Annotated in this window: 90 protein-coding genes, 2 tRNA genes and 1 other RNA gene (1 of these 93 running past the window's edge); 44 read left to right on the forward strand and 49 right to left on the reverse strand. The window is 57.2% G+C overall.

Translation table 11 applies throughout. The features are described from left to right. Nucleotides 1-306: 306 nt before the first annotated feature. The 3 genes from rlmB to ACN085_RS07110 form a co-directional block, all read right to left on the reverse strand. Entirely contained in the window at nt 307-1287 is a 981-nt protein-coding gene (rlmB, locus tag ACN085_RS07100) for a 23S rRNA (guanosine(2251)-2'-O)-methyltransferase RlmB (protein WP_419105353.1), read from the reverse strand. A gap of 141 nt (nt 1288-1428) precedes the next feature. After that, nucleotides 1429-2856: a cysteine--tRNA ligase gene (cysS, locus tag ACN085_RS07105; protein ID WP_419100437.1), complete on the reverse strand. Its 1428-nt coding sequence runs from the start codon at nt 2854-2856 to the stop codon at nt 1429-1431. 44 nt (nt 2857-2900) lie between these two features. After that, nucleotides 2901-3785, reverse strand: coding sequence for an alpha/beta hydrolase (locus tag ACN085_RS07110; protein WP_419111055.1), 885 nt, complete (start codon nt 3783-3785; stop codon nt 2901-2903). Nucleotides 3786-4193: 408 nt separating this feature from the next. Here ACN085_RS07110 and ACN085_RS07115 point away from each other — a divergent pair, with 408 nt between their 5' ends. Then, on the forward strand, nt 4194-6491 hold the full coding sequence (locus ACN085_RS07115; protein WP_419111056.1) for a bifunctional lysylphosphatidylglycerol flippase/synthetase MprF: 2298 nt from the start codon (nt 4194-4196) through the stop codon (nt 6489-6491). Continuing rightward, on the forward strand, nt 6492-7838 hold the full coding sequence (locus ACN085_RS07120; protein ID WP_419111057.1) for an alpha/beta hydrolase: 1347 nt from the start codon (nt 6492-6494) through the stop codon (nt 7836-7838). Between the two features lie 49 nt (nt 7839-7887). Here the strand turns inward: ACN085_RS07120 and ispF are convergent, their stop codons facing one another. The 3 genes from ispF to ACN085_RS07135 are packed head-to-tail and all read right to left on the reverse strand — an operon-like array spanning nt 7888 to nt 9682. After that, on the reverse strand, nt 7888-8370 hold the full coding sequence (gene ispF / locus ACN085_RS07125) for a 2-C-methyl-D-erythritol 2,4-cyclodiphosphate synthase (protein WP_419105350.1): 483 nt from the start codon (nt 8368-8370) through the stop codon (nt 7888-7890). A gap of 5 nt (nt 8371-8375) precedes the next feature. Beyond that, complete coding sequence (ispD, locus tag ACN085_RS07130; protein WP_419105349.1) at nt 8376-9173, reverse strand: 2-C-methyl-D-erythritol 4-phosphate cytidylyltransferase; 798 nt, start codon at nt 9171-9173, stop codon at nt 8376-8378. A 23-nt stretch (nt 9174-9196) separates the two neighbouring features. Then, nucleotides 9197-9682: a CarD family transcriptional regulator gene (locus ACN085_RS07135; protein ID WP_419100431.1), complete on the reverse strand. Its 486-nt coding sequence runs from the start codon at nt 9680-9682 to the stop codon at nt 9197-9199. Nucleotides 9683-9960: 278 nt separating this feature from the next. Here ACN085_RS07135 and ACN085_RS07140 point away from each other — a divergent pair, with 278 nt between their 5' ends. Next, the gene (locus ACN085_RS07140) at nt 9961-10491 is read left to right on the forward strand and encodes a hypothetical protein (RefSeq protein WP_419100430.1); all 531 of its coding nucleotides are present in this window, start codon (nt 9961-9963) and stop codon (nt 10489-10491) included. Between the two features lie 86 nt (nt 10492-10577). On the opposite strand, the gene ACN085_RS07145 is transcribed toward ACN085_RS07140, so the two are convergent. Both ACN085_RS07145 and ACN085_RS07150 read right to left on the reverse strand, forming a co-directional pair. Then, the gene (locus ACN085_RS07145) at nt 10578-11258 is read right to left on the reverse strand and encodes a winged helix-turn-helix domain-containing protein (RefSeq protein ID WP_419111058.1); all 681 of its coding nucleotides are present in this window, start codon (nt 11256-11258) and stop codon (nt 10578-10580) included. 54 nt (nt 11259-11312) lie between these two features. Further along, a complete protein-coding gene (locus tag ACN085_RS07150) occupies nt 11313-12500 on the reverse strand; it encodes a sensor histidine kinase (protein ID WP_419105347.1) in 1188 nt (395 codons plus the stop codon). Between the two features lie 187 nt (nt 12501-12687). On the opposite strand from ACN085_RS07150, the gene phoU reads away from it, so the two are divergent. Beyond that, on the forward strand, nt 12688-13344 hold the full coding sequence (gene phoU / locus ACN085_RS07155; protein WP_419100427.1) for a phosphate signaling complex protein PhoU: 657 nt from the start codon (nt 12688-12690) through the stop codon (nt 13342-13344). Between the two features lie 183 nt (nt 13345-13527). On the opposite strand, the gene ACN085_RS07160 is transcribed toward phoU, so the two are convergent. The 3 genes from ACN085_RS07160 to ACN085_RS07170 all read right to left on the reverse strand — a co-directional run bounded on the left by ACN085_RS07160 (nt 13528) and on the right by ACN085_RS07170 (nt 15908). Continuing rightward, entirely contained in the window at nt 13528-14268 is a 741-nt protein-coding gene (locus ACN085_RS07160; protein ID WP_419105345.1) for a phosphoglyceromutase, read from the reverse strand. A 125-nt stretch (nt 14269-14393) separates the two neighbouring features. Beyond that, nucleotides 14394-14711: a DUF2516 family protein gene (locus ACN085_RS07165; protein WP_419100425.1), complete on the reverse strand. Its 318-nt coding sequence runs from the start codon at nt 14709-14711 to the stop codon at nt 14394-14396. A 15-nt stretch (nt 14712-14726) separates the two neighbouring features. Further along, entirely contained in the window at nt 14727-15908 is a 1182-nt protein-coding gene (locus tag ACN085_RS07170; protein WP_419111059.1) for a trans-sulfuration enzyme family protein, read from the reverse strand. Between the two features lie 126 nt (nt 15909-16034). Here ACN085_RS07170 and tmk point away from each other — a divergent pair, with 126 nt between their 5' ends. Together tmk and ACN085_RS07180 are read left to right on the forward strand one after the other, a co-directional pair. Then, complete coding sequence (gene tmk, locus ACN085_RS07175) at nt 16035-16712, forward strand: dTMP kinase (RefSeq protein WP_419111060.1); 678 nt, start codon at nt 16035-16037, stop codon at nt 16710-16712. Then, nucleotides 16709-17866 (forward strand): DNA polymerase III subunit delta', encoded by a 1158-nt coding sequence (locus tag ACN085_RS07180; RefSeq protein ID WP_419111061.1) that lies wholly within the window; start codon nt 16709-16711, stop codon nt 17864-17866. The genes tmk and ACN085_RS07180 overlap by 4 nt, the downstream gene beginning before the upstream one ends. A 90-nt stretch (nt 17867-17956) precedes the next feature. Here the strand turns inward: ACN085_RS07180 and nagA are convergent, their stop codons facing one another. From nagA to ACN085_RS07205, 5 genes are all read right to left on the reverse strand, one after another. Continuing rightward, on the reverse strand, nt 17957-19117 hold the full coding sequence (gene nagA / locus ACN085_RS07185) for an N-acetylglucosamine-6-phosphate deacetylase (RefSeq protein ID WP_419111062.1): 1161 nt from the start codon (nt 19115-19117) through the stop codon (nt 17957-17959). A 28-nt stretch (nt 19118-19145) separates the two neighbouring features. Further along, nucleotides 19146-19940, reverse strand: coding sequence for a DeoR/GlpR family DNA-binding transcription regulator (locus tag ACN085_RS07190; RefSeq protein ID WP_419100420.1), 795 nt, complete (start codon nt 19938-19940; stop codon nt 19146-19148). 204 nt (nt 19941-20144) lie between these two features. After that, the gene (locus ACN085_RS07195; protein ID WP_419111063.1) at nt 20145-20990 is read right to left on the reverse strand and encodes a class II fructose-bisphosphate aldolase; all 846 of its coding nucleotides are present in this window, start codon (nt 20988-20990) and stop codon (nt 20145-20147) included. 24 nt (nt 20991-21014) lie between these two features. Then, nucleotides 21015-21989: a 1-phosphofructokinase family hexose kinase gene (locus ACN085_RS07200; protein ID WP_419105340.1), complete on the reverse strand. Its 975-nt coding sequence runs from the start codon at nt 21987-21989 to the stop codon at nt 21015-21017. 28 nt (nt 21990-22017) lie between these two features. Continuing rightward, the gene (locus ACN085_RS07205; protein WP_419111064.1) at nt 22018-22905 is read right to left on the reverse strand and encodes an SIS domain-containing protein; all 888 of its coding nucleotides are present in this window, start codon (nt 22903-22905) and stop codon (nt 22018-22020) included. Nucleotides 22906-23292: 387 nt separating this feature from the next. Between ACN085_RS07205 and ACN085_RS07210 the strand changes: the two genes are divergently transcribed. From ACN085_RS07210 to ACN085_RS07235, 6 genes are all read left to right on the forward strand, one after another. Then, nucleotides 23293-23727 carry a PTS sugar transporter subunit IIA gene (locus tag ACN085_RS07210; protein ID WP_419100416.1) on the forward strand — a complete coding sequence of 145 codons (435 nt, stop codon included), beginning with the start codon at nt 23293-23295 and terminating at the stop codon, nt 23725-23727. 14 nt (nt 23728-23741) lie between these two features. After that, nucleotides 23742-24029, forward strand: a complete 288-nt coding sequence (locus ACN085_RS07215) for a PTS sugar transporter subunit IIB (protein WP_419100415.1) — start codon at nt 23742-23744, stop codon at nt 24027-24029. A gap of 32 nt (nt 24030-24061) precedes the next feature. After that, a complete protein-coding gene (locus tag ACN085_RS07220; RefSeq protein ID WP_419100414.1) occupies nt 24062-25402 on the forward strand; it encodes a PTS ascorbate transporter subunit IIC in 1341 nt (446 codons plus the stop codon). Nucleotides 25403-25498: 96 nt separating this feature from the next. Continuing rightward, on the forward strand, nt 25499-26248 hold the full coding sequence (locus ACN085_RS07225; RefSeq protein ID WP_419100413.1) for a sugar isomerase domain-containing protein: 750 nt from the start codon (nt 25499-25501) through the stop codon (nt 26246-26248). A gap of 65 nt (nt 26249-26313) precedes the next feature. Further along, nucleotides 26314-27888: a hypothetical protein gene (locus tag ACN085_RS07230; protein ID WP_419111065.1), complete on the forward strand. Its 1575-nt coding sequence runs from the start codon at nt 26314-26316 to the stop codon at nt 27886-27888. Between the two features lie 62 nt (nt 27889-27950). Next, a complete protein-coding gene (locus ACN085_RS07235; protein WP_419111066.1) occupies nt 27951-29063 on the forward strand; it encodes an alginate lyase family protein in 1113 nt (370 codons plus the stop codon). A 114-nt stretch (nt 29064-29177) separates the two neighbouring features. Here the strand turns inward: ACN085_RS07235 and ACN085_RS07240 are convergent, their stop codons facing one another. From ACN085_RS07240 to manA, 3 genes are all read right to left on the reverse strand, one after another. Then, entirely contained in the window at nt 29178-30536 is a 1359-nt protein-coding gene (locus tag ACN085_RS07240) for a PFL family protein (RefSeq protein WP_419100410.1), read from the reverse strand. A 13-nt stretch (nt 30537-30549) separates the two neighbouring features. After that, entirely contained in the window at nt 30550-30819 is a 270-nt protein-coding gene (locus ACN085_RS07245; RefSeq protein ID WP_419100409.1) for an ACT domain-containing protein, read from the reverse strand. Between the two features lie 100 nt (nt 30820-30919). Then, nucleotides 30920-32125, reverse strand: a complete 1206-nt coding sequence (gene manA / locus ACN085_RS07250; protein ID WP_419111067.1) for a mannose-6-phosphate isomerase, class I — start codon at nt 32123-32125, stop codon at nt 30920-30922. Nucleotides 32126-32262: 137 nt separating this feature from the next. Between manA and ACN085_RS07255 the strand changes: the two genes are divergently transcribed. After that, entirely contained in the window at nt 32263-33666 is a 1404-nt protein-coding gene (locus ACN085_RS07255) for a phosphomannomutase/phosphoglucomutase (protein ID WP_419111068.1), read from the forward strand. A gap of 145 nt (nt 33667-33811) precedes the next feature. Here ACN085_RS07255 and ACN085_RS07260 read toward each other — a convergent pair whose 3' ends face one another. The 4 genes from ACN085_RS07260 to ACN085_RS07275 form a co-directional block, all read right to left on the reverse strand. After that, nucleotides 33812-34549: an Abi family protein gene (locus ACN085_RS07260; RefSeq protein ID WP_419100406.1), complete on the reverse strand. Its 738-nt coding sequence runs from the start codon at nt 34547-34549 to the stop codon at nt 33812-33814. A 97-nt stretch (nt 34550-34646) separates the two neighbouring features. Continuing rightward, entirely contained in the window at nt 34647-35138 is a 492-nt protein-coding gene (locus ACN085_RS07265) for a hypothetical protein (RefSeq protein ID WP_419111069.1), read from the reverse strand. A gap of 504 nt (nt 35139-35642) precedes the next feature. After that, the gene (locus ACN085_RS07270) at nt 35643-36827 is read right to left on the reverse strand and encodes an FAD-binding oxidoreductase (protein ID WP_419111070.1); all 1185 of its coding nucleotides are present in this window, start codon (nt 36825-36827) and stop codon (nt 35643-35645) included. A 121-nt stretch (nt 36828-36948) separates the two neighbouring features. Then, nucleotides 36949-37428 (reverse strand): RrF2 family transcriptional regulator, encoded by a 480-nt coding sequence (locus tag ACN085_RS07275; protein WP_419100403.1) that lies wholly within the window; start codon nt 37426-37428, stop codon nt 36949-36951. A 326-nt stretch (nt 37429-37754) separates the two neighbouring features. Between ACN085_RS07275 and ACN085_RS07280 the strand changes: the two genes are divergently transcribed. Then, on the forward strand, nt 37755-38123 hold the full coding sequence (locus tag ACN085_RS07280) for a hypothetical protein (protein WP_419111071.1): 369 nt from the start codon (nt 37755-37757) through the stop codon (nt 38121-38123). Nucleotides 38124-38221: 98 nt separating this feature from the next. On the opposite strand, the gene ACN085_RS07285 is transcribed toward ACN085_RS07280, so the two are convergent. Together ACN085_RS07285 and ACN085_RS07290 are read right to left on the reverse strand one after the other, a co-directional pair. Next, nucleotides 38222-39709 (reverse strand): sugar ABC transporter ATP-binding protein, encoded by a 1488-nt coding sequence (locus tag ACN085_RS07285; RefSeq protein ID WP_419111072.1) that lies wholly within the window; start codon nt 39707-39709, stop codon nt 38222-38224. Between the two features lie 299 nt (nt 39710-40008). After that, complete coding sequence (locus ACN085_RS07290) at nt 40009-41835, reverse strand: phosphoenolpyruvate carboxykinase (GTP) (RefSeq protein ID WP_419100400.1); 1827 nt, start codon at nt 41833-41835, stop codon at nt 40009-40011. 456 nt (nt 41836-42291) lie between these two features. On the opposite strand from ACN085_RS07290, the gene ACN085_RS07295 reads away from it, so the two are divergent. From ACN085_RS07295 to ACN085_RS07340, 10 genes are all read left to right on the forward strand, one after another. Continuing rightward, nucleotides 42292-42364, forward strand: a tRNA-Arg gene (locus ACN085_RS07295). Nucleotides 42365-42547: 183 nt separating this feature from the next. Further along, nucleotides 42548-42868, forward strand: a complete 321-nt coding sequence (locus tag ACN085_RS07300) for a 2Fe-2S iron-sulfur cluster-binding protein (RefSeq protein WP_419100399.1) — start codon at nt 42548-42550, stop codon at nt 42866-42868. Between the two features lie 5 nt (nt 42869-42873). After that, nucleotides 42874-43635: a DUF4232 domain-containing protein gene (locus ACN085_RS07305; protein ID WP_419111073.1), complete on the forward strand. Its 762-nt coding sequence runs from the start codon at nt 42874-42876 to the stop codon at nt 43633-43635. Nucleotides 43636-43660: 25 nt separating this feature from the next. Beyond that, complete coding sequence (locus ACN085_RS07310) at nt 43661-49285, forward strand: DEAD/DEAH box helicase (RefSeq protein ID WP_419111074.1); 5625 nt, start codon at nt 43661-43663, stop codon at nt 49283-49285. Between the two features lie 503 nt (nt 49286-49788). Continuing rightward, nucleotides 49789-50673, forward strand: coding sequence for a DNA-formamidopyrimidine glycosylase family protein (locus ACN085_RS07315; protein WP_419111075.1), 885 nt, complete (start codon nt 49789-49791; stop codon nt 50671-50673). A gap of 446 nt (nt 50674-51119) precedes the next feature. Next, nucleotides 51120-52253 carry a pseudouridine synthase gene (locus tag ACN085_RS07320; protein WP_419111076.1) on the forward strand — a complete coding sequence of 378 codons (1134 nt, stop codon included), beginning with the start codon at nt 51120-51122 and terminating at the stop codon, nt 52251-52253. Nucleotides 52254-52514: 261 nt separating this feature from the next. Further along, nucleotides 52515-53783, forward strand: coding sequence for a glycoside hydrolase family 76 protein (locus ACN085_RS07325; RefSeq protein WP_419111077.1), 1269 nt, complete (start codon nt 52515-52517; stop codon nt 53781-53783). A 17-nt stretch (nt 53784-53800) separates the two neighbouring features. Then, complete coding sequence (locus tag ACN085_RS07330) at nt 53801-54286, forward strand: TspO/MBR family protein (protein WP_419100392.1); 486 nt, start codon at nt 53801-53803, stop codon at nt 54284-54286. A gap of 166 nt (nt 54287-54452) precedes the next feature. Continuing rightward, nucleotides 54453-55952, forward strand: coding sequence for a tRNA guanosine(34) transglycosylase Tgt (tgt, locus tag ACN085_RS07335; protein WP_419111078.1), 1500 nt, complete (start codon nt 54453-54455; stop codon nt 55950-55952). Between the two features lie 2 nt (nt 55953-55954). Beyond that, nucleotides 55955-56458, forward strand: coding sequence for an SRPBCC family protein (locus ACN085_RS07340; protein ID WP_419111079.1), 504 nt, complete (start codon nt 55955-55957; stop codon nt 56456-56458). A gap of 113 nt (nt 56459-56571) precedes the next feature. Here ACN085_RS07340 and ACN085_RS07345 read toward each other — a convergent pair whose 3' ends face one another. The 3 genes from ACN085_RS07345 to ACN085_RS07355 form a co-directional block, all read right to left on the reverse strand. Beyond that, a complete protein-coding gene (locus tag ACN085_RS07345; RefSeq protein ID WP_419100389.1) occupies nt 56572-57012 on the reverse strand; it encodes an acyl-CoA thioesterase in 441 nt (146 codons plus the stop codon). 138 nt (nt 57013-57150) lie between these two features. Then, complete coding sequence (locus ACN085_RS07350) at nt 57151-58521, reverse strand: amino acid permease (protein WP_419111198.1); 1371 nt, start codon at nt 58519-58521, stop codon at nt 57151-57153. A 197-nt stretch (nt 58522-58718) separates the two neighbouring features. Continuing rightward, nucleotides 58719-60170, reverse strand: coding sequence for an amino acid permease (locus tag ACN085_RS07355; protein ID WP_419111080.1), 1452 nt, complete (start codon nt 60168-60170; stop codon nt 58719-58721). A 961-nt stretch (nt 60171-61131) separates the two neighbouring features. On the opposite strand from ACN085_RS07355, the gene ACN085_RS07360 reads away from it, so the two are divergent. Continuing rightward, nucleotides 61132-61512, forward strand: coding sequence for a hypothetical protein (locus ACN085_RS07360; protein ID WP_419111081.1), 381 nt, complete (start codon nt 61132-61134; stop codon nt 61510-61512). Nucleotides 61513-61519: 7 nt separating this feature from the next. Here the strand turns inward: ACN085_RS07360 and ACN085_RS07365 are convergent, their stop codons facing one another. Beyond that, the gene (locus ACN085_RS07365; RefSeq protein WP_419100387.1) at nt 61520-62200 is read right to left on the reverse strand and encodes a queuosine precursor transporter; all 681 of its coding nucleotides are present in this window, start codon (nt 62198-62200) and stop codon (nt 61520-61522) included. A gap of 275 nt (nt 62201-62475) precedes the next feature. Here ACN085_RS07365 and ACN085_RS07370 point away from each other — a divergent pair, with 275 nt between their 5' ends. Then, nucleotides 62476-63144, forward strand: coding sequence for a TetR/AcrR family transcriptional regulator (locus tag ACN085_RS07370; protein WP_419105468.1), 669 nt, complete (start codon nt 62476-62478; stop codon nt 63142-63144). 228 nt (nt 63145-63372) lie between these two features. On the opposite strand, the gene ACN085_RS07375 is transcribed toward ACN085_RS07370, so the two are convergent. The 3 genes from ACN085_RS07375 to ACN085_RS07385 all read right to left on the reverse strand — a co-directional run bounded on the left by ACN085_RS07375 (nt 63373) and on the right by ACN085_RS07385 (nt 66551). After that, nucleotides 63373-63702 (reverse strand): type II toxin-antitoxin system VapB family antitoxin, encoded by a 330-nt coding sequence (locus tag ACN085_RS07375; RefSeq protein WP_419100385.1) that lies wholly within the window; start codon nt 63700-63702, stop codon nt 63373-63375. A 68-nt stretch (nt 63703-63770) separates the two neighbouring features. After that, nucleotides 63771-66065 carry a S8 family serine peptidase gene (locus tag ACN085_RS07380; RefSeq protein WP_419111082.1) on the reverse strand — a complete coding sequence of 765 codons (2295 nt, stop codon included), beginning with the start codon at nt 66063-66065 and terminating at the stop codon, nt 63771-63773. A 401-nt stretch (nt 66066-66466) separates the two neighbouring features. Continuing rightward, nucleotides 66467-66551 (reverse strand) — tRNA-Ser (locus tag ACN085_RS07385). 160 nt (nt 66552-66711) lie between these two features. On the opposite strand from ACN085_RS07385, the gene ffs reads away from it, so the two are divergent. The 5 genes from ffs to ACN085_RS07410 all read left to right on the forward strand — a co-directional run bounded on the left by ffs (nt 66712) and on the right by ACN085_RS07410 (nt 73719). Continuing rightward, an RNA gene (gene ffs, locus ACN085_RS07390) (signal recognition particle sRNA small type) lies at nt 66712-66808 on the forward strand. Between the two features lie 161 nt (nt 66809-66969). After that, on the forward strand, nt 66970-69666 hold the full coding sequence (locus ACN085_RS07395) for a DNA polymerase III subunit gamma and tau (RefSeq protein ID WP_419111083.1): 2697 nt from the start codon (nt 66970-66972) through the stop codon (nt 69664-69666). A gap of 12 nt (nt 69667-69678) precedes the next feature. Further along, a complete protein-coding gene (gene recR / locus ACN085_RS07400; RefSeq protein ID WP_419105218.1) occupies nt 69679-70758 on the forward strand; it encodes a recombination mediator RecR in 1080 nt (359 codons plus the stop codon). Between the two features lie 138 nt (nt 70759-70896). Beyond that, on the forward strand, nt 70897-72189 hold the full coding sequence (locus tag ACN085_RS07405) for an aspartate kinase (protein WP_419111084.1): 1293 nt from the start codon (nt 70897-70899) through the stop codon (nt 72187-72189). A 573-nt stretch (nt 72190-72762) separates the two neighbouring features. Beyond that, a complete protein-coding gene (locus ACN085_RS07410) occupies nt 72763-73719 on the forward strand; it encodes a 3-methyladenine DNA glycosylase (RefSeq protein ID WP_419111085.1) in 957 nt (318 codons plus the stop codon). A gap of 108 nt (nt 73720-73827) precedes the next feature. On the opposite strand, the gene ACN085_RS07415 is transcribed toward ACN085_RS07410, so the two are convergent. The 3 genes from ACN085_RS07415 to ACN085_RS07425 form a co-directional block, all read right to left on the reverse strand. Further along, the gene (locus tag ACN085_RS07415; protein WP_419111086.1) at nt 73828-75267 is read right to left on the reverse strand and encodes a PepSY-associated TM helix domain-containing protein; all 1440 of its coding nucleotides are present in this window, start codon (nt 75265-75267) and stop codon (nt 73828-73830) included. Nucleotides 75268-75351: 84 nt separating this feature from the next. Continuing rightward, nucleotides 75352-76026, reverse strand: coding sequence for a hypothetical protein (locus tag ACN085_RS07420; RefSeq protein WP_419111087.1), 675 nt, complete (start codon nt 76024-76026; stop codon nt 75352-75354). A 118-nt stretch (nt 76027-76144) separates the two neighbouring features. Continuing rightward, a complete protein-coding gene (locus ACN085_RS07425) occupies nt 76145-79030 on the reverse strand; it encodes an S-layer homology domain-containing protein (protein WP_419100375.1) in 2886 nt (961 codons plus the stop codon). Nucleotides 79031-79262: 232 nt separating this feature from the next. Between ACN085_RS07425 and purS the strand changes: the two genes are divergently transcribed. The 9 genes from purS (at nt 79263) to ACN085_RS07470 (ending at nt 93830) form a co-directional block, all read left to right on the forward strand. Next, nucleotides 79263-79514, forward strand: coding sequence for a phosphoribosylformylglycinamidine synthase subunit PurS (purS, locus tag ACN085_RS07430; RefSeq protein WP_419100374.1), 252 nt, complete (start codon nt 79263-79265; stop codon nt 79512-79514). A 3-nt stretch (nt 79515-79517) separates the two neighbouring features. Further along, nucleotides 79518-80327, forward strand: a complete 810-nt coding sequence (gene purQ / locus ACN085_RS07435; protein ID WP_419100373.1) for a phosphoribosylformylglycinamidine synthase subunit PurQ — start codon at nt 79518-79520, stop codon at nt 80325-80327. Nucleotides 80328-80353: 26 nt separating this feature from the next. After that, nucleotides 80354-82660: a phosphoribosylformylglycinamidine synthase subunit PurL gene (gene purL / locus ACN085_RS07440; protein ID WP_419111088.1), complete on the forward strand. Its 2307-nt coding sequence runs from the start codon at nt 80354-80356 to the stop codon at nt 82658-82660. Between the two features lie 495 nt (nt 82661-83155). After that, a complete protein-coding gene (locus ACN085_RS07445; RefSeq protein ID WP_419111089.1) occupies nt 83156-85702 on the forward strand; it encodes an HAD-IC family P-type ATPase in 2547 nt (848 codons plus the stop codon). Between the two features lie 271 nt (nt 85703-85973). Further along, nucleotides 85974-88085, forward strand: a complete 2112-nt coding sequence (locus ACN085_RS07450) for a glucose PTS transporter subunit IIA (RefSeq protein ID WP_419111090.1) — start codon at nt 85974-85976, stop codon at nt 88083-88085. A 286-nt stretch (nt 88086-88371) separates the two neighbouring features. Continuing rightward, entirely contained in the window at nt 88372-88851 is a 480-nt protein-coding gene (locus ACN085_RS07455) for a GNAT family N-acetyltransferase (protein ID WP_419100369.1), read from the forward strand. A 351-nt stretch (nt 88852-89202) separates the two neighbouring features. Further along, nucleotides 89203-90951, forward strand: a complete 1749-nt coding sequence (locus tag ACN085_RS07460) for an ABC transporter substrate-binding protein (RefSeq protein ID WP_419111091.1) — start codon at nt 89203-89205, stop codon at nt 90949-90951. Nucleotides 90952-91110: 159 nt separating this feature from the next. Then, nucleotides 91111-92643, forward strand: a complete 1533-nt coding sequence (locus ACN085_RS07465) for an ABC transporter permease (protein WP_419111092.1) — start codon at nt 91111-91113, stop codon at nt 92641-92643. Further along, complete coding sequence (locus ACN085_RS07470; protein WP_419111093.1) at nt 92643-93830, forward strand: ABC transporter permease; 1188 nt, start codon at nt 92643-92645, stop codon at nt 93828-93830. Before ACN085_RS07465 ends, ACN085_RS07470 begins: the two co-directional genes overlap by 1 nt. Before the next feature lie 103 nt (nt 93831-93933). Here ACN085_RS07470 and ACN085_RS07475 read toward each other — a convergent pair whose 3' ends face one another. Further along, nucleotides 93934-94554, reverse strand: coding sequence for a PH domain-containing protein (locus ACN085_RS07475; protein WP_419100365.1), 621 nt, complete (start codon nt 94552-94554; stop codon nt 93934-93936). 77 nt (nt 94555-94631) lie between these two features. Here ACN085_RS07475 and ACN085_RS07480 point away from each other — a divergent pair, with 77 nt between their 5' ends. Then, on the forward strand, nt 94632-96386 hold the full coding sequence (locus ACN085_RS07480; RefSeq protein ID WP_419105229.1) for an ABC transporter ATP-binding protein: 1755 nt from the start codon (nt 94632-94634) through the stop codon (nt 96384-96386). A gap of 243 nt (nt 96387-96629) precedes the next feature. Here ACN085_RS07480 and ACN085_RS07485 read toward each other — a convergent pair whose 3' ends face one another. Together ACN085_RS07485 and ACN085_RS07490 are read right to left on the reverse strand one after the other, a co-directional pair. Next, nucleotides 96630-97592, reverse strand: coding sequence for an NAD(P)-dependent oxidoreductase (locus ACN085_RS07485; RefSeq protein WP_419111094.1), 963 nt, complete (start codon nt 97590-97592; stop codon nt 96630-96632). A gap of 22 nt (nt 97593-97614) precedes the next feature. Continuing rightward, nucleotides 97615-98319: a TetR/AcrR family transcriptional regulator gene (locus ACN085_RS07490; RefSeq protein ID WP_419111095.1), complete on the reverse strand. Its 705-nt coding sequence runs from the start codon at nt 98317-98319 to the stop codon at nt 97615-97617. 97 nt (nt 98320-98416) lie between these two features. Here ACN085_RS07490 and cls point away from each other — a divergent pair, with 97 nt between their 5' ends. Further along, a complete protein-coding gene (cls, locus tag ACN085_RS07495; RefSeq protein ID WP_419111096.1) occupies nt 98417-99916 on the forward strand; it encodes a cardiolipin synthase in 1500 nt (499 codons plus the stop codon). Nucleotides 99917-100034: 118 nt separating this feature from the next. Here cls and ACN085_RS07500 read toward each other — a convergent pair whose 3' ends face one another. Further along, entirely contained in the window at nt 100035-100454 is a 420-nt protein-coding gene (locus ACN085_RS07500) for a hypothetical protein (protein ID WP_419111097.1), read from the reverse strand. A gap of 198 nt (nt 100455-100652) precedes the next feature. Here ACN085_RS07500 and ACN085_RS07505 point away from each other — a divergent pair, with 198 nt between their 5' ends. Both ACN085_RS07505 and ACN085_RS07510 read left to right on the forward strand, forming a co-directional pair. After that, the gene (locus tag ACN085_RS07505) at nt 100653-100898 is read left to right on the forward strand and encodes a hypothetical protein (protein WP_419111098.1); all 246 of its coding nucleotides are present in this window, start codon (nt 100653-100655) and stop codon (nt 100896-100898) included. Nucleotides 100899-100975: 77 nt separating this feature from the next. Next, the gene (locus tag ACN085_RS07510) at nt 100976-101164 is read left to right on the forward strand and encodes a type II toxin-antitoxin system RelE family toxin (protein WP_419111199.1); all 189 of its coding nucleotides are present in this window, start codon (nt 100976-100978) and stop codon (nt 101162-101164) included. A gap of 519 nt (nt 101165-101683) precedes the next feature. Here ACN085_RS07510 and ACN085_RS07515 read toward each other — a convergent pair. The 10 genes from ACN085_RS07515 to ACN085_RS07560 form a co-directional block, all read right to left on the reverse strand. Further along, a complete protein-coding gene (locus ACN085_RS07515) occupies nt 101684-102118 on the reverse strand; it encodes a hypothetical protein (RefSeq protein WP_419111099.1) in 435 nt (144 codons plus the stop codon). A 451-nt stretch (nt 102119-102569) separates the two neighbouring features. Further along, complete coding sequence (locus ACN085_RS07520) at nt 102570-102842, reverse strand: hypothetical protein (RefSeq protein WP_419111100.1); 273 nt, start codon at nt 102840-102842, stop codon at nt 102570-102572. 60 nt (nt 102843-102902) lie between these two features. Further along, the gene (locus ACN085_RS07525; RefSeq protein WP_419111101.1) at nt 102903-103310 is read right to left on the reverse strand and encodes a hypothetical protein; all 408 of its coding nucleotides are present in this window, start codon (nt 103308-103310) and stop codon (nt 102903-102905) included. Nucleotides 103311-103362: 52 nt separating this feature from the next. Further along, a complete protein-coding gene (locus tag ACN085_RS07530; RefSeq protein WP_419111102.1) occupies nt 103363-103602 on the reverse strand; it encodes a hypothetical protein in 240 nt (79 codons plus the stop codon). Between the two features lie 57 nt (nt 103603-103659). Beyond that, nucleotides 103660-103944 carry a hypothetical protein gene (locus ACN085_RS07535; RefSeq protein ID WP_419111103.1) on the reverse strand — a complete coding sequence of 95 codons (285 nt, stop codon included), beginning with the start codon at nt 103942-103944 and terminating at the stop codon, nt 103660-103662. A 46-nt stretch (nt 103945-103990) separates the two neighbouring features. Continuing rightward, the gene (locus ACN085_RS07540; RefSeq protein ID WP_419111104.1) at nt 103991-104377 is read right to left on the reverse strand and encodes a hypothetical protein; all 387 of its coding nucleotides are present in this window, start codon (nt 104375-104377) and stop codon (nt 103991-103993) included. Continuing rightward, the gene (locus ACN085_RS07545; RefSeq protein WP_419111105.1) at nt 104378-110077 is read right to left on the reverse strand and encodes a DUF6531 domain-containing protein; all 5700 of its coding nucleotides are present in this window, start codon (nt 110075-110077) and stop codon (nt 104378-104380) included. A 148-nt stretch (nt 110078-110225) separates the two neighbouring features. Then, nucleotides 110226-110507: a pyrophosphorylase gene (locus tag ACN085_RS07550; RefSeq protein WP_419111106.1), complete on the reverse strand. Its 282-nt coding sequence runs from the start codon at nt 110505-110507 to the stop codon at nt 110226-110228. Nucleotides 110508-110767: 260 nt separating this feature from the next. Beyond that, complete coding sequence (locus ACN085_RS07555; protein ID WP_419111107.1) at nt 110768-115060, reverse strand: FtsK/SpoIIIE domain-containing protein; 4293 nt, start codon at nt 115058-115060, stop codon at nt 110768-110770. A gap of 95 nt (nt 115061-115155) precedes the next feature. After that, on the reverse strand, nt 115156-115343 hold the final stretch of the coding sequence (locus ACN085_RS07560; protein WP_419111108.1) for an ABC transporter substrate-binding protein. The gene runs 1078 nt beyond the window's last position; the window shows 188 of its 1266 coding nt (coding positions 1079-1266); its start codon lies off the right edge, out of view — the gene reads right to left on this strand; its stop codon occupies nt 115156-115158.

The following is a 115343-nucleotide window of genomic DNA, read 5'->3' on the forward strand; positions in this document are numbered from 1 at the left end:
GTCCTTAGGGAGCATTTTTGCCCTTAAAAGCGCTCACGGCCCGCAAGCTGTCCGACAAATTCCCTGGTAAACCGCGGATTTCGGAACTTCAAAAAAGTTCTAAACTTTTTTTAAACGCATTCGCCAAGACATATACGCAGCATTCTTTGTGAGCTGGCACCTAAACTTACATCACATTATTGAGCTTCTGGTGAGCTCATTCAGCAATAGATGCAAACACCGGCACCTCACACTTTAGCCAAGACTTTAAAGAAAAGCTCCCCCTCCGCAGGTTGCGGAGGAAGAGCTTACCTTTAGAAATAACCACTAGCTAGAACGGCGGCGGGATACCTCATACAGGGCAATACCCACAGCCATCGAAGCATTCAAAGATTCCATAGCCGAACTAATCGGGATAGAAACAATCTGATCGCAGTTCTCGGTCACCAGACGGGACAGGCCCTTACCCTCAGAGCCCACAACAATCATGAGCGGTTCAGAGGCCAGCTCAAGGTCCGGCAGATCAATATCTCCCCCACCGTCCAGACCAACCACAAACATGCCAGCCTCCTTCGCCTGCTGAATTACCCGAGTCAGGTTGGTTGCCTTAGCAACGGGGATACGAGCTGCGGCGCCAGAAGAGGTCTTCCAGGCAGAAGCGGTCATAGCAGCAGATCGACGCTCCGGAATGATTACACCGTTACCCGAGAAAGCAGAGACCGAACGGATAATAGCGCCCAGGTTACGGGGGTCGGTAATGCCATCAAGCGCAACAAAGAGTGGCGGGACCTCCAGCTGCTGATCATGCCAGCGCTCCATAGTATCCAGAACCAGGCTCCCCGCGTCGGGGTACTTGTAGGGCGGAATCTGAAGCGCAACACCCTGGTGAACCGCGTGGTCCGTCAGACGGTCCAGTTCAAGACGGCCAATTTCAAGAATCGGCAGGTTCTGTTTATTAGCCTCAGTCAAAATCTCGCGGACACGGTCATCGACCTCGATACGAGACATCACAAAGAGAGTCTTAGAAGGGATCTTGGTCTGCAATGATTCCAAGACCGAGTTACGACCGGTCACCAGTTCGTCTGAAGCGCGCTTCCCGCCCAGACGGGGTGCGCGTGAGCGAAGAGTGTTAGTCGCCTTGCGGTTTTCAGCGGCCCGCTTCATCTTGTGGGCCTTGTGGTAGACGCGGTCCTCAGCCTTGGGAGTGTTGCCGCGGCCTTCAAGTGCCTTGCGCCCGTGACCGCCGGTGCCCTTGGTGGGGCCTTTCTTTTTAGCTGTTGCGCCGGGGCGTGAGCCTGCCTTCGCCATATAGGTTTCCTTTGATAGGTATCTTGCCGTTGTTCTCTAGCTTACCGACCCACCCAGCTTTTTGGTGCGAGAGCTAGCGCACGCGCCCCACCAGAAACCGGCAGGGCGCCTGCTAACAGCTACATCTGTGGACGATCCGCTCTAGCTCAGGGACCAGGTAGAGCCAGATAGGCCGTCCTTGACAGTAACCCCGGCCGCTGCCAGGGCATCGCGAATCTGATCAGCACGTGCCCAGTCTTTAGCCTCACGGGCCTCAGCACGCTGGGTCAGCATGGTCTGAATCAGAGAATCAAGAGCCGCATGTTCAGCAGCACCGCCGTCCGAAGCCGGTGTACCAGCAAATGACATCAGCTCCACCAAGCCCAGTACTCGGGCCATGGCATAAACCTGCTCTGCTTCTTGCTGAGCTGACTCCCCTGCTGCCAAAGCCGCGTTCCCCGCTCGGGTCAGCTCATGGAGCACAGCAAGAGCGCGAGGAATATTGAGGTCATCGTCCATAGCCTCAGCAAAGGCCTGAGGAACCCGAGCATCGGCCCGGTGGAAAGCAAGGGTCTGAGCAAGGAAGGCTTCAAGACGCTCAACAGCAACCCGTGCCTCCTCCAAGGAGGTAGGGCGGTAGTCCAGCACCGAACGGTAGTGTGCTTGGCCCAGGTAGTAGCGGACCACAAGGGGGCGAGCCATCTCCAGCATCTGCTCGGGGGTGATGATGTTACCAATAGACTTGGACATCTTCTCGCCCTCGTAGTTCACCAGGCCGTTGTGCATCCAGAAATTGGCGAACCCAAATCCGGCGGCCTGCGACTGAGCCATCTCGTTCTCGTGGTGGGGGAAGCGCAGGTCAAGCCCGCCCCCATGAATGTCGAAGGTCTCACCCAGGTACTTACCCGCCATAGCCGAGCACTCCAAGTGCCAACCCGGGCGGCCTGCACCCCAGGCAGACTCCCAGCGGGCAGTCTCGGGGTCGCCCTCCTTATGCCCCTTCCAGAGGGCGAAGTCACGGGGGTCCCGCTTACCGCGCGGGTCTGCATCGGGGGCATCTTGCATGTCCTCCACACGCTGACGGGTCAAAGAACCGTACTGCTCCCAGGAGCGCACATCAAAGTAGACATCACCCGAACCGTCCAAAGCCGGGTAGGCATGTCCCCGGTCAATCAGCCTCTGAATCAGAGCGAACATCTCGGGAATATGTCCGGTTGCTCGCGGCTCATAGGTGGGCCGAGCAATATTCAGGGCCTCATAAGCCACCCCAAAAATGCCCTCAAACCGGTAGGCCAGGGCCCACCACTGCTCACGCGGATAGTCCCCAGAATAATCAGAGTCAAAGGAAGCCGCTGAATTGACCAGAATCTTATCGTCAATGTCGGTGACATTACGGACCGTCGTGACTTTAAAACCACGGTAGGTCAGCCAGCGCGCAAGCTGGTCAAAGACCAGCCCCGAGCGCACATGCCCAATATGCGGTGCCCCCTGCACGGTAGCACCGCAGTAATAGATGCGGGCCTCACCGGGGTAAACCGGGACAAAGTCACGAACACTTGCAGTTGCTGAATCATAAAAACGTAAAGTCACAGCTACAAGTTTACCGCCTGCACAAGCGCCGGTTCTGAACAGCTCTAGCCATCCTTAACCAAGCTGCCTAAAATCTCCCAACCATGGTTGATCAGCAAGGAAAAATGCCCATCCTGGGGTAACTCATGCAAGGTGGCGCCCATTCGCAGACCCAAGTTCCGGACGCGGGCAGGCTTGACCGCCTTATCCCTTCCCGCTACCCAAATATCAGTCCTTACCCTCACCGAAGCCTCCGAAAAACCCCAGTCCCCCTGGATAGCGTACTCATCTTGTACGCCACCCCGAATAGCAAACTGGAGAGCATAATCATGAGCAACCGCCATGCGGTAGGCACCGCTACGCCCCTGCACTGAGCGCACGAAAGCCTCAAGAGATGCTGACCTACCAGCTAGGAGAAGGCCAGCTCCGCGAGCTAAAGAATCAATCAAAACCTTAGGAAACCAGCTCATGGTCAGGTGAGACAGATGCACCCGCAAAGGTGTAAAAGCCAAACCAAGCCGAGTTGACCATGCAGCATGATGAGTAAAAGGGGCAAGCAGAACCAGCCGGTCCACTAACTCCGGTAACCGGGCAGCTATACCCATTGCATGAGGACCCCCACCTGAGAAACCAATCACGCTCAGCCTCTCCAAGCCCAGGTGCTCGACTACAGCAAGGAGATCATCCTCTACCCAACCGCGTACCGTCCGGTAGTCAACGGGATCTGAGGCACCCAGTCCGGGTCGATCAAGAGCAATAATCCTGATGCCCAGCTGGTGGGCAGCCTCATCCAAAAAAAGAGCCTCGTAGCCAGATCCAGGAGTGCCGTGACAGTAAAGCACAGTCTGCTGTGGGTTCTCTAAAACCCCATACTCATGCCAGGCAATCACTCTCCCGCCCCGCCGGCTCAGAACATGCGGGTAGGGTGCAAGGGGGTCAGCAGCTGTCACAAAAGTTCTCCTCAAAGCGCTATGGCAACAGCCAACTATTCTAGCCCTCTCAAGAGGATTCAGGCTAAATCCCGCCCGCAAGAGGTGGCCTCTCTCAGCAGAATCCCACAATAATCTGCCTATACTCTAATGCCAGATACTCAAAAAGTTTAAAGGTTGCTGTTAGTGAATAGAACTACCCCCTACAGTCCCAAAAATCCTCCCCTACAAGCCACCAGGAGACGGTTACGCTGGGCCAAAGAATACCTAGCAGACTACACGCATATCGCGCCACTCAGCACCGTCTTATTGGGCCTCACCCTCATTTCACTTATCATCCAGATAGTCTTTGGGGCCGCTAAAACCTTACCGCTAACCCTTCAACCAGGTAACTTAGAAAACCTTTGGGGGGTCCTTACCGGTACCTTTGTGAGCCCTAGACCCGGCTCAACTGTGCTTTCCTTATTCTTATTGGCCAGCATCGGTCCCCTAGCTGAACGCAAATTAGGTACCTGGCCTTTCGCCCTAGCAGCAGCCGCTAGCTATCTGCTACCGGTAGCATCCCTGGCCATCATTTTCTCAGCAGCTAGCTACCTCATTCCCGGCTGGGCCCAAGCCCTAACCGATCACGCTGTTTATGGCATCCCGCTCATGATGACCGGCACGCTCCTAGCATCATCACGTTCCCTCTCTACAATATGGAGGCGCAGAATCCGCCTCTCAGCCTGCCTGACCACCTTGGTTCTCCTGGGGTTCGGAGGTTCCCTTCAAGATATTGGCCTCTTCCTGGCCGCTATCACAGGCTGGGCCAGCGGATCACTGCTGAGCACATCTCCCAAGGGCCAAGATTCAATCGTAGGTAGCCGTCACGAAAAGCGAACACTAGTTGCCCTAGCAATTACCGCAATATCCCTGGGCATTTTCTTTGCCGCCCATGCCCCTAACCCTGTTGGCCCTCTCGCATCGGCCAAATTCGATATTGCAAGCAGTGTGCTCACTAACGAAACCCTCGATGCCCTCTGCTCCCAAAAAACCGCTAGCCAGCTCTGTAGCCACGAAGTTTACCTAGCACAAACACGGGGTTTCCTCCCCAGCCTGCTCTCAACGCTACCCATCATCCTGCAACTAGTCCTGGCCATGGGGCTAGCACGCGGGCGTCGAATAGCTGCCTACGCGACCCTGCTCCTTCAAGGAACAATCTTCCTCTTCACAGCGCTACGGCTAATCATATTTTCAGGCATCCTAGGCCAGCATCGCTCGGCTTACGGTTCTTTGGCAGAACTAGAAGAAGCAGGGGGCCGGTTAATCATCCCCGTCCTTATCCCCCTACTAATCATGTGCCTGATCGCTGTAACCTGGCGGTACTTTCCACTACCCTCGAACACAAGAGCCGCCCTCAGCGCTGCAAAAACCATAGGATTGGTCGGCCTCAGTGGGGCAACAATCATGGTTCTCCTCGCCTGGATAATGCCGCAGGCCTTTGCCCCTCACCCACAGCTACTCCCTTTCGCCCTGGACTACCTAGTCAAACTTCTGCCCTCTGCGGCCTGGTATGTCTTCCCCCCGACCTACACCGGCACCTTCTGGCTGACAACCGCCTTGCACTGGACCCTCCCAGCCCTCTTTTGGGCCGCTGCGATTATCTACACCTACCGCATTCTCTCCCTTCCCTTTGGCAAAGTAGGCAAGAATCGCGAGCACTTTATTGAGCTAGTCAAAGAACATGGTGCTGGGACATTGGGGTGGATTAGCACCTGGGATAACCGGCACTACTGGATCTCCGAATCGGGAAAAGAGGGCTTTGCCTACCTGGCCCATAACGGTGTTGCCTTGACCGTTGGGGACCCTGCGGCCGCCCCTGAGCGTGTGGAAGCTGCTGTCAAAGAATTTGCAGTCTTCTGCACCCGTTCCGGGCTAACTCCCGCACTCTATTCTGTGCACTCACCAACCCAGCAGGCTGCGCAGAAGCTCGGGTGGAGCTCCTGGCAGGTTGCTGAAGAAGCAGTGATTGATCTTTCATGCCTAACCTTCTCAGGTAAAAAATTTCAGTCCATTCGGACAGCCCTCAACCAGGCGGGCAAGCAGGGCATTACCGCACGTTGGACGAGCATAGATGACCTGCTTCTAGCGGAATGGGCCCAGATCGTTGAGATCTCTGAAGGGTGGGTGTCTGATAAGAGTTTGCCTGAGATGGGCTTTACCCTCGGTGGACTGGAGGAACTCAAAGACCCAGAAACAAGAATTCTGATAGCCACTGATCAAACTGGTTTTATACACGGAGTGACCTCCTGGATGCCAGTTCATAGAGAGGGCAGGGTTATCGGGCTGACCCTGGACTTTATGCGCCGCCGCAACGGTGAGGGAGTATTCCCCGCGTCCATGGAGTTCCTCATCGCTTCGGCGGCCCAGGACGCAAAAGCTGAAGGGCTTGAGCTCCTTTCTCTTTCAGGAGCGCCCTTAGCGCATTCAGACTCCACAGTGGAAAGGACTGGGTTAGATCGACTCTTAGATTACTTAGGCAACCGTATGGAACCTCTCTACGGCTTCCGCTCGCTGCTGACTTTTAAGGCAAAATTCCAGCCTGACTTTGAGGCCATGTACCTGGTCACCCCTGATTCTGGGCAGCTAGCTTCAATCGGTGTGGCAGTCACTCACGCCTATCTACCCGAGATGAAGGCAAAAGACGTCGTGGGAATTATTCAAGCTATAGGTTCTAAGGAAAAATAAATGCTGGGTGATTTTGCGAGGTCAGTGGATTTACGAGCTGACTATTGGGGCCCGGTCTCACTAGCTCTTGCGGCAGTAGTTGCCCTGATTCTGCTCTGGAAAGTAGGCAGAAACATAACCCTTCGTAGCCATGCTCTGCTGGTAGTCTCAGCGGTAGCCATCACTGGGCTTTCAGCCTTCATCGGTAACAATGTAGTGCACTTAGTGGCCGAGGGAATTACCCTGCCTACCTGGTTATGGGTTGGATATGTATCACTGATCCTGCTCTATGTGATAGTCCTAGTAGGCACCAACTGGAGCAGTCGTAGTGTGCCTGCCAGAGGGGTCCGGCTCCTTGCTGGCCTGGTAGCTCTCGGGTTCGCTCTTACCGCAACAGGGCTGGGCCTCAACGCCTACTATAGAGGCTACCCTAGCCTTGCCGCAGCTTTAGGTGTTACAGTACCCACCAGCTCTCTCGATGAGGCCCAGGCCGGAGCGCAGAGCCATCCTTTTGATGCAGGGAACCAGTCGCTTGCAGTGGCCTGGAAAGCACCGTCCGATATGCCGACCGAAGGGGCCCTTGTCAAAACCAGTATCCCCTCTCAAGATTCGACCTTTACTCCCCGTGATGCCTATATCTATCTGCCCCCTGCCTACATGACAAGCCAGAGACCTCTACTCCCGGTCTTAGTTCTCATGGCTGGGCAACCTGGTTCACCGGGTGACTGGTTCAATATGGGTGGGGTTCACGATATCCTCAACACCTTTGCATCCGAGCATCAGGGGCTCGCCCCGGTGGTAGTGGTGGTAGACCAAAATGGTGGAGACTGGTCTAACCCCTTATGTAGCGATACCAGCCACGGCAAGGTAGCAAGCTACCTTCAGCAAACTGTTCCCACCTGGCTTAAAAATAATCTTCAGGTCGATACCAATCATGCTCACTGGTCTATCGGGGGACTTTCCAACGGCGGCACCTGTGCCTTACAGACAGCACTGAGGGCACCCCAGATCTATTCGGCCTTCATCGATATGTCCGGGGAAGGTCACCCATCCATCGGCAACCTTGAGAGAACTATAGCGCAGGGCTTTGATGGCAACCAGGCCGCTTTTGATGCCAACGACCCGCTGACCATGCTACAGAAGGGTAGGTTCACCCAGCCCGGGCCAGCCGGAATCTTCTCTATAGGCACCAAGGATAATGCCAACTACCGTAAGGACCTACACACGGTCTACGATGCCGCAAAAGCCGCAGGCCTAGATGTGCAGTGGAATACCTATGAGGGAAAACATGAGTGGAAGGTCTGGGAGGCTACACTTGCCGACTCCCTGCCCTGGCTGAGTAAAAGAGCTGGCATATCCAGCTCATAGCTCAGTGCCCCGTCCCGGCTTCTGCCGGGGGCGGGGGACGCTTCTAGCTCTACGGGTTCTCTACGGGATAGACCAGGGCAACAGCTGTAGCTGCTACACCCTCACCGCGCCCAGTTAGGCCCAGGCCATCGGTGGTGGTCGCGGTGACGGTAACAGGAGCACCAGCAGCCTGACTCAGCACCCGGTTAGCTTCATCCCTACGGGGGGCAAACTTGGGCTTGTTGCCAATCAGCTGGACAGCTACATTGCTGATTTCGAAGCCCGCGGCACGGACAATAGCGGCGGCTTCCGACAGAATTCTCACCCCTGAAGCACCTGCCATATCGGGCCGGTCTACCCCAAAGTTGGAGCCTAAATCACCGGTCCCGCTGGCAGAAAACAGAGCATCAGCCGCTGCATGGGCCACCACATCACCGTCAGAGTGACCTGAAAGGCCGCGTTGCCCTGGCCAGTGCAACCCTGCTACCCACAGCTCTGTGCCTTCATCACCAAAAGCGTGTACATCAGTTCCGGTGCCAATACGGGGAATCATAGCCTCTATCTCTTCTCTAGCTCTTCAACAAGTTCAAGTGCGCCCTGGGTATGCAAAGCCCCGGCCAAGGTGTAATCCAGAGGGGTCGTAATTTTAAGAGCCTGCGGGTCACCGTCAACTGTAGCCACAGGCAGGCCCAGGGTTTCCGCAAGCATGGCATCATCGGTAATGGTCTCGGCAACCCCCGCTGGTAGGCCGGCAACGTCGCGGTGAGCCTGCACCAAGGTCGGGAGGTCAAAGCCCTGGGGGGTCTGGACTGCTCTGAGCTCCGCCCGTGCGGGGGTACCTGTGACATAGCCCCGGGCATCCACCGTCTTGACAGTATCAACCACCGGCAGCACAGGGATAACTGCTCTTTCCCCCGCGACCAGGGACTGAGCAATCCGCCGGTAAACAGAGGCAGGTGTAAAGCAACGGGCAGCATCATGCACCAGAACACCGGTAGGCTGAGAGCTCGAAGCGCCGGGTAGCGGCTTGGCACCGTCAAGAGCCGTAAGAGCCGCTGTTACAGACTCAGCCCGGCTAGCTCCACCGGGTACCGCCAAGGCACCGTAGCGAGCGCAAATAGCCGTCAGCAAGGTATCCCCGGGAGGCACCGTCACCACAAGCCGCGCCGTTACACCCGACGCTAGCGCACCGAGAATAGCCCATTCCAGAAGAGTTTTACCCGCAATTTCTACAGCGGCCTTGGGTATGCCAGCACCCAAACGGGAACCTGAACCTGCCGCCACAATAAGAACAGCGAGCACCGTCTCCTGTTCTGGAACGGTACCCGCTGCATTTTTTTGGTCTATAGTGCTCACAGCTAGTGAGCATACCCGAAAGTTTAGACGCCTTCGAGAATCTTATCGAGCTCGCCTTCGGCGGTTTCCTCGTTAATGTCCTTGGCCAGTGCGACCTCGGATGAGAGAATCTGGCGGGCCTTAGCCAGCATGCGCTTCTCACCAGCGGAAAGGCCACGGTCATTTTCGCGGCGCCACAGATCACGGACGACTTCGGCGACCTTAAGGACATCGCCAGATGCCAGCTTCTCAACGTTCGCCTTGTAGCGGCGGGACCAGTTGGACGCTTCTTCGGTGTCAGTTGCTTGCAGAACATCAATGACTTCCTGGAGGCCACGTTCGTCAACGACGTCGCGTACACCTACCATGTCAACGTTCTCAGCGGGCACCTCAATAACAAGGTCGCCATTAGCGACCTTGAGTTTTAGGTACATCTTCTCTTCGCCACGGACAGTGCGCATTTTGATTTCTTCAATCGTTGCTGCACCGTGGTGAGGGTAAACGACGGTCTCGCCAACCTCAAAAACCATATGGATAAACCCCTTTCAGCCTACCCATTCTAGCACGCCTATTTAGACAGCGACCCTAAGGTTACAGATATGGAGCGAGGCTCTCCCCGCACAGCGTAATGCCCCGCTAGGCGGTCAGCGCTTCATTTACCGGCTTTTGCCCGTTGATACAGACGTATCGTCTATAAACCAGCTAGAATGTGACCTGAAGAGAGAACACACCCCTACTTTGCGCGGAGCACACACATTTTTTCCTGCATAAATCCGGGGCCCATACATCTAAACAAGGAGCAAGAGCTGTGAAGAACACCGCTTCTCTGAGCATCAAGCGCGCTGGCGTAACAATCGCCCTCGCTGGTGCCCTTTTGGCTACCACTGGCTGTGGCTACATCTACAAGCAGCCCACCACCATCGTCTACTCAGCATCAGACGGTCAGATGACTAACCTCACCGAGGCGAACAAGGAGATCATCCAGTTCCGCAACATCATGGTGATTTCATCGGCTGAAGGCGCTCCCGGTCGTGTTCTGGGTACCATCCTCAACCAGTCCGAAAAAGATGCTACCGTTACCCTGGCTTTCCCCGGTGAGACGCTGACCATTGAGGTTCCCGCTGGCAAGGAAGTTCGCCTGGAGGATAAAGCCAACGAGATTGTGCTTAAGTCAACCGAGGCTGCCCCCGGTCTAAGCCTCAAAACCACCGTTTCTTCGGATGTCACATCCGAACCGTCTGAGTTCGTGGTTCCCGTCCTTGACGGAACGCTTGAGGAATACGCCTCCTACCTACCCAACGCGGCAAGCGCTAGCGCGACCGAAACCTCCCAGCACTAAACGGTAGGTCACCCTACACCAAAAGCTGGGGCCCAGAACCTTGAAGGTTCTGGGCCCCAGCTTTTACTTACCGCTCACGCCTTGGCCTAGGGCTCAAACTTATAGCCCAGACCGCGAACCGTAACCACATACCGCGGCGATGAGGGATCCGGCTCAATCTTTGACCGCAACCGTTTAACGTGAACATCCAAGGTCTTGGTATCACCCACATAGTCTGCACCCCACACACGGTCAATGAGCTGGGAGCGGGTCATCACGCGACCAGCATTCCGCAGGAGTATTTCGAGAAGTTCAAATTCCTTGAGGGGCATAGCGACGCTTTCCCCGTTCACCGTCACAACGTGGCGCTCAACGTCCATACGGACCGGCCCGCCCTGGATAGCACCAGAGTCAGGCTCGTCAGCTTCACCCCGGCGGCGCAAGACGGCCCTCACCCGAGCAATCAGCTCCCGCGATGAGTAAGGCTTGGTGACATAGTCGTCAGCGCCCAGCTCAAGCCCCAAGACCTTATCAATCTCAGAGTCCTTGGCCGTTAGCATGATAATGGGTACAGTGCTGCTAGCCCGGATCTGTTTGCATACCTCGTTGCCGGACTGACCGGGCAACATAATATCCAGGAGCACCAGGTCAGCGCCTGCACGCTCAAACTCAACCACGGCGTCCAGGCCATTATCAACAACCTGAACTTCAAACCCTTCACGCCCCAGCAAGAAGGCTAAGGGCTCGCTGAGTGACTCTTCATCCTCAACCACTAAAATACGGGTCACCTGTGTGTCCTTTTCGGGAATCGGGCTGAACCGTGTGGCCCAGCGGGGAAAGGGTTAGTTCTCTGCACGAGAGGCCGGACGGGTGCCCGCATTCTCGCCCAGTAAGTCATTTTCGGTTTCTTCATCCAAGATAGGCAGAGCAATAGTGAATGTTGAGCCGGACCCCGGATGGGACCACAGCGTCACCTCACCACCGTGCAAGCCTACGATATGCTTGACGATGCTCAAACCTAACCCGGTACCGCCAGTCTGACGGGAACGCGCCGGATCCACACGGTAAAACCGCTCAAAGATACGGTCCTGTTCATCCTCGGGGATACCCGGGCCCTGGTCTTTCACAGAAATTCTAACAGTGTCCTCCTTCACAGAAACCCCAATGCCCACCTTGGTGCTATCTGGCGAGTAGCGGATTGCGTTCTCGATCAAATTGTGCACGGCCGTCGAGAGAAGCTCCGGGTCACCATGAACAGGACGCGAGGCGGTACCACCCACCAGCAGTTCAATATTTTTGTCCTCAGCAGTAAGCCTGTTGCGGTCAAGGGCTTCAGCCACAACCTGCCCCACATCAACCAGGGTAGAACTGACCACCAGGTCAGCAGACTGCAAACGGGAGAGCTCGATAACGTCCTGCACCAGAGCACCCAGCCGCTGCGACTCCTTCTTGAGTTTGCCCGAGAAATAGCGCACAGATTCGGGATCATCGGCAGAGCTCTCAATAGCCTCTGCCATGAGCCCTACCGCACCCACCGGGGTTTTAAGTTCGTGAGACACATTAGCCACAAAGTCCGTCCGGATCGTCTGAGCCCTAGCGATCTCAGTCCGGTCATCAGCCAGAACCAGAATGTACTCATCACCTACCGGAGCTACGCGCAGGTCAATCACAAGCCTGCTCTGGTCGTAGAAACCACGGGCCAGCACAATTTCCTTTTCAACAATGATGCCCTTGCTGCGAACTGCATCAATCATAGCCAGCAGCTCATCGGACTCCACCGTGTGCCCGCGTACCAGCCCCAGGGCATAGGCCCCAGGAGAGGCCTGAACAACGCCATCGACAGCATCGACCACCATATAGGCACGACCAATCACCGCCAAAACCTCTGCCGCGCCGTCACTGATGGTGGGCTCTTCAACATCGGCCCAGCGAGCGCGCTGGCGCTCACTTCGTTGAAGAGCAAACATGCTGACAACGCCAATGATGAGCCCCAAAAGTGCCGCCATCAAAGCAATCATTGTAGAGTTCACGTCTACCAGCTTAGGCCGTAGACCCCCACCTTTTCACCCCGCACGCTACCTGTTGGCAGGGGTTCAACTAACGTTTACCCAAGCATGTGCTGGTGTTCATGTGGCCTTGGCACTCTAGATAGGTAGCGAAAGAGCGCTCTCTGCCCTCTCACGCCCTCACATATCTCCACATGGAAAGGACGCGCACGTGCGCAAAGTCTTCCAAGCCGAACTTCAACATGTCGGTGAAGAGCTCATCCACATCGCCAACCTGGTCCAAGAAGCCCTTAGCAGGGCCTCCGATGCCTTCCTCAAGGCCGGGATCCAGGAAGCCGAGGAGGTCATCACTAACGATGCCCGCATCGACTTTATGCAAAATGAGCTGGATGAACGAGCCATCGACTTGCTGGCCCTGCAAAGCCCGGTCGCCTCAGACCTGCGCATGATTGTGGGAGCATTGCGTATGAGTACCTCCCTGGAACGCATGGGCGACCTTGCCCGTCACGTCGCTCAGGTTGCTCGTATGCGCTACCCGGAGCACGTTCTACCGGAATCCATCACACCTGTGTTCGCAGAGATGATTGAGCTGGACCTGAAAATTATTGCCAGCGTCATCAACCTGCTAGAAACCCGTGAGCTGGTCCACACCCAGGACATCATCAAATACAAGATGCGGGTCAACGAGCTCCACGTAGAGGTCTTTAACCGCATGGCAGCACCCGACTGGGGCCAGAACGCCCAGGTCACAGTGGATGTCACCTTGGCTTCACGCTACCTGGAACGATTTGGGGATCACGGTGTCTCCGTTGCCCGTAAGGTCACCTACCTGGTGACAGGAGACTGGAACGCAGTGCCCAGCATCTAAGACCAGACACTTTTGAGTTGGCAGGGGCCGTGAGCTTCATCAGCGCCTCTGAAGGCCCCGGACCGGCTGGCAGCCGCTCACAGTCCCCTGGTTCTCGCTTAGTCTCAACTCCTCTGAAACTAAAGTGCCCCGCCCACCTATTCAGGAGGGCGGGGCACTAGGGCTTTAAAACCGGGCTAAGATTTACTTCTTACCCTGGTTAGCAACGGCCTTGATGGCGTCCTGAGCGGCCTCGGGGTCTAGGTATTCACCGGGGCCAAGGGGCTTGAAGTTTTCGTCCAGCTCGTAGTAAAGCGGGATACCGGTGGGGATGTTCAGGCCAGCGATGTCGGCATCGGAGATGCCCTCCAGGTTCTTCACCAGTGCGCGCAGGGAGTTACCGTGAGCTGCAACCAGAACGGTCTTGCCAGCCTTAAGGTCTTCCTTGATGTCCGATTCCCAGTAAGGGAGCATGCGCTCAAGAACGTCCTTGAGGCACTCGGTGCGGGGGGCGTTCTCGATGTCAGCGTAGCGAGGATCCTTTGCCTGTGAGAACTCGTCGTTATCATCAAGTGCCGGCGGCGGAACGTCGTAGGAGCGACGCCAGGTCATGAACTGCTCTTCGCCGTAGGTCTCTAGGGTCTGAGTCTTGTCCTTGCCCTGAAGAGCGCCGTAGTGACGCTCGTTCAGGCGCCAGTTACGCTTGACGGGGATCCAGTGGCGGTCAGCAGCGTCCAGTGCCAGGTTAGCGGTGTTAATGGCGCGGCGCTGGAGTGAAGTGTGAACGACATCGGGAAGGATGCCGCGTTCCTTCAGAAGCTCACCACCGCGGGCCGCTTCAGCTCTACCTTTCTCGGTGAGGGCAACATCTACCCAACCGGTGAAGAGGTTCTTTTCGTTCCATTCTGATTGCCCGTGACGGAGCAGTACCAATTTGTAAGTCATAACTCTCATTATCCCACTTTATCCCTCTAAATAAAAGATAAACCCACACCTATTCACTGAACAAACCGCTATCTTAGGGGAATGCGTGTGAATATGTGTGGGTTTTTCAGGCCCTAACGCAAGTCTTAGCGACGGCGACGCACAGCCACCGCGGGGCGAACATCAGCTAAGAAGACACCCACGGCGGTAGCGGCAACCAACTGCATAAAGATTGAGCTAATCCTACCGTTCCAGGACTGCCACAGGGTCAGGACCGAAAAGAGCGTGGCAGCGCCCGTGACGGCCAGCCAGAAGCCTTTGGTGCGTTTGAAGGCGCTCTGGTAGGCGTACCCTGTTGCGCGTGCGGCCTCAAACAGGGCGTAGACAGATAGTCCTGCTACGACCAGCGAGGCCAGCAGGTTGATGAGGTAGTTTGCCCAAGCAATGAGATCAAGAGGAGTCATAGGGTGCTTCGTTCTTTAGCGGAGATTTTCTAGGGCTGCCACCAGGTCCTGGTACAGGTCATCGACATTCTCGATGCCCACGGAGAGGCGGAGTAGGGACTCCGGGATGGAGTGGGGTTCTGAACCGTGCCGGCGGCGGCGTTCAATGAGTGATTCTACGCCACCGAGACTGGTTGCGGGAGTCCACAGCTTCAGGGCGGCAACAAGGCGGTCGGTTTCTTCGGCGGTGGCATCAAGAGTGACGGAGAGGATAGACCCGAAGGTCTGCATCTGGGCTGAGGCCCGCTCGTAGCCGGGGTCGGTGGGTAGGCCGGGGTAGCGTACTGCCTTGATGGACGGGTGTTCGCTAAGGCGCTGCGCTAGTTGCAGGGCGGAGTCCGCTGAGCGCTCTAACCGGACGCCCATAGTACGCACGCCGCGCAAGCCCAGCCATGCTTCGAAGGGCCCGGCGATAGCGCCATTGGTGGTGCGGTGGGTGTGCATGGCTTCGCGCAGGACCGGGTTGGAGGTAACGGTGATACCCAGCAGAACGTCGGAGTGACCGGCGATTGCTTTGGTGGCGGAATGCACTACGACGTCGGCACCCAGCAGCAGGGGGTTCTGTCCAAGCGGTGTTGCGAAGGTATTATCAACGGCTGAAACGATACCCAGTTTGCGAGCCGCACCCAGGATAGCGGGCAGGTCAGCGACCTCCATCATGGGGTTGGTGGGGCTTTCCATCCACAGCAGAACCTTAGGGGCTGCATAGTTCACATTCTCGGGGCTGACCCCTGCGGTGGCTGCCGCTTTTTCCAGTTCAGCGATGACGGACTCGGTGTTTTCAATATCAAGACGAACAACTGTGGCGATACCGCGCGCCTCAAGGCGCTTAGCCATAGATACCGAGGCCATGTAGGTGTGCTTGGGCAGAAGGATAATAGAGCCAACCGGTACCAGATCCTGCACCGCAGCTACAGCCGCCATACCCGAGGCAAAAAGAAGGCCGGGGAGCTCTGCGCCTTCAAGGTCAGCGACAACCTGCTCAAGACCGTCCCAGCTGGGGTTAGTAAAGCGGGCGTAGCTGTTGAGGTCGGTGGGGCCTATCTGCCGGAAGGTAGAGGACATGGAGATAGGTGGGTTTACCGGGGCAAGGTCACGGTGGGCCGGCCGGCCGCCAGCAACTAGGCGGGTCTGCGGAGAAAGATTCTGTTCGGTCATACCCACCACCATACGCGCCCGATTCTTAAGGAGCTAGTAGGTGAGAAGCATGGTCACCAAATGAACTTGCTTAGAGTCCCTATCTAACCGCAAGCCCCAGCAAACAGGCCTTGGTAGGCTAGAGGGGTGACTCAAGCACTGACCTACACCCCAGATGCCGACCCGGCACGCGCCCACGGCCCCTACCCCGGCACTTTCATCGTTTTTGAAGGTGGCGACGGATCAGGCAAAACCACCCAGATCAAGCTCCTGGCAGAGGCCCTCACAGAGCGCGGCTATTCTGTGCTGGTCACCCGTGAGCCAGGGGGCACCGACATCGGCGAAAAACTCCGTGCCCTGGTCCTAGAGCACGGCAACGGCTCGATTGACCCGCACACCGAAGCACTCATTTTTGCGGCGTCACGGGCCGCCCACGCCCACCAAAAAATTCAACCAGCCTTAGAAGCCGGCACCATCGTTCTGTGCGACCGCTACATCGACTCATCAGCAGCCTACCAGGGAGCTGGGCGCGGCCTGGGCCTGGAAACCATCACCGACCTAAGCCGCTGGGCCACGGGCAATCTCCTGCCCGACATCACGGTACTCCTTGATGTGTCACTGGCTGAAAGCCGTGCGCGCGCAGGTGCCCGCGGTCACGCTGACCGTATGGAAGCCGCCGACGACACTTTCCACAGCGCTCTACACAGTGCCTTCCGTTCCCTAGCGCAGGCTGCCCCAGAGCGATACGCCCTTATCAACGGTGCCCAACCCATCGAGCAAGTCCACAAACAGGTTCTGGATGCGGCCCTGGCGGTACTTTCATGAGCGTCTGGGACTCCCTAATAGGGCAGAACGAGGTCAAACACCAGCTAGCTACCGCCGCCGCTGATACCAAGCCCACCCACGCCTGGCTCTTTACCGGCCCGACCGGTGCAGGCCACACCACAGCAGCCCAGACATTCGCGGCAGCACTCCTCTGCGACCAGCCCAACCCCGCCGCACGCGGCTGCGGAACCTGCCGTTCCTGCCAAACCGTGCTCAGCGGCTCCCACGCAGACTTCCTGCACTTTCGAACCGAAAAAACCGTCATCACCATCGACGAGGCCCGCGAGTTTGTTGTTAAAGCGCAGGACCGCCCCGCCGTTGGACGCTGGCGCGTCATGCTCATTGAAGACGCCCACCGCATGCCCGAACGCACCTCCAACGTACTCCTCAAAGCTATAGAGGAGCCGCCACCCTACACTATCTGGTTATTGACGGCCCCCTCCCCCGCCGATGTTCTCATCACTATCCGCTCCCGGTGCCGCCCGGTCCAGCTACGGCTCCCCCTGGTGGCGGAAGTTGCCGCCGTACTCAGTACCCAGTACGGGATTGATCCCCACCAAGCCGAGCTAGTAGCCCGCCTAGCCCAGGGCAACCTGGACACCGCCCACAAGCTAGCAAGCGACCCGCAGGCAGGCACCCGCCGCGATTCAGTGGTCAAGATACCGCTGACCCTCAGCTCTGTTGCCGCGGCGATGGATGCCGCCGACCGGCTCATCTCTATTGCTGAGGCTCAAGCAGAAGCAGACGCGCAAACCCGCAATGAGGCCGAACGTGCCGCGCTCCTGACCTCCCTAGGCTACACGGACGGGGAGAAACTCTCCCCCACCCACCGCGCCCAGGTACGTCAGTTAGAAGAAGACCAAAAACGCCGCGCCAAACGAATCCAAACCGATACCCTGGACCGTTTCTTGGCCGATATTCAAACGGTCTTCCGTGATGTACTCACCCTGCAGATGGGCACTGGGGCAGAGCTTATTAACGCCCACATGGCTCAGCAGCTACAGGCTTACGCCGCGCGCACTAGGCCGGAAGCCGTGCTAGCTCACCTGCAAACTGTAGCAACTACCCGCCGCAGAATGAACACCAATGCAAGTGCCCGCCTAGCTTTTGAAGCCATGATGACACAGTTCATTGCCTCACCAGCAGGCTCTTAGCTCGTGAGCTTTACCCGCTCAACCCAAAAGTCAGCCCCGAGCCGGATAACCAGTTCGGGGCTAAACACATAAGGAAGTTAGTTGGGGTGCTTAGAGCTGAATGCCGTCCCGCCAGATACGGGTGGGGAGCAGGGTTTCAGCGTCCAGGAGCAGAAGGTCACCCGGGTAACCCGGTGCAATCCGACCGTAGGAGTCAGCCAAGTCCAGAGCGGCGGCAGCCTGAGAAGTGGCCGCAGCAACCGCAAGGTCAAGCGGCTGACCAGAGTTCTGAACAGCCAACGCCACCGCACGGTCCATCGTCAGGGTGGAGCCAGCCAGGGATTTACCCTCAACCAGGGTTGCAACCCCACCCTTAACCTCAACCTCGAGGGTGCCCAGCATGTAGATGCCGTCAGCGTTACAGGTAGCTGACATGGCATCGGTCACCAGCACGGTACGCTCCGGTGCCCGCCCAAAAATCTGGGCAACTACTGAGGGATGAACGTGAATACCGTCGTTAATAATTTCCAGTGAAACACGGCTGTCTTCCAGGGCCGCAATCACGGGGCCGGGGGCACGGTGGTGGATACCGTTCATACCGTTAAAGGTGTGGGTTAGCAGACTAGCACCTGCCGAGAAAGCGTCTCTTGCCTGCTCATAGGTGGCGCTGGTGTGGCCCACAGCAACCTTGGTACCTGCGCCCACAAAGCTTTCAATAGCGGCCAGGCCACCCTCACGTTCAGGGGCCATGGTCACCTGGAGCAGATGTCCGCCAGCCGCATCAAGAATCTGGGCGACTGCCTCAGGGTCAGGGTCACACAGAAGATCCTCGGGGTGAGCACCTTTGTGCTGGGGGTGTAGAAAAGGCCCTTCGGCGTGGAAACCCAAAACCTGAGGGTTCTGCTCCACCAGAGGTGCCAGGTTACGCAAGCTATGGCTAATAGCCTCCACCGAGTTAGTCACGGTGGAGAGAACACTGCGGGTGGTACCGTGCTTGGCGTGAGCCTCAAGGGCGGCAGTAGCGCTTTCAATGCTTCCCTCATCATAGGCGTGCCCAGCACCGCCGTGATGGTGGATATCAATATAACCGGGGACCAGCGGAGCCCCAGCCGCATCAACCACCTCGGTACCGGGGCTCAGGTAGCTCTGCCACTCATCCTCGCCCAGAACCTTACTAATCTTCCCGTTCTCTAGAAGGACCGCACCGCGCTGGTGAACCCCTCCGATGATCCCGTCATAGAGGGTAGCTGAATGAACGATAAGGGAGGACATAAAATCTGCCTTCTTTCTCATCAAAGAATTAAACAATACGGAGGTTATAGCCCTGCTGGGTCACCCGATCGGCCCATTCCTGGCTGATAGAGGAGTCTGTAATGATGGTAGTGGCTAAGCGGTCGCTGTCACCGCTAATCGAGGTAAAGGAACGCTTACCGAACTTACTTGAATCGGCCACGATAAAGGTCTGCTGGGCACGGGTAATCATAGTGTGGTTGACCGATGCCTCATACTCATCCACGGTGCCCGGGCCGTTTTCGTCGAACCCGTTGACCCCGATAAAAGCCATGTCCAAAGAAATCTGGTTGAGAACATCAATGGCGTAGGGGCCGGTCAGCTCGTAGGAGAAGCCGTTAATCACCCCGCCGGTCAGCACAATTTTGATTTCGCTGACTTCGGCCAGCCGGTAGGCGATATCAACGGCGTTGGTGACGATGGTCAGCAGAGGCTTATGGGGAGAAGAGGGCTGATCCTTATGGCGGTGAGCCCACTGTGCAAGAGCATGGGCAAGAGCGCCCACAGTGCTGCCACCGGTGACCCCAATCATGGCACCGGGCTTGATGTATTCCAGGCAGTGCTGGGCAATTGCGGCCTTTTGGGTGCTGTGGGTCTGGTCCATCTTAATGACCGGCGGGAGGTAGGTAGGCAGACTCTGGGCGCCACCCCGTGTGCGCTGCAGCAGGCCAGCCTGGCTGAGCGCTTCCAGGTCCCGCCGGACCGTGGCTGTGGATATCTTGAGCTCGTCAACCAGTTCTTTGACCGTCACGACTTGGCGTGAGTTCACGATATCTAATATCTGTGTATGGCGCACATCACGCATAGTCAGAGCAAGCTCCTTGATCTCTATAGTTTTTCAGGCCGCTAACTAACAGGTATCGCCGGGGATGCGCCCCAGCTTCCCAATAATCTATCGAATTCTTTTCTAACTTTCATTCCTGCCCACTAACTGGGCCAGCTCCCCAGACAGCACAGTCATGTAAGCCAGGCTCTTGCCCGGCTGGAACCAGCCGGGCAAGGGTTATTACTATCGAGCGGAACCGCTGGCAAAAAGGGTCAGCAATCGCTGGGCCTCCTGGCTCAGGGCCTCCCGGCCAGCCATGGTGTACTTGCGGGAGTCCACGATATCTGGGTGAGCCGCCAGGTATTCGCGGATAGCCCCGGTATAGAAACCGTTCAGGTGGGTTGAAACGTTGATCTTAGTCATGCCAGATGCAATACCGCGCAGAATTTCCTGGTCACTGACGCCCGACGAGCCATGCAGGACCAGGGGTACACCTGCAGCTTGACGGAGCCGGCCAATCAGCTCGTGATCCAAGGTGGCAGTGCGGGAGGTCATGGCGTGCTCACTGCCTACAGCCACTGCTAAGGTATCGACACCGGTTGCCGCCACGAATTCCTTACTCTCTGCCGGATCGGTGCGTACACCGGGAGCGTGGGCGCTCTTCTTGCCGCCAATTTCACCGAGTTCAGCTTCAACGGTCGCACCCTTCTTGTGGGCGTATTCCACGACCTTGGCGGTTGCGGCCAGGTTCTCTTCGTAGGGCAGGGTTGAGCCGTCGTACATGACCGAGCTGAAGCCCAGGTCAATAGCCTGGCAGGCCAGTTCCACAGACTCGCAGTGATCCAGATGAACAGCAATCTCGGCGGTTGAGTTCCGTGCAATTTCAAGCATGGCATGGCCGATAGGCTCAAAGCCACCGTGGTAGCGGATGCAATTGTGGCTGACCTGCATAATCACGGGCAGGTTAGATCGCTCAGCGGCGGCCGCAATTGCTTCTGCGGTTTCCAGGTGAACGACGTTGAAAGCCCCGATGCCGCTCTTACGGCTTTCGGCAGCTAGGACCAGATCTAGGGTGCTTACCTGTGGCATGTTGTTCTTCCTTCTGGGCTGGTGCTAGGACGCCGACGGGTAGGTGACATCTTCAACGATGACCTTTTCGGCCAGTGAAGACCAGGCGCTACCAATAGAGCCGGCGAGGGGTTGGGTAACAGCGGAGGCAGACCAGCTCACTGCACGGATAAGCAGGTCTTCTAGGCTGAGTTCATCAAGAAGTGAGGTAGCAAGGGCTGCTACGAGGGCATCGCCTGCCCCGGTGGGGTTACCTTCAAGGGGTTGAGCAAGACGCGCTTTGACTCCCTGCTCTTGCCCGAAAGCGTAGAGGCCGTCAGGGCCGCAGGAGACAATGATCTGCTGGGCACCCAGCTCCTGTAGGCGGGCGACACCCCGGTAGAGGTCTTGCTCACCGGTTGCTTCTACCAGTTCAGCTCGATTGGGCTTGAGGTAGGTGACACCGGCGCGGGCGGCTTCCAGTAGGTAGGGGCCGGAAGTATCCACGATGAAAGCGGCACCGGCCTCCTGGCAGGTACGAGCGATATCAGAGATAAGTCCTTCGGGGCTCCGGGGAGGGAAGGAGCCAGAGAGTGTGACCACGCTACCGGGGTACTGAGCCAGGGAGTCTGCCAGGTGCTTCAGGAGTTCCCGGTAGACCTCTGCGGGGTGCTCCTGGCCTGACTCGTTGATGATGGTGGTCGTGGAACTTTCCGTTTCCACCAGGGCATAGGTGCTCCGCAGGGGAACGGGGGTAGAGGCCTGAAGGAGCTGTACCTGCTCGTGTAGGGGGCACACCCCGGGGCTTGAAGCGGCAACTCGGGCCTTGAGCTCAGCGAGCGATAGCTCGTTCAGGGGCGCAAGAGCCAGAGCAGGGTAGCCCTGCTCGGCGGCTACGTTTGCAACGTTAAGCCCCTTACCGCCCAATCTGCGCTGGGCATGAGGGATCCGAAGGGTGCTCTCCGGGGTGAGCTGGTCTATGCTCACCGTGATATCGAGAGCTGGATTGAGCGTCAGTGTAATGACTCGTGCACCGGCCATAATGGTACCTCTCCCCTTTCCCTACTGCTTAGTTCAGAATGACTGAACGGGTTAGGTTGCGGGGTTCATCGGGGTTTAGTCCGTTAGCCAAGGCAGTTTCAAGAGCTACGCGGTGCTGGCGAGCAAGGTCAGCCAGGGGGTCAAGGTCACGATCCTCGAAGTAAGCGCCGGTTGCTTCTACCTGCTCGCGCAGCCCCTCGGGTGCAAGGCCGAACTGCCAGGTGACGCGGCCGGGTGCTGCGATGGAGATGGGACCGTGGCGGTACTCCATGGAGTTGTAGGACTCGGTCCACTTCTGGGAGGATTCGCGCATCTTGAGTGCGGCTTCAGTAGCCAGCGCTGCGGTCCAACCGGTGCCCAAGAAGGAGTACTGTTCAGCGTTGATCAGTTCAGGGGCAAGAGGTTCGCTCAGTGCAGCGCGGCAATCTTCGATAGCGGCACGGCATACTTCTTCTGAGTCGATGGAGCTCCGCAGGAACATGAGAGCGGTGGTAGCGAAGCGGGTCTGGACAACGGACTTCTCGTCGGCGAAGGAGAGGTCAACAAGGCGGTCAGCAAGTTCTGCTACGGGTGAGTCAGGTACACCGACCAGGACGGTGATGGGCTTGGTGCCTTTGACGCTCTTCATGAAGTCAACGATTTCGGTGGTGGTACCGGAGCGGCAGATGATGAGGTATTCGTCAAAGTCACGACCGGTGGGGACCTCGGTTGCGGTGAAGGCATCGGTGATGCCCTGGCCAGCATTTTCGCGCAGAGCGGCGTAGGCCTGAGCCATGAACCAGGAGGTGCCGCAGCCAATAGCTGCTACCTTCAGGCCGGGCTGGGGAAGGACGGCGGTGTCCAAGCCCAGTGCCCGCTCCCACATGAGGGGCTGGCTTTCAAGTTCTTCTTTCATAAAAGCGCCTGCTAGAGACATGGTGTTTTTCCCTTCCGGAGCGTCTGTAGTTCTGGTGAGCAACTGCCCATTAGCAATCATTTTCGCTCAATATTTATGATTACACATGATTCCTTTTGCTGTCCAGACCTGAAGGCAACTTAAAAGAAAAGCGAGCACCCAGCACCCTACCCAAAGGCAAAAACTGAGGCGGACGACACTAAAGATACTTAATAGGGAGGGTTCAGTTCTTACTTTTGAGTCAAAACCACCCTTTTTCAGGGGCCAGGGCCCCCTGCACATCCTTCACTAGGTCCCATGATCAAGTTTGATTTTTTCTCAAAAAAATCAGTCAAAATGTTTACATCACGCAAATTCGCTCACTATGATGGGATGTGTAGATAGGTCCGTTACCGAGGAGACAATCCCATGAGCTTTACTCCCGATCTCGTCTCAGCCCAACGAGAGGCCAAAGACTGGAAAGAAGCTATCCAGCTAGTTGGCAGCCTCTACGAGCAGGCCGGAATAGCCACCGAAGAATACACTCAGGCTATGATTCAGGGTGTCCTGGACTTTGGGCCCTACATGGTCTTTGTTCCCGGCATTGCCATGCCGCACGCTAAGGCAACCAGCGGCGTGCTCAAGTCTGGCACAGCGGTCGTCACCCTCTCCACCCCCGTAGAGTTCGGTAGCGAGAAGAACGATCCCGTCGATTTCCTCATCTCGTTTGCCTCAACAAGCACCGACGGGCACATGGAAAAGATCCAAGAACTTGCAGCTGTCCTAGCTGACCAAGACCGTATTGAAAAAGCACGCCAGGCCCGCAATGACGATGAGCTTATGCGCGTGTTCACCACCAAATAGTAAGGAAAAGAACAATGATTTCAATTGCAACCGTATGTGGCATGGGCCTCGGAACCTCCATGATGCTGGCCGGGCAGGTACGCACCCTGCTCAGCGCCGAAGGTATCGAAGCTAAAGTTCAGGCTATTGACCTGGGCTCCTTCAAGTCCCAGCCCTCAGACATCGTTGTGACCACCACCGGAATGGCAAAAAACGTCGAAGGTACCAAGGCCAAGGTCGTTCTCATTGACAATCTCATCGACAAGAACGAGGTTAAGACCAAGGTTCTAGCAGCTGTCAAAGACTTCCAAGCCGGTGCCTAACAGCACCCCTTAGATACATAAGGTAAACCACCATGGATTCCGTCCTTTCCTTCTTGATACAGCTGGTTCAGATCCCAGCTATTATCGTAGGTTTTATCGCCTTTATCGGTTTGCTCGCCCAGAAGAAGAGCGCCGACGAGATTGTTACCGGCACTATTAAGACCGCACTCTCGCTACTGATTATCGGTGGCGGCGTTACCGTCCTGATTCAGGGTCTCGGCCCCATCCAGGACATGTTCAAGATGGCCTTCCCCGCGGGGAACATCACCACCTTCGTTACCTTCGATGAAGCCGTGGTCTCGGCCGTTCAGGCTGGACCTGTAGCAGCTCTAGGCTCACAAATTGGCCTAACCATGCTCTTTGGTTACATCGTTCACCTCCTGCTAGCCCGCTTCACCCCCTGGCACTACGTCTACCTGACCGGCCACATGATCTGGGTGCACGCTGGTGCTTTCACCATCGCCATCTACCAGCTGGGTCTGGGCCCCTTCTGGACTGTTGCCATCGCCTCTATCATTGACGGCTTCTACATGACCCTGGCTCCCGCCATCGCCCAGCCCTTCGTCCGCCGTATCACCGGTGGTAACGACGTTGGTTTCGCACACGGCCAGACCCTGCTCAACGTACTAGCTGGCTACCTGGGCATGGTCATTGGCAACAAGGAGAAGTCAACCGAGGACATCAAACTCCCCGAGAAGCTCTCCTTCTTCCGCGACGTAGCTGTCTCTACCACCCTGGTCATGCTCATTGTCTCCATCGGCACAGCTATCACAGCTGTTTCCGTAGGTGGCGTAGAAGCCTTCGAAGCGACCACCGAAAACGGTGGTATCTCCAACGGTCAAAACTGGATCCTCTTCGCTTTCATGATGGCTATGCAGTTCACCGCAGGTATGCTGATTCTGCTCTACGGTGTTCGTATGCTCATCGGGGAAATCGTTCCTGCCTTTGAAGGTATCTCCCAGAAGGTTATTCCCAACGCGATTCCCGCACTGGATGTACCTGTTCTCTTTGCCTTCGCACCCAACGCTCTGCTCATCGGTCTGATTTCCGGTCTCATCGGTCAAATCGCTGGTATGGCACTCTGTGTCTCCCTGGGTTGGCCGGTCCCCATCCCCTCCATGATCGTGGCCTTCTTCGCTTCCGGTACCGCAGCAATTTTTGCTAACTCAACCGGTGGCCGTCTTGCAGCCTGGATTGGCGGTTTCCTCTGGGGCTTCCTGGGCTGGATCCTGATCTCCTTCGCCTTCTACAGCCAGGCCTTTGGCGACCTGGAAGCTCTCGGCGCCTCCGGCCTGGGCTTCACCGTTCCCGATGCTGTTGTCCCCGGCATCATCATCCACTGGATCGGCCAGCTCCTGGGCCTCGTAGCCTAAAAACTTGGTTGCTCTCGCACCGCTACCCCGCCCGGTCTTACCGGTCGGGCGGGGAACAACAATTTTCTACCAGCATCAATCAAAGGATTCTGAATCATGTCACAGCTCTTGGATAGCTACTACCAGCAAATCATCTCCCTGCTTGAAAAGATTCGTGAAGAAGAAGTACCTACCATCGAAAAGGCAGCATCAGAGATCGCTGACCGCGTCGCAAAGGGTGCCCGTATCTTTGCTTTCGGTGCTTCACACTCCAGCCTGCCGGTCCAGGACATCGTCTACCGCGCCGGTGGCCTCATGCTCATCAACCCCCTCTACGCACCCGGCGTTGAAGCACTGACCACCCGCCCCACCACCCTGGGCTCCCAGATGGAACAGATGCCCGGCTACGCCGAAGTCGTCCTCAACAACTCACCCCTGCGCGAAGGCGATGTTCTCATTGTTGTTTCGGTCTCTGGCCGTAACGCACTCCCGGTCGAGCTGGCTCGTGAAGCCCGTGCCCGCGGCATCTTCGTGGTAGGTCTGACCTCCTCCAAGTACACCGACGCCGTTACCTCTCGCGTTCCCGATAAGACCAAGCTCAAGGATCACGCAGATATCCTCATCGACAACCAGGTCGATGCCGGCGACGCCGTACTTTCCCTCGAAGGTGTCCCCCAGAAGTTCACCCCTGCTTCGGGTGTCACCTCGACCGCGATTCTGCACTCCCTGTCCGCAGGTATCATAGAGCAGCTCTTGGCTCGCGGAATCAGCGCCCCAGTCTTCCTCGCGGCCAACCTCGATGGTGGTGCCGAGTGGAACAAGAAGCACATGTCTGAAAACCAGGACAAGATCTTCTACCTTAACTAATGAGCAGTGCCTGACTCGGAGCTTTACTCTGAGTCAGGCACCTTTTATATCTAAGGACATAAACAATGAAGTTTACCTCCAGCAAATACAGGGCCTTAACCCTGGGCCTAGTCACCCTCAGCCTGGCAGCTTGTTCAACAGCCCCGGGCCAGCCCGGTCAGCCCACAGCAAGCGCTTCTGCTAGCCCCTCAGCGACGAGCAGCTCCAGTTCAACAGCGCAACCCACCGCAACAGCAAGCCCTAGCCCCAGTGCTAGCCCCAGCTCAACGGAACAACCCACCGCAACTGCAGAACCTAGCGAAACCGGGTCCCCCCAGCCAACTCCCTCCCCCAGTGTTAGCTCTTCTGCCGGTACAGGGGACCAGGCAGGTCAAGACTGGGTTCTTAAGTATCAAGAACAGTTTGATGATGATATTTCCCTCTCGGCAGAGCCCTGGATAGTTGATCCGTTGGGCGCCGAAAGCCCCTGGTACGTTGATGAGTTCTCCGATGACGGTGTTTATTACAGCATTTTGGGGGGCAAGTCCTTCGACCGTGCCCTGGACAGCATGAACATAATGCGTAAGCGTCTTACTTTCGGACAGGACGGTTGGCTGACCCTAGAATTAGCTGCCCAGGACCTCAACAAGGACGGGATTCCCGATGCAGAGCCCTCTTTGACAAGCCAGGACGGGGAAGGAGTTCTGAAGGTTCCCGCCTGGAATAGCGGCCTGGTCCTTACCGGCACCGACACCCTACCCAGCGAATACCGCATTGAGTACGAACTTAAGACCGTTGATTTCGGTGGCAAGCGTACCGTTGACGGCGAAGAGACCTGGAACTACGACGGCAAGTACAACGGCTACACCCCCGGTGAGTGCAAGACTAACTTCCCCTGGGTTCGCCGTGGTGACTACTCTCAGGGTGGTTCAGACACCGTTGACCCCTGCGCCGCACCCTGGGGCGATGTGACCAAGGAGAACGGCTACTATCTGCTCTCCATCATGGACTACGCCCGCCCGGCTCCCCACAACAACATCTTCATCCACAGCCACCGCAAGGTAGGCATGGATACCTACTCTGTTGATGCCTCATGGGCTAAGAACTATTCTGTCTGCAACCCCGCCACCCAGGAGGTATACCCCTATAGCCTCTCAAAGGCAAACGGTATCAACCAGATCTTCTTTGACGGCAACAGCTTCCGTGACCCGAGCTTCGCCTACAACCAGTTCGTCATGCCCACTCCCTGTGGCCTGCGTGTTGGTGATGTTCCCGGTGCAACGATTGTTGCTACCGCTGAGCTTGAGCCTGAACTGATGCCTCAAGAAACCTACACCATTGCTATTGAGCGCACCAAGGACAGCTACGTCACCGAGCTGACCGGCAATTTCCGCTACATCGGCCACACCACGATCCGCAATGAGCGCCCCTTCGTAGATCAGGACGGACAGCACTCCATCTGGCACTACAACCAGACCGCTGATGAGTACGATGGTTCTCTGAACCAGACTCTCACCTTTGAGGGCCCCTTCGGTAGCTTTGATAAGGATATGTGGCCTGAGGGATCGGCTTACCCGGATAACTTTGTCATTGGTATCCCGCACCTGAACTATTACGAGGGTTCGGCAACCATTGACAATATCAAGCTCTACACCAAATAAGACTGCCCTAGAAATATCAGCTTAGGTCTACCCCTCAACCCCTCACTAGGAGGAGATTTAGTATGTACGCTTCTCGGCGTCAAGCCCTCAGCGGCCTCTTAAGCTCTGTGGCCCTAGCAGGACTAGGAACAACCCTGGTCCAAGACCCAGCACAGGCAAGCTACGCTATCAATCCTGACCGGATTATTAAAGCCAACCCCAGCATCTTGGTCCACGAAAAGGACTTCGCCTACCTGCGCCAGAACCAGGACAAGCTGGCTACTTTCTTGAACCGTTGCGCCCGTGAATTGTCTTATCAGCCTAGCCCGGTAGCAGACCTGGCACCTGCACCTCACTATGACGCGAACGGTGTTAACACCAGCCCTAAAAGTGGTGCCATTTTTAGCCGTGATGTCCGCGTAGCCTACCGCCTAGCTATCCGCTACCGCATCACTCGGGAGACGGAGTATGCGCTCAAGGCACTCCAGATTATTGATGCCTGGGCCAGTACCCTCACCGCGGTAAGTACTCGCCAGGGGGAGGCTGACTTGAATTTCAACTCAGCGCACATGATTCTGGCAGCCTACTGGGCTCAGGTATGCGGCCAATGGGATAACGCAACCTTCAAAGACTTCCTCCGTAACCTGGTTCTGCCTCATTCCACCTCTGACAGGGATAATAACCACGGTTTCTGGGGGGTGCTGACGGAGGCCTGCGTAGCCGGTTACCTGGGCGATAAGGTTCTGCTTCAGCAGGCTAAGGACCGTTGGGAAACACTGCTCATTAAAGGTGTTGATGACAAGGGCGAGATGCCCCTGGAACGCGATCGCAGTGCAACCTCTAACTGGCATGGGGGCCCCGATAAGGGCAAGAAGGGAATTGCCTACACGCACTATGCTCTACTCCCTGCCAGCCACGCAGCTAAGATCTTTGTTGATCTGGGCCTGCCTGCCTGGGCCACCCCCGGCGGCAAGAAGCTGGAGCAGGCCTACGGTGTAGCTGCCCGGTGGACTAACAACCCCGCTAGCTTCCCCTACTATGAGAGCAACAATGGGCAACTCGATGGCGTGCGTGATGCCGCCTACTTTGCCTTACTCAGCCGTGTTTACCCTGACCCTGCAGGCAAAAAAGCCCTCGCGGACGGTTCTTTGGGTTCTAACGGCCTGCAAACCTTGGAGCTTTTCCCCAGCTTCTAGGTGCCTGCTCTGTGTTAGTGGACGCTAACTGGGTTGAGCCCCGCAGCTCTGAGCTCTCTTAAAGCGGAAGGGACCGGTCAGTGCGTAACTGGCCGGCCCCTTCTGTTTTTGTCTTTAGTTACGGAAGCCGTGAACCGGGGACGGGATCCGCCCACCACGAGCCACGAAAGCCTCAGCGGATTCGGGGTGGGCGGGCATAACAGGCGCGCGGCCTAGCAGTCCACCGAACTCGACCATCTGGCCCACCTCAAGACCGATTGCGGGGATAACTCGCACAGCGGTGGTCTTGTGGTTCATCACGCCAATAGCTGCCTCATCGGCAATCATGGCTGAGATGGTAGCTGCGGTGGTATCACCGGGGATAGCGACCATGTCCAGGCCGACCGAGCAGATGGCGGTCATAGCTTCGAGCTTATCCAGGGTGATTTTCCCGGCTGCGGCGGCATCAATCATGCCGATATCCTCAGAGATGGGGATAAAGGAGCCAGAAAGTCCACCCACATGGGAGCAGGCCATGAGCCCGCCTTTCTTGACGGCATCGTTGAGTAGGGCCAGGGCGGCAACGGTTCCGTGGGTTCCCACGGATTCCAGGCCCATCTCTTCGAGCACGTGCGCTACGGAGTCGCCAACCTCAGCAGTGGGAGCCAGGGAAAGGTCTACGATGCCGAAGTCAACACCCAGGCGATCAGCAGCTAAGGTGCCAACCAGCTGGCCCATGCGGGTTATTTTGAAGGCTGCCTTTTTAATGGCCTCAGCGCAGGAATCAAAGGATTCACCGCGCACCTTTTCCAGGGCACGTTTAATGACGCCGGGGCCCGAAACACCTACAGAGATCACAGCGTCAGCTTCCTGCACGCCGTGGAAAGCACCGGCCATGAAGGGGTTATCGGATACGGCGTTGGCAAAGACAACCAGTTTAGAACAACCAAAGCCGTGGGCTTCTGCCGAGCCCTCGGCTGTTTGGCGGATAACCTCGCCCATGGTTTTGACCGCGCTCATGTTGATTCCGGCGCGGGAAGACCCAATATTGACAGAGGCACAGACCACGTCAGTCTCGTTGAGGGCACGTGGGATAGAACGCATGAGCTTTTCATCAGCGGGGGTGGAGCCCTTATCAACCAGGGCAGTAAAACCGCCGATGAAGTTCACCCCCACGGCTTTTGCCGCAGCGTCCAGGGTTTTTGCGAACTCTACATAGTCCTCGTCGTCGGAGGCGCCGGCAACCAGAGCGATAGGGGTGACGGAGATGCGCTTATTGATGATGGGGATACCGAGCTCAGCCTCAATGCCTTCAGCGACTTCAACCAGGCGGGCGGCGCGGGAGGTAATTTTGTCGTAGATTTTCTGGCGAGCAATAGCGCCCCTGGAGTCAGCGCAGTCCAGCAGTGAGATGCCCATGGTGACTGTGCGAATATCGAGTTTGTCTTCCTCGATCATCTGTAGGGTTTCAAGAATATTATCGGAGCGGAACATGGTGCGGTAGCTCCTAGAGGTTGTGCATGGCTTGGAAGATTGCATCAGACTGAATACGAATCTGAACGCGCTGAGCTTCTTCAACCGGTTTCATGGCTTCTTGCAGCTCGGTGATGGACTGGCTGGTCTCATCGAAGCTGCCCTGCAGAATCATGGTGAAGTAACCCTGCATGAGGGTCTGGGAGAGGTTTTCAATGTTGACTTTGCGTTCAGCGAGCTTGCCTGTCACACCGGCGATGATGCCCTCGTGGTCTAGGCCGGTCACAGTTAAAATAATTTTCATCGTTTCCTTAAGGTACTGGTTTTTAGCTGGTTAGCCACCGGCTGGGGCGTCAGGTTGTCCTTGCCCAGGCTTCGAGGGGGCCCTTTGGAGGGGACCTGACCTATGATGCTCTCTGACAGGCGATGTAGAGCTGGCCCTGGCCGCTAAGGCTTAGGGTAGCGGATTCTCCTGTGTACATCACTGCTTGGGTTCCGCCTAGTGTGAAGGTCTTATCGTCATCGCGAACCACCATGGTACCAGCGGTGCACAGGGCGATCGCGACACCGCTAAGGGGGAGTTCAATTTCTTGACCTTGCTCAAGGACCAGGTGGGTGATGCTGAGACGTTTGTCCCACATGGAGTATTCTGCGGTGCCGTCGCTGGTGGGGGTTGGGCGCTGAATGACCGGTGCGTCTTGTCGCTCCCCCAGAATCTTGATGAGTTCTTCCTCGTCAAGGTGTTTGGGGGTTAGCCCTGCGCGCATGACGTTATCGGAGGGGTTCATGAGTTCGATGGCGGTGCCGGAGATGTAAGCGTGCACCTGCCCGTCGGGGGTATAGACCGATTCACCCGGTGCCAGGTAGACCAGGTTCATGACCAGGGCAACCAGCAGGCCGCGGTCGCCGGGGTATTTAGAGTCAATGAGGTTGACTAGTTCGGCTACGCCAGCGGCCAGTGATTCGCGCCCGTCCACGGCTCCGTTCTTTTGTGCCCAGCTGCGGGCTGCTGCAAGGGTTTGCTCAAGGGCGGTGGCGGAGGCTTGCGGTGACATTCGGATAATTGCGGTGAGAAGCTGTTTGGGGGTCTTGGAGGCATCTAAGGCGCCAGCCAGCCAGCGGAGCTTGAAATGCTCGGCGATAGCCGAGAGCTCAGAGAACTTGCGCACGCCGGTTAGGATGCGCATCTCTGAGAGGGCAATGACGGTTTCAGGTTTGGAGAAGGTGTCCTTGTAGTTGCGTGCCGGATCGTTCAGGGGTATGCCACGGGCGTTCTCGTCGGCAAAGCCTGCTTGGGCCTGCTCGTCGGTGGGGTGCACCTGGATGGAAAGAGGCGATTCAATAGCCAGAATTTTGAAGAGGAAGGGGAAGACGTCATTGGTGCGCTGGGCGTTGAGGAAGCGGTTGGGCTGCTCTGCAACCAGTGCGTCAAGGGTGTAGGTGCCGCCGTCTACGTGTGCTACGGAGGGAGCTGCGGGGTGGGCACCTACCCAGAGCTCTGCTTCGGGTTGTTCGGTGGGGGCTGGGGCCCCGCGCATGAGAGCTAAGGTCTCGTATGAACCCCAGGCATAATTCTGAATCGGGTTAGCAAGAGAAAAAAGTTCAGCCATGTACACCATACAACCATGCCTTAGGTGCCATAGGCATAAAATTATCATCTAAATTGCTGGTGTTTATTGCCATAAATCCCCGACAAATTCGCATGGAAACTGTCTAAAGCCGCTGGCGCCCCGTAAACTTGGCTCTTGTGAATACTATTGATTTAACCGCATCTTTTAAGGCCTACGATGTTCGCGGTATCGTAGGTGAAACCATTACCGCTGAGACCGTTCGTGCGACCGGTGCCGCTTTCGTGGACGTTCTCGATTTAGCTGGTCAGAATGTGCTGGTGGGCGCGGATATGCGGCCCTCCGGCTCCGAGTTCATGCAGGCTTTTGCTGAGGGGGTAACCGCTCGAGGCGCTCATGTCATTAATATTGGCCTGATTTCTACTGACGAGCTCTATTTTGCCTGTGGCATTGAGAATGCCGCTGGCGTTACCTTTACCGCTTCGCATAACCCCGCTGAGTACAACGGTATGAAGATGTCCAAGGCGGGCGCTGTTCCGCTTTCTTCTGAAACCGGCTTGTACGATATTCGTGACCTGGCCCAGAAGTACCTGGATGAGGGCGCTATCCCCGCTGTTGAGGCTACCGGTACCGTCTCTGAGAAGGACGTGCTTCAGGCTTATGCCGAGTACCTGCGCAATCTGGTGGATCTTTCGGGTATCCGTAAGCTCAAGGTTGTTGTCGATGCCGGTAACGGTATGGGCGGTTTGACTACTCCCGCTGTTTTGGGTGATACCATTCTGCCTGGCCTGCCCTTGGAAATGCTTCCCCTCTACTTTGAGTTGGACGGCACCTTCCCCAATCATCCCGCTAATCCGCTGGAGCCAGCTAACCTGGTGGATTTGCAGAAGGCTGTTGTGGAGCACGGTGCTGACATTGGTTTGGCTTTCGATGGCGATGCTGACCGTTGCTTCGTGATTGATGAGAAGGGTGAGCCTGTCACGCCTTCGGCTATTACCGCACTGGTTGCTGAGCGCGAGATTAAGCGTGCCCAGGCTGAAGGTAACGATAACCCGGTCATTATTTACAACCTGATTACGTCTAAGGCTGTGCCTGAGCTGGTTGAGAAGCTGGGTGGCCGTGCCATTAAGACCCGTGTGGGTCACTCTTTCATCAAGGCTGTTATGGCAGATGAAAAGGGTGTTTTTGGTGGCGAGCATTCGGCTCACTACTATTTCAAGGACTTCTTCAACGCTGACACCGGTATGCTGGCTGCTCTGCATGTTCTGGCGGCGCTGGGTGAGGTTGAGGTTCCGCTGAGCGAGCTGGCTGAGAAGTACGCTCCCTACGTTGCCTCCGGGGAGATTAACTCTGAGATTGAGGACAAGGCTGGTGCTGTTGCCCGCGTTGCCGCTCACTTTGGTGATACCGTTGAGGTTTCTGATATGGACGGTACCACTTTTGAGCATAAGACTGAGGGCTGGTGGGCTAACCTGCGCCCCTCAAACACTGAGCCTTTCCTGCGTCTGAATCTTGAGGCTCCCGATGTGGCCACGATGGAGCGTGTGCGTGACACTATTTTGAAGATTGTGCGCGAGGGCTAAGGAACCTCCTGCTTTTTCTGAAGGCAAAGAGCGCCCGCCCTGTTTCTAGCTGAGAGGCTAGGAAACAGGGCGGGCGCTTTTATCTGATGGGTCTGCCTACGACTTATCTGCTCTTTAAAAGTCAGTATAACTATGGCTTTATGCCTCAATACAGAGGATGTTTACGCAGCCATAGTGCATCTCGCAATTCATCCCTTGGCCGGCTTCTCCATAGTTTTTGGACTCGTGAGTGAGACCGGATCCACACAGCAGCATCAGCATCAAGCCACTGAGCTAACTGATTCAGTTTCTGGGTAGCTTCACGAAGATACAGGTACTCTTCGCGCAGTGTTCTTCGCGTGACAGGTTCATGATGTGATAGCCGGTTTCTCAGATACAACGCATATATCACGGCATTTTCAAAATCCTGACGAGGCTTGCCGCCTACAGTGTAGTCCGGCAAATGTCGTTTGATGTACATCCAAGCAGTGGGTTCCTTAGACGCAGTCAGTAAGAAGCGCCAATGATCGAAAGACAATTCAGCGATGATTCTTCCCTTTGTGGCGGTGGAATAGGGCTGACCAGAACGCTGAATCGCTTTATAAACATTTCTCGTATAGCTTGCGTCATGACCGTTTGAGACCCTACCACGACCTCTATAGTTTGAGTCAAAGTAAGAGATATCAACTATCCAGTCGTCGCCATTTTCGGCGCTCATGGCCCTATCGATTGTGGTGCGAAGCAAGACCTCTATGTGTTGAATATCTTCAAGGAGCGCCTTCGCAACTCGAGTATTCCACACATAAAGGTCTTCAGCCTTGTCAGAGCTCTTGAAGCGTGACATACGCGGTGCCGAAAACCAGCGCTCTAAATCACTCAGCTGATATTTTCTTCTTGACTTCATTGATACACCTGCTAGGGTATAGGTGAGAGCTCCGGAACGGTCGACTGTCCTGAAATAGAGGATATACCCCCGGAGCTATTGTTTTATTTCCTCGCGGCTAAACGTACCTTACTTCGGGCTTGTCAGTAGTTGAGAAGCGGACCGCGCAGTAAAGAAAGTCTTGGTATGCTTCCAGATCGAGGGAACGGAATGCTTCGTGTCCGTAGTAATATCCTCCTGACAATGTGTAGTTGAAGACCCGCCCTGGCCCCAGCCTCTTGCTTTCTTCCGAGAAGAAAGCAAGTTTAATCAGAACTAAGTCCTTTGCTCCTCGACCATTGTCTTCAACGTAATAGCCAAGGACTGGAGTTGCCTTGTAATCCTCCGCTACCTCCAGCAGGCCCTCGACCTTTTTGTTTGAAATCGAGATCTGTGATGACCCAGTTTTGATGGTCCGGTAGGTAGATGCTACGGCAACCCTGTCACCGTCAATCTCGGCCAGATAGTAATCCCCTGGCAAGGCCTCTAGATTCTCAATACCGTACCGTCCAGCTTCCTGGTCAAGAACAGCTCCGAATCGTTCAAACGCTTCCTGCGCTCTGGTGGGCATAATCGATCTCCCCTAAATAGCTTCCTTGGCCAGATCCCGGCTCTACCTTTCTAGCTTTAGCCTAACTTCTTATTCAATTCTAGAAAAATTCTTTATAAAGTCTAGCTAAATTCTAGTCACTTCATCTGCGCGGCTAGGAAACAGGGCGGGCGCTTTTGTATGAAGATGTAGAAGCGCGGTGAACCTACCGGGAGCCTGCTGGCTCGGGGCTGGCGTGAATCAGGGGCGAGCACCCCAGCGCGAGCACCTGAGAGGATCAGCAGGCGAAAGTGCCGTACACGGGCTAACCCCAACCCATACAGAAGCGCGGTGAACCTACCGGGAGCCTGCTGGCTCGGGGCTGGCGTGAATCAGGGGCGAGCGCCCCAGCGCGAGCACCTGAGAGGGTCAGCAGGCGAAGGTAGGTTCACCGCGCTCTATCTTTAACCGTTAGGCGCGGGCCTGGGCCGGAGGGTTAGGCGCGGGCCTAGGCCGAAGGGTTAGGCGCGGGCCTAGGCCGAAGGGTTAGGCGCGGGCCTGGTCGTGGAGCATCCACTGGTCGGGGCCGAAGATCTCGTACTGGATCTGCTGGCCGGGTACACCCGCTTCAACCAGCTGTGAGCGTACACCCTGCATGAAGGGCAACGGGCCACACAGGTAGGCGGAGGCGTTGGCGGGTACCTCCAGCTTGGAGATATCAACGCGACCTTCGTAGTCGCCTTCACCGGCGGTTTCGAGGAAGGAAATCAGGCGGGCGTTCTTGAGTTTCTCAACATAACTGGCCATCTCCTCGCGTAGGGGCCAGGTAGCGGTTGAGCGGTCGGCGTGAACTACGACGACTTCGCGCTCTGAGCCGCTGGTGGCGAGTTCGGAGAGGAAGGCGATCATGGGGGTTACACCGATACCTGCGGAGAAGAGGTAGAGGGGTTTGGTTGCGTCATCGCCAAAAGCGCCCAGGGTGACGTCGCCGTAGGGGTTGGAGACCTCGACGATGTCGCCAACTGCGAGTTCGTGCAGGATGGGGGTCATTTCGCCTGCGGTGTCGAGTTTGATGGCTACGCGGCGCTGGTTCTTCTGGGAGGGGAGCAGGGTGAACTGGCGGGCCTGGCGGAGGCCATCTTTTGCTTTGGTGACGATGGAGACGTACTGGCCTGCTACGGCGTCGGTCATGGCTACGGCGTTGGCGGCTTCGAAGGTGAAGTCGATGACGTTCTCGCCGGTTTCTTTGCGCTCTAGGAGGCGGAAGGGGGCGAACATGACCTCATTGGCTTGTGAGGCGTAGAGGCCTTTTTCAAGTTTGATGAGGGCGTCGGCCATGAGCCAGTAGACTTCGGTCCAGGCTTCTGCGATTTCGGGGGTGAGGATGTCGCCTAGGTTGGCGGCGATGGCTTCGAAGAGGTACTTGTAGACGGTGGGGTATTCTTCTTCGCGCAGGCCCAGTGAGGCGTGTTTGTGGGCTACGCGAGAGAGGACTTCGTCGGGGTAGCTGTCGGGGTTGGCCAGGATGTAGGAGGCGAAGACTGCGATGGAGCCTGCTAGTGCTTTGGGCTGGGTGCCTTCGAGTTGGGATGAGCGTGAGAACATGCCGTCCATGAGGTCGGGGCGGGCGGCGAACATGCGGCGGTAGAAGTCGGGGGTGATGTCGTTGATGCGTTCGGCGATGACGGGGAGGGTTGCCTCGATGATGGGGCGGGATTTGGCAGATAGCATGAGTGCTCCTTAGTGACAGGTTGTTGATAAACCACTTTCAATTTAGCATACTTCATACCAGTATTAGGGATTGGAAAGGCCGCTGCCGGTTTTAAAACCGACAGCGGCCTCGGTGCTTTTGTTAGTTTAAGCTACCGGCCGTGGTTTTTCTGGCGGAGCCAAGGGGGCCAAGTCCGAGTTCAAGGAAAACCGGGCCCATCTGGGCTTCGTTGGGTAGCTCAGAAATAACGACCGGATCGAGAATCTTGAAGAACTCTTCACGAGCGTTAGCTAGGATTACGCGCAAGGAGCAGGAATTGCGCATGGGGCAAGTATGTGTTTCGCCTTCACATTCGACCATAGGTATGTCGCCTTCGGTGGCACGGAGGACCTGCCCGACGGTTGCACAAGCGCCTTTTTCGGAGAGGCGGATGCCGCCGGTGCGGCCTCTGGTTGATTCGAGCAGACCCATATTTGCCAGGAAGGCTACAGATTTGGCAACGTGGTTATAGGGGGTTCCTACACCCTCAGCAATTTTCTGGGTTGAGATTTGGTGACCGTCCAGCCCAGAAAGTAGCATCAGTACGCGCAGGGAAACATCTGAAAAGGCAGTGAGGCGCACAAGGTCCAGCTCCTTAGACATAGTGATGGGGCGATTATTGCTTCAACCTTAAGTTTCAGCTATATGGTTTCAGGTTTCAAGCCAGGCTGTCATCAGCCGACTTCTGGCGCTTGAACTCTACTTTAGCCGGGTTTCCTGCACATGTTGGGGGTGTGTGAGAGTGGCAAAGTAGTATGATAGGTAAGTAAAAACTCGAGGGCGCAACCCTTTTCATCGCACATACGCCAAGGGTGCGGGTAGGTGCTTGCGTCCATACCGCCTCCTGCTGGTGCACTCCTCCATTGATGTCGTGTTCTTCTGGCAGGTACATAGATAAAGGAATTATCTTGTCACAGCTTGATGCCTCCATTCAGGAATTGCTCTCCATTGAAGGCGCTACCGGTGCCGCTCTTGTCGATATTTCATCGGGTATGGCTCTTGCCTCTGGTGGTTCCCCTGGTTTTGACCTCACGGTAGCTGCTGCCGGTAACTCAAATGTTGTTCGGGCTAAGCTCAAGACCATGGCTGACCTTGATGTCAAGGGGAACATTGAGGACATTATGATCACTCTTTCCTCCCAGTACCACCTGATCAACGTTCTTAACACTTCAGAAACATCAGGTCTTTTCGTCTATCTGGTGCTTGAGCGCAACACTGCCAACCTGGCTCTAGCACGCCACAAACTCAATGCCATCGCTTCAAGGATTTCCTTGTAAGCTGGGCCTCATCCCCCAAGGCACACCAGCCTAAATCAGGAGGGCTCCCGGCTATGATGAGCCGGGAGCCCTCCTGTTTTCAGTTATGGTCGAGCTCTCTAGACCAGATCCTCCCCCAGGGCTTCGCCCATGAGGGTGTCTTCGGTGGCTACCTTATTCTGCTGGACCGAAACGACTTCACCGGAGCGCATCACAGCAATGCGGTGGCACAGGCCGATAAGTTCTGACATGTCTGACCCAATGAGGATAATAGAGGTCCCCTTTTCGGTCAGCTCCATGAGCATCTTGTAAATTTCACTCTTAGAGCCCATATCAATGCCACGAGTAGGGTGGTTGAGAATCAGGATTTCACAGTCGGTAGTAATCCATTGGGCGAGGGCGACTTTCTGCTGATCACCGCCAGAGAGCTTACCCAGTTGGCCCTGGATGTTAGTGGTTTTGATGCGGAGCTTCTGAACCTGTTCAGCGACCTCCCGTAAGGCGGATACTTCGTGCAAGAAGCCTTCTGGTCGTTCTTTAAGGCCTGCGCTTTCCATCAGAATCTTTGCAATAGAGCGTTCGTTGGCAAGGCCCAGTTCGTCATCGTTATCGGAGAGGTAGCCGATACCGAGTGCTGCAGAGTCACCGGGTGAGCTAATGGTGACGTCCTGCCCGTTGACTTTGAGAGTGCCGAAAGTGGCGGTTTCGTCAACACCGACTAGGGCGGCAGCAACCTCGTTAATACCGGAGCGGCGTAGCCCTGTCAGACCAAAGATTTCACCCCGGTCAACCGAGAAAGACACCTTATTTAGGGAGCCCTTGGAGCTGGTGAGATTCTCGACGATGAGCTTGGCGTCTTGGCCAGCGAAGTCATCGGGGCGACCGCCCATCTCGATTTCGCGGTTGAACATCTTGAAGGCGATTTGCTCGGTAGTCATGGCACCTGGGTTAATTTCAGTGCTAATGGTGCCTTCAGAAAGAATCACTGCACGGTGAGCCAGGGAGCGGATCTCATCGATACGGTGGGTGATGTAGATAATTGCGCGGCCCTCAGCTGCCAGCTTACGGGTCACCTCATGAAGCTGGTAGATTTCAAAGTCGTTGAAGGTTGCGGCAACTTCATCCATGAGGACTAGGCGGGTCTCTTCGGCCTCCATGCGGACGACTTCAACCAGGGCCTGCTCTGCACGCACCAGATCTCCCATCTTGGCGCGGGGGTCAACAGCAAGACCAATTTCGGAGAGTAGTTCTTGGGCGCGAGCTACCAGAGCGTCCTCAGCATCGTCGGCATACTGGGTGGAGCGGAAGATTGCCTGGGCAACGGTCAGCTCAGAATCCACAGTAAATTTTTGGCGGATAGAGCCTACACCGGCCACCAAGGCTTCTTCGGGATTCTTTGGGGTGTAGCTCTTACCATCTAGGGTAATGGTGCCACCCGTGGGGCTGTCCCAGCCCCCCAGGATGGACAGTAACGTCGACTTGCCTGCGCCGTTCTCACCGAGAAGACCTACGATTTCACCGGCGGCAACCTCCAGGTTAACGCCCTTGAGGGCGCGGAGGTGCTCGTGGTTCTTGGTGAGTTCTTTAACGCTCAGCAAATTTCCCACTCTTGTATTCCTTCCACACAAGCAAGCAGTAGCTCGCTCACCGCTACGCAACTCACCTCGCCGGTGGCTAACCGGCAGTTTTTGTTCGGGAGGGCACAGGGCTATACAGTACAGTCTTCAGCCATTCTTATAGCATTCTACAGAATATATAAGGTAGCTTCCTCCCCCAATTTAGGGGCGTCTAGGTGTTAATCCTGCACAAAGAAAAGTAGCCCGCAAGAGCTAGGCTCTTGCGGGCTACTTTGAGATGAGCTACACCCTTATCAATTCAAGGGCTCACATATGAAACCGCGGGGGGGTTACTTGCCTAGCTCAGTAGCTAGGGCCTGGCGTTGAGCATGCACTTCGGCGGGGACTCTATCCCCTAAGAATGCCAGCCATTCGTCAATACCGGGCAGTTCTTCTTCCCATTCTTCGCGGCTAACGGTAAGAGCAGCGGTTAGTTCTTCCTCACTCAATTCAAGACCAGTCAGGTCCAGGTCCGCTGGTGTCGGGACAAGGCCCAAGAAGGTTTCCTGGCCACCAGCGGTGCCGTCCAAACGGTCGAAAATCCACTTGACTACGCGGCTGTTCTCACCAAATCCGGGCCAGGCGAACCCGCCATCGGGGGTGCGGCGGAACCAGTTGACGTAGTAGATCTTGGGCATGTTCTCTTGGCCGTGCTTCTTACCCAGATCAATCCAGTGCTGGATATAGTCGCCGGCGTTGTAGCCGATGAAGGGAAGCATAGCCATGGGGTCACGGCGCACAAGGCCCACCTGGCCCTTGGCGGCGGCGGTGGTTTCTGAAGAGAGGGTCACGCCACGGAAGACACCCTGCTCCCAGCTTGTGGCCTCGGAAACTAGCGGGATAGTGGTCTTGCGGCGGCCACCAAAAATCATGGCTGACAGCGGTACACCATCGGGTGCATAGTATTCTTCGGCCAGAGTGTCAGCCTGGGCGATGGGGGTGCAGAAACGTGAGTTGGGGTGAGCCGCCGGACGCCCTGAATCAGGGGTCCAGTCCTTGCCCTGCCAGTCAATCAGATGATCGGGGACCTCATCGGTCTTACCCTCCCACCACACAGAGTTGTCATCGGTGAGGGCAACATTGGTGAAGATGGTGTTACCCCGAGCAATTGCGCGCATTGCATTGGGGTTGGTGGACCAGCCGGTGCCGGGGGCGACACCAAACAGGCCTGCCTCGGGGTTCACCACGTAGGGCCTGCCATCGCGGAACTCGATCCAGGCGATGTCATCGCCAACCATCTCGGTTTTCCAGCCTTCAATGGTGGGATCCATCATGGCAAAGTTGGTCTTACCGCAGGCTGAGGGGAAGGCCGCGGATATGAACTTGCTACGCCCCTCAGGGTTGGTTACTTTGAGCACCAGCATGTGCTCTGCCATCCAACCTTCATCGCGGCCAATTGCTGAAGCGATACGGAGTGCGTAGCACTTCTTACCCAGCAGGGCATTGCCACCGTAACCGGACCCATAGGACCAGATTTCACGGTCTTCGGGGAACTGCACAATGTACTTCTCGGGGTTACAGGGCCAGGGAACATCCTGCTGGCCGGGTTCAAGCGGAGCGCCCACCGAATGCAGTGCCTTCACAAAGAAAGCCTTGGTCTCGGACATCTTGGTAAGAACATCGGAACCGATAGTGGCCATAATCCGCATAGAAACAACCACATAGGCAGAGTCGGTAATTTCGACACCGAACTTAGGAGTGGTCGCATCGAGTGAACCCATCACAAAGGGAATCACGTACATGGTACGGCCCCGCATGGAACCCTTAAAGAGATCGGTCAGAGTCGCTCGCATCTGAGCTGGGTCCTGCCAGTTGTTGGTCGGCCCAGCACCATCCTGGGTCTGTGAGCAGATAAAGGTACGCTCTTCAACACGGGCCACATCATCGGGATCCGAAAAAGCAACGTAAGAGTTAGGGAACTCATGATCACTGAGCTTGCGGAGGGTACCGGCCTCAACCAGTTCAGCGGCCAGCCGGTCGTATTCTTCCTGTGAGCCATCAGCCCAGTAAATATCATGGGGCTGGGTAAGCTGAGCAACCTCAGCGACCCAAGCAAGTAATTCCTCGTAGTTGGTAGGAGCCTGTGCAATTAAATTGTCGATTGAAATGTCAGTCACTGACGCTTCCCCTTATGTATCGGTTCCCCCGGTACCTCTCTGTACCGGAAGCAGGTGCCCACCCATTTTCTGTGCCGCCGGCAGAGCGAAAACAGAAAAACGCGCCACTCATTAGCAATGAATAAACGCGTTGTGCGGTGCACTTTCACTTCATCGTGTACGTCTAGCCTACCCAGATATAGGTCTTTTGTCAGAATTAGTACAAATATTTCGCTCCGATCTTCCTCACACCCCCGTAGCAAAACCTAAAAATCATTTGGGCATGACACAATACAGCCACATCAGCCCCGGAGCGCCCCCGGTGGCCTTAACCAGGCTGAGACCAAACTGAGCAGACAGGGCACCCACCATAAGTGAGAGCAGTGTCACGCGCTTTCGATTTGCACACCTCCAAAAACCTGCGTAGAGTATTACCTGTTGCCAAGACGGGCTAGAGATAGTCAGCCAAGGCACAATGCGCCTGTAGCTCAACGGATAGAGCATCTGACTACGGATCAGAAGGTTGGGGGTTCGAATCCCTTCGGGCGCACACTAGAAACCGGCCTCCTTGTGGGGCCGGTTTTTTTATTGCGGTTACATCAAGAGGCCGCAGAACCCCATGACCGTGGGGTAGTTTTCACCACAAAAACGGGCTTGCTCTTGCCTATCCCATAAAATAGGGGAAGACAAGAAGGCCAGACGGCCTCACTGCCGCATCAGCACAGGAGAAGATATGAGCGTAAACATCACGGTCACCGATGAAAACGGTACCACCAAAGACGTGACCTGGGAGCCCCACCAGAGCATGCTCGACGCTGTCCTAGCAGCCGGTTTCCCGGTACTTGCTACCTGCGGCGGCAATGCCTCATGCGCCACCTGTCACGCCTTTATCGATCCCGAGCACTTTGCCGCATCGGGCGAACGCGAAGAAGCCGAAGAAGACCTGCTCGATATGATCGATGATATCGCCAACGAGTGCTCTCGCCTCAGCTGCCAGACGGAATACTCCCAAGGAATGGACGGGGCACACGTTACCCTGCAACCAGGAATGTAAATGGCATGAAAACCCCCAAACCCCTTATCCCCCTTGCTGCCCTGAGCCTCCTGCTGGCCCTTACCGGTTGTGGCTCCAATAAGCCGAGCCAACCAGCAGAGACTTCGGAAGGCACCAGTGCCTCCGCGGTGGCGACTTCCCAAACAGCAACCTCCGCCAGCCCAAGCCCCACAGCAACGAGCTCCCCAACTCAGACAGCCGCGGCCCCGACACCCAGCGTCTCAGATAGCCCCGAACCCGTCCCTACGGGAACCGTTATCACTGTTGAACCCAGCCCCACTCCCAGCCCTGCTGATCAACCAACAGGGGCCGCAGGGCAGGCTCCCAGCTCTATGGCAGGCGTTGCCGTATGCGACTACGACCAGCTCTACATTGAGGCGGCCGTAGCCCCCGGTGGAGGTGCCGCAGGCTCACGATATATCAACCTCACCTTCACTAACACCGGCTCCGCCCCCTGCTCTATCGGCGGCTACCCCGCCGTTCACTACGTGAATTCTGCTGGCCAACAAATTGGTGCAAGCGCCGCAAACGCCACCGACTTGTCATCCTCAGGAGGGGTACTAGCCACCGGTGAGTCTCTCACCGCCATCCTGCGTGAAACACGCGCCGGACTCTACGCGGATCGTTGCCAGAGCGTCGCGGCGACCGGCTACTCCATCCAGGCCCCCGGAGCATCCCAGGCACTCGTACTCAACTTTGCGTCCGAAGCCTGCTCCAATACGGACATCACCCAGCTCACGGTGGGTGCTGTAGGTGCCGCGCCCTAAGCGGTTTCTACAGGCTAAGAGGGCTATGGCATCTGAGGACACTTCCCGGGCTCTGAGGTTTTTCTCGGAGCCAACCCGTCGCTGGTTTGAGGGGGCTTTCACAGCACCCACTGCCGCCCAGGCCGGCGCCTGGGCGGCTATCAGCGCCGGTCGGCATGCCCTAATTGTGGCCCCCACCGGTTCCGGTAAAACGCTCTCAGCTTTCCTGTGGGCGCTAGACCGCCTGCACTTTGATCACACCGCCGCATCCAATGACACAACAAGTCAGGAACCCAGCGTGAGCGGGACCAAGGTCCTCTACATTTCACCGCTCAAAGCCCTGGGTGTGGACGTCGAACGTAACCTGCGTTCCCCACTCATCGGTATAGCCCAGACCGCCCGTTCCCTCAAGATGGAACCTCCCCAGGTTCGCGTGGGGGTACGCAGCGGGGACACCCCCGCCAAAGAACGCCGCCAGCTCATCAGCAACCCACCGGATATTCTGATTACCACACCGGAATCCCTCTTTCTGATGCTGACCTCTAAGGCCCGCTCCACGCTCACCTCAGTTCACACCGTCATCATTGACGAGGTACACGCAGTAGCAGGAACAAAACGCGGTGCCCACCTAGCGGTAACCCTAGAGAGACTAGACCAGCTCCTAGAATCCCCCGCCCAGCGCGTGGGGCTCTCTGCCACCGTAGAACCGGTAGAAACCGTTGCCCGGTTCCTGGGCGGCTCCGTCCCGGTGGAGGTTGTGCAACCACCCTCAGAAAAACAGTGGGAGCTCACCCTCTCCGTACCCGTGCCCGATATGACAGCCCTGGGCGGCCCCAATGCTTACGGTGAGATGCCAGCTGGCACACCCTGGCATCAGGGCAGCAGCACAAAAAATCGTGCCCGCGAAGCCGCTAAAAACTCAGCTACCGAGTTCAATGATGGGCTGGCGCTAACTGACTCCCTAGCCAATGAGGGTCTGCCCCGCCCCGAGCAGGTCGATACCGCAGCAACCCTGCCCCAAGACCTCACCTTGGCTGATGCTCTGGGCATCCGCCCACTGGCGGGCCCCGCCCTAGGTTCCCCAGAACCGGAGGAAGAAACCCCGGCTAAAGCAAGAGACAGCTACTTTGACCAGCCTCTGCCCACCGTGAGTGAGAACGGCCCCCATCAGGCTCTCTGGGAGGCGGTAGGAACCTACCCGGGCGAGCAGAGCGCCCCTAGGCACCCGCGCCAGCCCATCGAACTGACCATCCAAGAAATAGCTGAAGAAGCGGGGGCCGCAGAACAGGTAGAGGGCCCCGACGATTCCACCCCGCCCTCACCGGCATCCGGCTACCAGGCTTCTATCTGGCCCCATGTTGAAGAGCGTATTGTTGACCTAGTAGAGGCCAACCGCTCCACCATCGTGTTTGCTAACTCCCGTGGCCTGGCAGAGAAGCTAACAGCACGGCTGAACGAAATCTACCTGCAACGGTGCCAGGCCCGCCAAGACCTTAGCCCTACCGGCGAGCCTTTGACAGTGACCGGGCCCAGCGGGAGCACCGAACCGCGCACCGTAGCCGATATCCTGGCCCAACAGCTGGCTCAGGCCAACCCCGCGCAGCTAGAAACAGATGACCCTAAACTCCCTTTACGCGCTACTCCTACTAGGGGCACAAGCTCACTGGCCCAGATAATGGGGGCCTCGGCGAGCGCCTCAGGTGCCCCACCCCTGCTGGCGCGTGCCCACCACGGTTCCGTCTCTAAGGACCAACGCACCCTCATTGAAGAGTCCCTGAAATCGGGCCAGCTCCGCTGTGTGGTGGCTACCAGTTCGCTCGAGCTGGGCATTGATATGGGGCAGGTTGATCTGGTAATCCAGGTGGAGGCTCCCCACTCAGTAGCGTCCGGGCTTCAACGGGTGGGCCGTGCCGGGCACCAGGTGGGCGAAGTATCGCGTGGCTACCTCTACCCCAAGCACCGGGGCGACCTACTCAACGCCACCGTCACCGTCCAGCGAATGTTAGCAGGCAAGATTGAGCCGCTGTCCATACCGGCTAATCCCCTAGATATTCTGGCCCAACAGACCGTTGCCGCCTGCGCCCTAGGGCCTATCAGCGTGGAGGCCTGGTTTGAGGCGCTCCGGGCTACTGCGCCCTTTGCTACCCTGCCCCGGGCGGCTTTTGAAGCCACCCTCGATTTGCTCTCGGGCTTTTACCCCTCCGATGAGTTCGCCGAGCTGCGCCCTCGCATCATCTGGGACCGCGGCGCGGGCACTATTGAGGGACGGCCCGGCGCTCAGCGGCTGGCAGTCACCAGCGGCGGTACAATCCCTGATCGGGGCCTTTTCCCCGTCTATATTGCCGGGGCCGAGGATTCCAAGGCGCCTAAGCGAGTGGGTGAACTCGATGAAGAAATGGTCTACGAATCCCGTGCGGGGGATGTTATCGCCCTGGGTGCCTCCTCCTGGCGGATTGAAGATATTAGTCACGACCGGGTAACCGTTACCCCGGCTCCCGGAGTGCCGGGCCGTCTGCCTTTCTGGCACGGGGATTCTCCCGGGCGACCGGCTGAGCTGGGGCGAGCACTCGGCACTTTCACCGGCGATCTGGCGCGGACCCTTGCCAAAGACCGGGCAGAGGCCCACCGGCAGGTAGGGGCACTGGGCCTTGATGAGTGGGCCGCCGATAATCTGCTGGCCTATATCGGTGAGCAGACCCAGGCAACCGGTCGTGTGCCCTCCCATAAGCACCTGCTAGTTGAGCGTTTCCGTGATGAGCTGGGCGACTGGCGGGTTATTCTCCATTCCCCGCTAGGTATGCCGGTGCACTCCCCCTGGGCGCTGGCTGTAGGTGCCCGGGTCGAGGAAGGCTACGGTGTGAACGCATCGGCCATGGCCGCTGATGACGGTATTGTGCTGCGTATTCCCGCTATGGAAGCTGAGCCTCCGGGTGCCGAGCTCTTCCTCTTTGACCCTCAGGAGCTTGAGGATATAGTCACCGAGCGGGTAGGGAATTCCGCGCTCTTTGCCTCCCGCTTCCGGGAGAACGCCGCTAGGGCGCTACTCCTGCCCCGCAAGGACCCCGGCCGCCGTACACCCCTGTGGCAGCAGCGCCAGCGGGCCGCCCAACTCCTCGACGTTGCCCGAAAGTACCCGGCTTTCCCAATCCTGCTCGAAACCGCTCGCGAGTGCCTGCAAGATGTCTACGACCTACCCGAGCTCCTGGCCCTGCACCGGCAGATTGAGAGCAAGCAGGTCAAGGTCTCAGAAATCGAGACCGATACGCCCTCGCCCTTCGCCCGTACCCTGCTCTTTGGTTACGTCGCCCAGTTCCTCTACGAGGGTGACTCCCCTCTTGCTGAGCGCAAAGCCGCCGCGCTGGCGCTGGACCCGGCTCTGCTCGCTGAGCTCTTAGGCAAAGACGAGCTACGGGAGCTTCTGGATGCCGGGGTGATTCGTAGTACCGAAGCCCGCTTACAACGCCTTGCCCCCGGTTACCGCCTGCACGGAGTGGAGGGCGCCGCCGACCTGCTCCGGCTCTTAGGCCCTCTCACCGCCGAAGAGGCCGCCGCTAGGCTCCGTCTGCCGGGAGCTTCTCCTGATGAGGCTGCCCCCGATCCGACAATCACCCCAAGCCAGGCGCAGGAGCACCTGGAGACCCTGGTAGCCGCCGGGCGGGCGCTAAGCTTCCGCTTGCACGGGCGCAAGGTCTACGCCGCCCTGGAAGATTCCAGTCGCCTGCGCGATGCCCTGGGCGTGCCTCTGCCCATCGGGGTGCCGCTGGCCTTCCTTGCACCGGTCAAAGAGCCCCTCCTTGACCTGGTAGCCCGCTACGCCCGCACCCACGCACCTTTCACCACCGCCCAGGCCGCCCACGCGCTAGCTCTGGGTATCTCCGTGGTCGAGAACGCATTGCGGGCTCTGGCCGCTGACCGGCGGGTACTCTCCGGTGAGTTCCTGCCCGAAGAACTCCGGGCTGAGCTAGCCCGTGCCCGCACCGGTTCTGATGACCCCAGCTACCTGGCCGGTACCGAATGGGTAGATGCTCAGGTTTTGCGCACCCTGCGCTCGCGGTCGCTGGCGGCCCTGAGAGCCGATGTTGAGCCTGTACCACCGACAACCTACGCCAGGTTCCTGCCTTCTTGGCAGCATGTGGGCTCATGGCAAATCACAGAAACCACCGCCGCACCCGGTACCTTCGGTGTCCCGGCCCAGCCTATTGTCGCCCGCCAGGATACAAGCGCCATGCTCTCAGGCTACGACGGCCTGCTCACGGTGGTTGACCAGCTTGCGGGGGTGCGCCTACCGGCATCAGCCCTGGAATCGCTCATTATGCGGGCCAGGATTACCGACTACGCCCCGGCTCTGTTGGATTCTGCCATGAGTGCCGGTGATGTGCTGTGGACAGGGGCGGGCCAACTTACCGGGGACGACGGATGGGTTGCCCTGCACCTGGCAGAGAGCGCCCCCCTGACCCTGCCCGATGAAGGTGAGCGGCAAGAAGCCCTGGCTGCGCTGGGGCCCTTAGAAAAAACGATCTATTCGCTCCTGAGCGGTGGGCTGTTCTTCACCCAGATTCAGGCTCAACTGGCGGCTCTCACAGCTTCCCTGGGAAATCAGCCGCCCAGCGACCGCGAGACATCCGATGCCCTCTGGAACCTGGTATGGGCTGGCCTGGTTACCGGTGACACCTACGCACCGGTACGCGCCCTCCTGGCCGGCGGCTCATCAGCTCATAAGGTGGCTAGCCCACCACCCCGTGCCCGTGGCGTAGGTATGCGTAGAGGGGCCAGCAGACTGTCGTCCTCCCGGCTGGGCTTAGGAACCGGGCCTACTGTCCAGGCACCGGCCCAGGTAGCCCCCATCAACGCTGGGCGCTGGGCACGAGTTGATGCTGAACCGCTTGACCCGACCGTGGCCGCAGCAGCCCGAGCCGAACTTCTCATGGACCGCTACGGAATACTCACACGGGGTGCCGTTGCCGTTGAGGGAACAGTCGGCGGTTTTGCCGGGGTCTACCGGGTGCTATCCGCAGCCGAAGAAAAGGGGCTAGCCCGCCGAGGCTACTTTATTGAGGGGCTGGGAGCTGCCCAGTTCTCAACCTCTGCCACGGTAGATCGGCTAAGACAGGCCGACCGAGCCACCTCAGATCCGCTGCCTGCTCAGCATATTAAGCACAGCGCCGCCCCTGAGGCTACCTACTCACCGGTTCGGACCACTCAGCGTGCTGTCACGCTCCTAGCGGCAACCGACCCGGCTAATCCTTACGGGGCGGCCCTCCCCTGGCCTACACCCACCCCCTGGGATGCTAACCGCACCCCGCTCAAACACAAGCCGGGGCGTAAAGCCGGTGCCTGCCTCGTCCTGGTAGACGGCACCCCGGTGCTCTACCTAGAACGCGGCGGCAAAACTCTCTTACCCTTTACCGAGGACCCGGTGCTTGTTGAAGTGGCGACCCCGCTTCTAGGCCAGCTGGTGCGCCTGGGCGTAGCCGACAAAATTGTGATTGAAAGCGCCGGTGGTATTGAGCTACTCAGCACACCCGAGCCTTTGACTCCAGCGGCAAAGGCTCAGCCAGCTAGCGCCGCCGATTCCGCGGCTGAACACCCGGTGCAGGCTCTCCGGCGAGCACTTCTAGCAGCTGGCTTCTACACCACCCCACGCGGTGTCCGTATGCGGAAAGACTACTAAACCACAGGACCTCCGAACCCGCTCAAAGGGCGTAAAAAATGGCCCTGCTGTTAGGGGGCAGGAAGGCCATTATGCAAACAGGTACATTAAGCTACATGCTCAGTCTTTGGTCGAAATCATGGTAGCCTGCACGAAACTCTCGTACGCTACGAATAAGATGCACATAGAGAGCACCGAGTGACATCACCAGCATCATAGCCAGAACAAGCATGAAAAGTAGGTACACCGCTTTGACCTCCATCTAGGGGACAGGCGGTAGGGGCCGCCTGGGGGCGGGTAGACTCAAGCAAAATAGCAGGAGTGCACCCTTTTGCATAAGGTAAGGGGACATGTCCGAAGCATCGATTGTGAGACTTTGAACACAGAAGACTATACACCGCTTTCTATTGTGGCTTGCAACTCTACAGTTTTTCTATCTTTCATGTCAGCTGACCCCGAGGGTGAGGCCGGTGGTAGCTACCGTAGAATGAGGCAAATTTTGGTGCGACAAGAAAGGTAAAACCGTGCCCGAGGGAGACACCGTATGGAGGCAAGCCCGGTCCCTCCACCGCGCACTTGCCCACAGAATAGCCCACACGACAGACTTTCGAGTTCCCTCATCTGCTGGCATCAACCTCAGCGGTCAACCTATCCACGGCGCGCTCGCACGCGGCAAAAATATCCTGCTACGCATCGGCGATACTACCGTCCATTCGCACCTCAAAATGGAAGGTATCTGGCACATTTACGGAACGGGACTCGATGGCCGCTCCGACCCCTGGAAACGACCCGCAACCGCAGCCCGCGCCATCATCCAGGCTAACGCCCGTTTAAACCCCGACGGAACACCTCTTGAGGGGAGTAGGCCTATCACGGCGGTCGGCTTCAACCTCGGTGTCCTGGAAGTTTTCCCCACCAGCCAAGAGCAAAGCAGGCTCTCCCACCTGGGTCCGGACATTCTGGGGCCTGACTGGTCGCTATCTCAGGCTGTAGCACGCTTGTCCACCCAACCCGACCGCGCCATCGGGCCAGCCCTACTCGACCAAAGGAACCTAGCGGGGATAGGCACCATTTACCGGGCTGAAACCCTCTTTCTTGCCGGGATTGACCCGAGCACCCCGATCGGCGCAATCCCCGACCTGGCCGGGCTCGTCTCTATCGCCCACCTGCTCCTTGATGCTAACCGGGCCAGGCCCCACCGGGTCACCCGTACCACTACCGAACCCCTATGGTGCTACGGGCGGGTAGGACGCCCCTGCTACCGCTGCGGTGCAACCATCGTAGGAGAAGACCTCTCAGATACTGGCGTGGGGGCTAGCCGCTATACACCCGGCCACCTGATCGCCCGTCCCGAGGACATAGACCGCCTGAGCTACCGGTGCCCCGGCTGCCAAATACTTTTGAGCTAAGGCAGGCGATCACTGGCGGGGCATATTCACGCAAGTACTCCCGCACATAAGGAATAGTAAAATCTACATACCCGTGGCAAGGCCAGCTCATAGCTCATGAGTCGGGACCTATAGGTATTCGCCTACTGAGGAGTGCCCCCAACCACGCTCTAAAGCTAAATCCTTATAAGCCTTAAGTAGAACTGTCTTACCTGCCCTTGGGGCTCCGGTCATGAGTAAAGTGCGTGCCGGTTCAACCAATACCGTCTTTGGTAGCTTCAGCGAGATCAACAAGTAGCTGACCACACCCAACCAACAGCGGCGGTGTGACACCGAATGTAGGAGTAAAGGGGGTGCGACCTATGGTTGTTTCCTCATCCTTTTATTATTCCTTCTTATTCTTTCGTATTTTGGGTAGAGATTTTGCAAGGTCTCATCCGGTTCACGCTCCTGGAATAATAGGGGGCATGCGCCGAGTCAACCGCCACCTCACGCCCCAGCCCCTACCCCAACGCAAGGGCATCGATGCTGTCTCCTTCACCCTGCCCGATGCTAACGACCCCACAGATAATGTTCTAGGCACCAGCACCGTCTTGGACTACCTGGTGGCCCGTTTCTACCCCCACCAGTACGAGCTTTTTGCCAGCCGTTTTGAGCGCAAGGAAGTGAGGGACGCTCAGGGCAACCCGGTAGCCCCCACCGCACCACTGACCGGCCAGAAAATCTGGTACTACCGGGAGCTAGGCCAAGAAAAACCCGTCCCCTTCGACATGCCTGTGCTCTATGAGGACGAGTGGGTGCTGGCTATCGATAAACCCCACTTTCTGCCCACCACACCCAACGGCTCCTTTGTCGCGCACACGGCCCTGACCCAACTGCGGGTACGCGAGAACAACCCAGCCCTCATACCCATCCACCGCCTGGACCGAGCCACCGCCGGAGTGGTCCTCTTTGCCAAAGTGCCAGAGGCCCGAGCCCCTTTCCAAACCATGTTCCAGCGGCGTGAACCCACCAAAACCTATGAGGCCATCGCAGCACCGCTGAGCACCGGGGGCACAGAGCTGGCCCCGGGGGAAAGTCTGACGGTTCGCTCGCGAATTGAGAACGCCCACGGCTCCTTGCAGGTAGCCCAAACCGATATAGAGTTTTTAGCTGGTGACGCCCCGGCCCTGCCCCTTGAAACCAAGGCTCAGTTGAGGGAGCGACGGCGCTCTGGTGCCGGTTTTTCTGGGCAGAATGCCCAGTCCCGCATCACCTGTCTAGAGACCTTCGAGCTTGCACCGGGCCTTTTACCCGACGCCTCCACAGCTAATCCAGCTTTGCCGCTACCGGCACCGGGCAGACGCCTAACCCGCTATCTTTTGGAGCCCCACACCGGCAAGACCCACCAGCTGCGTGTGCACCTTGCGGCAACGGGGGCACCGATTCTGGGGGACGTTGTTTACCCCGAGGTCCTCCCTATCGCTGAGGACGAGCCAGCCCTGCCCCTCCAGCTTCTGGCCCGGTCGCTGAGCTTCCCCCACCCCGTAACCGGCCAGGCGGTGCTGGTGAAGAGCCAGAGGCAGCTGACCTTAGCCCCAGGCCCCAGCGGGGCTCCCTAAGCCCGTGCTATGGCCCAAACCTTCACATGTGCGTTCAAAGAACCCACCCATGAAGGTTTAGCGCACATGAGAAGACGGACCGCCTCAACCAGGCTCACCCCCAGAAAAGAACCCCGGTTGCACACCACCATGAATGGCCGCCGGAAAAACCGCCCGCCAAAGACCCGCATGAGGTACTTGCCCTTGCTTACATGCACCTACCGGTGGGTAAACTAACAGACAGTACCATCAATTCGCCCCAGCCTCCCGCGAAAGGCAACTATGTGCCCCAGACACTCAAACACCTCCCCTGACCAGCTCAATACCCTGGCCGCCGAGCACTGTTTGACCCTGGCCAACCGAGCAGACACCGCACGCCACTCTATACTCCGACTCTTTGGGTCCAAGGCTGCGGCACTCCCCGGAACGCTCATTGGGCGCGTAGCCCACCCCGATACCCGCCCCCGCCGCCAGCGGGCAAGGGAATGGCACTACTGGTGGCAGGCCCACCTCATGGATGCGCTGGTAGATACCGGTTTCCGCCAGCAGGCCGCGGGGCAAGGAGACGAAGCCCAGGAGGCTCTCAAACAGGCCCGGGCTCTTCTACGCGGTATCCAGGTACGCAACTACGGCTCCTACCCCAATGACTTCTACGATGACATGGCCTGGCTGACCTTGGCCTGTGAGCGTCTCAACCGGCTAGCTCTGGCGGTGGAGGGTGACGGTGACAGCGCTGCTCAGGACGCTGGTCAACGCCTCTACCGGGAGCTGACCTCAGCCTGCACCGCTGAGGTGGGCGGTGGGGCTTTTTGGTCTAAGGATCACGACTTTAAGAACACCCCTGCTACCGCTCCTATAGCGCTGGCCTTTGCCCGCGCTCACCGGTACAAGGAAGCCGCAGATTTGCTGAACTGGTTGCAAGCTCACCTTTTGGACCCCGAAAGCGGTCTTTACCTGGACGGTGTCAAAGTTACCGGTAGCGGTGAACAGGCAGGCATCTCCTCGGTTGAGCGAGGTCTCTACACCTACAACCAGGGCCCGGTTTTGGGCGCTTATCTGGCCTTACTCGATGCCGGGGCTACAGACCGGCTAGTTCTTGACCCGGTCACCCATATCGCCGAGCTGGTTGACTCTGTTGACCGTACTTTCGGCCTTGATTTTGAGGTTTCCAGCACCGAGAGCCTGCGCCTACTCCGCACCCAGGGTGGTGGTGACGGCGGACTCTTTACCGGGATCCTCGTGCGCTACCTAGCCGATGTGGCTCTGCATAGCGCCCTGCCCGAGGCTACCCGCGCCACAGCGCGGGGGCTTGTTCTGGCAACCGCTGAGGTCTTGTGGGACGGCCGGCGCGAGTTTGACCCCGATCTGCCCATGAGCGAGCCGGGCATTGACCCCAACGAGATTCGTGGGCAGGCCGTTGCGCTTTTCTCCCCCCATGTTGAACGCCATATCTCCGATCTTCTCAAGCCCGGTCAGCCGGTGGATCTTTCCACCCAGATTCAGTCCTGGACTATCATAGAAGCAGCACAAAGAATTTTTGCCTCAGACTAGATTAAAAGGAGTAGCCCATGGCTCGGCTTTCACCCTACCTTCTGACAACTTCAGCTACCTGTGCCTGTGCGGTTGCTGGTTCGCTAGCCTCAGACCCCGACAGTAGCTACTACAAGAACCTCACTAAACCAGCCTGGAACCCGCCCAACTGGGTTTTTCCGCTTGCCTGGACCTCGCTCTACACCTGCATAGCTGGGACCAGTGGCTACACCCTGGCCCGTTTAAAGCAAGACGGTAACACTGAAGAGGCAGGGCGCTACTCAGCAGCCTTAGCAACCAATCTGGCGCTCAATGCTTCCTGGAGCTATACATTCTTCCGGTCGCACCGTTTAGGTTTAGCAACTGCGCACGCAGGTGTCTTGGCCCTTAGTTCTGCTGATCTGGTGCGGCGGACTGCCCGGATCAGTAAATCCGCTGGCGCCCTTCTGGCCCCCTACGCGGGCTGGACCGCTTTTGCTACGGCTCTTTCAGGTAGCATCTGGTGGCTTAATAACAAGAACTAGCGGTTGGTCCATACTGCTCTGCCCCCGGGGTGCAAGAGGCAGGAGGGTTTCCGACCCGATGAGCCCATTGGCTAGGCTGGTCTCATGACTTTTTGGACTGGCTTTCTCAACCGGGCGCAAGCCCGCCCACTCCAGGCTGTGGAAAGGCTCTAGTAGACTAGGGCTTGTGCTCAATACCGAATTTTCTGATCCCGGCTTCTCCTTTGAGCTGGGTAACCGCCTGACCGAAACAGCCACCCCCTCCGCTGCCCACCGCACCGCAAACGGTGGGGACTTCCAGGGGCGCACCGGCATCATTCACACGCCTCACGGCGACATTGCCACCCCCGCCTTTACGCCCGTGGGCACCAAGGCAACCGTCAAAGCAGTCTTGCCCGAAGCCATGAAAGAGCTCGGCTCCCAGGCCCTGCTGGCTAATGCCTACCATCTCTATCTCCAGCCCGGCCCCGATGTGCTCGACGCCGCAGGCGGTCTGGGCAAGTTCATGAACTGGGACGGCCCTACTTTAACCGACTCCGGCGGTTTTCAGGTCATGAGCTTGGGCTCTGGCTTTAAGAAAGTCATCGATATGGGCACGGTCGCCGGTGCTGTGGGTGCCGATGGGCGGCCCATCGGTGATGACGACGTAGCCGCCGGCAAAGAACGTATGGCCCATGTGGACGATGACGGAGTTAACTTCAAGTCCCACATCAACGGGGATATGCACCGTTTTACCCCCGAGGTATCCATGCAGGTTCAGCACAAGATTGGTGCTGATATTATGTTCGCTTTCGACGAGTTGACCACGCTTTACAATTCTCGTGCCTACCAGGAAGAGGCCCTGGAACGCACACGGCTGTGGGCTCTGCGCTGTATTGCTGAGCACCAGCGACTGACCGCTGAGCGGGTGGGCAAGCCCTACCAGGCTCTCTTTGGGGTCATTCAGGGCGCCCAATACGAGGATCTACGCCGCAAGGCCTGCCGCGATTTGGGGGCCATGCCCTTTGACGGTTTCGGCTTGGGCGGCGCCCTGGAAAAAGAAAACCTGGGCACCATTGTGCGCTGGTGCACCGAGGAACTTCCCGAAAATAAGCCCCGCCACCTGCTAGGTATCTCAGAACCGGACGATATTTTTGTGGGTATCGAGAACGGGGTAGATACCTTCGACTGTGTCTCACCCACCCGCGTTGCCCGCAACGCCGCCGTCTACACCCCCAATGGTCGCTTTAACCTGACCAATGCCCGCTTCAAGATGGACTTCAACCCCATCTTTGAGGGCTGTGACTGCTACACCTGTACCCACTACACCAGGGCCTACCTGCACCACCTCTTTAAGGCTGACGAGCGTCTTTCAGCCACGCTAGCTTCCATTCACAACGAACGGTTTATCGTCAAGATGGTTGATGATGCCCGCCAGGCTATCGACGACGGCACCTACTTTGAGTACCGGGACGACTTCCTGGGCCGGTATTACGCCAAGAAAGTGGCCCAGCAGGCGGAGCAGGAGGCCGCGCGGGCGCTTAGGGCTGAGCGAGAGGCTAAGAAAGCTGCCGCGGCTCAGGCCCGTTGGGAAGCCAATATGAAAGCCAAGGCAGAGGCCGAGGCCCGCCGCGCGGCACAGGCCGCTCTTGCCGCGCAAGCTGACGAACACAATGCCACAGAGACCAAGGCCAAGCAGGAGGGCTAACCATGCAGGATTTCACGCTCGAAGACCTCACACCTGAGGAAACCATTACCTACCGGCACGAGTTTGCCGCCAGCCCCGAACAGCTCTACGAGGCCTTCACCAATCCGGCTCTGTTTGTGCGCTGGTTTGGCCCCAAGGACTGGAAAATTATTCCCAGCACCCTGACCCTGGAGCCGGTCATTGGAGGGCGTAAGCAGTTCGTCATGCGCCACCGCCAGCAGAAGACTTTCCAGGCTCCTATCTACATGCGTTTTATTACTATGCAGGAGCCGCATCTGCTGGAGTACCGCGAAGCTCTACCGACTCCCCAGGGTCAACCCAGCGACACTCTCATCGGTCTGCGTCTTGAGTTTGAGGCGGGTACCGCTGTGACCGAAGACGGCGTGGGCCAAGGAACTATCCTCAAGCTCACCCAGGGGCCCCTCCCCCAGGGCGTGCACCAGCAGACCCTGGACTCCTGGAAGGGTTCCTTTGAGTCTCTAGCCGCTCTGCTGGCCGCCCGCTAGGTTCCAGAGCAAGCGAGTGTAAGGGGAATGTACCCAAGGCAGTAAATTTTATACAGCCTTGGGCGCATTCCCCCTCATTTTATGCGCGGATATGCCCGGTTGGAGGCACCCGGTCAGGCCGTCAGCTTTTGGCGCTGTTCGGCGCTCAGCCGCATGAGTGAGCCGGTGGCTGTGCTGTAGAAAGCTAAAGTAGTGGTGGCAGAAACGCAGTGGGTGCCCTCTAGAGGGTCGTAAAGCTCGTAGGCCAGGGTAAAGGAGGCCGGGCTGACCTTACTGACGTGTACCTTGGCGGTCACGGGCATGCCCCGGTAAGCCAGGGGGCTGCGGTACTTGATGTGGTTCTCAGCTACCAGGGCCTGGGTACCCTCGGGTAAGTCAGCAAAGAGCGGTAGCACCGGTTGATGATTTCCCGCTTGCCCCGATGAGGGCGGGCACCCCAAGAGAGCCACACGGGCTTCCTCAAGGATCTGCACGATAGTCACATTGTTGACGTGCCCGTAGGCATCCATGTCTCCCCAGCGGAGCGGAATCTCAAAAGTGTAGGTAGTGCTCATACCTTTTACTGTACCCAGGTCACGGTAAAAAACCTGCCCCGCTACCAGTCACTGCCTTGAGGAGTCACCTATCTTCTTAGGGAACCCGGTGAGCATCAGTGGGGCACCCGACAGCAACAGGTTAGTCTCTGGGCGTTCTTAGTCCTGGGAATTTGCTGCCACGGCGGCATCCGCTTCGGCAAAGGCATCTTCAAAGCCGGTGTGAACGCGCTTAACCACGCCAAAGTAAACCATGGTCAGGATGAAGAAATAGGTAACACCGATGCTTGCAGGTGCTACGTTTCCGGTGCGGGCAAAGAGGGCCGCCCAGATGGCGAGCAGGAGCAAGATACCGGCCCCGGCAGTGACCCTGCCGCCCCACATGCGGAAGGCTGAGGAGTTACCCTCAACGCCCTTGAAGGCAATGTAGGCCAGAAGAATCAGTACCCATACGGTCAGGGCGCAGACCATGGTCAGCGTCATCATCAGGCCAAAGGCCTGCCCCGGCTGGAAGACCGCAAGCAGGATTGCCAGGAGCACCCCGGAGGTTGAGGCCCACATGGCGGGAACGGGAATACCCTGGGCGCTCACTCGGGCCAGCTGGCGGGGCGCCATCTTTTCAGTGGCCAGTGAGTGAAGCAGGCGGGTGCCCGCGTAGAGGTTGGCGTTAGCGGCAGAGAGCGCGGCCACTAGAATCACGAAGTTAGTGATACTGGCAATTGCGGGTACCCCGATTTCGGAGAAGACCAGCACAAAGGGTGAGGCTTCTACCGAACCGTCCAGTTGGGCCGCTGATTGCCAGGGGATAATCGATACCACGATAAAAAGTGAGATCACATAGATGGTGGAAAGCCGCCAGATATTGGCCTTGGTGGAGGCCCGCACCGAGCGAACCGGGTCTTTGGCCTCTGCCGCGGAGATAGAGAGCATCTCGATGCCGCCGAAAGAGAACATCACAACTGCCAGGGATAGCCATATACCGTGGAAGCCAGTAGGCATAAACCCGCCGTCATTGGTCAGGTTAGCTATACCAGTTGCGGGGTGGTTAGGGGCGCCGACAAAGATGAGGGCTAGACCTATCAGGACGAAGAGGAGCAGGGCAATGACCTTGATGGAGGAGAGGAAAAACTCCATGGTGCCAAAGTAGCGCACGCTGCGCACATTCAGGGCGATAATGACCAGCCCGAAGAAGGCGACCCCCGCCCACAGGGGCAGGGCGGGCCACCAGTACTGGAGGTAGGTGCCCACAGCGACCAGCTCAATACCGGTAATGACGGCGGTAACCGTCCAGTAGGCCCAACGGGTTAGGTAGCCCGCGTAAGAGCCCAGGTAGCGCCCAGCAATGGAGCCGAAGCCGCCACGCACGGGGTAACGCACCGCCATTTCACCGGTGGCGGCGGCGATAATGGCGGCCACCAGTGAGCCGATGGCGTAGGCCAGGATAACGGCGGGCCCGGCCAGGCTAATAGCTCCACTGGATCCCAGAAAAAGACCGGTGCCCAGGGCAGAGCCCAGCACAATCATGGTCATTTGGTGGTGAGTTAGTGAACGTTTGAGGTTGTGTGTCTTACCCGCGTCGGCTTGCTGTGCCACAGTAAATGGACCTATCCCTGTTAGAGCTTGTGTGTCTATTGATGTGATTCTACGGCAGAACGCTGGTTCTAGCTCCCAACCTGGGGTCGGGGCTAGAACCAGCGTCCTCATATCTTATGTGACTATGGAGGGAACTAGGGGCGTTTCTCGGTCACCGGCAGCTGGGTAGTAACGGCCCGTGCATCCTCAAAGGCATCGTCTGAGGAGCGGACGTTCTTCTTGACCCCGGCAAAGTAGGTGAGGGTGACAAGGGCGAAGAAGGAGAGGCCCACCAGGACGGAGGTCAGCATGGATTTATCGACAAAGAACATGGCGATGAAGGTGGCGACGATACCGGTGAGTCCCAGGGCTGCGGTGGCGGCCCCGCCAAAGACCTGGAAGGGGGCTGGGTCTTTTTCGCTCTTCTTATAGGCAATGTAGGAGAGCAAGATCATAGACCATACAACGAGAACGCTGACGGTCACCAGGGCCATCATGTAACCGAAGATGTTACCGACACCGGAAATCGCCATAATCATAGCTACCACGGCCCCAGCGGATGAGGCTGTGAGGGCTAGAACGGGGCTGCCCTGGCCGCTGGTTCGGGCTAGAACTCGTGGGGCCATGCCTTCGTGCCCCAGGGAGTGCAGTAGCCGGGTGGCAGCGTAGAGGGCTGCATTAGCACCAGAAAGCGCTGCGGTGAGCAGGATGAAGTTGGTGATACCACCAACATAGGGGATACCTAGTTCGCTAAAGACGGTTACAAAGGGGGAGCCCTCAATTTCTTTGCCGAGCTCAGATGCGTTCCGCCAGGGGATGATTGCCACGATCACCAGGAGGGAGAGCACGTAGAAAGTGGCTAGTCGCCACATCATGGCCTTAGCTGATGAGCGGACTGAGCGGACCGGGTCTTTGGCTTCTGCCGCGGAGATGGAGATCAGTTCAATACCGCCGAAGGAGAACATGACTATGGCCAGGGCTAGCCAGATGGAGGCCGGGCCGTTAGGGATGAAGCCGCCATCATTGGTCAGGTTGGCGGTGCCTACGGCCTCTTGGCCTGGTAGTCCAAAGAAGACCAGGGCTAGGCCAAAGATGATGAAGAGGATCACGGCAGTGACTTTGATGGAGGAGAGGAAGAATTCCACGACACCAAAGGATTTGACGCTGGTCAGGTTGAGGGCAAAGATAGCGCCACCGGCGATGAGCACCCAGATCCAGAGGGGGGCTTGGGGGTACCAGTAGGCCATGTATTTGCCTACGGCAACGACTTCCGCGCCGGCCAGGGTGACGGTGGTCATCCAGTAGGCCCAGCGGGTTAGGTAGCCGGCGTAGGGGCCCAGGAATTTACCGGCGATGGTACCGAAGCCACCGCGCACGGGGTAACGCACCGCCATTTCTCCGGCGCAGGCGCCGATGATAGCGGCTATGAGCGAGCCGATAGCGTAGGAGATGATGACGGCGGGCCCAGCGATAGCTATGGCTGGGCCGGAGCCTAGAAAGAGGCCTGTACCTACGGCCAGGCCCAGGGCGATCATGGTCAGTTGGCCGTGTGAGAGTGAGCGGCTGAGTTGGCCGTTTGAGGCTTGGTCTGCGTGAGAATGTGCCACGGTTATCCCTCCCCTTCTTGTCAGTATGTGGTGTATGTAATGAACCGCAAGTTTACACAGGTTTCCCCTGCAAAAACGTGCCTTACTGAAAGACCATTATGCAATGAGATGCAGCTCACCCTCTTGGTTGTTAGTGCAAGCTCTTGGGCGATGAGAACCGAGTGACTAGCCATGTAATTATATTGAGCATCTACAGAAGTAGAGGTTATTAGCCGACCAGACAGACTGGACAGCAACTATTGAAAGTTAAGCAACCTGTAACTCTTATCAGAACAACCAACACAGTTACTCACATATGAAATACCCCTTCCTGATGAATGCACACCCCCATTGAAAAAATTATTGAATCGATATCATCAATAACTCTTGCCGCGCACAGAGCGAATCAGTACGTTAAGAACTAAATAATCCTTTTGATCCCCAAGTTCATCCAAAGACGGTTGACCAAGCCACTCAAAGGAGTACCCCGTGAAATTCACATACCATAAACAACTTTTTGCAACTTTTACCGCTTTACTATGGGTTTCACGCCCGCCTCTTGCCCGGGCTTCCCCCGCCCCCATTTTCGACTCTCCAATATCACCAGAACAACTTCTAGTGTCATTGTAGAAAGTATTGGCCACGATACCGATTGGCGTTATAAATCCGCTATTTGGTGGTTAAAGGCGGGCAGCACCACCTCCAGCTCAAATAGGCAAGAACGCACTCTCTACCAACAAAATGTGGCGTTTCCCTGCAAGAATAAAAACAGCACAGTGGGGGCTGGTACTACCGCAGGGACAATCGTGCATCAGGGAAAGACCTACTATGCACGTCTATACCCACCTACGATAACCCTTAATTGCGGAGTCTAAGCATGTTTAGACTGCTGAAGCAGCTAGTCAGAATGGTGGCCTGTGAGGATGGAAAACCACCACCGATTCTGCCCCTTTTTGGCAGGGGCCCTTTTCAAGGGGCAGACGTGAGCGTCCAACTGGTCTTTATTGGGGACTTCACTTCTAACTACAATCCGATCGTGGGAGTTGTTGCCGATGAAGCCACTGCCCTAAAGCTTTTTCACCGCCACCCAGAACATAAGATTTCCTGGGAAAAAATTGCTGTTTCGGATGCAATCGAGATGCCTGCTCCAGGCTCCCTTCTGTGGGTACTCATTCAGGGTGGCCCATTTAGCCCCACAGCATATTCCAACCCTTCACCGGTCGCCGCCTATGCAGATAGGGGCAGAGCTATCGAGGAAATAGCCCGCAGAGAAGAGTTATACGGGGAGGAACTTCTGCTCTGCTGCCTCCCCCTGGGCACCATTGATTTCACAGCGCCAGACTGGTCTTATACCGGGTCTTAGAGTACCCCTAAGCCTGCACCCCGTAGGTGGGCTCGTGACGCTTGAACCAGGCAATGACCGGGTAGGTGACAGGGAGCAGGACGAACTCAATAGCGCACTTGTAGATGTAGCCGACCACCACGTAGTTCATAAAGTCGCCAAAACTTGTAATTCCAATAATGGGTGCCGCAATAGCACAGAAAATGAGGGTATCTGCCAGTTCGCCAACCAGGGTAGAACCCATAAGCCGGCCCCAGAGGTGCCTACCGCCGGTTGCCGCTTTAAGCTTGACCAGCACCCAGGAGTTAAGGGTCTGCCCCACCAGGAAGCCCAGCAGGGAACCGGCCAGAATCTGAGGAACAGGCCCCAGCACACTTTCAAGAGCGCTCTGATTCTCGTAGAAATCTGCAACCGGTAGCGCAATGAGGATCCAGAAGGAGGCCGCAGCTACAGCGGCAGCCACAAAACTGGTAACGATGGCGCGGCGGGCCAGCCTGAAGCCGTAAACCTCACTGATGACATCACCCAGCACATAGGCCAGGGGAAAAAGGAAGAAGCCACCGTCGGTAATGATGGGACCAAAGGTCACACCCTTGGTTGCCCCAATGTTGGAGAGGATAAAGACCACGCAGGTTGCCGCCAGGAGCAGGTCGTAGTAGGTGCGGGTTGGGCGGGCGTAGCCGGTATCGCCGGGTGCGGGTGTAGACACAGTTTTCCCCTGGATTATCTTGAGTTGAGTTCGAGTGTGCCCACCTGCCACCTGGGCCATCAGTATTTTACACTAAAGGTGGTGACACCCGCCCTGCATGAGGCTGCTGAGAGTGAGCCTGCGAGCCTAGCTCACCCCGGTGCCCTGACCCGGTCTTTTTTTGGGGGGCATCATATGGGATGGAGGTTAAGGTCATGGCCGACTGTTTTCTGACGTTTTTGAGCCGCCGGTCGCCCCTGATAGGTTTTGGTGACATTTTAGAGTAAGGTGTCAGTATGCCCAGAATTTCAGCCGCAACGAATGCCGCCCAGCGCGAGAACACTAAACGCGCCATCCTCGACTCCTTCGGCCGCCTGCTCTATGAGCGGGGCCTGCCAGGGCTCACCATGACCCATGTTGCTAAGAACGCAGGTATTGGGCGCACGGCTGTCTATAACTATTTTGCCGATATGGGTGAGCTTCTGATCGCCTACGCCCTCGATGAGACCGAGCGTTTCTTAACTGACTTGCGTGAGGCTCTTGCTGGCTTTGAGAACCCCATCGACCAGCTTGCCGTCTATGTGCGACTGCAGATTGAAGACCTTTCCCGGCGGCACATGCCCCCGGGGCCAGCCATGCGATCGGTACTTTCTCCTGACGCTTTCGCTAAGCTAGGTGCCCATGTGCGCGAATTGCAGATGGTGCTTGCCGGTATCCTCTCGAGCGCTATTGAGCGTGGCTACCTGCCGGATAACGATATTCAGGAGCTGGCCCAGCTTGTTCATGGGTCGCTGTCCTCTACGGCTGACCGTACTGAGGATGCGGCCAGCAACGATGCCCGCGAGCGCCATATTGAGCATACGATTCGTTTTATTCAGCTTGGCTTGGGTGCTCGTTTTGATGAGCTGGGGCGGCCTATCCGTTTGGACGGCTCCCCCGATGTGCATCTGGTAGAGGCTTCCTAAAAATTTTTCTCTGGGTAGGGGTCACCTCCTTTTATGGGGGTGGCCCTTTTGTCTGCGCTCATGTTTGCTGGTGCGCTACAGCCAGGGCGCAAGCAAGCGGGTTCACGGCCTGACTTAAACCCGCAGTTGGGGTGCCTGCTAGCTGGCTCGGGGCTGGCCTTTAAGGGGTGCTAGCTGAGCACCCCAACTTGGGCCCTGCGATAAACCCGCCCCGCCCGCAGGGAATGATTAGCTGTCAGCATTAGCCAGTAGCCCCGGTGCGAACCCGTCAAGATCCAGGACGCGGGCGTACATGACCGCGCGGCGTTGGAGCGCCGTACGCAGGGCGCGGTGTACGCCGTCTTCCAGATAGAGCTCACCCTGGTAGCGCACTACATGGGGGAAGAGATCACCATAGAAGGTGGAGTCTTCGGCCAGAAGGGTTTCGAGGTTGAGGTTCTTTTGGGTGGTGATGAGGCGGTCAAGGCGCACCTGGGAGGGCGCTATAGAGCCCCAGCTGCGCTGGGTGAGGCCGTGGTCGGGGTAGGGGCGGGTATCGCCGACGCCTTTGAAAATCATGAACCTATTCTAAGCGTCCTGACCGCTGCTACCGGCGCACTCGTCCACTCTAGGGAGGGCGCTAGGTATTAGGATTCCCAGATACCGCGTTTGGCAGACCAGTTGATTGTTTTTCCGCCGCTGAACTTGACACTCACGACCCCGTTGACAGCCGGGCCCTCATTCTCAAGTGGGAAGCCGTACCCGGTGGTGTAGCCATTGTGGAGCCAGTGATAGTAGATGGCACCTGTGGAGTTGAGGCTGTGAGCCCCGGTTTGGGGTGACCAGAAGATTGCGGTTTCTGTGCCCTTGCGGTGGCGGAAGTAGGTGACGGCTCCGCCGGGCAGGGCGAGTTCGTCGGTGGCGGGGAACCCGTAGCTGTCGATGTGTCCCTTTGCTACCCAGAGCGCGAAGATTGCCCCCCTGTGGTTGAGGGCGTGGGAGCCGGTGTAGGGGGACCAGTAGGTTGCTGTGTAGGTGTTGCCGTTACGGAAGTAGAGTTTGGCGCCGTCACCGAAGGCAGTTTCGTCGATAGTGGGAAAGCCGTACCCGTAGACGTGACCTGATTCGACCCATTTGTAGTAGAGCCCGCCTCTGTGGTTCATGCTGTGGGCCCCTGTTTGGGGTGACCAGAAGACGGCGGTGTAGGAGTTACCGTTGCGGAAGTGTTGTTTTGCACCGTGGCCGATGGGTTCTTCGTCGATAGTGGGGTAGCCGTAGCCCCATTCGTAGTGGGCCTGGCGGAAGCGCGCGCCGATGGCTCCTGGCCAGAAAATGGTGTGGGCGCCGGTAGCTTCGGTCCAGTAGATAGTGCGGCTGCGGGCGAAGTTTTGGACGGCTCCACCGAGCCTGGTGGGGAATTCGTTGCCGGTGGGTTTTCCGTAGACTGCTTGGCCACCGGTGGCGTAGTAGTGGGCGCCAATAGCGCCGATGAGGCTGTAGCCGCTCCCGGCGGCTTCTACTGCGGCTGCGGTGTTGAGGAAGGGGTAGCCCTTGATCCAGCCGCCGTTCTTGGTTCTGAGGATTGACCGGATCTGTTGGATGGTCAGTGAGGGGTTGCGCTCTTTCATGAGGGCGATGGTTCCGCTGACGTGGGGTGCGGCCATGGAGGTTCCGCTCAGGTAGCCGTAGGAGGGGTCACCTGGGTCGGTGGGGCCGCTGTTGTAGGTGGAGATAACGCTCCCGTTTGAGGCACCGCCGGGGGCAAGGATGTCGAGGCGGTGGCCCCAGTTGGAGTAGCCGGACATGATTTTGCCTTTGCCGGTTGCGCCCACGACGATGCCACCTGAGCAGTTAGCCGGGGTTGCCCCTGCTGCATTGATTGCGCTGTTGCCGGCTGAGATAACGATGGGGACGTTGCGAGCGGCGGCGCGGTTGATAGCGTCTTGGAGGATCTGGGGGCAGGTACCCATGTTGATGGCTTCGGAGAAGTTCACGACGTCTGCGGGGGTGGGGTTAGGCGGTGCGCCCTTGACCGGCACACCCGCGCTCCACATGAGCCCGGCGGCGTAGTCGGAGATGTAGCTGCGCCCGTATTGGCCCATGACTCTGGTGTGCTGGATTTTGGCGTCGGGGGCTACACCGGCTACGCCTATGCCGTTGCTGGTTTTTGCGGCGGCGATTCCGGCGACGTGGATTCCGTGCCAGAGGGAGTAAGAGCCGGGGTACCAGTCGCCGGGGTCGGTGGGGTCCGGGTCCCAGCCGTCACCGTCTTTTGAATAGTCCCGGCTGACGAAGTCGTAGCCGGGGATTTCTTGCGGGGTGAGGTCGGGGTGGTAGCGGGTGCCTTCATCGGCTATGCCGATGATAATCCCCTTGCCTGTCGCCAGGTTCCAGGCCGCCGGTACCTTGGCTTCGCGCATATTCCATTGTTGGTCCCAGTAAGGGTCTCTGGGTGGGTTGCCGGGGTGGGCGGCGGCCATGTTTTTGACGCGCAGGTCGGGTTCGGCGGAAAGGACGTCGGGGCGACTTTCGAGTTCTTGGATCAGTGCTTTTTGTTCGTGGGCGTCCAGGTCGTGGCTGAGGTGGATAACGGCTGTACCGTCAATAATCTCGCGGGTATTTTCTGCCTGGAGAGTGTCTGCCAACGGGCTTTGTTCGACTTCTTCGCGGGCAATGGCTTGCTGTTGGGTGGGTGCGACGTGCGGTGTGAAACGGACGATGATTTGATCGGTGGTTTCTTCGACCCTTGATTCTTGCAGGACGCTTCGCTCGGCGTGCTCACCGCCGGTCAGGGTGGGATCCCCGGGCAGGTAGCTGGCTGTTTCGTTGGGGGGTGTGGGCTCGGCCTGCGCGGGCAGTGCGGGGGTGAGCGAAAAGAGTAAGACGAGGGGCAGGAGGAACCGCTTGTGGTGGCGCTCAGCCCGGCGGGTGAGGGGGAACATGGGGGTCCTGTCACGAGAATGTGTATTCGGTAATTTGAATTGTATCGGTCGCGCTACTATCCCCCGCTGGAGGTCTATATCGAAACTTACTTAAGGTCATTAAGGCCCTATGAAGATATGCGGCCTTCTCCCCTTACCAGTCGCTTCCAAGCCCACGGCAGAAAAACAACTATGACATCATCATGACGTTCTCTTACCAGCGAATTTTCGCTGGGTCTCTTCTCGGGGCGTACTCCCTTTGAAAAAGCCTTCTTCCCTAGGCTCAGGCTCCTCCAGATGGCAGTCAGCATGGTCACCTTTGAGGGGGGATGAGCGGCGCAGGCCGGGGTCAGCATTTTGGGTGTGCATGTTTTGGGCAGATAAAAAGCCGGTCTCATCAAGTGGGCGATGAGACCGGCTAGCGGAGGATGGGGGATTTGAACCCCCGAGGGCGTGAACCCAACACGCGTTCCAGGCGTGCGCCATAGGCCGCTAGGCGAATCCTCCAGGTGTCTTGCTTTAGCTACAGCGAACTGCAGCTTCACGAAAGCGAACAGATACGAGCATACCCCACACAACCCACTAACGCAACACGGGCACCTCTTACCGGGGGCTAAGGCCAGCAGAGAGCGCTTTGCCATCTACCCCGCAGGTGCGCTACAGTAGATGAAGCCCCTTACGTGGCGTTATCTTGGAGAACTCCCCCAGGGCCGGAAGGCAGCAAGGGTATCTGGGCTCTGACGGGTGCGTAGGGGGTCTTTTTATGCCCAAAAACTGGCAGTCAACCCATTATGCTCAGCGTACACAGTTCTTAGAATGTCAGCCACCCCTACTAGACTGTTAAAAACAGTTCCCCCGCTGGTTCTGTATCTGCCCGGACCTGCACGGTTGGGCTCAGCTGTTAGCACTCGAATGAAGGTTTAATGTGAGCACTGCCCTCTACCGCCGTTACCGCCCGGAGTCCTTTGCCGACGTCATCGGGCAAGAGCATGTGACCCTACCTCTCATGACTGCCCTCGAAAAGAACCGGGTCAATCACGCCTACCTGTTCTCGGGGCCGCGCGGGTGCGGTAAGACTACCTCAGCCCGTATTCTTGCCCGCTGCCTCAACTGCGCACAGGGGCCAACACCCACTCCCTGCGGGGAATGTCAATCGTGCCGCGATCTTTCCCGTGACGGTGGCGGGTCACTCGATGTGATCGAGATGGACGCGGCCAGCCACGGCGGTGTAGACCACGCCCGAGACCTGCGCGAGAGAGCCACTTTCGCCCCGGTGCGTGACCGCTACAAGATTTTTATTATCGATGAAGCCCACATGGTGACCAGGGAGGGCTTTAATGCCCTCCTAAAGATTGTGGAAGAGCCACCGGCTCACATTAAGTTTATTTTTGCGACCACCGAACCTAACAAGGTGCTAGGCACTATCCGCTCCCGCACCCACCACTACCCTTTCCGGCTGGTACCACCCCAAATTCTGGGCCAATACCTGAGTAAGCTCTGCTCAGAAGAGGGCGTGCAGGTAGCTGAGGGGGTCATCCCGCTCGTAGTGCGTGCCGGTGGTGGCTCGGTGCGCGACTCGCTCTCCATTCTGGACCAACTCATGGCCGGTGCCTCTAGTGAGCAGGGCATTACCTACGATTTGGCCGTTGCCCTCCTTGGCTTTACCCACGGTGAGCTACTTGATGAGGTTGTAGACGCTTTCGCTGGCGGTGAGGCCGCCCAGGTTTTTGCATCGGTGGATCGGGTAATTCAGACCGGTCAGGACCCCCGCCGTTTTGTGGAGGACCTACTTGAGCGCTTCCGCGACCTGATTATTGTCAAAGCTGTTCCCGACACCGCCGGTTCCATTCTGCGCGGCCTTGCAGCTGACCAGCTAGAACGCATGAGAGCGCAGGCCAAGAAGCTTGGCTCTGCCGAACTTTCGCGCGCCGCAGACCTTACCAACGAGGCCCTGAACGAGATGGGCGGGGCGATGAACCCTCAACTCCACTTAGAACTGCTCTGCGCCCGTATCCTGCTCACCTCGGGCGAGCAGAGCCTTGGTGCTCTAGCGGCCCGCCTGGAACGCTTGGAAGGCAAAATAGCTTCTGGCCCGCAGGCTACACCCACCCAGGGGGCAGTGGGTAGGCAGGATACTCAAACAGGGCAGTCGTTAAAGTACCCGATGCCCGCTGCCTCAGGCCCCACAGCGCAAGAGCAGGGTTCCGGCCCGTCCGCGAGCGCTCCGGCTACCCAGAGCTCTTCTGCTACCGAGCAGGCACCTAAACCCCTAGCAAGTGCGCCCTTTGCCGGCGCTCCCCTAGCTGGTAAGCCACTAGCGGCCCCTCCCCTGAGGGCCCCGGCACAGCCCCCGGCCGGGGTTCCGTCACAGGCCCAGCCTGCAGCCCAAGCGAGCGCACCGGCCCCCACTACGCCGGCCCCCACCAAGGCTCCCCTAGCAGCGGCAACCACCGGTGAAAACACGGTTAACCTGGTACTCAATTCCTGGTCCGATATTCTTAGCCAGGTGCCCTCCTCTCTGGCCCGTGCCCAGTTTGCCCAATGCCAGCCGGTGCGTTTTGAAAACGGTTCCCTCTTCCTGCTAGCTGAGCTACCCGTGCTTAAGTCCGTCAAGGACTACCTACCTCAGCTCCAGCAGGCACTTCTCAACGTGCTGGGCTTACAGGTTCAGTTGCGTGGTGAGATCAAGCGTCCGGGCGGAGGGTCAGCACCACCCACCAAGCCCACACCCACCGAGCCCACACCCACCGAGCCCACGCCCAGCGGCCCGGTTCCTCATCAGCCCTCCCCGGAGCCGTCACAGGATCCGACCTCACAAGCAATGCCGCTGCCACCAGAAAATACAGAGCGCCCCGGTCTTCCTGCCCAGGGGCAGAACCAGGGGCTAGCTTCCCCACCACCGGTTGAGCTAGCTCAGGGACCCCGCGGTGGCGACCAGGCCTGGGAGGCCCACGGCCAGCCGCTCTCAGATCAGCCCCCCTCATGGAGTCCCGATGATTGGAGCGCCCCGGTCACCTCGTGGAACGTGGCGGCAATTCCCAGCGAAGACCAGCAGGTTCCCGCCCAAGAAGAAGCCGCAGGCTCTGCGGAAACCCCCCACAGCCCCCACCTGCGCGTCATCGAAGGTGATGCTGATCCCGTAGAAATCGCTAAGGCTCAGCACCCCTCCCAGGGCGCACATGAACGCAACGCCTTTGCGGTAGCGCCCCAAAGGCAGGAAGACCCTGAGGTTGCGCCCACCCCCGAGCAGGAACCGGAAGACCCGGACGAGCCCTCCACTGGCTTTGCCCCTGCGAGACCGGCAGTAGCACCGCTGGCTCCACAGGCAGCAGCCCAGGCAACGGTCCAGCCCCAAGAGCAGACACCCGCTCCTGCCGAGCAAGGCCAGCATCAGACACAAGAACGCAAGCTGTCTTTCCGGGAACGTCACGCAGCACAAATAGCCGCAGGTAAGCAGGCCCTTACTCAGTCCCAGCAGCAAGCCCCGGTAGAAGAAGCAGAAGACTTCACCCCCAGCGACGACGATGCCGCCCTCGAATCTGCCGTCCTCATTGGGCAGAAGGCTGTTGAAAAAATACTGGGTGGAAAAGTTATTGACGAACAGCCCCTGCACCAGGGCTAGCAAGGAGTTTTTGTGTACGAAAGTGCCGTCCAGAACCTAATTGATGAGCTTGGCCGGCTACCCGGAGTGGGCCCTAAATCGGCCCAGCGCATTGCCTTCTACATCTTGAACTCCGATGCCAGTGAGATGGCTAAACTGACCGATGCTATCGCCCGAGTTAAGAAGACCGTGAGCTTCTGTCAAATCTGCGGGAACGTCTCGGAAACCAAGCTGTGCGCTATCTGCCGGGACGAGCAGCGTGACCCCGCGATCCTCTGCGTTGTAGAGGAGTCCAAGGACGTGGTCGCGGTGGAACGCACCCGCTCCTTTACCGGCCGCTACCATGTGCTGGGCGGTTCTATTAACCCTATGGCCGGTATTGGCCCTGAGCAGTTGCGAATCCGTGAGCTGGTGGCCCGCCTTTCCGATGAGCGTATTAGCGAGCTGATTCTGGCTATGGACCCCAATCTTGAGGGTGAGGCCACGGCGACCTACCTATCCCGCCTGCTGGTGCCTATCGGCATTAGGGTTTCGCGGTTGGCCTCCGGCCTGCCGGTGGGTGGCGACCTTGAGTACGCCGATGAGATTACTCTGGGTCGTGCTTTGGAGGGGCGCCGCATTATCAGTGAGGGCAACCGGGCTGAGACCGCCAACCCTGCCGAGGACTTCCAGGCCGCTCTTGAGGCTGAAGCCCAGCAGGCACAAGCTACCCCGCAAACTAAGGCTCCCCGTGCCCGCTGGTCGGGATCAATGTTTGAAGACCTTGATGCAGAGAAGACCAGCGCACCGGAGCAGGCTCAGGAGCCAGCCCATGCGCCCGCTCAGCCCGGCGCAGAAGCACCGGTCCAAGCCCAGCAGGGGGATTTGAACGAGGTTCTGCTCAGCCAGGAGGTTGCGGCTATCCCCGGTGACCTCTCGCCAGAAGAGCGAGCCGAACGTCTAGCAGCAGCTGCCTTTGAGGCTGAAGCCGGCCAGCCTGATGAGGGCCTGACTGAAGAACGCCAGGAGGCCTACCAATCCAAGCTCGAAGAGCTCAAGAAAACTCCCCTACGTACAGTAGCGCCCAAGGTTCCTCCGATTCCCGGTAAAACCTACGTTAACCCCTGGGTCTAAGCGAATCATTACGGGCTTTATGTCATACGGCTTCACGATGGGTAGGAGTTTCACCCTGGGTGCTGTGGGCACGTAAGATTGTTCTAGCTGGATCAAAAACCCCTATCACATCACGCACCTGTACTGGAGATAATTCAAATGAGTCTGATTGTCCAAAAATTCGGTGGATCCTCTGTCGCTGATGCCCAAGGCGTCAAACGTGTTGCCCACCGGATTGTGGATACACACAAGGCAGGCAATGACGTTGTTGTAGTTGTTTCCGCGATGGGTGATACCACCGATGAGCTCCTCGACCTTGCCGCCGAAGTTTCCCCCGGTGCCGGCCCCTCCCGCGAGATGGATATGCTCCTGACCGCCGGTGAGCGTATCTCTATGGCGGTGCTGGCAATGGCTATTAATGATCTGGGTGCTAAGGCGCAGTCCTTTACCGGCTCCCAGGCTGGCATGATTACCGACGGCGTTCATGGTGCCGCCCGCCTGGTTGAGGTTAACCCCCAGCGGATCCAGGAGTCTATTGACCTGGGCAATATCGCCATTGTTGCGGGCTTCCAGGGTATGAACCGCGACAGCCGCGACATCACAACCCTGGGCCGTGGCGGTTCGGACACTACCGCCGTAGCACTAGCAGCAGCGCTCAAGGCCGATGTCTGCGAAATCTACTCCGATGTGGACGGTGTCTTTACCGCCGACCCCCGAATCGTCCCCACAGCCCATAAGCTCGATACCGTCACCAGCGAAGAGATGCTAGAACTTGCCGCTAACGGTGCCAAGATTTTGCACCTGCGCTCGGTCGAGTACGCCCGCCGCTTTAACCTGAAACTTCACGTCCGTTCGTCCTTCTCTGATCTTGAAGGTACTATCGTCATTCCCGATGCCCCGGACGGCTTTGAACACACTACTAAGGAGATTCCTTTGGAACAGCCCCTCATTTCCGGCGTTGCCCACGACCGTTCGCAGGCTAAGATCACCGTAGTGGGTGTGCCGGATGTTCCCGGTTCAGCGGCCCAGCTCTTTGGTTTCTTGAACGAAGAGCAGATTAACCTGGACATGATTGTTCAGAATGTGCCCACTGACCGCCCAAACGTCACTGACATTACCTTTACCCTGGATCAGGCGCAGGGCCGCCAGGCTCTTGAACTGCTGGAGGCCCGCAAGGCTGAGCTGGGCTTTGAGGCGGTGGAGTACGATGAGGCCGTTGGCAAGCTCTCCTTGGTGGGTGCCGGCATGAAGGCTAACTCGGGTGTCTCTTTCAAGTTCTTTGAGGCCCTGAGCAAGGCCGGGGTTAACGTCCAGATGATTTCTACCTCCGAGATTCGTATCTCGGTTATCACCGAGCTGGAGAAGCTGGATGAGGCTGTGAGTGCTGTGCACAGCGCCTTTGGTTTGGATGCTGAAGGTGAAGCTACCGTCTACGGTGGCACCGGCCGCTAATTTCTTGCGGCCCCTTGTCTTGGAGCCCCGGCCTGAGCAGTGTCCCCGCTGGTCAAGCCGGGGCTCTTCCAAGAGCAAGGCTGCGCTAGCTTTTGTTACGGATGGGTCCGGCCGAGTATCCGACCTTGTTAGAAGGCACTTAAGGCCCTATTTGCAACAAACCGTTTGTTTTTTCAACAAATTTTAAACATATCTACAAAATCTTTATCCAATAATCCCATATAAACAACCATTATCGCCTCTGACAAGGGGAAATGTATCTATATTACTCATGAGTAGATAGACTTCAAACAAAGAGAGAAGCCGGTTTACTTTGTTACAAAAGACCTTCTCAGGCAGAAAATTTTTTCAAATTATTTAGGGCTCAAAAATCTTCTGCCAGAAGTTGCACACAGGAAAGGGCAACACATTCCTTATAAAACGTTTACCCTAGTTACTGGCGGGTAATGTCTCTCCGGATCCACTCAATAGCACAGCATCTCTCAGTCAAAAACACGCGCCCACTACCCCAAACGCATCCCAAAAACACAAAAGAGAGGTTGTAAGTCCAAATTTGTCACCTAAACTGGTGGCATGCCTTTACAAATTCTCAGTTCGCGTGAGTGGCGCGCCCAAGCCGCCGCTCATGAGGAGCGCGCAGGCACCTACGCTCTTCCTTTTACCGACCGCCGAGAACGCGGTCACGTCCACCCGGTTGAAGATTTCCTCTTCACCTACTACACCCTCAAACCCGGTCAGTTTATGCGCTGGCACCCTGGGGCAGGCGCTATCCTTCTCGATGCCCCAGAGCGTTTGAGGTGGAAGTACTACCGGCCAGTCACAGCCTCAGAGTTGATGCGGGCCGGCATGCCTCTCATGGAAGCCCGCAGGCATGCTGATTCGGGGACGGCAGTTACGGTTGACCACCAGCTCTTCGCCCAAGAACGTAGGTCAGCTCTTGATTTCACGCGCACCATTATCTCCAACACCGCCGAAAAGCCCGGCGAATTCAGCTGCTTCGGCCTCCACGAATGGGCTATGGCCTATAAGTCAGTGGAAAACGATATCCGCCATGACTACCTGAATCTGCGTTTAGGGGCGCAAGGTACAGACCAGGTCGTAGAAAGCCACAAGATTAAGTGCTCGCACTTTGATGCTTTCCGCTTCTTCATGCCTCAGGCCACTGAGCTCAACGAGCTCCAGCCCACCCGTGAGGCTCAGCGGAATCTGGAACAGCCGTCATGCCTTCACGCCAATATGGACATCTACAAGTGGGCCTATAAGCTCCTGCCCTTGGTGGACTCAAACTTCCTCATGGATTGTTTTGAGCTCGCCCGGGATATTAGGGAAGTTGATATGAAGGCTTCACCCTATGACCTGCGTGAATGGGGCTATGAGCCTATCGCTATTGAGACCCCCAGGGGTAAGGCCAGCTACGTCAAGTTACAGAAAGACTTTGCTCAGCGCTCACAGGTACTGCGTCACAAGCTACTGGCGAAGATAGACCCCTACTTCACTGAGTTGGCCTGCTCAGCAGAAAAGGTGGCTTAGCCCCGATTCTTCAGTACCTATCAGGGGGCCTTACCCACCAGAGGTGGCGGGTAAGGCCCCTGGGTTTAACCAGCTTCTCGGGGCGTCAGCCCCTTCTCAGCTCAGCCCCTAACCTGCCTTCTCAGCTCCCCTTTTCCCAGCTAGCACAGCCAAAAGTGCATCTAGGAGCAAGAAGACCAGCAGACTCAGACCCAGCAGGGGGATGAAGAGGCCAAGAGCTACCGTAAAGACAGCAGTGAGCCCCCAAGCCCATAGGGGGACCTGCCGTAGCGATGAACGGGACGGTGCCGGCCCCAAGCCTCGCTCCCCCTTGGGGCGGCGCTGCCACCACATGATATAGCCCCAGGCGCACATGAGCATGAGCGCCAAGGCCACAAGAAAAAGCGCCAGCTGGTTAGCGATCCCCAGAAAAAGGCCCATATGTAAGGCAATGCCCCAGCTAGTTAGTTTGGCTGGCAGGGGGAAATCCTCAAAGTCAGTTCGGTCAGTTACCTCCAATGTGCCACCATTAATGGCTACTGAATCAGCTTGGGTAGGGTAGGAACGTTTCAGCTCGCGCACCACCCAGGCGGTGTGATCATCGGGGGCCGGACGAATCTCCACAGAGGCTGAGTCGATATTGACGCCCCGGGCTGTACTTAGGATTTTGTCGTAGGAAACAGCGGCAGCTGCTCCTGAGTCGGCCTGAGTTTGAGCGGTCTGTGAGCTGTGGTCGGCGTGCTCCCCACCTCTTGCGCTTGAGCTACCGGGTTGCAGCTCCTTGGAAATACTCGGTGTGGTCCAGCTCAGGGCCTGACGAACCTGGCTGACGTTCTCACCTGCATAGGTTGACCAGGTCAGACCGGTTGCTGAAAGAAAAAGCATAGCCAGAACAAGCCAGAAGCCCAGGGCGCTGTGCCGTGAAAGAGTCCGCAGGTATCCGCGGCCTTTTGAACTCGGCAGGATCGCTTGGCGCTTGTTTTTCATGCGCCGGGCGCGCTGGGCCCAGAGCACCAGGCCACCTAGAGCCAGAACCCAGAGCCAGGAGGCGGCTAGCTCACTATAGATTCGCCCGGGCTCCCCCAGCTGCAGGTCCTTGTGCAGATTACTGACCCAGGTACGGAAGGGCAGGGATCCGCTACTGCCATAAACCGGGTAATCCCCCAGGACCTGGCCCTTGGCGGGGTCAATGAAAACTGCTCGGTAGGTGGATTCTGGCAGGCTCTCATCGGCGTACATGATGCGGGTAGTGGTACCGGGAGCCACCGCAGGGCGAACAGCTACAGGTTTGTCTGAACCCTGGTAGGCGTTAGCGGCGGCCACCTGCTCATCAAGGCTCAGCCGGGTGGTGCTTTCCGGGGCGGTGAGTACATGGCTGTAGATCATTTTTTCGGCTTGCGGTGCAAGGGCGTAGAGCGCACCGCTGGCCGCCGCGATAAAGATAAAGGGGGCGACCAGGATTCCCGCGTAGAAGTGAATTCTCCTCAAGAGGGCATAGAGCCAGGTGCTGGTAGATGGGCGCGGCGAAGCCGCTGAGGGCACAGCGGTGCCCGCAGAAGTGGTGTTCACAGTAAATCTCTTTCGTCTGGCCTGCCTGTTAAAGGGGCAGGCTCTCTGACAGGCGGTGCATACAGCACCGCCTGATGTGTGTTTTTAGAGGGGTGAGGCGAAAGAGAATAGAGGTGGCCCCCGCAGAAGGTGAGGGGTCAGCGTAATAGCGGGGAGTGCTTTTGGCTGGTGCACCGAGCACAGTGCAGAAGTACGAGGGTAGCCCAAGGGCACAAGCAGACCCAGGGAGCTAAGGAGCCTTGCCCACAGGTAGGTGAGGCAGGTGCCAAGTTTCTCTAGGACCAGCTCATAGCGGTAAAAGACCGCTACGGTAATGACCGTGGCAAGCGCGTGCGCCAGGAACATCTGAGTTTCTGCCGGGAAGATACCCAGATAGCCCGGCGCAACCATGTGCATATGAGCCGGTGCCTCTGCGGAAACCGCCTGGCTCAGGGCAACCCCATGATGGGTTGCGTGTCCTATAGCTTGGCTGGGGATCACATGAGCCGGATGGTAGGGCGCATATTCAGCCGCAGATAAAAAGGTGTGGAAAGCAAATTGGCTTGGAGCCACACCGGCAGTAAGACGCACCAGACTCTTGCGTGTTCCAGCAAGGAGCGTGCAGACCAGGATAGCCAGTGCTAAAGGTACCAGGAGCCTTGTAGGTGTAGGCGGCACCTGCCCACCGCCTGCCAGGTGAAAGCACAGGCCCATGAAGAGGGCAAAGCAGGCAGAGAGCACCCCTCGGGTGAGTCTTCGGTGACGGTTTTCTGCCTGCATGATAGTCAATTCTAATAGATTTTTAAGCAGGTAGGGTTCCTCACCCGGCCGGGTGAGGAACCCTATTTCTACTTGTCGCAGGCCCTACAAAGAGCTATCTCTAGCGCATAATGTCCGACTACTTCTGGTCTGTAAGAGACCGGTCAAAGCGGTAGACAAAAGCGGCCATAGCATCACGCTTAATGGGCTGGACCGGGCGGTAGCTGCCATCGGGCCAACCTGTGCTGATCTTCTGTTCAGCTAGCCAAGAGATCTCTGTGTAGAAAATGTCGTCGGTGCTGATATCGGTAAAGGGCGAGGTAGCCGGTGCCTGGTAGCCCTGAGCCCCCGATAGACGGTAGAAGAAGGCGGCCATTGCATCACGGTTGACACTTTGCTGGGGCCGGAAAGTACCGTCCTCCCAACCGCGTGCGATACCGGCTTGGTACATCCAGGCGATCTCACGGTAGAAGGGGTGGCTCGTGGGCACATCCTTGAAAGGTGAAACTTCCGGGGCTTGGTAATCCTGGGGGCCTGCCAGCCGGAAGAGATAGGCCGCCATAGCAGCGCGTTCGATATCGGCTAGCGGGCGGTAGGTGCCATCAGGCCAGCCGCGAGCGATACCGTGCTGGGCAACCCACTGAATCTCGGTGTAGAACATGTTATCTGCCTTAACATCACGGAAGATAGGGTCCTGGTTACCGGGGGTCTCCGGCTCAGGGGCAGCAGGCACGGCAATTCGCTCGCCGGTAAAGCTAAAGGTCTTCTCGCTACCGTCTAGAGAACTGACTGCGGTGAAAGTAGCCTCTGGCTGGAAGTAGCCACGCTCCAGGTCCTGGGCGGTAAGGGTGTGACGCGCTGTAGAGCAGGTATAAGTGCCTGCAGGTTTGAGCCCGATCCAACGGCAGTTAGGTTTGGCCGGGAGGGAGAAGCCTTGCTCAAAATTACTGGATGTGGGCAGGGCAGTAAGAGTAAGAGCGGATTCGTTTTTGACCTGGAAACTGTAGGCAATGACATCGCCCTGGGCATAGTACTGCTGAGGCTGTGAAGTCATCTGGCCTGAAATAGCTAGGGTGGGAACTACTTCTGTTTTGCCCAGGCGTACCGGGGCACCGGTGTGGGTTACTTCCTGGCTTCGACTGGGATCTGCGGTGGCCCTGACACTAAATTTTAACTCTGGCACAAAGTAGCCGCGATCGAGGTCTTCTTGAGTAACCGTGTGCTTACCGGTGCCACAGCTGTAACCGGCACCTGCCGCAAGTTTCAAATAACGGCAGTTCTTCCGTTTGGCTTCATGGGGTGCCGGTGGCAGGAACCCGGTATCCAGATTCCCCCCGACCGGTACCACGTCAACAGTTTCCGGTGAGGTGTTAGTGACCGAGAAGTTATAGGTCACTTGTTCTCCCACAGAGTAGGGGTTTGCTACGGTATCCCGAGTCTGAGCCGAGGCCTGAGAAATCTCCACACCCAGGCTCTTATTGCCGCTGACGCTAACCCCCAGACTGTAGCGGGATTGGCGGCCGTCCTCACCGGTAAAGACGGCGTCAATGGAGCCTGAACGGGCGGCAGCTGCGGCGGTCAGAGTTAAGGTGACGGTCTGACTTTCACCGGGGGCAAGGGTGATCTGGTCACTCTGGTTACCGGTCAGATCAGCGGTGTCAGCTAAGGTCAGCCTGCCACTAATTGCCCTGTCCTCCTGGTTGGTGATCGTCACCGGAAGGTTCACGCTCTGGCCCGCTTCCACCGTCACAGGCTCAGCACTTAGCGGTGCACACACCACGTTAAGCCAGTCTTGGTTAAAGGTGCCGTAGCGGATATCGGTTTTGTAGCTGGCCTCGTAGAGAACCCCGTAGTTGCCGTTAGAGAGAGCGGTGGCGGAGGAATAGGCACCAGATCCTGGCTGGAACTGGCGGATGCCCGGCCAGGTTTGACCGTCATCGCAGGAAACCCTGGCAGTGAGGTTCTTACGTTGGCTGTTAGCCCCGTTATAGGAGTTAGTGAAGATGAGCTTCTGGGCGTCCTTGCTTCCCTGGGGGGCATTGGGATACATGCGGATAATTGAGGCGTTATTTGTGGGGTCAGGCAGCTCGGCATCTAGGCTTACAGGCCCCCAGGTCTGACCGCCATCGGAGCTGATAGCCACCTTACGGAGGTGGGAGTTGGAGCTATCGCGTGAGTTCATCATGACCCGGCCATCTGAAAGCTCGACCACTTTGTTCTCATCCATACCGGTTCCCACAAAGTTACCGCGCTGCCAGGTTTGACCGTGGTCATCTGAATAGAGAGAGTAGGCCTGGATAGCCTCTGAACCATCAGCTTGCTTGACCTTACCTGCAAACTGCTGTATGAGCCTGCCCTTGTGTGGGCCGTATTTAAGCTGGATTCCCTCGCCCGAGCTAGCAAAGGTGCTTTTGACATCCCCGGGCAGGGGGTTAGCCTTGCTGGTTCCGGGCTTGGCAATGGGGGTAATATCCCGGGGCTTACTCCAGGTGATACCCCCGTCGCTAGATTCCGTGACAACAGCGCCAATGACATTGCGGTCATTGGCTATATCGTTGCCGTACTCGCTGTGGTGGAAACCCTGATCCTGGGAGTAGACGAAGAAAGCAAAGACCTTGCCAGCTTCCCGGTCCACGACAAATGAGGGATCTGAGTACCCGTATTTTTTGGTCCCGGCGGTGGGTAGCTGTCCCTGGGCGATGTAACTGATCTCTGACCAGCTAGCACCGTAGTCGGTGGAACGGCGCATGAGAATAGAGTTAGGGTTAGGTGCATCGCTCGCGTTATTGGGGCGGCCGTCCCAGGCAGCTAGGACAACGCCATCACCGAGGTCGGCTAGGGCTGGGATGCGGTAATTTGAGGCATCCCCGAAGAGGGTGTCTGCTAGGTTCTGCTCGGTGTAGCTGCCCGGGGCTCCGGTGGGCCCTGGGAGGGGAGCGGGGAGCGCCTGGGCTGGGAGTGTGCCGGCCAGGGCCATGACAGAAAGGGTGGGTATGGTCAGAAAACGACCGAGTGTGCGTCTCAAGGGTAGCTCCTGAGGGTAGGTGCCTGGTTTTTCTCAAAAATAAACATGTGTCTCAAGACACAGGTTCACTCAATACCCTACAGCCTAAGACATCCTACCTCCAGACCCAGGGGCTATTTTTCGGCTCCTGAAACCCATCTACAGGTACCCCAATGTGCCCCGCGACACTCCACCCCCGTGTAAAATGAGAGCTGGCTTTAATTAGATTCCAGCACCCAAGGAGTGCCCCTTCATGGCCCGTATTGTTGTTGACGTTATGCTCAAGCCCGAGATCCTCGACCCCCAGGGCAAGGCCATTGCCCATGAGCTTCCCCGCATCGGCCTCTCCAATTTCACCGATGTCCGTCAGGGCAAGCGTTTCGAGCTGACCGTTGATGGCCCCCTGACCGATGAGCTCCTCGCCCAGGCCCGCCAGGCAGCAGAAGAACTGCTGTCTAACCCGGTCATCGAAGACGTCATCAACGTCCAGGCGCTGGAGGACTAAACGGTGGCAGAATCTCTCGCAGCACACGACGTTCCCCTGGTTGGCGATTTCTCCACCGCCAGCCCCGATACCGCTCTAGCGGGTATCCGAGTTGGTGTGGTGACCTTCCCCGGCACCCTCGATGACCGCGACGCAGCCCGCGCCGTACGTCTAGCCGGTGGCACCCCCCTACCGCTGTGGCACAATGACGCAAACCTACACCAGGTAGATGCAGTCATTGTTCCCGGCGGTTTTTCATACGGTGACTACCTCCGCGCCGGGGCTATTGCCGCCAAGGCTCCGGTGATGGCTCAGGTCGTTGAAGCGGCGAGCGCAGCGGGTACATCCGGCTCCTCCCCCCTGCCGGTTCTGGGCATCTGCAACGGTTTCCAGATTCTGACCGAGACGCACCTGCTCCCCGGCTCCATGATTAAGAACGATCACCGTAAGTTCATCTGCCGTGACCAGATTCTACGCATCGAGAACAGCCAGACCGCCTGGACCTGCGATTTTGAGCAGGGCCAGGAGATTGTGGTGCCTCTCAAGAACCAGGACGGCCAGTATGTAGCCGATACCAAGACCCTGGACGCTCTTGAAGCTGAGGGCCGGGTGGTCTTCCGCTATGTGGGCCATAACCCCAACGGCTCACGCAACGATATTGCAGGTATCTGTAATGAGGCAGGCAATGTGGTTGGCCTGATGCCTCACCCCGAACACGCCGTTGAACCCGGTTTTGGGCCCTCATCCTCTGGTTTTGGCCCCGTGGGCCTGCGTCAGGGTGCTGATGGCCTGGGTGTTTTCACCTCTGTTCTTAAGAAGCTGGTCAAGGCCTAGCGGGCCCCACCGAAGGATTCACACCATTGAACGACAAGAAGTTTAACCTCGACACCGTCGAGCACGCTGCCGCCACCCCCGACACCGAACTCCCCTGGGCCGAACTGGGCTTGAAAGAAAACGAGTTCGAGGACATCAAGAAGATTCTGGGCCGCCGCCCCACCGCCGCCGAGCTAGCCATGTACTCGGTCATGTGGTCTGAGCACTGTTCCTACAAGTCTTCTAAGGTCCACCTCAAGCAGTTCGGCGCCAAGGTGACCGAAGAGATGAAGAAGGACATGCTGGTCGGTATCGGCGAGAACGCCGGTGTGACCGACATTGGCAAGGGCTGGGCTGTCACTTTCAAAATTGAGTCCCACAACCACCCCTCCTACGTTGAGCCCTACCAGGGGGCGGCAACCGGTGTGGGCGGTATCGTGCGTGACATTATCTCCATGGGGGCGCGCCCCGTAGCGGTCATGGACCCCCTGCGTTTTGGGGCAATTGACCACCCCGACACCGCCCGCGTCCTACCCGGCGTAGTCTCCGGTGTGGGTGGCTACGGCAACTCCCTGGGCCTGCCTAATATTGGCGGCGAAGTGGAATTTGACGAGTGTTACCAGGCAAACCCGCTGGTCAATGCCCTGGCTGTAGGCATTATGCGCCACGAAGACATCCGCCTGGCGAATGCCTCCGGTGTTGGCAATAAGGTCATCCTCTTTGGTGCCCGCACCGGTGGTGACGGTATTGGCGGTGCCTCCGTGCTAGCTTCTGAGTCTTTTGATGACACCAAGCCCTCCAAGCGCCCCGCCGTTCAGGTGGGCGACCCCTTTGCCGAGAAGGTCCTCATTGAGTGCTGCCTAGAGCTCTTCAAGGGATCGGTGGTTGAGGGCATTCAGGACCTGGGTGCTGCTGGCATCTCCTGTGCCACCAGCGAGCTAGCCTCCAACGGGGACGGTGGTATGCACGTTGATTTGACCAAGGTCCTCTTGCGTGACCCCACCCTCACCCCCGGCGAGATTCTCATGTCGGAGTCCCAGGAGCGCATGATGGCGGTGGTGACCCCCAAGAACCTGGCCCGTTTTGAAGAGATTATGCACAAGTGGGATGTGGAATACTCCATTCTGGGTGAGGTCACCGGTTCTGGCCGTCTCACAATTGAGTGGCAGGGCGAAATCATTGTGGACGTTGACCCCAAGACGGTTGCCCACGAAGGCCCCACCTACGAGCGCCCCTACGGTCGCCCCGACTGGCAGGACGCCCTGCAAGCTGACCATTTCACCGGTTCGGCAGCAGATGATGAACGCCCCACCGGTCAAGCGCTGGGTGAGGCTATCAAGAACTTCATGGCCTCCCCGAACATGTGCTCCAAGAGCTACATCACCAACCAGTACGACCGCTATGTTCAGGGCAATACCGCCCTGGCTATGCCCGATGACGGTGGCATCATCCGTGTGGACGAAGAGACCGGCCTGGGTGTGGCCCTAGCAACCGACGCCAACCCCCGCTTCACCAAGCTGGACCCCTACACCGGTGCTCGGGCTTCCCTGGCTGAGGCCTACCGCAACGTGGCTACCGTGGGTGCGCGCCCCGTAGCTGTTTCTGACTGCCTGAACTTTGGTTCTCCCGAGGACCCGGACATCATGTGGCAGTTCGCCGAGGCTGTGCGCGGCCTGGCGGACGGCTGTATGGAACTGGGGGTTCCCGTGACCGGCGGTAACGTCTCCCTCTACAACCAGACCGGTGGTAAGGCCATTAACCCCACCCCCGTGGTAGCCATGATGGGTGTCATGGACGATGTCAGCCGCCGGACCCCCTCCGGTTGGTCTGCTGAGCATGACGGCCAGGCCCTCTACCTGCTGGGCACTACCCGCGATGAGCTGGATGGCTCCGAGTGGGCCCGGTACAAGGGGCACCTGGGCGGTCTGCCTCCCCAGGTAGATCTGGCCGCTGAGCGCCTGCTCGGTGACATGCTGGTGAACATGAGCCGGGACGGCATGATTGATGCCGCCCACGACCTTTCCTCCGGTGGCCTGGCCGCCGCCCTGGTAGAGGGTTGCCTGCGCTTTGGCGTCGGTGCCCGTGTGGGTCTGGGTGAACTGGCGGAGCGTGACGGCGTGGACATCTTCACCCTGCTCTTCTCAGAGTCCCTGGGCCGTGTACTGGTTTCGGTACCCCGCTCCGAAGAGGTACGTTTCAAGGACATGTGCACTGCCCGCTCCTACCCCTTCGCCCGTATCGGTGTCGTGGATGCTGTCTCCAAGACCCTGGATATTCAGGGCCAGGTAGCTCTTGACCTCGATGAGCTACGTCAAGCCCACGAAGGCACGCTGCCCGGCTATTTCGCTTCTTAGCATCACCTCGGGATTCCCGCTGTGATGAATCAGGCATCCGCCCCGACTCCTCTGTGGAGCAAGGGGGCGGATGTTTGTTTTTCCTCCTTGGATCAGCGGAGATTCTGCTTTGAGTTCTTGGGGCTTGAAAAGAGTTCTTGGGGCTAGAAAGTCGTCAGGACGCAGTGGAGTGAGCTCATGCAGCAGTCCATCACCCTAGGGCAAAGGCTGGTGAGTGCAGGCGTCCGCTAGCTCCAGAGACCGGGCACCAGTTTTTCTGCTTGGTCCATAATCTTGTGGACCCGCCTGGGTTTTGCTGGACCCAACCCTAGCCAGAGCCGACCACTAACAAAATTCAACTCTCTTTTGTATATGGCTGGGCCCCGCCCTAGCTGGAGCCGAGTACAGAATGAAGGTGTGCAGAGATCAAGACTTCATACCCTGGGCTGAGTCCTGCGGGCACTTGCTGAACTAAACTAGAAAGGACGCCCATCACCTATCCGAGGAGCCCTTTGCATGTCTGGTGCCGCAAGTACCCGCCACCGTGTCGCTGTGAGCACCCAGCCCGATAGCGTCCTGGCCTTGCAGGGCCTGAGTGAGCAAGAGGTGGCTGAGCGTCAGCAGGCAGGGTTCGTCAATACCCAGAACACCGCGACCTCTCGAACGACAGCGGCCATCGTCCGATCCCATCTGTTTACCATGTTTAACCTGGTTCTTGGGCTGTGCGGTCTTGCGGTAATTATGCTGGGAAGCTGGCTCGATACGCTCTTTCTCTTGGCAGCTATCGCCAACGTTGTCATTGGCTTTACGCAGGAATTCTCCGCTAAACGCCAGCTCGATAAAATCGCTCTCTTACGGCGTGACCCGGTGAGCGCCCTGCGTGATGGCAAGCTCGTTCGGGTTCCGCTCGATGAGCTGGTGCTGGACGATGTTGTTCTGCTCAAACGTGGTGACCAGGTTCCCGCCGATGCTGTGGTCCTGACCAGTGACGGCCTTGATGTGGATGAGTCTCTGCTGACCGGTGAGAACGACCCGGTGGGTAAGAAGCCCGGTGATCAGGTACTTTCTGCTTCCTCTGTTATTGGCGGCTCCGGCAGGGTAAGGCTCTCTGCGGTGGGTGCTAAATCTCGTGCCGCAAAAATTACCGCTGAGGCCCGCCAGTTCACCACCATTCATTCCGAACTGCGCGCGGGTATGGAGCGGGTAGTTACCTGGATTACCTGGGCTCTGGTACCGATTATTGCGGTGGTCCTCAACGGGCAGATGCAGGCGGCCGGTGGCTGGCAGGTGGCATTGGAGACCGGGAGCTGGCGTGATGCCCTGATTACCTCTGTTTCCTCGGTTGCTTCCATGATTCCTCAGGGTCTGGCTCTGATGACCACCATCTCTTTTGCGGTTGCTTCGGTCAAGCTCGCCAAATCTGAGGTGCTGATTCAGGAACAGCCTGCGGTTGAAGTGCTAGCCCGTGTTGATACGGTTTGCTTCGATAAGACCGGCACTCTGACCGAGGGTGGGGTGCGCTTTGAGTCGGCCCGTCTGCTCGATGGAACAGTCTTGGCCCGTGCAGAGGGCCAACAAGGGGTCCGGCTTGCCGGAGGCCACGACGTGGGTAAAAGTCCCGGCTGGCAGGGCGCTTTAGCCTGGTTCGGTGCCGATGATAACGCCAACCCTACCGCCGCCGCCCTGAAAGAACCCTTTGCGCAGCTGACCAAGGGGCAGGGCCTTGAAGAGGCTCAGGCGCTCCTGCCGTTTTCGTCGGCTCTGCGCTTTAGCGGGGTGGAGTTCGCCAGTAGTGGCGCCTGGATTCTGGGTGCCCCCGAGGTCTTACTCTCTCCCGGTTCAGCGCCCGCGCTCCGAGCAGGTGAGCTTGCGGCCTCCGGTCTGCGGGTGATGGTTCTCGGTCATGCTCCTGCCCTGACCCGTGATTCTTCGGGCCGTGTGGCCCAGCAGGTTCCGCAGGGTCTAGACCCCCAGTTCTTTGTGATTTTCCGGGAACAAGTTCGTTCCGAGGCACCTGCTACCCTAGCCTACTTCCGGGAGCAGGGTATCGACCTGAAAGTGTTTTCCGGTGATAACCCCCGCACGGTGGCCGCCGCCGCCCAGGCCGCAGGCATGGATACCTCAGCTGGCGCAGTAGATGCCTCCACCCTGCCTGAGCAAGGCCCCGAACTGGTTGAGGCTGCCCTGACCCACAGTGTCTTTGGCCGGGTTTCCCCGGAGCAGAAGAAGAATATGGTGCTGGGTCTACGCCAAGCGGGTCGAGTAGTTGCTATGACCGGTGACGGTATTAACGATGCTCTTGCCCTCAAACACGCTGATCTGGGCATTGCTATGGGTAACGCCGCACCAGCAACCAAGGCCGTCTCCCGTCTGGTTCTGCTGGATGGTCGTTTTGATAGGCTCCCCAGTGTGCTTGCTGAAGGCCGTAAGATTATCGCCAACATCGAGCGGGTGACCAACCTCTTCCTCACCAAGACGGCCTTTGCAATTTTCCTGGGCCTGATTTTGGGCATCCTCTGCTGGCAGTTCCCCTTCCTGCCTCGCCAGTACTCCACCGCTGACCTACTGATTGTAGGTGGCCCGGCCTTCTTCTTGACCATGCTGCCCAATAAGCGCCGCTATGTCAGCGGTTTCTTGAGTAGGGCCCTGCACTACGCTATCCCCAGCGCCCTGGTCATCACTGCTGTGCTGGTCTTGGTGATTGGCTACGGGCACAGTCATGCGGGTATAGCAACCTCGGAGGTTCAGACCGCGACCTTTATTGCCCTGGTCCTCATGGGTGTCTACAACATCACCACCGTCACCAGGCCACTTCGCGGGGTCAGGCTCCTCATTGTTGCGGGCATGTACCTGGGCCTTGCCCTGGTTCTGGTTCTGCCGCCCTCTCTCTGGTACCACCAGTTCACCCTTCCCTCTGGCTCTTACCTGCTGGTCACGCTAGGTGCTGCAATCATGGGGTGCCTGCTCATCGAAGTCAATCTGCAACTGCACAACAGATGGCTCAAAACTCACCACCGTGAGGTCATCGAAGCAAGCCAGGCCATCTCAAAAGAAGGCTCCTAACAGGGGCGCTTGCGTCTTACCGCAAGGAATAGTAGGGTGAAGGGGTAACGGGGTTCGTCCCCGCAATTTTAGTCAATCATCAGGATTGTTACTGGTTCAGCAGGCAAGACCTGAGTTGCTATCAGCTCTTAGATGAGGTCCGGTCTAGGCACCGGATTGGTTTTAAGTGCATGAGTCTGCCCTCTGGGGGAAGACCGTATAGATAGGCAACTCGGGTCTTTTTGTCTTAAGGGGCCAGGGCAAACCGCACACATACCAGTAAGGTTCACTCGTGAATAATTCACAAATGGGTGAGAAAATTCTTGAAGGCCTGGGCGGCCCCGAGAACATCTCGCACTTTACCCACTGCGCTACCCGCTTGCGCGTGACTCCCAAGTCCAATAGCGCTATTGACCGCACCAAGATTGAGAACATCCCCGGTGTTCTTTCCATCATTGAGCAGTCCGGCCAGACCCAGGTCGTGCTCGGCGATAAGGTCGAGTCTGTCTACAACGAGATGCTCAAGCTCCCCGGCATGGGCACCGTTGGCGAGGGCAAGGGCGAGGCTGACCCCAACCAGAAGAAGGCCGGCGTTCTGACCCGCGTCTTCGATGTGCTCTCAGACTCCTTCCGCCCCATCCTGTGGGCTCTGCTGGGCACCTCCATGATCTTGACCCTGATCGTCTTCCTCCAGCAGTTCGGCTACTTCGGCCAGTACACTGACCTCACCGGCAAGATGGTTAACATTGATATTGTTAACGGTCCCCGCCTGGCTGACCCCGATGCCGCCGCCGCTATGCTAGACGAGTGGCGCGCAACCTTCCCCTTCTGGTTCATCCTCATGGCAGCCTCGCTGTCGGTTCTGCAGTTCATGCCCATCATGATTGGCGCCACCGCCGCTAAGCGCCTGGGCGCTAACATGTGGGTTGGTGCAGCTATCCCCGCCGCCCTCATGACCGGCACCTTCCAGGGCTTTAACAACATCGCCGTTGATGGCGTTGTCAACGTCCCCTTCCTGGGCCTGGATCTCCCCCTTTACGTTATGAACTACACCGGCCAGATCTTCCCGCCGCTCTTCGCCGCAGCTCTGCTGGCACCCCTAGAGCGCTTCCTCAAGAAGATTATCCCCACCATGCTGCACATGGTCTTCGTGCCCATGATTTCTGTTATGGTTCTGGTCCCCCTGACCGCCTTCCTGATTGGCCCCATCGGCATTAAGTTCGCTCTTGCTATCTCCGATATCATCGGTAACGTCAACGAGGTTGCTCCCTGGTTGGTTGGTGGCCTGATTGCTGGTCTCTACCTCTTCATGGTGCCCCTGGGTCTGCACTGGCCTCTGAACGCCATCATGATTAATAACCTGCAGACCACCGGTACCGACTTCATCCAGTCCCCCATGGGTGCTTACAACTTCGCTGTTTTCGGCCTGGTTACCGGTGTTGCTATCCGCGCCAAGCACAATAGGGAACTGCGTCAGACCGCGACCGGTGCCGCTGTATCCGGTCTGCTCGGTGGTATCTCTGAGCCTTCCCTCTACGGTGTTGTTCTGCGCTACAAGCGTGTCTTCCCCCTCATCCTGGTTCCCGCTATCATCGGTGGCGCAACCATCTCGGCGCTGGGTGTTAAGTCCTACGCTTTTGCTTTCACCTCACTGATCTCGCTGCCTGCTATGCAGCCCACCCACCTGTACGGTATCGGTCTGGCTATTGCCTTCTTTGGTGCTATGGCAGGCGTACTGGTCTTCGGTTACGAGTCCAAGCCCAAGGCCGGCGAAACCTCCGCTGAGGAAAAGGCTGAGCAGCGGGCTTCAGCCGCCGCTCCTGCTACTGCCGGCGCTAGCGCAGGTGCAGCTGCCGTTGCTGGTGCTGCAACCGGCGCCTCAGCTGCTACCCCCTGGTCCAACGACCAAGCAAACGACCAAGCAGAGGCTCAGGCTCCTGCCGCTGGTACCGTCCTGACCCTGGCTTCTCCCCTGGAAGGTCAGGCTGTGGCTCTGTCCGAGACCCCGGATCCTATCTTCGCCGCAGAGAAGCTGGGTAAGGGTGCCGCTATTATCCCCAGCGGTAACACCGTCATAGCTCCTGCCGCAGGTAAGGTATCCGTTACCATGCCTTCTGGCCATGCTGTTGGCCTCAAGCTGGATAACGGCATTGAGCTCCTCATTCACCTTGGTATCGACACCGTTAACCTCAACGGTGAAGGCTTCGATGTCAAGGTCGAAAAGGGTCAGCGTGTTGCTCCCGGCGACATCCTGATGACCTTTGACCCTCAGGTCATTCAGAACGCCGGTTACTCACTGGTGACTCCCATTCTGGTCACCAACACCAACCGCTTTGCCGAGGTTGAAGGAACTACCGGCAGTGTTCAGCCCGGTAGCGAACTGCTGAAGGTCACTACCAAGTAGTCCTCCACTGGCTGTTAGAAAGCCCCGCCCCTCTCTGAGAGGGGCGGGGCTTTTCTGTGGTGGGTGTCAGATTTGCTTGCCCTAGCTTCCCGCAGCTGGTGCCCCCCGAGCTGGCGGAAGTTTTTTCGGCTGGTTCTGCCCTTGATAGGGCTAAAACCCCCAAGGCGCCCTCACTGACCAGCCCCGCCCATCAGCACCCACCGGCAGACCCCACTCAATAGACAAGCTACCGGCGCAGTTACCCACCGGTGATAGCCCCACCCTGGACGGGTTTTAGAATAGGGGCATGTTTACCGTGAAACCCTTTTATGAGCTGACTCTTGATGAGCTCAACGAGATTTACCTGCTCCGCGGGCTGGTCTTTGTGGTCGGCCAAAAGATTACCGAAGAAAACGAGATCGACCGCGCCGACCGTCACGCCTTCCATCTCTACCAGGCAACAGAAGAAGGCGAAGTACTGGCCTACCTGCGTATGCTTGACCTGTCTACCTACTCCGATGGCAGCCACCCCGCAGACCCTACTGCTTGGACACTTGGCCGGGTTGCTGTCCACCCCCGCGTCCGCGGCACCGGTCTGGGCAAAAAGCTCCTCGCTCAGGCCCTCACCTGGCTAGAAGAGAATACAGAGGCCGAACGAGTTGTAATCAGCGCCCAGGCCTACCTCAAAGATGGTTACTACGGGCCAGCCGGCTTTAAAGAGGTAGGTTCCCCCTACCTCGAAGCTGGGATCGAGCATATTCAGATGGTCCGCTCGCTAGGTGATTAGGCCCGCCGGGAGAGCCTAGCTCAGCGCCAACATATCAGCATGCTGAGGGGGTCAGAAGCCAGCCGCCACAGCTTACCAATAATTTATTTTCATGTAGAGCCCTGCATAAAGATGATTGGTTCTTCCTCTAGTTTTCAGGGGGCTGTCAAAACTTTTTTGACTTTTTATGAAAGTTTTTCAGCCAAAGGAGGGTTCAGGTGGCGGGTGCCCTAAGAAGTAGCCTAATATATAGAGTACAGGTTTTGTGACTCACCACACCCCATCCCTCTGGTTGGTGCTAGACCGGCTCAGGCCGGACTAAGTGTGGGCCACAAGCCACCGAATTTTTCCCCTTCACACGAGGAGACGCCAATGCGTACAACCCGTATCTCATCAGCGCTCGGCCTATCAGCCGTTGCCGCACTCGCCCTTTCGGCCTGCGCCGGATCATCAAACACCGCCGGTGGTGGTTCAGGTTCATCGGGTGATAAGTCTGTATCCATTGCGATCACTAACGTGTTCTCGTCCCTCAACATTGGAACCGCCACGGGTAACACTGACACCAACGCCATTGTTGCTACCATGACCAACACCGGTTTCTACACCATCACCGATGAGCTCAAGGTCCGCCACAATGACTGGTTCGGCAGCTACGAGAAGAAGGATGACGGCGACGGCATCAAGGTCGAGTACACCGTCAACGAGGGCCAGAAGTGGTCCGACGGCAACGAGATCGACAAGGGTGACCTGCTGCTGGCTTGGGCTTCTCAGTCAGGTTACTTTGACGGTGAAGGCGAAGACGCCGTTAGCTACTTTGAGTACGCCGGTGACACCCAGGGCCTCAAGGAAGCCGGTAAGCCCACCCTCAGTGAAGACGGCCGCTCCATTACCTTCAACTACCCCCAGGCCTTTGCTGACTGGGAGATTGCCTACGACATCGGCAAGCCCGCTCACGTGGTAGCTGAACTGGCTGGCATGGACGAAGAAACCCTGGTTCAGACCCTGGAAACCGCCACCCCCGGCGAGGAGAACGAAAACCTCCGCAAGATTGCTGATGCCTGGAAAACTAAGTTTGACACCACCACCATGCCCAGCAACAAGGCCCTGACCGTGGGTAACGGCCCCTACCTGGTGACCGGAGTTCAGGAGAACCAGTCAGTTACCCTGACCGCCAATCCCGAATACCAGGGCGAGACCAAGCCCGCCATCAACGAAGTCATCCTCAAGGTTCTGCCCGATGCCGCTGGCCAGGTACAGGCCCTGCAGAACGGCGACGTCAACGCTGTTGCCCCCCAGGCCTCCATCGACACCGTCAGCCAGCTAGAGAGCCTGGAGAACGTTGTCACCGAGACCCAGCCCGACCAGTCCTACGATCACCTGGACCTGAACATGAAGGAAGGCTCCCCCTTCGCCGATGAGAACGTGCGCAAGGCCTTCTTGCTGACCGTTCCCCGCCAGGACATCGTCAACAAGCTCATTAAGCCCATGGACGATAAGGCTGAGGTTCTCAACTCCCAGCTCTACGTAGTTTCGGATGCCGATAACTACAAGAAGACTGTGGAGACCAACAACTCCGACATGTACCCCCTGGATGATATGGACGCCAATATCGCCAAGGCCAAGGAACTGTTGGACGGTAAGACCCCCACCATCCGCATTCTCTACAACTCCAAGAACTCCAACCGTGTGAACTCCTTCCAGATGATTAAGGAGTCCGCAGAGAAGGCTGGCTTCAAGGTAGAGGACGCCGGTAGCGAGCAGTGGGGCACCCTGCTTCCCGGTGGTGACTACGAGGCCTCCATCTTCGGCTGGGTATCCCCCGGTGTAGGTAACAGCACCTTGGGCCAGATCTTCAAGACAGGCTCTTCATCCAACTTCAACAGCTACTCCAACGCCAGCGTGGATGCTTCTGCTGATCAGATCATGAAGACCACCGATGAAGCTAAGATCAACGAGCTCAAGATGTCTGCCGATGCCGAAACCTTCAAGGACGGCTACGGTCTGCCCCTCTTCCAGTCCATTGCTGTTACCTCCTACAGCGACTTCCTGAGCGGGGTCAAGCCTAAGGCAGGCGCTCAGCCCCTGACCTGGAACATTGAAGAATGGGATATTGCTAACTAGTAGCTAGCAAATGCTCAGCTCACGCCACAGTGGCTGAACTTCTTAGCCCTGTAGCTTGTTCCCCGGCGCGGACGCTCAAGCAGCGTCCGCGCCTTCTGGCTATTGAGTTAGGCTGGTAACCCCAGCACCTCTAACTCCCCAACCCACCAGGAACCTATCATGCTCATGTACTCCGTGAGGCGCTTGATTACCGCGGTTTTCATTCTCTTTGGTGCCTCCTTTCTGATCTATAACCTCGTAGCTATTGCCGGTGATCCCCTTGAAGAGCTACGAGTCTCCACCTCCCCCAATAAAGAGGCCCTGATTGCCCAGCGCATTGCGGCCCTCGACCTGGACACCCCAGCCCCTCTGCGTTACTTCAAGTGGCTAGGTGGTGTGCTGGGTTGCTTTGCCGGTAAGTGTGACTTCGGGCAGAACCTGGCTGGTACCCCGGTCACCCAGTTGCTCTCTAACGCCGTCTACCAGACCCTGACCCTGGTGCTTGCCGCAACAATTCTGGCTATCCTAGTCGGTGTCTGCCTGGGTATTGTCTCGGCTCTGCGCCAGTACTCCGGGCTGGATTACACCGTTACTTTCGCCAGCTTTCTCTTCTTCTCCCTGCCCTCCTTCTGGATTGCAGTTCTGCTCAAGGAATTCCTGGCCATTGGTTTTAACGACTTCCTGCGAAACCCCGTGGTAACTATTCCCACCACCCTGCTGATCTCGGCCCTAGCCGGCCTCTTCTGGTATGCGGCCTCCTTCGGCAAGCAAAAGACCCGCTACCTCATGGGTCTGGTGGGCTTCACCCTAACCGCTGGGGCCATCATCTTTGTGTCTGCCACCCACTGGTTCCTGACCCCCTTCCTGGGGATCCCCTTCATTCTTCCCCTGGGCCTGGTTGCCGCCCTGACCTTCACCGTTTTGGTCTCCGGCCTGCGCAACCGCCGTGCCCTGGGAGCTGGCCTGAGCATGGTGGTAGTCGGTCTTGTGGCCTACTTCCCCATTCAAGGTCTGCTGGCGCAAGCTACCTTGCTGATGGTCGTCATCGTCACGGCAGCCTTTATGGCCCTGGGTGTCATTCTGGGCCTGGTCTGGGGTGGCTACGACAAGGGCCAGGGGGCCCGTGTGGGTATGCTCACCGGCCTAGCTATGGCGCTGCTGATTATCGCAGACCGCTTCATGCAGGCCTGGCCCAGCTACCTCAACAGCGGCCGTATCAAGGGTCGCCCTATCCCAACGGCTAACGCCTCCACCCCCAACTTGCAGGGTGACTTCTGGATCCATGGGATTGACACCATGACCCATATCCTCCTGCCCACCGTCGCCCTGACGCTGATTTCCTTGGCATCGTACTCCAGGTACTCACGTGCCTCTATGTTGGAGATCATGAACCAGGACTACATCCGCACGGCTCGCGCCAAGGGTGTCTCCGAACGTTCCGTGGTCATGAAGCACGCCTTCCGCAACGCGCTGATCCCCCTAGCAACCATTATCGCTATGGATATTGGGTCGATTATCGGTGGTGCAGCTATCACCGAACGCATCTTCGCTTTCAAGGGTATGGGTACCCTCTTCTTGGACGCGCTGGCCCAAACGGACCCCAACCCCGTCATGGGTGTCTTCTTGCTGACAGGCATCATGGCACTGACCTTTAACCTGGTTGCTGACCTTCTCTACTCAGCACTTGATCCGCGCGTGAGGGTGAAAGCATAATGAGCACCAACGAAACCACCAACAAGGGCTCGGTCGCAGAGCCCACCACCGAAACCACCGCTATGCGGGCCCTAGAGACCAACGTGGACATCCGGGCCCAGGAGTCGGTGGGTAAAACTCAGGGGCAGATTGTCCGCAAGCGCTTCCGCCAGAACACCGGTGCCGTTATCTCCCTGGTTCTCCTGGGGCTGATCCTGTTACTGGCTGTCACCTCCATTGGGGTGGGCCCGGTGCCCGGCTGGTGGGGCTACAATTACACCGAAATGAACCCATCCGTCAATGGGGCAGCCCCTAACGCCCAGCACTGGTTCGGCCAGGACGCTACCGGCCGCGACCTCTTTGCCATGACCATGCGCGGTGTTCAAAATACCTTCTTAGTGGTTACCATCATTACCGCCATCGCGGCCTTCCTGGGGGTACTCTTTGGGGGCCTGGCAGGTTACTACCGGGGCTGGGTTGAAACCCTGATCATGCGTTTTACCGACATGGTGATCATCATCCCCCTGATCCTGCTGACCGCCGTACTGGGTAAGCTAGCCGGTAGCTACTTTAACGGTATTTGGAATACCATCATGTTCGGTGTAGTGGTGGGCTTGCTCTTCTGGGCTTCCCTGGCCCGTCTGGTGCGCGCCGAGTTCCTCTCCCTGCGTGAACGCGAATTCGTTGATGCCGCCCGTCTAGCGGGCGCCTCTGATTTGCGGATCATCTTTAAGCACATTCTGCCCAACGCTATTGGTGTAGTAACCGTGAATGTGTCCCTGATGATGAGTACGGCCATCCTAACCGAAACCGCCCTCTCCTACCTGGGCTTCGGCATTAAAGCGCCGGACTGGTCGCTGGGGTCACTGATTTCAGCTAACCAGTCAGCTTTCTCAACCCGCCCCTGGCTCTTCTGGTTCCCCGGGCTTTTCATCCTAGTAATCTCACTGGCTATCAACTTTGTGGGTGATGGTCTGCGAGATGCCTTTGATCCTCGCCAGAAGAAGTTCAACCCCAAGAAAGCCACCGAGCGTACCGCCCACTCAGCGGAGAACGGTGTGGGGGTAAGCGGTCAGACAGCCCCGGCTGAGGCAGGCCTAGCACGGACCAGCCTGGATGCTGAGCTCACCCAGCAGGGCTCAGGCCCCTCGGAGACCGTCGGCCCCGACGCTCCCGGTTCCGGTACACCCGGTGCTGGTAAACTCTGAGGTTCAGTAGCCAGCCCCGGTAGCTTTGAGAACCGTGGCGGTGGCTGAACAAGCAGCCACCGCCACCCATAAACCTATAGAGAAAAAGCAGACCCCCTCCTAGCTAAAGGAAGAGCCCTACCACAGTCAAGAAGACCAGGGCGCCGCAAGTGAGGATCCCCCGCAAATCAAGGGTGGATATCTGAACCGGCTCAACACCGTCAAGGGCACCGTCTTCTACCTGCTCCTGCCAGTAGCCCCGAATCATCAGGGCCAGGGCACCTGCCGCTGAGTTCGGTAAATCCGAAGTCCGCACAGCAGAGCCGACAGCGTAGGTGATCGCGGGAAGATTGCGTAAGTCCTGACGGTGAGCCGTGAGGGAGGCAAGCATACCGCTGGCGGGCACCCCGAAGGCCTGATAGCGCTTAGTGGCTGTCACCAGGGTCAGGTGGTACCTGGTCGAGATATCAATCAGGGCCGCGTAGTTAACGGTATGGTTCACAAAAGGGTTGCGCACGGTAATTGCGTCTTGGTCAACAAGGACATCCGAGCGGCCCAGCAGGTACCAGATGGCGTAGGCTATCAGCAGTGCACCCCACCCCTGCTTGAGAAGGGCTAAGGGGCCGCCGCTGTAGGCCAAAGCCAGCAGGACGCTAAGAGCAACAAGGCCCGCACACCAGGTGTAGAGGGCAGCTGTCTTGGTCCTAAAACGTACCGGGGGGTTCTGCAAATACTGAGACTTCATAGTCTTTAGATTCTCTCAGATAAAAACCGCTCTACAAGATAAAACTCCTTAACCAAACCTAAGAGTTGGGAAAACTAGTGAATACTCCAGTAACTCAGCAGACCGCTAGCCCGGTGCTTGAAGTTCGTGACCTCAGCGTCGACTTCGGTGTCGAACGCAAGTGGGTTCCCGCCGCCATTAACCTCAGCTACGAGGTTCATGCCGGTGAGGTACTCGCTATTGTGGGTGAATCAGGCTCCGGTAAGTCCGTCTCCTCTATGGGTATGATCGGCCTGCTCCCCAAGAACGCCCGGGTCACTGGATCCGTTAAGCTCAACGGCCGTGAACTGATTGGGCTCTCTAATACCGACTTGCTCAGCGTGCGCGGTGAAGAGGTCGCGGTCATCTTCCAGGAACCTATGACCGCTATGAACCCGGTCATGACCGTGGGGGATCAGATTATTGAGACCCTCCGCATTCACAAGGACATCTCACCCGCTCAGGCTAAAGACGAAGCTCTTAAAATGCTTGAGCTGGTGGAGATGCCTGACCCGGTCAAGGCCTTTAATTCCTACCCGCACCAGATGTCCGGTGGACAGCGCCAGCGCGCTATGATCGCCCAGTCACTGTCCACCAACCCCAAGCTCCTGATTGCCGATGAGCCCACTACGGCACTGGATGTGACCGTGCAGGCTGAGATTCTTCAGCTCATGCGTAACTTGCAGAAGAAGCTCAACTCAGCAATTATTCTGATTACTCACGACATGGGTGTTGTTGCTGACCTGGCTGACCGGGTAGCGGTTATGCGCCGAGGGGAGATTGTGGAGACCGGTGAAATCCACGATATCTTCAATAACCCCCAGCACGAGTACACCAAGGCTCTGCTAGGTTCGGTGCTCCACCTGGGCGGTGATGAGATTGATGTGAACGCGGCCATTGACGATGCCGCTGAAGGCCAGCGCCCGCCAACGGCTGTCATCAACCAGGTACTCCCCCCGCCCAAGGCAGATGGTGAGGTTATCCTGGAGCTTAAGAACGTTGCCCTGGAATACCCCAAGCAGGGTCGGGTTGGTCCCTTCCGAGCGGTTACCGACGCTAACCTTCAGATCCGGGCCGGTGAGGTGCTGGGTCTGGTGGGTGAGTCCGGCTCCGGTAAGTCCACCATTGGCCGCGCTACCGTGGGGTTCTTGCAGGTTGCCGAGGGTGAGCTGAACGTTTGTGGTGTTGATATGCGCAAACCCAGCCGTAAGGACCTGGCCCAGGTGCGTAAGGATGTTGGCATGGTCTTCCAGGATCCTTCTTCTTCCTTGAACCCCCGACTGCCCATTGGTGAATCTATTGGGGAGCCTATGATGCTGGCCGGTGAGGCCAAGGGCGATGCTCTACAGAAGCGGATTGAGGAGCTACTCGACCGGGTTGAGTTGCCCCGCTCTTACCGTAACCGTTACCCGCATGAGCTCTCGGGCGGGCAGAAACAGCGTGTGGGTATTGCCCGTGCGCTGTCGCTCAAGCCTAAGCTCCTGATCGCCGATGAACCGACCAGTGCCTTGGATGTGTCTGTGCAGGCTCGTGTGCTGGAACTCTTCCAGGAGCTTCAGCAGGAGATGGGCTTCGCCTGCCTCTTTGTGACCCACGACCTGGCTGTTATTGACGCTCTGGCCGACCGTATTGCGGTCATGCGCCGAGGGGAGATTGTGGAGCAGGGGACGCGTGAGCAGATCCTGCGCCACCCCAAACAGGCCTATACTCAGCGTCTGCTGGCTGCTGTTCCCCTACCTGATCCCGATGCTCAGGCCCAGCGCCGTGAGCTTCGCGCCAAGCTACTGGAAGAAACAGGGCCGGTCGTTAGCTAGAACGGATCTTTAGACACGTTCAGAGATAAGGCCGCTCCACCCATGACGGGTGGAGCGGCCTTATTCTATGAGCTTTGGAGAGCAAGGCTCAGCCCGCAGGCGGTGTGAGCCTTAGCTGGCTCGGCGGGGCTGGCGTTAAGGGGTGCTAACGGGAGCACCGCCTACGGGCGTGTAAAACCGTGTGAGCCTTAGCAGGCGAAAGGGGCAGGGAGGCCTGGCGCTGAGGGCGAGAAGGGCAGGTAACTAGTTCATCTTGTTGCGCCAGTTAGCGGTCTTGCCTGCTCGCTGGTCGCGCAGAGCTTGCAGGTTCTGAGCGATCAAAGGCTCCGGTTCCACGGGGCGACCACCAGCGGAGTGAGGAGTAATAACCAGGTTCTTGGCATCCCAGAGCGGATCGGCAGGATCAAGAGGTTCCTCTTCCACAACATCCAGGGCCGCACCGGCAATAGAACCGGTTTTAAGGGCCTGAATGAGAGCGCCCTGGTCCAGGGTGGGGCCACGGCCCACATTGATCACATAGGCACGTTCCGGCAGCTGAGCTAGGCGGGCGGCATCCAAAGCCTTCTGGGTTTCTTCCGAGTTCGGCAGAATCATGACCAGGATGTCGGTGGTGGGTAGAACCCTGTCGATGTCTTCAGTAGCAAGAACCGGGAAGCCTTCGCGTTCCCCTGCGCTACGGGCTACACCGGTGACATTGGCACCGAAGGCCTGGAAGAGACGGGCGGTTGCGGTGCCGATGGAGCCAAAGCCCCAGATGGTGACGTTGGCGCCGAGTAAGGTGGTGACCTGGTGGGCAGGGTGTAGCTCCTGGGGGCCACCCAGCTCACCGGCCCAATGCTTCTGAGCCTGATGCTCAGCCAGGGTGGGCAGGAAACGCACAAAGTTGAGGGCCAGCGCTAGGGTATGCTCAGCAACGGTTTTTGAGTGCAGGCCGCTACCGGAGGCAATGACAGCTTCGGGGCGGAAACCTGCGGCGCGGGCCTGGTCGGGGCCAGCCAGGAGCGCCTGAACCAGCTCTACCTTGTGGAGGTTGGTTGCCGCGTCTTTGAGCTGGTCGTTGGTGTTGCCCCAGGCGATCAGTACGTCGGCGTCGTAGTTCTCGGGGGAGATATTTGCGGCGGGGTCGTAGCTGATGAGCTGGTCCTGGGCGGTCAGGCCTAGGAGCTCTTCCTTGAGGCGAATGGAAGTGGGGGCAAGTATTTTCATGAGGTTCTCCTTTGATCCGGGGTTAGGGGGTGCCCTGTGAGGGCGGGTCTGTTGGTGTGTCTTCGCGCAGTAGGTGGCGGAAGGTTGATACGGCTTCTCTGATGAGGGTATCTCGTTGGGGGCCGTCCGGTATGCCTTGGGTGAGGTCAATGTAGCGCAGCAGAGCGGAGGTAATGCAGAGGGCAGCTTGAACGTTGTGCTCCCTGAGCGGGGTGGGTGAACCACAGGGCCGGTAGATGAAGGGGCCCTTGCGGCCCTGCTGGGAGAAAGCCTGCCAGTCCACTGAGCGCAGGAAGTCAGCCAGAACGTTCTCGCAGGCTAGGTGGTGGGTGCGCATGCGGAAGCGGAGTTCCGGGTAGGTATCTAGGAGTAGCCTCAGCTGGGGGTAGCTGGGTCCGTCTATGGAAGTCACCAGTATGTCAACCAGTAGGTGAGCGATCCGCTCAAAAATGTAGAGTTCCTTCCTGGTCTGGTCCTGTTCTAGTATCTGGTCGGTCAGAACCGGTGGGCGTAGCCCCAGGACGGCGTCCTCCTTGGCCGCGAAATAGTTGAAGAGGGTGCGGGGGCTGACGCCAGCTTTCTGGGCGATTTCGTCGGTGGTGGCTGCTTTGAAGCCTTTATCAGCGACCAGGTCAAGAGCCGCTCCATGTATGGCGGCGTGGGTGCGTTGGCGCCGCCTTTGGCGGGCGGAGGGAGCTGGCCTTGTTTCCTGCGCAGAGGTGTTCACTCCCCTTAGTCTAGTGCAGGGCCCGCTCGGAGCCTACCCCAAGGGTTCCAGCCTGTGATTCCGCTGGCCACCGTATCTTAGCCGGTAGACTGGGAGGGTGAATCTTGGTCTGCCCTTCCTCAATATCACCAACCTGCCTGACTGGCTTTCGGTGTCCTTAGTAGTTTTTGATCTCATCATCCGCCTAACCGTCATCTTTTGGTTGCCCTATAACCGTAAGCCGGTGGTCGCGCTGGGCTGGCTGATGGCTATTTTCTACATACCCTATGTGGGGCTACTTGCCTTCCTCATTTTTGGTTCTAACCTGGTCCCTAAGCATCGTCTGAGCCGGCAACGCACCATGAACAGGATCATTAAGGACGCTATTGAGGGCGATCAGGCGGTCCTGGGTCATGCTACTCTTTCGGAGCCGGCTCGGGTGGCTGCCAAGCTCAACTACAAGCTGGGGGCCCTTCCCCTGATTGGGGGCAACAGTTTTGAGCTACGCCACCACAACAATGAATCCATCCAGGAGTTAGCTGAACATATTGATAGAGCCCGGACCTACGTTCACCTAGAGTTTTATATCGCCGGGTTAGATGCCACGACTGAGCCTCTCTGGGAGGCGCTGATTAGGGCCCACCAGCGTGGGGTTGCTGTCCGCATCCTCATTGATCATATTGGTTCCCGCAAGTACCCGCGCTGGCGGGAGCTTCAAGAGCGGCTTACTCAGGCGGGGGTCCCTTGGCATCTGATGTTGCCCTTGAAACCCTGGAAGGGGCAGTGGCAGCGCCCTGACCTACGTAATCACCGAAAGATTGTGGTGATTGATGGGCAGCTTGCTTTCTCCGGCTCCCAAAACGCTATCGACCGCACCTATAACCTCAAGAAGAACCTGCAGAAGGGGCTGGAATGGAAAGACCTGTGCTTCTTCTGCACCGGCCCCGTTGTGCACGAGCTTAATGCTGTTTTTGTTTCTGACTGGTACGCAGAAACTAAGGAGCTACTGCTCAACGAGATTGATGCGGATATCGAGGCCCAGGATAATGCGGGCCTGGACGCCCAACCGCCCCTGGCGCAGATAGTGCCCTCAGGGCCGGGCTATGAGACCGAAAATAATCTGCGCCTGATTAACCACCTGATTTACAACGCGGAGGAGCGAATCATTATCTGCTCCCCCTACTTTGTGCCCGAGTCAACGCTTTTGCAGGCGCTCACCAATATGGCGCTCTCCGGTATCGAGGTAACCCTGATTGTCTGCGAAAAGGGAGACCAGTTTCTGCCCATTATGGGCCAGCGTTCCTACTATGAGGAACTGCTACGGGCCGGTGTTAATATTCAGCAGTACCCTGGGCCAACCGTTCTGCACTCCAAGTTCATGATCGTGGACCAGGAGATCACTTTCATTGGGTCGTCAAATATGGACCCGCGCTCTTTTGCCTTGAACTTTGAGGTCTCAACTTTCATTGTTAGCTCGGATATGGTCAAGGAGTTGGAGCAGGTGGCCCACGAGTATATCGCTGTGTGTAAGAAGTTACGCTATGACGAGTGGATTTACCGGCCATTGCGCCATAAGGTGACAGAGAATCTTTGTCGCTTGTGGAGTGCCCTGCTCTAGGGCTTGTGAGGAGGAGAGTCAGATTTTGTGCTCTTAGCCTTGGTGGTGAGGGCGCCCTGTGTGGGGCTTGCCGGCCCTACTCAGCACAGGGTCTGTCTGAGTGCAGAGGCCTAGCCGGTTAGTCTCGAATAGGAAAACCCTCCAACTCCACAGCACGAGCCTCATAATGACCCACATACAAATAACTCACCCGAAACCGCAACCGCTCACCCCGATGACGATTCAACTCATCAGCCAAATCCTGCCCACTATCGAAACCCTCATTCTGCATCATTACGAACACAAGCAGCCCACACTCCTCAGTCTCAGTATTAACACTTTGACGCGAACCAGCAGACCGCAAACCACCCCCACCACTGACAGCCTCAGCACCCACAACAGTACAATCAACCGTCCGGTAAAAATACATATCACCAAAGTAATAAGCAAGAACCAGAAAAATAAACCCATAAAGAATGAAATCAAAAATCTTACGCCCTCGAGGACCTAAACTACCAGCCCCAGACTTACCACCACGGTCTTGATCAACAAGAGCCACACAAACCACCTCTCCAACTACCCACGAGCCTAATCAAACCCCAGCGACAGACCGCGCTTGGGTTGGTCTCTATCTACCCGCCCCAACCTAAAATTTCCGCTAATTCTTTTATTTTCTATCTCCGAGCAGGTTTGAACAAGCCCACCCTCCTACACTTACTCTCTAGCATCCGTGAATGACGTGTAATACGATTAAGGTATGACTATAGAAACAAAAGCACGAAAAGGGTTCACCTTCCGCCCCTCCCACGATGTACGCCAACGCCTAGAAAACCTAGCCCACCAGACTAACCGCCCCGTCTCCTTCTATATCAACACCCTACTCGAAGAGCACCTGGCAGAAATAGAACACGCCTTTACCCTGAAAGCCGATGCTGAAGCGGTACGCTCAGGTAAGCAAAAAACCTACAGCCTGGCAGAAGCTCGCGCGGAACTTGACCTGTGAGCAAGACCTGGAGAATAGAGCTGACCCCTCGGATCCTCAAACAGCTCAAAAAGCTGGATTAGCCAGTTGCCCAGCGTATTGTAGACCAGCTAGAGAAGCTGGAAATCTCTGAGTACCCGCAGGAGCACTGTAAGGCTTTGACCGGTAACTACTCAGGACTGTGGCGTTACCGTGTGGGGTCTTACCGAGTGATTTTGGATATTGACCAAGGTGCCTTGGTGCTTCTGGCCTTAGAGGTAGGGCATCGTTCTAGTATTTATCGGTAGAACTTAGCGTGGGAGGGCTCTATCCCCCGCCTGTATGAGTAGCACCTTGCCCGCTCCTCTATCCAAGAGGGTCTTTGACTCCGAATATGGGATATCACCTTCGGCCAAGATTACTGACATCCAGTTAGAAACAACTTTGCGCGTCAAACACAGAAGGAGTTGCTGAGTCTAGTCTGTTAGCACAGACCCGCCCCATCGCAAGAGCACGAGCTAAGGCCACATTTTTCAGTTCCTAGTAGCACGCGCACCCCGGGAAACGCCCTCCCCTGGCGTAAACGCACACCTCAAACCTATCTAGCCAGGTTATCGGCTACTACGGTGGCCATTGCCCAAAAAATAATTGATCACATTTCCTGCCGCTACCGCCTTGGTGAATACACCGCCCAATCCACCTACCAGGAGATAGCCCAGCACCACCATCATCAAACCCAGCAAAAACAAAAGACGGCGGCGCCCCCATGCACCCAAACCGAACACACAAGAGCACCGCCACCACTACCACACCAGACAAACCAGGACCTACCGGCCCAAATCAAGCCCCTCAAAACCCACAACCGACAACTCACCAGGACCAAACATCTGCCAATACCCCACATCCACCGCCACCCGCTGACCAGCAAGAGCATCAATACGCTCAGCAACCTCAGCACGCCTCAACCCATGACGATCCCCCTTAAACCTCAAACCACCACAATCCGAAGTCTGCACATAAATATACGGATTGCCCGAATACGACTTAGACCGGCTCTCACCAGCGGCAGCCCACTCAATAGTGCACTGCTTCTCATAATGAAACACCCGATTAAAATAAGGCGAGAGCAAGAACCAGGAAACCCCATAAACCATCGGGCTTAAAACAAGCACCAAAGCAACCCCAGCAGCAATCCTGCCGCCAAGAGTCTTCGCCCGCCCCACACCTTCCTGCACAGGCACAGAACCTACAGACTTACTCACCAGAACCCTCCCTCACACTCTCAACCATAACCCCCACAGACGCCTGCACACCCGAAGCACCAGAACCCAACAACCCTAGATCCCGCACAGCACCACCATCATCAAAACCACCACCAGAGCCCACATCAAAAGACACCGACTTCAAAGACCCCACCGGACGACTCAACAAGAACACCACACAAACCCCAGCAAAAACAAAAGACGACGGTGCCCCCGTGCACCCAAACCGAACACACAAGAACACCGCCGACACTGCCACAACAGACAAACCAGAAACCTATACCGGTACCGGCCTAAATCCAGAAGCACGCAAACAAGCAGATGACTACTCAACAGGACCAGAAAACGAAAAAATCTTCCGCTGACCCCAACTATCCACACCAGTCTCACCAATCATAAACTCATACTTCTCACCCGGCTCAGCCCGACTCAGCGTAGACTCAATCTCACCCTAGAGACCCTTACCCTGAGCCCCCTTCAACTCCCTATACTTAGTCCACCCCACATACAGGTGAATAAACAAACCCCACGACGCAAAACTCTGAACAGCAGACAACGGCAGGAACTGCATACAAATAAAAGTACCCGCCGCAACCACCAGAAGCCCCAGCAGAAAATACACCACCAAAAACTTCACCGGACTACCAAGAGACCGCCCCAAAACATTAGACAAAGGAACATTAACACCGGCCACAACAAGACCCGTAAGAGCACCCAGCAACATAAAAATACCCTAACAAAATAAAACTACACACTAAATTAAGTACACAGGCATAAGCCAAAACTATTCAGAAGACCCAAAATTTACAGGAGAACCATCAGCCTCTTTAATATCCTGAATATTATAGAAATTATCGAATACAAGATACTTATTCACCACAAAAATATACTTCTTACCCACCACCAAACTACCCGTCGTCTCCTCCATACCCACACCATCCAACACAGGACGATAAAGCATCAAAGTCCCACACTCCTCCGTCACAACAGACGAATCAGGACTCGACGCACCAGCCTTTCCCGAACCACGCATACGCCAGACGGTCGAGGCAGACTTCACGGTACAGGTCATCTCCTGGGTATAGTGCGAATCCGCGTACCGTTGAACAGGAATCATCGCCATAGAAAATAGCACAAAAAAGGCCACATAATGAATCCAATACTCCCGTATATTGTTAAAAACCTTTTTCACCAGCACCCCCTACCTTCTCCGAAAAACAGGACGACGAACATCCAGAAGCCAGCTACTGCTCAGGAATAATCACATACTCAGCAGCTGTATTCCCCGGATTCCACGATAAAGGACCAATCATAAAAACCAGCTTCTGCCCCTGATACTGGTTCAACAAATCAATATTCTTCGACAGGTCATCAGTGCCACCAACCACTTTAGGGACGATAATTAATCCGCACTCAGTAGTTTCTACAGCTATCGCATTTTTACTAGAAGCTACCTTGTACCGGTGCTGTCTCCCCAAGGCCACCCGCGAACCTACCCCATGACAGGAGAAGCAACAACTGCCCTCGAGACACTACACCCTCTACGAGCCACCAAACTTCTGTGCCAAAAGCGCACTCAAAAGAACCTGGCCAGCACCGATGTACCCCAACAGCACGCCGGTCAAAATGCGACTAAAAGCAGGGTCACTCCCAAAAACCCAAAACATCAAAGACGTCACAACCATAGCCACAAACGCAAAAAATAGCCCCACCACATAGTAAAGAAGCTTAGCGACAGCAGGACTCCCCGCAATAGCCGCACACACAAAAGCCAGCCCACCGCACAGGACAGCAGTACACAGCAAAGCAACTAAAGTAGCAACCACACCTAAACTCCTATCAGATATTCACACCACAAAACCAAGAAAACGACTACTTCTCCGGAATAATCACATACTCAGCAGCAGTATTCCCCGGATTCCACGACAAAGGACCAATCATAAAAACCAGCTTCTGCCCCTGATACTGGTTCACCAAATCAATATTCTTCAACAGATCATTGGTGCCACCCTTAACCTTATAGGTAATAATAGGGCCACACTCAAGAGTTTCAATCCACATCTTGTTCTTCGTTGAAGCAACTCTTGACCCACTCCCGCCTGCGGAAAACCTCGCCGATTCAACAGTACATTCCTTTGGCTCAGCATAGTGAAAATTTATATAGTCAATAGCTGGAACACTCAGAAACATCAGCAATAAAAAAATTCCAAAAAATGCACCCCAGAGAATTTCTTTACGAGTCCATTTCCTCTTTTCCATCTATTTCCCTTTCACAGCCTTTACTCTTTTCGATCTTTCTTTCCTTGCCTCGTTAACCTTCTCAGTCACACCTTCAGACACACTCTTCACCCCTTCGTCATGCGCCTTAGGGATGTTGAATCCTTCCTCCTTGATAAGGTAGTTCGTGAACCCTTCAGCATAATCGCCCACCACATCAGACAGATTTGTCACAATAACCGTTGGGACATCCAATTTATACAGGACCTTCTGCACAGGCTTTGATGTATAAGCTGGAACCAGCAGGGAGCTAATAGGCGCAGCAGCCACCGCCCGCAGATACCCCTCAGGAGTCTGCTCATTCAAGGGCGTATTCATGGCATAGTCCATCACGTTAGTCACCGTTGCTTCGCCAACCTCCTTAAAGGTATTCGCCAAAGCAGTCACCCACGCAGACATCACTCCAAACCGCGTACTCATCTGGGCATTGAACTCAACGATTCTGTTAACCACAGGAATCTTCGATATCAATGAATTACCGATGGACTGAAGTCTCTGGCCGAACGCCTGAAACGGCGCAAAAACCTTGTTGAAATAGGCCTTCCCCTTCCCCGCAAAATTGTAGATATCATCGCCATACTGGATGAGCTTATTCGCAAAGTCATCAATTTTAGGGCTCAGGTTACGGAACCAATTGGCAGCATCATCAAAAAACTTAGAAGCAAAACCTAACTTCGTCCCTATACGGCCAACAACGGAGAAAATTGCTCCGCCCATGCCCCCGGTCCAGCCCCCAATGGTGGTGGCATTAGCCACCTCTTTCCAGTTAATAGGCTCCCCTGTAATCCACAGATTTATCCCTTGAAAGAGCAGTTCAAGGCCACCTGAAATCAACATGCCCTCAAGCATCAACCCGCCAATAGGTGGGGCCAAAAAACAGAGAGCTATCGCCACGACAACTGTAAAGATTAAGGTAACGTACGGCCCGTAATCGTCCCACCATTTCACGCCTTTATCCCAGGTTCTGCCCAAGGTATCAGCACGATAATCCCCAAACTGCTCAGCAGTCATCGGCGAAGTACCCCAAGGGTCCACCAAGGCGGTCGGCGCATTACCCACAAACGAATAAACATTCGCACCCCAACCAGCGCCCACAGGCGACACCACAGGATCAGGGCTCATAAACCCACGAGAAACAGGGTCATAAGCGCGAGCCCCTAGAACTTCCAGCCCAGCAACCTGCACAGAACCCGCAGCAGTCACACCACCGGCCAGGCCAGAACCAAACTCAGAAACCACCGGCGAAGCGGCAAACGGGTCCACACCGCGGGCACCCAACAAATCCACACCAACACCGGTAGCCAAAGACACCGGCACACCGCCGGTACCCAGCACAGTAGGAACAGCAGCGGCAGGATCCCACACCAGCTCACACGGTGCAGAACCATCAGCACCAACAACACCGGCAGTCTGGCTCAAAGCATCATTCCACAAACGCACCACCGAGGCACCATCATCAGCAACCTGCGCCAACAAACCAACCGGCGAAAACCCATACTCACGCACCGAACCATCAGCACCCCGATGCTGAACACGACGGCCCAAACCGTCATAAACAAACTCAGAAACCCCAGCCTCAGAGTCCTCAAGCCGTACCAGCTGCCCAGCAGCATCATAAGAATACTCACGGCTAACACCAGCAGCAGTTACCTCACGAATCAAAAAACCAGCATCGTTATACACAAAAGAATGAGTACCCGCACTAGAAACAACACCGGTGAGCTGGTGCGCATCATCATAGGTAAACAGACGAAGCCCATCAGCGCTATCATCCACACCGATAACCAAGCCCTCAGCACTGTAATAGGTAGTCCGGGTAACCTCTTCGCCACTTGCGGTAGTGCTCTGCTCAACACAAGCCCAGCCACCATCAGCCTGATAAGCAGGTTGGCTGCCGTCAGTGCTATCGCTCTGACCCTCAGAGACCCGAACCGCAGTGGGTACCACGTCAAAAGAACGTAACACGGTGCCCGACCGGTCAGTCACCTTCGACAAACGCCCACCCCGGTCATAGTGATAGAACACCGATTCACCGCTGGCACCACGCACCAGGGAAGAAAGTAACCCGGTGCCCTCATCGTAGGAGTACTCGGTGACCACACCATCAACGTCAACGGTCCGGCGATTACCATCGGGGGTGTAGGAAATACGCACACTATGCCCATCCCCTACAAGCCCACCGCAAGTAGAGTGTTCTGCCAAACGACCCAAACGGTCAGCAACCAAAGTATGCACCACCGGCGCACCCTGGCCCTCATCAACCAAAGAAACCCCATACCCGGTGTAATCAAAAACCCGAGTGGTACGAGAAACCGCATCACGCTCAACACGCGAAAGCAACCGGGCATTAAAACGGGTAGTCGCCAACAAACCGGCACCATCGTAGGTGTACTCTAACCGATCCCCATCAGGGCTAGTAGTACCCACCAGACGGCCTGCCTTATCGTACCGGGCAGTAGTAACCCTACCCAGGGCATCACGCGTAGAAAGTAGCTGACCGGCGGCATCATAGGTAAAAGTACTCACCGCACCGGTAGGGTCAGTCATCGAGGCGACCTGACCATCGGGGGTGTAGGTATAACGGGTTTTACCGCCTAGACCGTTGGTAGCACAGACCAACTGACCGGCAGCATCATAGGCAAAACGACGGGTACCAAACTTCAAATCAGCGGCGTAGGTCAAACGGCCACAGGCATCGTAAGCATAACGAGCTGTACTGCTGTTAGTCCGCTGAACAATCACGCGGGAGGTAGCATCGTAGGTTAACTCTTCACGCTCACCGACAGAAGTTGAACGCACGACCACACGAGAATCCGCGTCGTACTCCAAAGTAGTTACCACACCGGTCGGCTCGGTCATGGTCTCAGGGCGGCCACACGCATCGTAGGTGAAAGTGGTGACCCGGCCCTCAGGGCTGGTAATAGAAGTAATCTGCCCGCGAGCATCACGCCCAATCAGGGTCAGGTTGCCCTCCGCATCCAGAACCTCAACCACGTTACCCGCGGCATCGTGAGTGTAGATTTCCTCGGACCCGTCAGCACCCGTTTCCTTGACCAAACGGCCGTAGGAATCATAGTGCGAAGTGTAGGTGCCAAAGGCATTCCGTACCTGGGAAATACCGGCCTGCCGCTTCTGTTCAGCTGTGATACGTACACCAGTGGGATCAACCAGAGCAGCCAGCTCACCGTTAACGTCAAACTCTCGCAACCACTTATTGCCCAGGGGGTCAATAACGGAGGTACCCTGCATCAGCTCATCGTACTCAAAGCTCCACCGGGCACCGCCAGCCGTCAAGACGGACTTGATATTGCCCATAGAGTCAAAAGTCCGGGTGGTTTCACGCCCCAATGGGTCGATTACTTTAGCAAGCTCACCAGCGGAGTTGTACTCCAGGGTAGTGACTGCACCCAGCGGGTCTGTAAGAGTCTTAACCTGCCCACCGGCGCCATAGGTAAAGCGCCAGAGCGCACCGTCAGCATCCTCACGAGCCACAAGCTGGCCAGCCGCATCGTAGGTAAAGGAAGTAGTGTGGCCCAGCGGGGTAACAATCTTAGTCACGCGACCAGCAGAATCACGTTCAAAACTCACCCGGTCGCCCAGGGCGTTAGTAGCCCCCACAATGTCGCCAAAAGTATCGTAGGTCAGGGTCATAGGCACACCGGTAGGGCCAACCATAGAGGTCAGAAGTCCCTGTTCCCACACCATCTCGGTGCGCCCACCCAGGGCATCCATCAGAGTGGAGGGGTTGCGGTCAGCACCGCTAGCATCGGCGTACTCGTACGAAACCACTGCACCGCTAGCAGTCACCAAAGTAGTGATACGGTCGTGCTCATCGTACTCGTAGGTAAAATCCGCCCCTTCGGGGGTTACTTCACGGGTCAGCAGACCGCGCTTATTGTAGGCACGGACCGTCATAGAGCCGTCACGTTCGGTAACGGAAACACGGTTATTGAAGGTGTCATAAGCCATGGACTGGCGGTTGCCCTGGGCATCAATCATACCCACCAGGCGGCCGTGGGCATCAGAAATCCAAGAGTTAGCGTGCGAGCCGTCCTCATTGGTCACCAGGGTTACGCCATTAGAGAGGTAGGAGTACTGGCGCACCACGCCGTGCGGGTACTTCTGGGAACGCACACGGCCCAGGGAATCGTAGAAGTTCTCAACCTCAACCGTGCCGTCTGCCGCAGTGACAGAGCAGATGAGGTTCTCCTCATTATGAGCGTAGTAGCGAGTACCCACGGGGGTTGAAACCCCGGTCAGCAAACCTGAGGCACTGTAGAAGTACTCAACACGGGTGCCGTCATGGGACTGGGCGTAAGCAACCCGGCCATCGGAATACTCAATGTCAATGAACCGGCCACGCACATGCTGCAGGCGGGTAATCTCACCGCTGGCATTGCGGGTGGCGGTAACAGCGTCACCGGTAGTAGCACCGTGAGCCAGCCACTCACCGGCAGGGGTAAAAGCCCACCAGGCACCCTGGTTATCGCGGACAACCAAAACCTCAGCAGGTGCAGGAGCAAGTTCAACGGGGAGCTGTGAAGCATCCTCCCGGGTCAGCCACAGAGCATGAAGGTGGGCGCGGTCCCAGCCCTCCCCTTGACGCGGGAAAATCAGGTGCTGGCCATCTTCCTTAACCCAGGTAGCGTTCTCGTCGGTCAAGATTAGGCGCATATCCAGCGGTGAAGACCAGCCCAGCCCAAAAACGCCGGCGTTGGAGTCCACCGCATTATACATGCGGGTAAGAGCCAAAGCGGCGGAAGCACCGGTAAAAGCAAGGTCGGTTTCGGGCTCAATAAAGTTACCGGTAGCAGCGTTGACAGGGTCACCGATATAACCAGCTGAACTCTCAGAACCCCGAATGGTTGGTGTATCGATTCTCAGGCATGTACGGGAAAAGCTTCCGGCTCGCCCAACAGCAGCTTCCATAGCGGAGTAGGGCATAGAGGCAACGGCGGTCGCATTACCATCGTTTGCCCGTTCAAGCTCATCCGCGATACTACGAAGCCAGATGTTATCGTCTTTATTACTTGCCAGCCACGCTCCCAGTTGATCAGGTAGCTCACCTACATCGATGGGAGCCCATGTGCAGTTAGTGTTGTAATCCTCAAGTACCTTTTTTAGATCAGCCACCTTTCCGTCAAATTTAGAGTCCATAGTGTCAAGGGAGTTGGCACCCTCGCGGATATTCTGCGGGATACCTGAGACGGTTGGCGCAGCGACTCCAGTAGGAGCCTTAGAGGGAGCTTGGAATCGCGAGAGTGTGGGTGAGGGCACCGCTGGAAGTGAAGGGGCAGGTGGGATTTCACCACTTAATAGTGCGTCACCAATCGATGAATATATACGCGCGTCAACCGCTAAGAAATCAACCCCCAATTTAGCCAGACGTCCTGCAACATAAATATTAGCTTCTCTAGCCGCCTCAGCAGCACGATCCATGAGATACCCAACGTCTTTCAAAGACTTAGCGAGCTGAGCTAGGTCGCTGAGTGCAGACTCCGCATTAGCTTTGTAGACATGGGCATAGGGCCCTCTAAACTCTGTCAGGATTTTGTCAGCCTGAGCCGACCGCCCGGCCATCTGACCTTCCAATTCATGAGCAACAGACTCAAAAGCGGTTTTTACGTTCTGAGCAGTTTCGTCGTTGAAAGGAACCTTCTGAGATTTGATGTATTCAATCACACCCACGGGCACAATCCTTACAGGTAAAAGCAATATTGACTAATCATCAGCGCGCAACGCACCCAGTCGTCAAACAAAGTAAATGTTGGAGGGAGCTAAGAGACACGCCGTCTCTTAGCTCCCGGTGAGAGAAAACCTTGGGCGGATACTAGGAAGCGCCACCAGCAGTAAAGATGTTATCTGCAATGGTCTGAAGCTGCTGCTGCAGTTCGCCCAGCTGGGTCTTAGCCTGTTCCAATGCCTGGCTGGTGTCAGGCCAAGTGGAATTACGGAACTGCTCAGCGAGGGGGCCATCCCAGTTGTTGGGATCCTTCAGGATAGAACCCTGAGTGTTAAGAGCAGAAATCTGCTCAGACAGGCCGTTGTTAATGATTGTCTGAATCTGCTTAATAGCTGACTTAGCTTCGTCCGAAGAGAGTACGCGAGCCATGAGAGGCACCTTTCGTGAGGGTATAGTTTCCGGGAACTAAAGCCATGCCCACATGGGTAAACTGTTAGCCCCCTCCTAGAGACTACTAAAAAATGTAGAAACCAGAGAACCCTGTGGATAAAAACTTACCCCGAACCAAAAGCTCAGAAGCAGAGGAAACACGGATGACTAGGTTAAATAGGAACAAGCAATCAGGAGTGTAGAGAATAAAAAGTTCAAATATTATCTTTGTTTACGCACTCTAACAGACAACTCACCACCTAGGGAGTGAGGGCCTGCACCAGTTGTACGTTGCCATTAGACACCGTATAACCTCGCCCAACAGTCAGCTCAACAGGAGACTTCCGAGGGAGGCGAGCACCCAAGAGATCACCGTCAAAATCAACGTTAGGCTGTAAGAGCACACCGCACTTAGCCTTCCGCAAGGGCTTGGTCCAGTGACCATAAAGGTTACGTATCTCATCAGCACGACCTGCCGCGACAATACACAAACCGGCAGGGGTCTTCTCGACCAGGCCTGCCAACGATTTATCGTTATCCGCGAACCCGTCGGCATCATCTACAAAAAGCACAACCGGACCGGTAGCAAGACGAAGCTGGGCAACCAGGGCGGGGATCTCGTCCTCGCCCACCGCAAGCTGGTCAAACTCCTGGGAGGCCAAAGGTGAACGACGAGAACAAATTGCCCACACCGCTGGCGGCTCGTGCCCCTGCTCAGCCTCTGCCCCCTTGATGAGGTCGCGCAGAGCCAGCAGCAAGGAGGACTTGCCCGAACGTGACGGGCCAGCAACCAGCACATGCTCACCCTCGTAGACCTCCACAAAGGCAGGTTTAAGGGTCTGCTCGCTGAGCCCAACAGGGATACGCCAAGGTTCCACCGTGAACTGGGCAGACTCACCCAGCTCACTCACTGAGACATGTTCTGGCAACTGACCAATCACCTCAGCCTTGGGCTGGTAGCCAGCCCACTGCTCTTGTAGGCGTTCGACAGCCTCCCCCAGCGGAACATCCGGAGTGGCAACATGGGTTTGCAAAAGTGAGGCAACGCTGACGCAGCGCCCAGGGAAAGCTGCAGGCAGATCCTTACCCTTAACCCCCTGAATGGAGTAGTCGTAGGTATCCGCCAAGCGGAAAAGCCACTTCTGAGTGGTGACCTCATCCATAGCTGCAGGTATCGCCTTAGAACGCGGAGTAGCAACAGCAAAGTGCATGCCCACAGAGGGGCCTTCGGCGTAAGCCCTATAGAGCATGTTTAAGAGAGCCTGCCCGTCAAAATCATCAAACTCATCTCTCAGGCTGGCCAGGCCGTCCACCAGAATCACCAGCGGCTTCTCGTGCTCAAGGCTTGCTCGACGCCGCTCCAGCTCAGACTGCATAAACCTCAAGAACCGGGCACGCTGCTCCTTAGCTCGGCCACCCTGCCCCACATAGGCCACGGTATGGGGTAGCTTGGACAGCTCTTTGAGGGACCCCGCGCCCAAATCAAGAACCATTAGGTCCAGGTTCTCAGGGGCACGGTGACGGGTAGCTGTCAGAGCGACGGATGCCAGTGTCGTACTAGTACCGCTACCGGGAATACCCACCAGAAGCAGGTTCCCCTTGGTCAGGTCCCAACCCACCGGTATCTGCCGTTGCAGGTGCGGCTGGTCCGCCAAAGCAAAATTAAGCTGTTTACCCTCAAAAGAGCCAACAGGCTCCTGGAGCTTACCCAACCCTGTGGTAATAGGCTCAGAGAAGCCCTCCAAGGCAACCCTCTCCCCCAGGGCCTCCGGCCACACCTGCCGGGGCTCAACAATACCCAACTCCTTGTGAGCCTCACAGACCGCATCAATGAGCAGGTCAAGGTCGTTATCATCAGAAACCACCTTGGGTTTCTCCACCAGCGGCTTGAGCGGAACACCAAAAATGCTGGACTCGCGTAATTCGAGCTGGGTAGCGCCCTCAACCGGGGTCTGCCCCGTCACCAGTGCGGTCTGCACAGCAGAGATGTCTTCCTGGCCCAGCTTCACATAAGCCCGGCCCATCTGGGTTCGTTCAATAGCGGAAGCATCGGGCACACCAATAACGTTGGACGAGTCTTCCTTAGACTGCACGCGCAAAGCCACACGCAGGTTGGTGTTAGCCAAAATGTCATCGTTCACTACACCGGCCGGGCGCTGGGTCGCCAAAATCATGTGAACACCCAGGGTACGGCCCACCGCCGCTACGTTAACCAGCGACTGCAAAACGTCGGGAAAGTCCTTAGCCAGCATGGCGAACTCGTCAATGACCAGCAAGATACGTGGCATAGGTTCAGCCGGGTTAGTGGCCATGTACTCCTTGATGTTATCCACGCCCTCACCCGCCTGGGCAAAAAGGACCTGCCTGCGGTGCATCTCCGCATCGAGAGCACGCAGAGCACGGTCTGCAAGCTGCTCATCAAGGTTACTAATAGTACCGATAGTGTGGGGCAGGCGCTCACAGGCCTTAAAAGCCGCGCCACCCTTAAAGTCAATCAGAATAAAGTTCAGATCCTCAGGTGAGTTTCGGGCCGCAAGACCAGCAACGAAAGTCCTGAGGAACTCACTCTTACCCGAACCAGTCGTACCACCCACCAGGCCGTGGGGGCCATCGCGCACGATATCGAGGAAGACCTTGCCGTCATCACCGATACCGATAGGGGCAGAGACACCTGTTTTCTCGCGCCACAGCTCTTTGATCTTCTCAGAGGTAGCCGGGGCAAGATCGAAAAGTTCAGGTGCCCGGACAAGCCGGGGCAGAGCAGCACCAGGAATTACGAGCTCGGGGTCATCAAAATGAGCGAGACGCATGGCCGCTCTTTCAGCGGTCTCAATCTCCATACCGGCAAGAACAATGTCTTCAATGAGGGTACGGTTCTCGGGCTCAAAAATATCCGCAGCAGCATCGTCTTTGACGCGGATAATGCTAGTACAGGCGGCAGGGAGCTGCTCTTCAGAATGGGCAATCACAATACCGGAGACCGTATGCTCCGTCGAGTCTGCACCGGCTCCCAGCTTCCTTACCTTCTTCTCACGCCCGTACCCCAGTAGGTCACGGGCAGGAGCGTCCCGCCCCTCAGTCAAGACCTCTGAGTCAAGCACCAGAACAAGTGCGGGAGTAATAAAGCGATCAATATTCTGAGCCAGGTTACGGAGCATCTCGGTGCTACTCTGACGGCCTGACGTCATCCAACGACCACCATTCGAACTCCCCGCCTGGCGGGTATGAGGTAACCAAGAAGCCCAGCCCCAATCGTGTTCCTTCCCCTGATCACAAAAAACACCTAAGGTCAGATCAGCGGGGCCAACATGGGTTGCCAGCTGCACCACCAGGCTCCGCGCAAGCGCCAGACTGCCCTCCCGCTGACCGACAATACCAACAACACCGCCAGCGTTAAGGTTAGCCATGAGGGGGGTACCCTTGAGCTCAAAACTTTCGTAAATTTTCTCTACGTCCTCATCCAAAGTGGAGCTAGAACGTGAATCAAGAGCAGGCTTCCACGGGCGATTACCGCTCCCCACACGAGTCAGCAGAAAATCCTCAGCATCAGCACGCCGCTGCCAGACCTGAGTGGTAGGCAGAGCACTACGGTGAAGGACAAGAGCGTTATGAGGAACCAGCTCTTCTCTGCGAGCACGCTCTACAGTCGCAGCGCCTTCAAGTGCTTCCTCAAACTCTTCAAGAGCCTGCGAATACCGCTCATCCTCAGCTTTCAGATCCTTCTTGTACCGGTGTTTACCCTCAAACCAGGTACCAATCATGACCAAGGGGCTAAGCAGTGCGAAGACCGCATAGCGGGGGTTGCCCATCATAATGACCATGGCCCCAGCCATAATCAGAGGGGCAAGGACAACCGCCAGGTTAAAGCGAGAGTTCTCATTGACGCTTTTACGTTGCGGCGGGGTCACCGATTTGGGGGTAGGAGGGAGCGCAGGTCGCGGAGGGCGGTTGAACGGGGCCGTATGCGACGGCGTGAGATTAGGCAGGCTCCCCGGAGCAGGAGATTGAGGCTCCCGCAGACTCGGCTGAAAGAAGAGGCAGGCTCCGCCGGCTTGAACCTCACCCGGCTCACTCAGCGTAACAGGCTCATCAGGCTCCACCTTTTTACCGTTCACAAAAGTGCCGTTCGTAGAACCACTATCACTAATCACAACACCTTCATCGGTGACCTGCGCGGTGAAATGCTCCCAAGAAGCGCTCTCGGTAGGAAGGGTCAGATCAGCCTGTTCGGAACGCCCAAATACCATAGGCCTCTTCTGCGTCACAGGCTTCAGGGGACCGGTCTGCAAACCCCCGCTCAGGCTGACAACCCAGCTAGAGTAAGTGCAGGCACTCTCAAGAGGGGCGCGACTTACCCGCGAACCCTCCATCAGTATGACCTGGTCAAGGTGTTCACCCGCACGCACCTGGTGAGTATCTACATAAATGCTCTCATCATCATCCAAGCGTGGCCCACCAACCGTGGCAACTAACTCGGCAAGGGTAGTTGTCGCCCTCCAGCTATCAAGCTCCACCGGCAGGTTCAGTGAATCAATCGCAATCGTGATACGCATTTATTCGGGTTTCCTAACGGTTGGGGGAGGATAACATCTCAACTTGCGCTGAGAAAGAGGGTAAACGCAAGGGGGCTAGGCCCAGTATCAGGTCTCTAAGCTTTCGGGAACCATTGGACACCCGCCCTGGCGCTAGGCAAAGAACCTCTCATATAGAGATTACCTATTGACGAGGCAAGCAAAACCGGCTTGGCCTGAACAGCATGTTGGGACGAAAAATCAAGGCTCCCGCTGGTGACTCCATCTGCCGGTGATAGCTTGAGCCCCTCAAGCGTTTCTTTAA

The organism is Rothia sp. P4278, assembly GCF_048512945.1.
Lineage (GTDB): Bacteria > Actinomycetota > Actinomycetes > Actinomycetales > Micrococcaceae > Rothia.

Excerpts from the sequence above, each read along its gene's own strand:
- ACN085_RS07350 (WP_419111198.1), bottom strand. The coding sequence starts at position 58,521 with ATGACCATGATTGTGCTGGGCTCTGCCCTGGGCACCGGTCTTTTTCTG.
- ACN085_RS07380 (WP_419111082.1), bottom strand. The coding sequence starts at position 66,065 with ATGTTCCCCCTCACCCGCCGGGCTGAGCGCCACCACAAGCGGTTCCTC.
- ACN085_RS07220 (WP_419100414.1), top strand. The coding sequence starts at position 24,062 with ATGGATTCCGTCCTTTCCTTCTTGATACAGCTGGTTCAGATCCCAGCT.
- ACN085_RS07245 (WP_419100409.1), bottom strand. The coding sequence starts at position 30,819 with ATGAAAATTATTTTAACTGTGACCGGCCTAGACCACGAGGGCATCATC.
- ACN085_RS07205 (WP_419111064.1), bottom strand. The coding sequence starts at position 22,905 with ATGTCTCTAGCAGGCGCTTTTATGAAAGAAGAACTTGAAAGCCAGCCC.
- ACN085_RS07210 (WP_419100416.1), top strand. The coding sequence starts at position 23,293 with ATGAGCTTTACTCCCGATCTCGTCTCAGCCCAACGAGAGGCCAAAGAC.
- ACN085_RS07475 (WP_419100365.1), bottom strand. The coding sequence starts at position 94,554 with ATGAAGTCTCAGTATTTGCAGAACCCCCCGGTACGTTTTAGGACCAAG.
- ACN085_RS07420 (WP_419111087.1), bottom strand. The coding sequence starts at position 76,026 with ATGCAGGCAGAAAACCGTCACCGAAGACTCACCCGAGGGGTGCTCTCT.
- ACN085_RS07540 (WP_419111104.1), bottom strand. The coding sequence starts at position 104,377 with ATGGAAAAGAGGAAATGGACTCGTAAAGAAATTCTCTGGGGTGCATTT.
- rlmB (WP_419105353.1), bottom strand. The coding sequence starts at position 1,287 with ATGGCGAAGGCAGGCTCACGCCCCGGCGCAACAGCTAAAAAGAAAGGC.
- ACN085_RS07310 (WP_419111074.1), top strand. The coding sequence starts at position 43,661 with ATGGCATCTGAGGACACTTCCCGGGCTCTGAGGTTTTTCTCGGAGCCA.
- ACN085_RS07170 (WP_419111059.1), bottom strand. The coding sequence starts at position 15,908 with ATGACCGAACAGAATCTTTCTCCGCAGACCCGCCTAGTTGCTGGCGGC.
- ACN085_RS07230 (WP_419111065.1), top strand. The coding sequence starts at position 26,314 with ATGAAGTTTACCTCCAGCAAATACAGGGCCTTAACCCTGGGCCTAGTC.
- ACN085_RS07470 (WP_419111093.1), top strand. The coding sequence starts at position 92,643 with ATGAGCACCAACGAAACCACCAACAAGGGCTCGGTCGCAGAGCCCACC.
- ACN085_RS07485 (WP_419111094.1), bottom strand. The coding sequence starts at position 97,592 with ATGAAAATACTTGCCCCCACTTCCATTCGCCTCAAGGAAGAGCTCCTA.
- ACN085_RS07465 (WP_419111092.1), top strand. The coding sequence starts at position 91,111 with ATGCTCATGTACTCCGTGAGGCGCTTGATTACCGCGGTTTTCATTCTC.
- ACN085_RS07120 (WP_419111057.1), top strand. The coding sequence starts at position 6,492 with ATGCTGGGTGATTTTGCGAGGTCAGTGGATTTACGAGCTGACTATTGG.
- ACN085_RS07345 (WP_419100389.1), bottom strand. The coding sequence starts at position 57,012 with ATGAGCACTACCTACACTTTTGAGATTCCGCTCCGCTGGGGAGACATG.
- ACN085_RS07300 (WP_419100399.1), top strand. The coding sequence starts at position 42,548 with ATGAGCGTAAACATCACGGTCACCGATGAAAACGGTACCACCAAAGAC.
- ACN085_RS07305 (WP_419111073.1), top strand. The coding sequence starts at position 42,874 with ATGAAAACCCCCAAACCCCTTATCCCCCTTGCTGCCCTGAGCCTCCTG.
- ACN085_RS07270 (WP_419111070.1), bottom strand. The coding sequence starts at position 36,827 with ATGCTATCTGCCAAATCCCGCCCCATCATCGAGGCAACCCTCCCCGTC.
- ACN085_RS07375 (WP_419100385.1), bottom strand. The coding sequence starts at position 63,702 with ATGATTTTCAAAGGCGTCGGCGATACCCGCCCCTACCCCGACCACGGC.
- purS (WP_419100374.1), top strand. The coding sequence starts at position 79,263 with ATGGCCCGTATTGTTGTTGACGTTATGCTCAAGCCCGAGATCCTCGAC.
- ACN085_RS07340 (WP_419111079.1), top strand. The coding sequence starts at position 55,955 with ATGCAGGATTTCACGCTCGAAGACCTCACACCTGAGGAAACCATTACC.
- ACN085_RS07160 (WP_419105345.1), bottom strand. The coding sequence starts at position 14,268 with ATGACTTACAAATTGGTACTGCTCCGTCACGGGCAATCAGAATGGAAC.
- ACN085_RS07215 (WP_419100415.1), top strand. The coding sequence starts at position 23,742 with ATGATTTCAATTGCAACCGTATGTGGCATGGGCCTCGGAACCTCCATG.
- ACN085_RS07555 (WP_419111107.1), bottom strand. The coding sequence starts at position 115,060 with ATGCGTATCACGATTGCGATTGATTCACTGAACCTGCCGGTGGAGCTT.
- ACN085_RS07235 (WP_419111066.1), top strand. The coding sequence starts at position 27,951 with ATGTACGCTTCTCGGCGTCAAGCCCTCAGCGGCCTCTTAAGCTCTGTG.
- ispF (WP_419105350.1), bottom strand. The coding sequence starts at position 8,370 with ATGATTCCCCGTATTGGCACCGGAACTGATGTACACGCTTTTGGTGAT.
- ACN085_RS07225 (WP_419100413.1), top strand. The coding sequence starts at position 25,499 with ATGTCACAGCTCTTGGATAGCTACTACCAGCAAATCATCTCCCTGCTT.
- ACN085_RS07505 (WP_419111098.1), top strand. The coding sequence starts at position 100,653 with ATGACTATAGAAACAAAAGCACGAAAAGGGTTCACCTTCCGCCCCTCC.
- ACN085_RS07165 (WP_419100425.1), bottom strand. The coding sequence starts at position 14,711 with ATGACTCCTCTTGATCTCATTGCTTGGGCAAACTACCTCATCAACCTG.
- ACN085_RS07460 (WP_419111091.1), top strand. The coding sequence starts at position 89,203 with ATGCGTACAACCCGTATCTCATCAGCGCTCGGCCTATCAGCCGTTGCC.
- ACN085_RS07265 (WP_419111069.1), bottom strand. The coding sequence starts at position 35,138 with ATGCCCACCAGAGCGCAGGAAGCGTTTGAACGATTCGGAGCTGTTCTT.
- nagA (WP_419111062.1), bottom strand. The coding sequence starts at position 19,117 with ATGTCCTCCCTTATCGTTCATTCAGCTACCCTCTATGACGGGATCATC.
- ACN085_RS07325 (WP_419111077.1), top strand. The coding sequence starts at position 52,515 with ATGTGCCCCAGACACTCAAACACCTCCCCTGACCAGCTCAATACCCTG.
- ACN085_RS07455 (WP_419100369.1), top strand. The coding sequence starts at position 88,372 with ATGTTTACCGTGAAACCCTTTTATGAGCTGACTCTTGATGAGCTCAAC.
- ACN085_RS07200 (WP_419105340.1), bottom strand. The coding sequence starts at position 21,989 with ATGGCCGGTGCACGAGTCATTACACTGACGCTCAATCCAGCTCTCGAT.
- ACN085_RS07320 (WP_419111076.1), top strand. The coding sequence starts at position 51,120 with ATGCGCCGAGTCAACCGCCACCTCACGCCCCAGCCCCTACCCCAACGC.
- ACN085_RS07410 (WP_419111085.1), top strand. The coding sequence starts at position 72,763 with ATGCCTTTACAAATTCTCAGTTCGCGTGAGTGGCGCGCCCAAGCCGCC.
- ACN085_RS07550 (WP_419111106.1), bottom strand. The coding sequence starts at position 110,507 with ATGGCTCGCGTACTCTCTTCGGACGAAGCTAAGTCAGCTATTAAGCAG.
- ACN085_RS07330 (WP_419100392.1), top strand. The coding sequence starts at position 53,801 with ATGGCTCGGCTTTCACCCTACCTTCTGACAACTTCAGCTACCTGTGCC.
- ACN085_RS07240 (WP_419100410.1), bottom strand. The coding sequence starts at position 30,536 with ATGTTCCGCTCCGATAATATTCTTGAAACCCTACAGATGATCGAGGAA.
- ACN085_RS07195 (WP_419111063.1), bottom strand. The coding sequence starts at position 20,990 with ATGCCACAGGTAAGCACCCTAGATCTGGTCCTAGCTGCCGAAAGCCGT.
- ACN085_RS07190 (WP_419100420.1), bottom strand. The coding sequence starts at position 19,940 with ATGCGTGATGTGCGCCATACACAGATATTAGATATCGTGAACTCACGC.
- manA (WP_419111067.1), bottom strand. The coding sequence starts at position 32,125 with ATGGCTGAACTTTTTTCTCTTGCTAACCCGATTCAGAATTATGCCTGG.
- ACN085_RS07370 (WP_419105468.1), top strand. The coding sequence starts at position 62,476 with ATGCCCAGAATTTCAGCCGCAACGAATGCCGCCCAGCGCGAGAACACT.
- ACN085_RS07180 (WP_419111061.1), top strand. The coding sequence starts at position 16,709 with ATGAGCGTCTGGGACTCCCTAATAGGGCAGAACGAGGTCAAACACCAG.
- ACN085_RS07520 (WP_419111100.1), bottom strand. The coding sequence starts at position 102,842 with ATGTTGCTGGGTGCTCTTACGGGTCTTGTTGTGGCCGGTGTTAATGTT.
- ACN085_RS07135 (WP_419100431.1), bottom strand. The coding sequence starts at position 9,682 with ATGGTTTTTGAGGTTGGCGAGACCGTCGTTTACCCTCACCACGGTGCA.
- ACN085_RS07445 (WP_419111089.1), top strand. The coding sequence starts at position 83,156 with ATGTCTGGTGCCGCAAGTACCCGCCACCGTGTCGCTGTGAGCACCCAG.
- ACN085_RS07260 (WP_419100406.1), bottom strand. The coding sequence starts at position 34,549 with ATGAAGTCAAGAAGAAAATATCAGCTGAGTGATTTAGAGCGCTGGTTT.
- ACN085_RS07405 (WP_419111084.1), top strand. The coding sequence starts at position 70,897 with ATGAGTCTGATTGTCCAAAAATTCGGTGGATCCTCTGTCGCTGATGCC.